The sequence below is a fragment of the Bradyrhizobium sp. S69 genome (genome assembly GCF_009766005.1).
Classification (GTDB): Bacteria; Pseudomonadota; Alphaproteobacteria; order Rhizobiales; family Xanthobacteraceae; genus Bradyrhizobium.
Genome location: NZ_LMUK01000043.1, coordinates 253122 through 367642, shown reverse-complemented (window position 1 = coordinate 367642; position 114521 = coordinate 253122). Strand labels below are relative to the sequence as shown.

98 protein-coding genes and 1 pseudogene (1 of these 99 only partly in view) are annotated in these 114521 nt (G+C 62.7%); 56 read left to right on the top strand and 43 right to left on the bottom strand.

The window, feature by feature from the left end; genetic code table 11:
• Both GSQ88_RS24085 and GSQ88_RS24080 read left to right on the top strand, forming a co-directional pair.
• A protein-coding gene (locus GSQ88_RS24085; RefSeq protein ID WP_159010243.1) for a cupin domain-containing protein crosses the window boundary here: on the top strand, positions 1–240 show its 3' end. 408 nt of this gene lie to the left of the window's left edge; only the last 240 of its 648 coding nucleotides appear in the window; its start codon lies beyond the left edge, outside the window; the stop codon is at positions 238–240.
• Between the two features lie 88 nt (positions 241–328).
• The gene (locus GSQ88_RS24080; RefSeq protein ID WP_246784969.1) at positions 329–1582 is read left to right on the top strand and encodes an MFS transporter; all 1254 of its coding nucleotides are present in this window, start codon (positions 329–331) and stop codon (positions 1580–1582) included.
• A gap of 23 nt (positions 1583–1605) precedes the next feature.
• Here GSQ88_RS24080 and GSQ88_RS24075 read toward each other — a convergent pair whose 3' ends face one another.
• Positions 1606–2268: a helix-turn-helix domain-containing protein gene (locus tag GSQ88_RS24075; protein ID WP_159010242.1), complete on the bottom strand. Its 663-nt coding sequence runs from the start codon at positions 2266–2268 to the stop codon at positions 1606–1608.
• Positions 2269–2410: 142 nt separating this feature from the next.
• On the opposite strand from GSQ88_RS24075, the gene GSQ88_RS24070 reads away from it, so the two are divergent.
• The 9 genes from GSQ88_RS24070 (at position 2411) to rocD (ending at position 11814) form a co-directional block, all read left to right on the top strand.
• Positions 2411–3652, top strand: a complete 1242-nt coding sequence (locus GSQ88_RS24070) for a dienelactone hydrolase family protein (RefSeq protein ID WP_174248094.1) — start codon at positions 2411–2413, stop codon at positions 3650–3652.
• A 61-nt stretch (positions 3653–3713) separates the two neighbouring features.
• Positions 3714–5255: an ABC transporter substrate-binding protein gene (locus GSQ88_RS24065; RefSeq protein WP_159010240.1), complete on the top strand. Its 1542-nt coding sequence runs from the start codon at positions 3714–3716 to the stop codon at positions 5253–5255.
• A gap of 37 nt (positions 5256–5292) precedes the next feature.
• Positions 5293–6300 carry an ABC transporter permease gene (locus GSQ88_RS24060; RefSeq protein ID WP_159010239.1) on the top strand — a complete coding sequence of 336 codons (1008 nt, stop codon included), beginning with the start codon at positions 5293–5295 and terminating at the stop codon, positions 6298–6300.
• On the top strand, positions 6293–7180 hold the full coding sequence (locus tag GSQ88_RS24055; RefSeq protein ID WP_159010238.1) for an ABC transporter permease: 888 nt from the start codon (positions 6293–6295) through the stop codon (positions 7178–7180). Before GSQ88_RS24060 ends, GSQ88_RS24055 begins: the two co-directional genes overlap by 8 nt.
• Positions 7177–8064: an ABC transporter ATP-binding protein gene (locus tag GSQ88_RS24050; protein WP_159010237.1), complete on the top strand. Its 888-nt coding sequence runs from the start codon at positions 7177–7179 to the stop codon at positions 8062–8064. The genes GSQ88_RS24055 and GSQ88_RS24050 overlap by 4 nt, the downstream gene beginning before the upstream one ends.
• Positions 8061–8921 carry an ATP-binding cassette domain-containing protein gene (locus tag GSQ88_RS24045; protein ID WP_159010236.1) on the top strand — a complete coding sequence of 287 codons (861 nt, stop codon included), beginning with the start codon at positions 8061–8063 and terminating at the stop codon, positions 8919–8921. The genes GSQ88_RS24050 and GSQ88_RS24045 overlap by 4 nt, the downstream gene beginning before the upstream one ends.
• Entirely contained in the window at positions 8918–9637 is a 720-nt protein-coding gene (locus GSQ88_RS24040) for an SDR family oxidoreductase (RefSeq protein ID WP_159010235.1), read from the top strand. Before GSQ88_RS24045 ends, GSQ88_RS24040 begins: the two co-directional genes overlap by 4 nt.
• A 215-nt stretch (positions 9638–9852) precedes the next feature.
• Complete coding sequence (locus tag GSQ88_RS24035; RefSeq protein WP_159010234.1) at positions 9853–10458, top strand: VOC family protein; 606 nt, start codon at positions 9853–9855, stop codon at positions 10456–10458.
• A 141-nt stretch (positions 10459–10599) separates the two neighbouring features.
• On the top strand, positions 10600–11814 hold the full coding sequence (gene rocD, locus GSQ88_RS24030) for an ornithine--oxo-acid transaminase (protein ID WP_159010233.1): 1215 nt from the start codon (positions 10600–10602) through the stop codon (positions 11812–11814).
• Positions 11815–11932: 118 nt separating this feature from the next.
• On the opposite strand, the gene GSQ88_RS24025 is transcribed toward rocD, so the two are convergent.
• Both GSQ88_RS24025 and GSQ88_RS24020 read right to left on the bottom strand, forming a co-directional pair.
• A complete protein-coding gene (locus tag GSQ88_RS24025) occupies positions 11933–14071 on the bottom strand; it encodes a molybdopterin-containing oxidoreductase family protein (protein WP_159010232.1) in 2139 nt (712 codons plus the stop codon).
• 120 nt (positions 14072–14191) lie between these two features.
• A complete protein-coding gene (locus GSQ88_RS24020; protein WP_159010231.1) occupies positions 14192–15448 on the bottom strand; it encodes an Hsp70 family protein in 1257 nt (418 codons plus the stop codon).
• Positions 15449–15706: 258 nt separating this feature from the next.
• On the opposite strand from GSQ88_RS24020, the gene GSQ88_RS24015 reads away from it, so the two are divergent.
• Positions 15707–18040 carry a Tex family protein gene (locus GSQ88_RS24015; protein WP_174248093.1) on the top strand — a complete coding sequence of 778 codons (2334 nt, stop codon included), beginning with the start codon at positions 15707–15709 and terminating at the stop codon, positions 18038–18040.
• Positions 18041–18221: 181 nt separating this feature from the next.
• Here GSQ88_RS24015 and GSQ88_RS24010 read toward each other — a convergent pair whose 3' ends face one another.
• The 6 genes from GSQ88_RS24010 to GSQ88_RS23985 all read right to left on the bottom strand — a co-directional run bounded on the left by GSQ88_RS24010 (position 18222) and on the right by GSQ88_RS23985 (position 24929).
• Positions 18222–18830: a 2-hydroxychromene-2-carboxylate isomerase gene (locus tag GSQ88_RS24010; protein WP_159010230.1), complete on the bottom strand. Its 609-nt coding sequence runs from the start codon at positions 18828–18830 to the stop codon at positions 18222–18224.
• Between the two features lie 330 nt (positions 18831–19160).
• Entirely contained in the window at positions 19161–20096 is a 936-nt protein-coding gene (locus GSQ88_RS24005) for a Bug family tripartite tricarboxylate transporter substrate binding protein (RefSeq protein WP_246784968.1), read from the bottom strand.
• A gap of 858 nt (positions 20097–20954) precedes the next feature.
• Complete coding sequence (locus GSQ88_RS24000) at positions 20955–21941, bottom strand: ABC transporter substrate-binding protein (protein ID WP_159010228.1); 987 nt, start codon at positions 21939–21941, stop codon at positions 20955–20957.
• Between the two features lie 30 nt (positions 21942–21971).
• Positions 21972–22964 (bottom strand): ABC transporter permease, encoded by a 993-nt coding sequence (locus GSQ88_RS23995; RefSeq protein WP_502706766.1) that lies wholly within the window; start codon positions 22962–22964, stop codon positions 21972–21974.
• A 128-nt stretch (positions 22965–23092) separates the two neighbouring features.
• Positions 23093–24016, bottom strand: a complete 924-nt coding sequence (locus GSQ88_RS23990) for an ABC transporter permease (protein WP_159010226.1) — start codon at positions 24014–24016, stop codon at positions 23093–23095.
• A 7-nt stretch (positions 24017–24023) separates the two neighbouring features.
• Positions 24024–24929, bottom strand: a complete 906-nt coding sequence (locus GSQ88_RS23985; RefSeq protein WP_159010225.1) for an ABC transporter ATP-binding protein — start codon at positions 24927–24929, stop codon at positions 24024–24026.
• A 227-nt stretch (positions 24930–25156) separates the two neighbouring features.
• On the opposite strand from GSQ88_RS23985, the gene GSQ88_RS23980 reads away from it, so the two are divergent.
• The 7 genes from GSQ88_RS23980 to GSQ88_RS23950 are packed head-to-tail and all read left to right on the top strand — an operon-like array spanning position 25157 to position 33135.
• A complete protein-coding gene (locus GSQ88_RS23980; protein ID WP_159010224.1) occupies positions 25157–26035 on the top strand; it encodes an FAD binding domain-containing protein in 879 nt (292 codons plus the stop codon).
• Positions 26025–26516: a (2Fe-2S)-binding protein gene (locus GSQ88_RS23975; RefSeq protein ID WP_159010223.1), complete on the top strand. Its 492-nt coding sequence runs from the start codon at positions 26025–26027 to the stop codon at positions 26514–26516. The genes GSQ88_RS23980 and GSQ88_RS23975 overlap by 11 nt, the downstream gene beginning before the upstream one ends.
• On the top strand, positions 26513–28870 hold the full coding sequence (locus GSQ88_RS23970) for a xanthine dehydrogenase family protein molybdopterin-binding subunit (protein ID WP_159010222.1): 2358 nt from the start codon (positions 26513–26515) through the stop codon (positions 28868–28870). Before GSQ88_RS23975 ends, GSQ88_RS23970 begins: the two co-directional genes overlap by 4 nt.
• Complete coding sequence (gene atzD, locus GSQ88_RS23965) at positions 28867–29985, top strand: cyanuric acid amidohydrolase (protein ID WP_159010221.1); 1119 nt, start codon at positions 28867–28869, stop codon at positions 29983–29985. The genes GSQ88_RS23970 and atzD overlap by 4 nt, the downstream gene beginning before the upstream one ends.
• Positions 29985–31181 (top strand): FAD-dependent monooxygenase, encoded by a 1197-nt coding sequence (locus tag GSQ88_RS23960; protein WP_159010220.1) that lies wholly within the window; start codon positions 29985–29987, stop codon positions 31179–31181. The genes atzD and GSQ88_RS23960 overlap by 1 nt, the downstream gene beginning before the upstream one ends.
• Positions 31182–31220: 39 nt before the next feature.
• Positions 31221–31739: a VOC family protein gene (locus tag GSQ88_RS23955; RefSeq protein WP_159010219.1), complete on the top strand. Its 519-nt coding sequence runs from the start codon at positions 31221–31223 to the stop codon at positions 31737–31739.
• Positions 31740–31743: 4 nt separating this feature from the next.
• Positions 31744–33135: an amidase gene (locus tag GSQ88_RS23950; RefSeq protein ID WP_159010218.1), complete on the top strand. Its 1392-nt coding sequence runs from the start codon at positions 31744–31746 to the stop codon at positions 33133–33135.
• Between the two features lie 71 nt (positions 33136–33206).
• Here the strand turns inward: GSQ88_RS23950 and GSQ88_RS23945 are convergent, their stop codons facing one another.
• Positions 33207–33428, bottom strand: a complete 222-nt coding sequence (locus GSQ88_RS23945) for a hypothetical protein (RefSeq protein WP_159010217.1) — start codon at positions 33426–33428, stop codon at positions 33207–33209.
• Between the two features lie 250 nt (positions 33429–33678).
• On the opposite strand from GSQ88_RS23945, the gene GSQ88_RS23940 reads away from it, so the two are divergent.
• The 6 genes from GSQ88_RS23940 to GSQ88_RS23915 all read left to right on the top strand — a co-directional run bounded on the left by GSQ88_RS23940 (position 33679) and on the right by GSQ88_RS23915 (position 38507).
• Positions 33679–33978 carry a hypothetical protein gene (locus GSQ88_RS23940; protein ID WP_502706765.1) on the top strand — a complete coding sequence of 100 codons (300 nt, stop codon included), beginning with the start codon at positions 33679–33681 and terminating at the stop codon, positions 33976–33978.
• 82 nt (positions 33979–34060) lie between these two features.
• Positions 34061–34474, top strand: coding sequence for a DUF3830 family protein (locus tag GSQ88_RS23935; protein WP_159010216.1), 414 nt, complete (start codon positions 34061–34063; stop codon positions 34472–34474).
• Position 34475: 1 nt separating this feature from the next.
• Positions 34476–35411: an allantoinase PuuE gene (gene puuE, locus GSQ88_RS23930; protein WP_159010215.1), complete on the top strand. Its 936-nt coding sequence runs from the start codon at positions 34476–34478 to the stop codon at positions 35409–35411.
• A gap of 10 nt (positions 35412–35421) precedes the next feature.
• A complete protein-coding gene (uraD, locus tag GSQ88_RS23925) occupies positions 35422–36309 on the top strand; it encodes a 2-oxo-4-hydroxy-4-carboxy-5-ureidoimidazoline decarboxylase (protein WP_159010214.1) in 888 nt (295 codons plus the stop codon).
• A gap of 177 nt (positions 36310–36486) precedes the next feature.
• The gene (gene pucL, locus GSQ88_RS23920; protein WP_159010213.1) at positions 36487–37326 is read left to right on the top strand and encodes a factor-independent urate hydroxylase; all 840 of its coding nucleotides are present in this window, start codon (positions 36487–36489) and stop codon (positions 37324–37326) included.
• Positions 37327–37556: 230 nt separating this feature from the next.
• A complete protein-coding gene (locus GSQ88_RS23915) occupies positions 37557–38507 on the top strand; it encodes an isopenicillin N synthase family dioxygenase (RefSeq protein WP_210253875.1) in 951 nt (316 codons plus the stop codon).
• 31 nt (positions 38508–38538) lie between these two features.
• Here the strand turns inward: GSQ88_RS23915 and GSQ88_RS23910 are convergent, their stop codons facing one another.
• The 3 genes from GSQ88_RS23910 to GSQ88_RS23895 form a co-directional block, all read right to left on the bottom strand.
• Complete coding sequence (locus GSQ88_RS23910) at positions 38539–39594, bottom strand: zinc-binding metallopeptidase family protein (protein WP_159010211.1); 1056 nt, start codon at positions 39592–39594, stop codon at positions 38539–38541.
• 260 nt (positions 39595–39854) lie between these two features.
• A complete protein-coding gene (locus tag GSQ88_RS23900; RefSeq protein WP_159010210.1) occupies positions 39855–42584 on the bottom strand; it encodes a molybdopterin-dependent oxidoreductase in 2730 nt (909 codons plus the stop codon).
• Positions 42581–43450, bottom strand: a complete 870-nt coding sequence (locus GSQ88_RS23895; RefSeq protein ID WP_159010209.1) for an FAD binding domain-containing protein — start codon at positions 43448–43450, stop codon at positions 42581–42583. Before GSQ88_RS23895 ends, GSQ88_RS23900 begins: the two co-directional genes overlap by 4 nt.
• Positions 43451–43624: 174 nt before the next feature.
• On the opposite strand from GSQ88_RS23895, the gene GSQ88_RS23890 reads away from it, so the two are divergent.
• The gene (locus GSQ88_RS23890; RefSeq protein WP_159010208.1) at positions 43625–44971 is read left to right on the top strand and encodes an 8-oxoguanine deaminase; all 1347 of its coding nucleotides are present in this window, start codon (positions 43625–43627) and stop codon (positions 44969–44971) included.
• 379 nt (positions 44972–45350) lie between these two features.
• On the opposite strand, the gene GSQ88_RS23885 is transcribed toward GSQ88_RS23890, so the two are convergent.
• The 4 genes from GSQ88_RS23885 to GSQ88_RS23870 form a co-directional block, all read right to left on the bottom strand.
• A complete protein-coding gene (locus GSQ88_RS23885; protein WP_159010207.1) occupies positions 45351–46442 on the bottom strand; it encodes a BMP family ABC transporter substrate-binding protein in 1092 nt (363 codons plus the stop codon).
• 76 nt (positions 46443–46518) lie between these two features.
• Positions 46519–47436 (bottom strand): ABC transporter permease, encoded by a 918-nt coding sequence (locus GSQ88_RS23880; protein WP_159010206.1) that lies wholly within the window; start codon positions 47434–47436, stop codon positions 46519–46521.
• Positions 47423–48514 carry an ABC transporter permease gene (locus tag GSQ88_RS23875; RefSeq protein WP_159010205.1) on the bottom strand — a complete coding sequence of 364 codons (1092 nt, stop codon included), beginning with the start codon at positions 48512–48514 and terminating at the stop codon, positions 47423–47425. The genes GSQ88_RS23880 and GSQ88_RS23875 overlap by 14 nt, the downstream gene beginning before the upstream one ends.
• Positions 48498–50066: an ABC transporter ATP-binding protein gene (locus tag GSQ88_RS23870; RefSeq protein WP_159010204.1), complete on the bottom strand. Its 1569-nt coding sequence runs from the start codon at positions 50064–50066 to the stop codon at positions 48498–48500. The genes GSQ88_RS23875 and GSQ88_RS23870 overlap by 17 nt, the downstream gene beginning before the upstream one ends.
• A 586-nt stretch (positions 50067–50652) precedes the next feature.
• Here GSQ88_RS23870 and GSQ88_RS23865 point away from each other — a divergent pair.
• Together GSQ88_RS23865 and GSQ88_RS23860 are read left to right on the top strand one after the other, a co-directional pair.
• Entirely contained in the window at positions 50653–51735 is a 1083-nt protein-coding gene (locus GSQ88_RS23865; protein ID WP_159010203.1) for a hypothetical protein, read from the top strand.
• Between the two features lie 421 nt (positions 51736–52156).
• Positions 52157–52414 (top strand): hypothetical protein, encoded by a 258-nt coding sequence (locus GSQ88_RS23860; RefSeq protein ID WP_159010202.1) that lies wholly within the window; start codon positions 52157–52159, stop codon positions 52412–52414.
• Positions 52415–52446: 32 nt separating this feature from the next.
• Here GSQ88_RS23860 and GSQ88_RS23855 read toward each other — a convergent pair whose 3' ends face one another.
• From GSQ88_RS23855 to GSQ88_RS23810, 10 genes are all read right to left on the bottom strand, one after another.
• Positions 52447–52947 (bottom strand): nucleoside deaminase, encoded by a 501-nt coding sequence (locus GSQ88_RS23855; protein ID WP_159010201.1) that lies wholly within the window; start codon positions 52945–52947, stop codon positions 52447–52449.
• A gap of 89 nt (positions 52948–53036) precedes the next feature.
• The gene (locus GSQ88_RS23850; protein ID WP_159010200.1) at positions 53037–54569 is read right to left on the bottom strand and encodes an ABC transporter ATP-binding protein; all 1533 of its coding nucleotides are present in this window, start codon (positions 54567–54569) and stop codon (positions 53037–53039) included.
• Positions 54566–55249: a biuret amidohydrolase gene (gene biuH, locus GSQ88_RS23845; RefSeq protein WP_159010199.1), complete on the bottom strand. Its 684-nt coding sequence runs from the start codon at positions 55247–55249 to the stop codon at positions 54566–54568. Before biuH ends, GSQ88_RS23850 begins: the two co-directional genes overlap by 4 nt.
• 41 nt (positions 55250–55290) lie before the next feature.
• On the bottom strand, positions 55291–56217 hold the full coding sequence (locus GSQ88_RS23840) for an ABC transporter permease (protein WP_159010198.1): 927 nt from the start codon (positions 56215–56217) through the stop codon (positions 55291–55293).
• Positions 56217–57326 carry an ABC transporter permease gene (locus tag GSQ88_RS23835; protein WP_159010197.1) on the bottom strand — a complete coding sequence of 370 codons (1110 nt, stop codon included), beginning with the start codon at positions 57324–57326 and terminating at the stop codon, positions 56217–56219. Before GSQ88_RS23835 ends, GSQ88_RS23840 begins: the two co-directional genes overlap by 1 nt.
• On the bottom strand, positions 57323–58432 hold the full coding sequence (locus GSQ88_RS23830) for a BMP family ABC transporter substrate-binding protein (protein ID WP_159010196.1): 1110 nt from the start codon (positions 58430–58432) through the stop codon (positions 57323–57325). The genes GSQ88_RS23835 and GSQ88_RS23830 overlap by 4 nt, the downstream gene beginning before the upstream one ends.
• 328 nt (positions 58433–58760) lie before the next feature.
• Positions 58761–60266 (bottom strand): amidohydrolase, encoded by a 1506-nt coding sequence (locus GSQ88_RS23825; RefSeq protein ID WP_159010195.1) that lies wholly within the window; start codon positions 60264–60266, stop codon positions 58761–58763.
• Positions 60263–60910, bottom strand: a complete 648-nt coding sequence (locus GSQ88_RS23820) for a flavin reductase family protein (protein WP_159010388.1) — start codon at positions 60908–60910, stop codon at positions 60263–60265. The genes GSQ88_RS23825 and GSQ88_RS23820 overlap by 4 nt, the downstream gene beginning before the upstream one ends.
• Positions 60910–61845, bottom strand: a complete 936-nt coding sequence (locus GSQ88_RS23815) for a DUF1989 domain-containing protein (protein ID WP_159010194.1) — start codon at positions 61843–61845, stop codon at positions 60910–60912. Before GSQ88_RS23815 ends, GSQ88_RS23820 begins: the two co-directional genes overlap by 1 nt.
• Positions 61842–62012, bottom strand: a complete 171-nt coding sequence (locus GSQ88_RS23810) for a hypothetical protein (protein WP_159010193.1) — start codon at positions 62010–62012, stop codon at positions 61842–61844. Before GSQ88_RS23810 ends, GSQ88_RS23815 begins: the two co-directional genes overlap by 4 nt.
• A 288-nt stretch (positions 62013–62300) precedes the next feature.
• On the opposite strand from GSQ88_RS23810, the gene GSQ88_RS23805 reads away from it, so the two are divergent.
• The 4 genes from GSQ88_RS23805 (at position 62301) to GSQ88_RS23790 (ending at position 65646) form a co-directional block, all read left to right on the top strand.
• Positions 62301–63047: a GntR family transcriptional regulator gene (locus tag GSQ88_RS23805; protein WP_159010192.1), complete on the top strand. Its 747-nt coding sequence runs from the start codon at positions 62301–62303 to the stop codon at positions 63045–63047.
• Positions 63048–63114: 67 nt separating this feature from the next.
• Positions 63115–64215, top strand: a complete 1101-nt coding sequence (locus tag GSQ88_RS23800; protein WP_159010191.1) for a BMP family ABC transporter substrate-binding protein — start codon at positions 63115–63117, stop codon at positions 64213–64215.
• 46 nt (positions 64216–64261) lie between these two features.
• A complete protein-coding gene (locus tag GSQ88_RS23795) occupies positions 64262–64420 on the top strand; it encodes a hypothetical protein (RefSeq protein ID WP_159010190.1) in 159 nt (52 codons plus the stop codon).
• The gene (locus GSQ88_RS23790; protein WP_159010189.1) at positions 64420–65646 is read left to right on the top strand and encodes an amidohydrolase family protein; all 1227 of its coding nucleotides are present in this window, start codon (positions 64420–64422) and stop codon (positions 65644–65646) included. Before GSQ88_RS23795 ends, GSQ88_RS23790 begins: the two co-directional genes overlap by 1 nt.
• Positions 65647–65650: 4 nt before the next feature.
• Here the strand turns inward: GSQ88_RS23790 and GSQ88_RS23785 are convergent, their stop codons facing one another.
• The 4 genes from GSQ88_RS23785 to GSQ88_RS23770 form a co-directional block, all read right to left on the bottom strand.
• Positions 65651–66295: a hypothetical protein gene (locus GSQ88_RS23785; RefSeq protein WP_159010387.1), complete on the bottom strand. Its 645-nt coding sequence runs from the start codon at positions 66293–66295 to the stop codon at positions 65651–65653.
• Positions 66295–66861, bottom strand: coding sequence for a c-type cytochrome (locus GSQ88_RS23780; RefSeq protein WP_159010386.1), 567 nt, complete (start codon positions 66859–66861; stop codon positions 66295–66297). Before GSQ88_RS23780 ends, GSQ88_RS23785 begins: the two co-directional genes overlap by 1 nt.
• A 64-nt stretch (positions 66862–66925) precedes the next feature.
• A complete protein-coding gene (locus GSQ88_RS23775; protein WP_246784967.1) occupies positions 66926–68635 on the bottom strand; it encodes a PQQ-dependent dehydrogenase, methanol/ethanol family in 1710 nt (569 codons plus the stop codon).
• Between the two features lie 185 nt (positions 68636–68820).
• Positions 68821–69195 carry a copper chaperone PCu(A)C gene (locus GSQ88_RS23770; protein WP_246784965.1) on the bottom strand — a complete coding sequence of 125 codons (375 nt, stop codon included), beginning with the start codon at positions 69193–69195 and terminating at the stop codon, positions 68821–68823.
• 676 nt (positions 69196–69871) lie between these two features.
• Here GSQ88_RS23770 and GSQ88_RS23765 point away from each other — a divergent pair.
• Positions 69872–70507, top strand: a complete 636-nt coding sequence (locus tag GSQ88_RS23765) for a DUF2927 domain-containing protein (protein WP_159010186.1) — start codon at positions 69872–69874, stop codon at positions 70505–70507.
• Between the two features lie 97 nt (positions 70508–70604).
• Here the strand turns inward: GSQ88_RS23765 and GSQ88_RS23760 are convergent, their stop codons facing one another.
• The 3 genes from GSQ88_RS23760 to GSQ88_RS23750 all read right to left on the bottom strand — a co-directional run bounded on the left by GSQ88_RS23760 (position 70605) and on the right by GSQ88_RS23750 (position 75567).
• Positions 70605–71792 (bottom strand): PepSY-associated TM helix domain-containing protein, encoded by a 1188-nt coding sequence (locus GSQ88_RS23760; RefSeq protein WP_246784963.1) that lies wholly within the window; start codon positions 71790–71792, stop codon positions 70605–70607.
• A gap of 121 nt (positions 71793–71913) precedes the next feature.
• Entirely contained in the window at positions 71914–74271 is a 2358-nt protein-coding gene (locus GSQ88_RS23755; RefSeq protein WP_246784961.1) for a TonB-dependent siderophore receptor, read from the bottom strand.
• 279 nt (positions 74272–74550) lie between these two features.
• The gene (locus GSQ88_RS23750; RefSeq protein WP_159010185.1) at positions 74551–75567 is read right to left on the bottom strand and encodes a formamidase; all 1017 of its coding nucleotides are present in this window, start codon (positions 75565–75567) and stop codon (positions 74551–74553) included.
• Positions 75568–75815: 248 nt separating this feature from the next.
• Here GSQ88_RS23750 and GSQ88_RS23745 point away from each other — a divergent pair, with 248 nt between their 5' ends.
• From GSQ88_RS23745 to GSQ88_RS23730, 4 genes are all read left to right on the top strand, one after another.
• Positions 75816–76997: a MalY/PatB family protein gene (locus tag GSQ88_RS23745; protein WP_159010184.1), complete on the top strand. Its 1182-nt coding sequence runs from the start codon at positions 75816–75818 to the stop codon at positions 76995–76997.
• 42 nt (positions 76998–77039) lie between these two features.
• Positions 77040–78356, top strand: coding sequence for an aspartate aminotransferase family protein (locus GSQ88_RS23740; RefSeq protein ID WP_159010183.1), 1317 nt, complete (start codon positions 77040–77042; stop codon positions 78354–78356).
• Between the two features lie 62 nt (positions 78357–78418).
• Positions 78419–80104 carry a hydantoinase B/oxoprolinase family protein gene (locus tag GSQ88_RS23735; protein ID WP_246784959.1) on the top strand — a complete coding sequence of 562 codons (1686 nt, stop codon included), beginning with the start codon at positions 78419–78421 and terminating at the stop codon, positions 80102–80104.
• Positions 80101–82146 carry a hydantoinase/oxoprolinase family protein gene (locus tag GSQ88_RS23730; protein WP_246784957.1) on the top strand — a complete coding sequence of 682 codons (2046 nt, stop codon included), beginning with the start codon at positions 80101–80103 and terminating at the stop codon, positions 82144–82146. Before GSQ88_RS23735 ends, GSQ88_RS23730 begins: the two co-directional genes overlap by 4 nt.
• Positions 82147–83136: 990 nt before the next feature.
• Here the strand turns inward: GSQ88_RS23730 and GSQ88_RS23725 are convergent.
• Positions 83137–83556, bottom strand: coding sequence for a DOPA 4,5-dioxygenase family protein (locus tag GSQ88_RS23725; protein ID WP_159010182.1), 420 nt, complete (start codon positions 83554–83556; stop codon positions 83137–83139).
• Between the two features lie 101 nt (positions 83557–83657).
• On the opposite strand from GSQ88_RS23725, the gene GSQ88_RS23720 reads away from it, so the two are divergent.
• From GSQ88_RS23720 to GSQ88_RS23685, 8 genes are all read left to right on the top strand, one after another.
• Positions 83658–84635: a Bug family tripartite tricarboxylate transporter substrate binding protein gene (locus GSQ88_RS23720; RefSeq protein WP_159010181.1), complete on the top strand. Its 978-nt coding sequence runs from the start codon at positions 83658–83660 to the stop codon at positions 84633–84635.
• 34 nt (positions 84636–84669) lie between these two features.
• On the top strand, positions 84670–85047 hold the full coding sequence (locus GSQ88_RS23715) for a carboxymuconolactone decarboxylase family protein (RefSeq protein ID WP_159010180.1): 378 nt from the start codon (positions 84670–84672) through the stop codon (positions 85045–85047).
• 191 nt (positions 85048–85238) lie between these two features.
• Positions 85239–86561: an MFS transporter gene (locus GSQ88_RS23710; RefSeq protein WP_210253874.1), complete on the top strand. Its 1323-nt coding sequence runs from the start codon at positions 85239–85241 to the stop codon at positions 86559–86561.
• An 11-nt stretch (positions 86562–86572) separates the two neighbouring features.
• Positions 86573–87388: an amidohydrolase family protein gene (locus tag GSQ88_RS23705; protein ID WP_159010178.1), complete on the top strand. Its 816-nt coding sequence runs from the start codon at positions 86573–86575 to the stop codon at positions 87386–87388.
• Positions 87389–87537: 149 nt separating this feature from the next.
• Positions 87538–87903 (top strand): Rieske (2Fe-2S) protein, encoded by a 366-nt coding sequence (locus GSQ88_RS23700; protein ID WP_159010177.1) that lies wholly within the window; start codon positions 87538–87540, stop codon positions 87901–87903.
• The gene (locus GSQ88_RS23695) at positions 87890–88261 is read left to right on the top strand and encodes a hypothetical protein (protein ID WP_159010176.1); all 372 of its coding nucleotides are present in this window, start codon (positions 87890–87892) and stop codon (positions 88259–88261) included. The genes GSQ88_RS23700 and GSQ88_RS23695 overlap by 14 nt, the downstream gene beginning before the upstream one ends.
• Positions 88258–89499: an amidohydrolase family protein gene (locus tag GSQ88_RS23690; RefSeq protein ID WP_159010175.1), complete on the top strand. Its 1242-nt coding sequence runs from the start codon at positions 88258–88260 to the stop codon at positions 89497–89499. Before GSQ88_RS23695 ends, GSQ88_RS23690 begins: the two co-directional genes overlap by 4 nt.
• Before the next feature lie 68 nt (positions 89500–89567).
• On the top strand, positions 89568–90884 hold the full coding sequence (locus GSQ88_RS23685; RefSeq protein WP_159010174.1) for an MFS transporter: 1317 nt from the start codon (positions 89568–89570) through the stop codon (positions 90882–90884).
• A 15-nt stretch (positions 90885–90899) separates the two neighbouring features.
• Here GSQ88_RS23685 and GSQ88_RS23680 read toward each other — a convergent pair whose 3' ends face one another.
• Both GSQ88_RS23680 and GSQ88_RS35785 read right to left on the bottom strand, forming a co-directional pair.
• Positions 90900–92156, bottom strand: a complete 1257-nt coding sequence (locus GSQ88_RS23680) for a tetratricopeptide repeat-containing glycosyltransferase family protein (RefSeq protein WP_246784991.1) — start codon at positions 92154–92156, stop codon at positions 90900–90902.
• Between the two features lie 48 nt (positions 92157–92204).
• Positions 92205–92726: pseudogene (locus GSQ88_RS35785) on the bottom strand (tetratricopeptide repeat protein); the annotation flags it as partial.
• A 197-nt stretch (positions 92727–92923) separates the two neighbouring features.
• Between GSQ88_RS35785 and GSQ88_RS23675 the strand changes: the two are divergent.
• The 3 genes from GSQ88_RS23675 to GSQ88_RS23665 all read left to right on the top strand — a co-directional run bounded on the left by GSQ88_RS23675 (position 92924) and on the right by GSQ88_RS23665 (position 96125).
• Entirely contained in the window at positions 92924–93832 is a 909-nt protein-coding gene (locus GSQ88_RS23675; RefSeq protein WP_159010172.1) for a LysR family transcriptional regulator, read from the top strand.
• 102 nt (positions 93833–93934) lie between these two features.
• Positions 93935–94864 carry a glycine reductase gene (locus GSQ88_RS23670; RefSeq protein WP_159010171.1) on the top strand — a complete coding sequence of 310 codons (930 nt, stop codon included), beginning with the start codon at positions 93935–93937 and terminating at the stop codon, positions 94862–94864.
• Positions 94865–94931: 67 nt separating this feature from the next.
• On the top strand, positions 94932–96125 hold the full coding sequence (locus GSQ88_RS23665; protein WP_159010170.1) for a CaiB/BaiF CoA transferase family protein: 1194 nt from the start codon (positions 94932–94934) through the stop codon (positions 96123–96125).
• A gap of 89 nt (positions 96126–96214) precedes the next feature.
• Here the strand turns inward: GSQ88_RS23665 and GSQ88_RS23660 are convergent, their stop codons facing one another.
• Positions 96215–96598, bottom strand: coding sequence for a hypothetical protein (locus tag GSQ88_RS23660; protein WP_246784955.1), 384 nt, complete (start codon positions 96596–96598; stop codon positions 96215–96217).
• A gap of 627 nt (positions 96599–97225) precedes the next feature.
• Here GSQ88_RS23660 and GSQ88_RS23655 point away from each other — a divergent pair.
• Complete coding sequence (locus GSQ88_RS23655; protein WP_159010169.1) at positions 97226–97981, top strand: outer membrane protein; 756 nt, start codon at positions 97226–97228, stop codon at positions 97979–97981.
• A 63-nt stretch (positions 97982–98044) separates the two neighbouring features.
• On the opposite strand, the gene GSQ88_RS23650 is transcribed toward GSQ88_RS23655, so the two are convergent.
• Positions 98045–98830: an IclR family transcriptional regulator domain-containing protein gene (locus GSQ88_RS23650; RefSeq protein WP_210253873.1), complete on the bottom strand. Its 786-nt coding sequence runs from the start codon at positions 98828–98830 to the stop codon at positions 98045–98047.
• Between the two features lie 159 nt (positions 98831–98989).
• On the opposite strand from GSQ88_RS23650, the gene GSQ88_RS23645 reads away from it, so the two are divergent.
• From GSQ88_RS23645 to GSQ88_RS23625, 5 genes are read left to right on the top strand one after another with little or no spacing between them, the layout of a single operon-like run.
• A complete protein-coding gene (locus GSQ88_RS23645) occupies positions 98990–100228 on the top strand; it encodes an aromatic ring-hydroxylating dioxygenase subunit alpha (RefSeq protein WP_159010167.1) in 1239 nt (412 codons plus the stop codon).
• An 8-nt stretch (positions 100229–100236) separates the two neighbouring features.
• Positions 100237–100707: an aromatic-ring-hydroxylating dioxygenase subunit beta gene (locus GSQ88_RS23640; protein ID WP_159010166.1), complete on the top strand. Its 471-nt coding sequence runs from the start codon at positions 100237–100239 to the stop codon at positions 100705–100707.
• Complete coding sequence (locus tag GSQ88_RS23635; protein ID WP_159010165.1) at positions 100704–101699, top strand: PdxA family dehydrogenase; 996 nt, start codon at positions 100704–100706, stop codon at positions 101697–101699. The genes GSQ88_RS23640 and GSQ88_RS23635 overlap by 4 nt, the downstream gene beginning before the upstream one ends.
• Entirely contained in the window at positions 101696–102721 is a 1026-nt protein-coding gene (locus GSQ88_RS23630) for a 2Fe-2S iron-sulfur cluster-binding protein (protein ID WP_159010164.1), read from the top strand. Before GSQ88_RS23635 ends, GSQ88_RS23630 begins: the two co-directional genes overlap by 4 nt.
• A gap of 20 nt (positions 102722–102741) precedes the next feature.
• Positions 102742–103734: a Bug family tripartite tricarboxylate transporter substrate binding protein gene (locus tag GSQ88_RS23625; protein WP_159010163.1), complete on the top strand. Its 993-nt coding sequence runs from the start codon at positions 102742–102744 to the stop codon at positions 103732–103734.
• 10 nt (positions 103735–103744) lie between these two features.
• On the opposite strand, the gene GSQ88_RS23620 is transcribed toward GSQ88_RS23625, so the two are convergent.
• Entirely contained in the window at positions 103745–106903 is a 3159-nt protein-coding gene (locus tag GSQ88_RS23620) for an efflux RND transporter permease subunit (protein WP_159010162.1), read from the bottom strand.
• On the bottom strand, positions 106900–108147 hold the full coding sequence (locus GSQ88_RS23615; RefSeq protein ID WP_159010161.1) for an efflux RND transporter periplasmic adaptor subunit: 1248 nt from the start codon (positions 108145–108147) through the stop codon (positions 106900–106902). Before GSQ88_RS23615 ends, GSQ88_RS23620 begins: the two co-directional genes overlap by 4 nt.
• 247 nt (positions 108148–108394) lie before the next feature.
• On the opposite strand from GSQ88_RS23615, the gene GSQ88_RS23610 reads away from it, so the two are divergent.
• Together GSQ88_RS23610 and GSQ88_RS23605 are read left to right on the top strand one after the other, a co-directional pair.
• Positions 108395–109273, top strand: a complete 879-nt coding sequence (locus GSQ88_RS23610; protein WP_159010160.1) for an MBL fold metallo-hydrolase — start codon at positions 108395–108397, stop codon at positions 109271–109273.
• Positions 109274–109404: 131 nt separating this feature from the next.
• The gene (locus GSQ88_RS23605; RefSeq protein WP_159010159.1) at positions 109405–111660 is read left to right on the top strand and encodes an SUMF1/EgtB/PvdO family nonheme iron enzyme; all 2256 of its coding nucleotides are present in this window, start codon (positions 109405–109407) and stop codon (positions 111658–111660) included.
• A gap of 218 nt (positions 111661–111878) precedes the next feature.
• Here GSQ88_RS23605 and GSQ88_RS23600 read toward each other — a convergent pair whose 3' ends face one another.
• Positions 111879–113312 carry an adenylate/guanylate cyclase domain-containing protein gene (locus tag GSQ88_RS23600; protein WP_159010158.1) on the bottom strand — a complete coding sequence of 478 codons (1434 nt, stop codon included), beginning with the start codon at positions 113310–113312 and terminating at the stop codon, positions 111879–111881.
• A gap of 144 nt (positions 113313–113456) precedes the next feature.
• Positions 113457–114521 (bottom strand): OmpA family protein (locus GSQ88_RS23595; RefSeq protein WP_159010157.1); only part of this gene is annotated, 1065 nt, incomplete at its 5' end.

Here is a 114521-nt window from a genome sequence, read left to right as displayed (position 1 = left end):
ACGCACGGACGCTCGACATCGTATGGACCCGGCGGCGCGTGGTTCGAAACCGGACCGGACACGGTATTCGCTCAGGCCGATCCGGCCCGCGCCAGCCGGTTCATCCGCACCATGATCCTGCCGCGCGCGCTGCTCGGGCAAAGTTCGATCCGCTATGCCCATGAGGAAGACAAGGCCAAGCCGAAATCCCAGAAGTATCAAGTGTTCGTCGATCGGCCGATTTCCTTCGTGAAGAAATAGCGGCGATCGAGAATCGAAAAAACGAAAACTAAAAATAACGAAAATCAAAAGCGACTCTAAAATTAAAAGAACTTTGGGGGGAGACACCGTGGCGGCATTCCTGGGGGATTTGAACGTCAAAGAGCGGCGCACGCTGGTCGCGTGCTTTGGCGGGTGGGCGCTCGATTCATTCGACGTCAATCTGTACGCGCTGGTGATTCCGACGTTGCTCGTCACCTTGAATTTCAAGATGTCGGAGGCCGGCCTTCTCGCCACCGTCGCCCTGCTGCTGTCCGCCTTCGGAGGCTGGATCACCGGAACCCTGGCCGACAAATACGGGCGTGTCAGGGTGTTGCAGATCACCATCGTCTGGTTCGCGTTCTTTACGTTCCTGGCCGGGTTCTGCAACAATTTCGGCCAGTTCTTTGCGGTTCGCGCCTTGCAGGGACTAGGGTTCGGCGGCGAGTGGGCTGCCGGCGCGGTCCTGATCGGCGAAGTCATCAACGCGAGATATCGCGGACGCGCCGTCGGCCTGGTTCAGAGCGGATGGGCGGTCGGCTGGGGCGGTGCGACGCTCATGTTCGCACTGGTGTTCTCGCTGCTGCCGCAGGACATCGCGTGGCGCGTGTTGTTCTGGACCGGGCTTTTGCCGGCGCTGCTGGTGATCTATATCCGCCGCTTCGTCGATGAGCCGGAAATCTTCGAAAAATCGCGCGCCACCGACAACGAGAGCGTGGCGACCAAGCTATTTGCGATCTTCTCGCGCGAGAACATGCGCCTGACGCTTCTGACATCGTTGCTGACCACCGGCGCACAAGGCGGCTATTACGCCGTCAACACCTGGCTTCCGACCTTTCTGCGCACCGAAAGGAAACTGACGGTGCTCGGCTCCTCGGGCTATCTTGCCTTCGTCATCCTGGGCGCGTTCTGCGGCTTCGTGGCGGGGGCCTGGCTCGCCGATGCGATCGGTCGGAAGAAGACGTTCCTTGTGATGGCGTTGTGCGCCGGCCTCGTCATCATGGTCTATATGCTGGCGCCGATCGACAATCAGGTGATGCTGGTGCTGGGATTCCCGCTTGGCTTCTTCGCCAATGGTATGTTCGCGCCGATGGGTCCTTATTTGACGGAACTGTTCCCGACCAAAAGCAGGGCCACCAATCAGGGGTTTTCGTATAATGCGGGCCGCGCCGTCGGCGCGCTGTTCCCGGGGCTGATCGGATATCTCAGCCAGTCGATGGGGCTCGGAACCGCGATCGGCGTCTTTACGATCGCGGCCTATCTGCTGCTGCTGACAGCGTTATGGCTGCTGCCGGAAACACACGGGCGGGATTTGTCGGTCATGCCCGAGCCCGCTCGTGCCTGAAACTCGGACGGCGGCGCGCGCCTTCAGGGCTGGTGGCGCCGGGTGATTGCGATCTGGGCGGCCTGCGCGTAGAGGCTGGCCAGAACATCAAGCTGTAGCCGCGTCGCCTCGGATTTGATCGGCCATCCCTCGAGCGCCTCCAGCATCGGCGGCAGCGTCGCGGCGCGGACCGCAGCATAAGCTTCGGTCACGGCGCGGCCGGCTTCCGTGGCGCGGTAGCGGGTTTCCTTGCGCGAGGAATAGCCCTCGGTTTCGATCAGGCCGGCGCGGGTCAGCTTGCGCGTGGCGTATTGCAGATTGGGGACATCGACCCGGTTCAGCAATTGTCCGACTTCCGAAAGCCGTTTCGGCTCGTCGCCCATCCGAACGACGTTCAGAACGGCGACGTCGTCGCCGGAGAGCGGCACGTCGCACACCGCGGCCAGGCAAGCCGCCTTCCACCGGTAGTAGGCCTGCGCGAGGCGCTCCAGGCCGAATTCGAAGTCGGAAAGCTGGCGTTCGGTCTCGGTGCGCGCCAGATGCCAGGACCCCGGACGTTCCGAGGGGGCCGACGCGGCGGACGATTTGCGAGTCTTGACCGTTCCAGACCTGACAGCTCCAGATCTCGCCGCTCCAGATTTCGCAATTGCAGACCTGTCGGTCTTCTTTGCAGTGCTCTTCTTCAAAATATCGGCTCCCGATTCCATGCTTCGGCTTACCGCCTGGGCAGGGCCTGCTCAATCTATGCTATTTACATCTGAGATTCTTACATTAAAAATTCAATTAAGAAAACACGATGAATTCCCAAGGGCACGCAAGGGTGCGTTGCGCGCAGCAGTGAGGTCGACAGTGGCTGGACAATGGATTGACATCGCGGCCGCCGATGGCGGCAAGTTCAGGGGATATCTGGCAATTCCGGCGTCAGGGTCCGGACCGGGAATCCTGCTGTTGCAGGAGATATTCGGCGTCAACGCCTCGATGCGGGAAGTCGCCGATCACTATGCCGAGGAGGGCTACGTCGTGTTGGCCCCCGATTTGTTCTGGCGGATGGAGCCGGGCGTCGATCTCGGTTACACCGAAGCCGATTTCGGCAAGGCGATGGGCTACTACCAGCGCTTCGACGCCAATCAGTCGATCAAGGATTCGGCGGACGCCCTGAAAGTCCTGCGCGCGCGCCCCGAATGCGTCGGCAAGGTCGGCGCGTTGGGATTTTGCCTCGGCGGCAAGCTCGCCTATCTGGTCGCGGCGCGCACCGATGTCGACTGTGCGGTCAGCTATTATGGCGTCGGCATCGAGGCCGACATCGGCGAGGCCGCGCAGATCAAGTGTCCGATCGCATTCCACTTCGCCGAGCTCGATCGCTTCGCGCCGGCTGAAGCGCGCGAGCAGGTCAAAGCCGCCTTTGCCAAGCGCCCGGATGCCGAGCTTTATCTCTATCCGGGCTGCGACCACGCCTTTGCGGCCCACGAACGCGCCAGCTTCAACAAGCCTGCTACCTTGATGGCGCATTCGCGCTCGATCGCGCTGTTCCGAAAGGTGATGGGGCCGCACTACGATCTCTCCGCGCTTTGGGATCGTCACACCGAACTGGAATTCGGCGTCCGCTCGGCGGAAGCGACCATGGCGACCATGGTGGCGGAGCCTTACGTTAATCATATCCCGACCATGACCGGCGGCGTCGGCTATCGCGACCTGCTGCGCTTCTACGCCAATCATTTCATTCCGAAGACGCCGCAGGACACCAAGCTGGTTCCGATCTCGCGCACCATCGGCGCGGACCGCATCGTCGACGAGATGCTGTTCAGTTTTACCCACGATATCGAGATCGACTGGATGCTGCCCGGGGTGGCTCCGACCGGCAAATACGTCGAGGTCCCGCTGATCGCCATCGTGCGTTTCCGCGGCGACAAGCTCTACAACGAGCACATCTACTGGGATCAGGCCTCGGTGCTGGTCCAGATCGGGCTGCTCGACCCGGCATTGCTGCCGGTGGCCGGCGTCGCGACCGCCAAGAAGCTGGTGGACGAAACGCTGCCCTCGAACGCGCTAATGGCGCGCTGGGCCGAGAGCGCACCGAAAGCCGCTTCATAGTTTGCCTGCAATCATCGGCGCCCACTCCCGGGCGCCGTTCTCGTTTGGTGGAGTAGTTGTCATGGTATCCCGTGGTCTATCCCGACGCACCCTTCTGCAATTTGCCGGCGCAGCAAGCTTGCCGCTTTCCTCCGGTCTCTTCGCCGGCGCGGCGCGCGCCGACGCCTCGACACTGACGATCGCCTACAATGTGAACTTGCCATCGTTCGATCCGACCGTCGGGTTGTCGGCGGTCAATCCGACCATCCAGTCGATCTATCAATCGATCTTCGATCCCTACATCGCCCAGGCGCCGGATCTGTCGTTCAAGCCGGGACTGCTGACCAAATGGGGCTGGAACGACGATAAGACCAAGGTCATGCTGGAGGTGTGTCAGGGCGCCAAGTGGCACGACGGCACGCCGGTCACGCCGGAAGACGTGGTGTGGTCGCTGACCCGCGCAGCGGATGCAAAAGGCGGCAACCCGATCCAGTTCGTCTGGTCCAAGGTCGGCAATTACAAGATCGACGGCAACAAAATCACCGGCGATGTGATCGAATTCGAGCCGACCTTGTTCAAGTGGATGGCGTTCCTCACCGGCTACGTGCTGCCGAAGGCCTATTTCGAAAAGGTCGGCGCCGAAGGGTTTGAGAAAGCGCCTGTTGGTTCCGGTCCCTACAAGGTCGATGCCTTCGAGCGCAACGCGTTCCTGCGGCTGAAGGCGCATCCCGGCTATTGGGGTCCGAAGCCCGCGTTCGAAACCGTGGTGTTCAAATTCGTCACCGACTCCACCAGCCGTGTGGCTGAGGTCGAGTCGGGCGGATCGGACGTCACCTTCGAGATTCCTTACGAGGAATTCGATCGCCTCAAAGCAAAACCCGGCCTGATCGGGCAGACCGAGCCGGTCTCCGACATCGCCATGATCTTCATCACCGACATCGATCCGATGCTCGACCGCAACGTTCGCCTTGCGGCCAATCACGCCATCGACAAAAAGGCGATCGTCGACCGGCTGCTCAAGGGCTACGGCGTTCCGATTTCGACCCTGGAAGCGCCGGGCTACGCGGCCTTCGATCCCTCGACCAAGGTGGCTTACGATCCCGAGCTGGCAAAGAGCCTGCTGGCCAAGAGCGGTTACTCGCCGGAGAAGCCGGTGAAATTCACCATCCAGACCACCCGCGGCTTCAAGCCGAAGGATTACGAGATGATCCAGGCGATCGTCGGGATGTGGCGCAAGGTCGGCATCGAAGCCAATATCGAAGTCTACGAGATCGCGCAGCATTTCGAACTGCGCGCCCGTCACGCGCTGGCGCCGGCGGCGTTCTACAATTGGGGCAACGCGATCGGCGATCCCTCCACCTCGACCGGTTTTGCGATGTTCGGTCCTTCGCCGCATTGCGCCTGGAAGGGCAAGGATCTGGTCGAGCGCATCGGCCCCCTGTGGGGCGAAAAGGACGAGGCCAAGCGGATCGCCGGCTGGAAGGCCGTCGACAAATACATCGCCGAGGAAGGCGAGGTGATCCCGCTGTTCCAGTATGTGCAGCCGATCATTCACAAAAAGGGGCTGAAGCTGGTGCCGCAGGCCAACGGCATGATCCTTCCGCAATTGATCACGCCGGCGTAAGGCAACAGGGCAAGGAACAGGATAAGGCGCGACAGCGATGCGATGGGGCGAGATCATCAAGCGGCTCGTCCTGATCCCTCCGACGCTGGCCGGCGTCGGCGTGATCGTGTTCGTGCTGTTGCGCATCGTGCCGGGCGATCCGATCGCGATGATGATCCCGCCCGGCGCCTCCGCCGCCGACATCGATCGGCTGCGCGCGCTTTACGGGCTGGATCGCTCCATTCCAGAGCAGTTCGTGTCCTGGTTCGGGCACGTGCTCAGCGGTGATTTCGGCCGTTCGATCAGCCTGCGTCAGAGCGTGTCCGAACTGATACTGGCGCGGCTGCCGGCGACGCTGGAATTGGCGCTGGTGGCGACGCTGATCGCCATTGCGCTCGGATTGGCGGTCGCGTTGACCGGGGTTTATTTTCGCGGCCGAAGGCTCGAATGGGCCGTCGACGGCGGCATCGGGGTGTTTCTGGCCATTCCGGATTTCCTCTGGGCCCTGATCCTGCTGCTGTCGTTTGGCGTGCTGATTCCGTTGCTGCCGACATCGGGCCGCATCGATCCGCAAATCGACGTCAGCTTCCGGACCAATTTTTATCTGTTCGAAAGCCTGCTGAGGGGGCGCATCGATGTCGTCGGCGCGCTGCTCTCGCACATGCTGCTGCCGGCGATTGCGCTGGCGCTGCCGTTCGCAGCATTGATCGCCCGGCTGCTCAAGGCATCGCTGTCGGAAGCCGAGGACCAGGACTATGCGCAGATCGCGCGGGCGCGCGGCTTTGCCCGGCCAGCGATCCTGTTGCGCGAGGTGTTCCCGAATGCGCTGATCCCGACCATTGCGCTTGGCGGCGTTCAGATCACGCTACTGCTTGGCGGCACCGTGCTGGTCGAACGCATCTTCTCCTATGAGGGGATCGGCAACATGGCGATCGATGCGGTGATCAACCGGGACTTTCCGCTGATCCAGGGGCTGATCCTGACCTTCGCCGTGCTCTTCATTGCGCTCAATCTCGCGGTCGATGTCGTGGTGACCTTGCTCGATCCGAGGCTTCGCCATGGTTGATGTCGCCGCAAGCGTCGCCCTGCAGCAGCCGTCGCGATGGGCGATGGGTTTTCGGCGCGGTGGCGCGCGGCTGTGGGTCGGTGGCGCGATTGTGGCTGTGCTGATTCTTGTGGCGCTGTTGGCGCCATGGATCGCGCCGCATGATCCGATCGAGCAGGATTTGTTGTCGGGGCAATTGCCGCCGGCATGGATGCATGGCGGCGATACGGCCTATCTGCTCGGCACCGACAGCCTCGGCCGTGACGTGCTGTCGCGGCTGATCTATGCGGCGCGGGTCGCGGTGGTGGTGGGGTTCGTCGCGGCCTTGCTGGCGGGTGCGATCGGCATCACGCTGGGTTTGATTGCGGGCAGTTTTGGCGGCTGGATCGACCAGGCGACCTCGCGCCTGATCGATGTCTGGATGGCGTTCCCCCCGATCCTGCTGTCGATCGTGCTGGCGGCCGTGATAGGCGCCGGACTGACATCCGTGATCCTCGCCATCGTGGTGGTCGACTGGACCCGGTTTGCCCGAATTATCCGGGCCGAGACCGCCGTGCAGCTTCAGCGCGACTATGCGATGGCCGCCCGCGTGATCGGTTTGAACCGCGGCCAGACCTTGCGCCTGGAAATCTTGCCCAACCTTGTTCCGCTGGTGGTGACACTCCTAGCCGTCGAGATGGGGGTTGCGATCCTGGTCGAGGTCATCCTGTCGTTTGTCGGCATTTCGGTGGCCGGCGACACCCCGACATGGGGCGGCATGATCGCCGAGGGACGCCAGATCATCTACCAGTCGCCCTGGGTGATGGCGTTTGCGATCGGGTGCGTCATCGTCAGCGTCGTCGGGTTCAATCTGCTGGGCGACGGTCTGCGCACCGCGCTCGATCCGGTGCAGCGCCGATGACCGCGGTGCTGTCGATCCAGGACCTGCATGTCACGATCGGGCGCGGCGCCCGCGCGGCCAACGTGCTGCGCGGCGTCAGCCTCGAAGTGCAGCCCGGCGAGGTCAGGGGTCTGGTCGGCGAGTCCGGCGCGGGCAAGTCGATGCTGGGGCGCGCGGTGCTTGGATTGCTGCCGGCCGATGCCTGGATCGGCAAAGGCGGAATCGCATTCGCGGGCCGCGATTTCCTGACATTGCCGGAGCGCGAGCGGCGGGATCTGCTGGGGCGCCAGATTGCGCTGATCCCGCAGGATCCGATGACGTCGCTCAACCCGGTCAAGCGGGTCGGCGACCAGATCGCGCGGGTGTTGCAGCGCCATCTCGCGCTATCCCGGCGTCAGGCCTTGCAACGCGCCACGGAGCTGCTCGCCGAGGTCGCGATCCGCGATCCGCAGCGCGTGCTCGGTCTCTATCCGTACGAGATTTCCGGCGGCATGCGGCAGCGCGTGCTGATCGCGATGGCGTTTGGCTGCGATCCCAGCCTGATCATCGCCGACGAGCCGACCACCGCGCTTGACGTTACCGTGCAGCGCCAGGTGCTGCAACTGATCGAGCGGCTGCGGGAACGCCGAGGTGCCGCGATCCTGTTCGTCACGCATGATCTGGGCGTCGTCGCCAAGATCTGCCGCACCATGACCGTGATGCATGCCGGACGGGTGCTTGAGGACGGCGAGACCGCCGATGTCCTGACCAGACCGCGACATGCGTATACGCGCGCGCTGCTGGCTGCCACGCCGCGCGCGGACCGGCCGGCCGATGCGCTGCGCCCGGTGCCGCCGGCGCTGATCGAAAGCCTGTGGAGCGAGGCCCACCGTCTGGACCGGCTGTCGATCGTGGGGCGGACATGAGCGACATCCTGCTCAGTACCGGCAGCCTGACATTCGCCTATCCGGAGCGGGCGTCGGGGCTGTTTGGTCGCCCCGTGCTGCGTGAGGTCGTCAAGCGCGTCGATCTTGCCGTTCCCAAAGGCTCGGTGCTGGGCCTGGTCGGTGAGTCCGGCTCCGGCAAAACGACGTTGGGCCGGCTGCTGGTCAGGTTGCTGCGGCCGACTTCGGGCGGCATTCAATTCGACGGTGTCGAAATCGGCGGTCTCAGCGAGGCCGAGCTGCGACCGCTGCGATCGCGTATTCAGATGATCTTCCAGGATCCGCAATCCTCGCTGAACCCACGGCTTCGGCTCGGCGTCACGCTGACGCGGCCGCTGCAAATATTCGGGCGCCTGAAGGGCAGGCGGGATCAACGCGATCGCGCCGCTTCGTTGCTGGATCTGGTCGGCTTGCCGACGCATTTCGTCGACCGCTATCCGCATGAGCTTTCGGGCGGTCAGCGGCAACGCGCCGGCATCGCCCGGGCGCTGGCGCTGGAGCCGGATTTCATCGTCGCCGACGAAATCGTGTCCGGCCTCGACGTCTCGACCCAGGCGCACATCCTGCTGCTGATCAAGGAGCTGCGCCAAAGGCTTGGCGTCACGATGGTGTTCATCAGCCATGATTTGTCGGTCATTCGCGTTCTCTGTGATGACGTGGCGATCCTACAGCACGGCGAGGTCGTCGAGGCCGGACCGGTCGCGCGCATCTTCGAACATCCGCAGCATGCCTATACGCAGAATTTGCTGTCGTCGATCCCGTTGCCGGACGTCGAACCCGGCTGGCTCGACCCGGCACGCGACGTTTCCATTCCTCGAAACCAGGGATCAGCGGCATGACCGAAACGATCAAGGACTCCATCGTTCTCATTACCGGTGCCACAGGTGCGATCGCGCAAGCCTTGATCGCGGGCCTTCGCGCGCGGGGAGCCAAAAAGATCTATGCCGCCGCGCGCGACGTATCTAGCCTCACTGCGTCGGACCGGCTGGTGCCGATCAAGATGGATGTCACCAGCGACGACGACGTCAACCGCGCCGCCGCGCAAGCCACCGACGTGACGCTTCTGATCAACAACGCCGGCGTCAACCACAACACGGCGTTTCTCCTGGCGGCGGATCTTGCGATCGCCCGTGAGGAATTCGAATGCAATTATCTGGCGCCGCTGCGCGTCGTCAGAGCCTTTGCGCCGGCGCTGATCGCCAACAAGGGCGCGGTGCTCAACATGCTGACCATCCTGGCCCGCGTTAATTTGCCGTTGATGGGATCCTATTGCGCTTCCAAGGCCGCGGCGCTGAGCCTGACGCAAGGCCTGCGCGCTGAGCTTGGCGCCAAAGGTGTGCGCGTCGCAGCCGCTCTGCCGGGCGCGGTCGATACAAGGATGACCGCGGGACTGCCGATACCGAAGATGTCACCGGCCGATGCGGCGACGGAAATTCTCGACGGGTTCGAAAAGGGCGAGGAAGAAATCTACGTCGGCGACATGGCGCGCGGTCTCGCCGCTGGTCTCGCCGCCGATCCAAAGGGCGTCGAACGGCAATTGGCTTCACCGGGCTAGAGCATGATTCTCCCCTCCCCCTTGCGGGGAGGGGTCGGGGGTGGGGTTTCCAAGCACTGAGCTTGTGGCCACCCCCCACCCCAACCCTCCCCCGCAAGGGGGGAGGGAGAAGGCTACGGCTAGTGGGCGACGCAAGAACTAACTCGACCCAATCTCATCTCATCACGCCTTACGCGCCATTCTCAAACCGTAAAATCGAAAGTGAGGATACCATCATGACCAGGTCTGGATTATGCGTTGCGGCAAGCGTTGCGTTGGCGGTCGGCTGTTGCTCGGGAGCGGCGTCGGCGGATTCGATTCCCGGCCTGCGCGGCCATGACCACACCGGGATCACCGTGCCGGACGTCAAGGCGGCGACCGCCTTTTTCACCGACGTGATCGGCTGCACCCACGCGATGTCGTTCGGGCCGTTCTCGGATGACAAGGGCACGTTCATGAAGGATGTCGTCAACGTCAACCCGCGCGCCGTGATCGACGAGATCAGCATGGTCCGCTGCGGTTACGGCTCCAACATCGAACTGTTCCAGTACAAGGCGCCCGAACAGGCCACCGAGATGCCGAAGAACAGCGATATCGGCGGCCATCACATCGCGCTCTATGTCGATGATATCGACAAGGCCGCCGCCTATTTGAAGGAAAAGAACGTCAGGACGTTGCAGGGCCCGATTCCGATCAAGGAAGGCCCCGCGGCCGGGCAATCCATCCTCTACTTCTTCACACCATGGGGACTGCAGATGGAGCTGATCAGCTATCCGCAAGGCATGGCCTATGAGAAAACCAGCAAGGCCCCGCTCTGGATGACCACCGAGCCCGGGAAATAACCGGCGTTTCGGAGTTTTCGTACAACGCCCCCGGCGGTTGCTTGGCCGCCCGCCGGGGCGGCGATCACGACCATTACGATTTCGATTTTGCTGCTATACTCCGGCCGGGGCTCCCGTTCGCGGCAACCGGAGTGACGAAGCATGATGGCGCCGGTCACCGATTTCATCGCGACCGAGGCGCGCCTCGGTGCCCAGAACTACCAGCCGCTCGGCGTTGTGCTGTCGCGCGGCGAGGGCGTCTTCGTATGGGATACCGAAGGCAACCGCTATCTCGATTGCCTCTCGGCCTACTCGGCGGTGAACCAGGGCCATTGCCATCCAAAAATCCTGGCCGCCATGATCGAGCAGGCGGGCCGGCTGACCTTGACCTCGCGCGCCTTCCACAATGACCAGCTGGCTTCGTTCTACGAGGAGATCGCGGCGTTGACCGGCGCCCACAAGGTGCTGCCGATGAACAGCGGCGCCGAGGCGGTGGAAAGCGCGATCAAGTCGGTGCGCAAATGGGGCTACGAGGTCAAGGGTGTGCCGGACGGCCAGGCCGAGATCATCGTCTGCGCCGATAATTTCCACGGGCGTACCCTCGGCATCGTCGGCTTCAGCACCGATGCGGCGGCACGCGATCATTTCGGGCCGTTCGCGCCGGGCTTTCGCATCATTCCGTTCGGCGACGCCAGCGCGCTGGAGGCGGCGATCGCGCCAAACACGGTCGCGTTTCTGGTCGAGCCGATCCAGGGCGAGGCCGGTGTCGTGCTGCCGCCGCCGGGCTATTTCGCCAAAGTGCGCGAACTCTGCACCGCGCATGACGTGATGCTGATCCTGGACGAGATCCAGACCGGGCTCGGCCGCACCGGCAGACTGCTCGCCGAGCAGCATGATGGCATCGAGGCGGATGTGACGCTGCTCGGCAAGGCGTTGTCCGGCGGCTTCTACCCGGTATCGGCGGTGCTTTCGAACAACGCCGTGCTGGGCACCCTGAAGCCGGGCCAGCACGGCTCGACCTTCGGCGGCAACCCGCTGGCCTGCGCGGTGGCGCGGGCGGCTTTGCGCGTGCTGGTCGAGGAAGGCATGATCGAGAATGCCGCTGTCCAAGGCGCGCGCCTGCTCGACGGCCTGAAGCGGATTCCCACCAACACGATTCGTGAGGTGCGCGGTCGCGGTCTGATGCTGGCGATCGAGCTTCATCCGGAAGCCGGCGACGCGCGTCGCTACTGTGAGGCGTTGCAGGGCCAGGGCATCCTGGCCAAGGACACCCACGGCCACACCATCCGCATCGCGCCGCCGCTTGTGATCTCGTCCGATCAGGTCGACTGGGCGCTGCAACGGATCGAGGCCGCGTTGCGGCAGGATTTTTCCTAGAGCGTTTTCGAGCGAAGTGGGCACCGGGTCGCGTGAAGAAAACGCGTCAAAACAAAAGACTAGAGCCCCGTTCCGATCCCATCGGAACGGAAAAGGCTCTAGCGGCAATCCCGAGAATTCAAGCGTCCGTCGCGGCACGAAGCCGACACGGCAGCGCGCGGGTATCGACCGACCCACTCATCGGATCCATTGGCCCGGCATAGGTCAAAGCAGCGTTGACATTGATGTCGAGCACCGCGAATTCGGGGCCGCTGGCTTCAGGGCGCCACCAGCCGATGCCGGTGGTGACGACGTCGGGCGCCGTCCGATCGGTGACCTCCGCGCGCAGGCGGCAAGGAGCGGCGCCGGCCTCGGTCTCGACCAAAATCCAGCATCCGTCGGCAAGGCCGAGCCGTTCAGCGGTCTCGGGGTGAATGCGGATCGTCGGATCGGGCGATACCTTGCGCGCCCATGCCTGTTCCCGGAAGCGCGAGTGATGGTATGTCTTCTCGCGCTGACCGGTCTGCAACACCAGCGGGAAGTCGGCGCTGACGGCGGTCGCCGCGCGCGCATACAGCGGCGCCACGTGGTCGGGCAGCGGATCCAGTCCGAGCTTCGCCAGCGTGTTGGAATAGAGTTCGAACTTGCCACTCGGCGTCTTGATCGACTGCTCTGCGAAATCGCCGAATGTGCACGGAAATTCCACGAAGCCGTCCCGGCGTAGGGCCTGCTGATCGATGTTTGCCTCGCCGATCAGGAACTGATTGAATGCCGCCTGGCTTTGCCATGGCAGGAACTCGGCCGTCAGCGCCCCTCGCGCGCGTAGGCGTTCGACAAGCCCGGCGGCGATTTCCATGTCGCAACGAACTTCTCCGATCCGTGCCGACGCCGGATGGGTGTAGGTGACACACGCGCCGGTCTGGCTGATGTCGATCTCTTCTTCCTCCAGCGTCGTTGTCTTCGGCAGAACGATGTCGGCGACGGCCGCGGTCGGCGTCATGGTCTGCGATGCGACGCAAATGAAATCCAGCGCCTTCAGGGCGGCGAGCGTGCGGCGCGTATCCGGATACATCACCGCGATATTGACGCCGCTGATGTACATGCCGCGGACCGGATAAGGCTCGGACGTCAGGATCGCATCCAGCACGGATTTGTTGTGACACGCGGTCTGCCAACCCGCAGGGCCGGCCCATAGCGGGTATTCGGCAGCACCTATCGTCTGCTTTTCGAGTTCCAAGGGCAGGCGAAAGCGCGGATCGTGCAGCAGGTCCATGTAGGTGGTGTAGCCGGCCGGGCGCTTGGCGCGTCGATTGCCGCCCTCGCGGTCAAGATTTCCACTGATCGCCACCAGGCAATGAAACGCGCGAAACGTCTGAACGCCATTGCTTGCGGCGTCGATGCCGTGGCCGCTGACGAACACCGACGGCCCCCCAGCATAGAGATCGGCCGCTTTGCTGATATCGGCCGCGGAAATTCCGGTCAGCGACGCCGCGTATTCCGGGGTGTACGGGCGCACCCGTTCGGCCAGCGCATCGAAGCCGTGGCACCATTGCTGCACGAACGAACTATCGTGACGCCCCGCGGAGATCATCTGCTGCATCATCGACATCGCAATCGCAGCGTCGGTGCCGGGCTTCGGTTGCAGCCAAAGATCGGCAAGCTCGGCCGCATTGGTGCGGAACGGATCGATCACGATCAGCGAAGCGCCGCGCGCCTTGGCCCGCTTGATCGCCATCCACTGCACCGGATCGGCGCTCATCGGGTTGCGCCCGACCACCAGGATACAGGCGGCGTTCTCGATGTCCTCTCCGTTGGTCATCGAAAGGCCCGTCAGCCTGTCGCTGACGGCGCGGCAGCCGCCGCAGAGATCCTGATTGATCATCCAGTTCGGCGAACCGATCGAGCGCATCAACAGCGCCATGATCGGGCCACGGCTGAACGCGGCGCCGCTGACCGCGCCGACCAGCGCGGTCGGGCCGTATTGGGTGCGGATCGCGGCCATCCTGTCGGCCATCTCGTCGAGCGCTTCGTCCCAGCCGATGCGCTCCCAGCGGCCGCCGCCGCGCTCGCCAACCCGTCGCATCGGATGGGTCAGCCGGTCGGGATGGTAGGTCCACTCCGGCAGCGCGCGCATTCCCTTCACGCAGAAAGCGCCCTTCGATACCGGACTTTTGGTGTTCGGCATGATCTTGCTGACACGACCGTCATCGCCGACCGTGATCAGCGAACCGCATTTGGAGGCGCATTCCCAACAGGTGCTGGCGACGGTGTGAACCATGACGACCTCCGGTGCGGAACTTCGGAGGATAGAGCGCGTTCCGGCATCCCGCCAACGATTCCTTATCGGTTCGGCGACGTGGGTGCCATGCATTCGGCTCAGGGGTGGCGCGGTATCATCTCAGTCCCGCGGCCCGTAGCGCCGCAGCGCCTCCAGCGTGAGGCCCTTGCCGACCGCCCCAAACGTGTCGCCGTCGACCATGCGGGCCGACGGCACCGCCTTGGCGATCGCCTTGCGGACATGGGCGAGCTTGACCGAGCCGCCGGTCAGGAACACGGCGTCGATGCCGTCGGCGGACAAGCCTGCCTGCGCCAGACAGTTCTGGATGCGGGCCGCGATACGATCGGCGAGATTCTTTGTGTGATTGACCAGATCAGCGCGGCCGATGCTGGCGGCCAGACCGGGTGCTACCCATTCCAGCGGGATATCCGCCCGGCGCTGCTCGGACAGCGCGATCTTGGCGTCTTCGACTTCCATCGCCAAAGTGTGGCCGCGCTGTTCCTCGACCACCCGCACCAGCCGATCCAGCAACTCCGGCTCGCTCGCCTCCTGCCGAACCTGACGGATATCCGCGAGCACGCGCGGCTCGTACATCCGGTTGATGCTGGACCAGGTGGCGAAGTCGTGGAAATAGCTCGAGGGCACGTCGAGCCCGGCGCGCTTCATCGGGCTGCCGAAGCCGAACAGGGGCATCACCACGCCGAGGCTGAGCTGACGGTCGAAATCAGTGCCGCCGATCCGCACGCCGTCATTGGCGAGAATATCGGCGGAGCGGTCAGCCTTGCCGTGGCGCTGCGGTCCGAGACGCACGATCGAAAAATCCGACGTGCCGCCGCCGATATCGGCGATCAATGCGACTTCCTCCGTCGATATCAGGCGCTCATAGTCCAGCGCCGCCGCGATCGGCTCGAACTGGAAGGTGACGTCGTCAAAGCCGACTTCGCGTGCGATCTCGCGCAGGGTCTGTTCCGCCTTGCGGTCGGCATCCGGCGCATTGTCGACGAAATGCACGGGGCGGCCATGCACCACGTCGCGCAACTCGCGCCCCGTCGCCTGTTCGGCGCGGCGTTTGACCGCGCCCAGATAGTAGGCGATGACGTCGCGAAAACGCACCCGTTCGCGCCCGAGTCGGGTGGTTTCCTCGATCAGCGACGTGCCGAGCACGGATTTGAGGCTGCGCATCAGGCGGCCGGGCGCGCCCTCGACATAGGCTTCGATCGCCCGGCGGCCGATCAGTACCTCGCCGTCGACCTCATAGAAGATCGCGCTCGGAATCGTGGTATAGTCGGTCTCCAGCGCGACCAGAACCGGCACGCGATTCTCGATCGTGCCAAGCGTCGTATTCGACGTTCCGAAATCAAGTCCGCAGATTGACATGAGCGTTTGACATGGGTGTTTGGAAGCTTCCTGAGGGAGCGTCCGTCTACACATTAAATCGCCATCGATCCACCTTTATCTTGTCGCGCAATAAGTGAGCTGTTTTGCGCAGCCGCAATCGCCGGCCGAGCCGACAGACCTCCATCCACAGAACATTTTGTTTCTTGCATCGGGTTGATGAATCGACGGATGATGGTCCATAAGCGGCGTCCCCGCGGTCGATCGATCCGGCCGCGTCTGCTTCAAGAAGGATTTCGCGTGGTAAACATTCATCGACAGATTGCGCAAGAACTTGGCGTCCGCGAGCAGCAGGTCGAGGCGACGGTGGCGTTGCTCGACGGTGGTGCGACGGTTCCGTTCGTGGCGCGCTACCGCAAGGAAATCACCGGCGCGCTCGACGACGCGCAATTGCGCACGCTGGAAGAGCGCCTGAATTATCTGCGCGAACTCGAAGCGCGGCGCGCAGCTATTCTCGAATCGGTGCGCGAACAGGGCAAGCTCGATGCCGCGCTGGAAGCAGCTATTCTCGCCGCCGACAGCAAGGGGCGTCTGGAAGACATCTATCTGCCGTTCAAGCCGAAGCGCCGTACCAAGTCCGAGATCGCCAAGGAAGCCGGCCTCGAACCGCTGTCCGAGAAGTTGCTGACCGAGCCGAAAAACGATCCGCAGATTGTCGCCGCCTCGTTTGTCGACGCCGAGAAGGCGGTGCCCGACGTCGCCGCAGCGCTCGAAGGCGCGCGCGCGATCCTGGTCGAGCGCTTTGCCGAGGACGCCGATCTGATCGGCGCGCTGCGCGAGCAGATGTGGTCGAACGGAATGATGGCGTCCACGGTGCGCAAGGGCAAGAAAACCGAGGGCGAGAAGTTCGCGGACTATTTCGAGTTCAGCGAGCCGCTGAACAAATTGCCGTCGCATCGCATCCTGGCGCTGTTCCGCGGCGAAAAGGAAGAGATCCTTGATCTGCAATTGCAGCCCGAGGCGCAGCCCGCGGCAGCCGATGTGCAAAGCTCCGCCGAAATGAAGATCGCGCAGCGCTTTGCGATCGCCAACCAGGGCCGCCCCGGCGACCGCTGGCTGGTGGAGACGGTGCGCTGGGCGTGGCGCACCAAGATCCAGATGCATCTCGGCATCGATCTGCGGATGCGGCTGTGGACCGCGGCCGAGACCGAAGCGGTGCGGGTGTTTGCCTCGAATTTACGCGATCTGCTGTTGGCCGCACCGGCCGGCGCGCGGGTCACCATGGGCCTCGATCCCGGCTTTCGTTCCGGCGTCAAGGTCGCGATCGTCGATGCCACCGGCAAGGTCAAGGACACCACGGCGGTCTACCCGCATGAACCGCAGAAGCGCTGGGACGAGGCGCTCGCCATCCTGGGCAAGCTTGCGGTAACGCACAAGGTAGACCTGATCGCGATCGGCAACGGCACCGCCTCGCGCGAGACTGACAGACTGGCGATGGAACTGGTAAAACTGCTGCCGGATCTGAAGATGTCGAAAATCGTGGTGTCGGAAGCCGGCGCGTCGGTGTATTCGGCGTCGGCTTTTGCGTCCGAGGAATTGCCCGAACTCGACGTCACCATGCGCGGCGCGGTGTCGATCGCGCGGCGGTTGCAGGATCCGTTGGCCGAATTGGTGAAGATCGATCCGAAGGCGATCGGCGTCGGGCAATACCAGCACGATCTCGGTGAGACGAAGCTGGCGCGCTCGCTCGATGCGGTGGTCGAGGATTGCGTCAACGCGGTCGGCGTCGATGCCAATACCGCGTCGGCGCCGTTGCTGGCGCGGGTCTCCGGCATCGGCGCGGGGCTGGCGCAAAGCATCGTGCAGCATCGCGACGCCAATGGCCCGTTCACGTCACGCAAGGGCCTCAAGGACGTGCCGCGGCTGGGACCGAAAGCGTTCGAGCAATGCGCCGGCTTCCTGCGCATTAACGATGGCGAGGATCCGCTCGACGCGTCCGGTGTTCATCCGGAGGCCTATCCGGTGGTGCGGCGGATTCTCAGCGTCACCAAAAGCGACATCAAGGCGCTGATCGGCAATGCCGAGATCGTGCGCCAGTTGAAGCCGCAATCGTTCGTCGACGACACGTTCGGCCTGCCCACGGTGACCGACATCCTGCGCGAGCTGGAAAAGCCCGGCCGCGATCCGCGTCCCGCCTTCAAGGCCGCGGTGTTCAAGGAGGGCGTCGAGACCCTGAAGGATCTCAAGCGCGGCATGATACTCGAAGGCACCGTGACCAATGTCGCGGCGTTCGGCGCCTTCGTCGATATCGGCGTGCATCAGGACGGGCTGGTGCACATCTCGGCGATGTCGAAGACTTTCATCAAGGATCCGCGCGAGGTGGTGAAGTCGGGCGATATCGTCAAGGTCAAGGTGCTGGAGGTCGAAGTCGCCCGCAAGCGCATCGCGCTGACCCTGCGGCTCGACGACGAAGTGGGCGCCAAGGCCGATCGCCCCGCGCCCGGCAAGCCGCGCGACATTCCGCGGGCGCAGATGACGTCGTCGGCCCCGCGCAAACCGCAGGAGAGTTCCGGCGGGGCGCTTGCCGAAGCCCTGCGCCGCGCGGCTGAGAAGAACGGTCGCAAGGGGGCGTAACGAAGTATCGGTTTGGCCGCTGGAATCGCGGCCAAACCGAACCCTTCAACCGGCAAAATCGGACAACCGGAACTTGCGAGATTGCCGTGCAGCCGGACGTGCGGCAGACGCGCGAAAATTGGCGCAATTGAACCGGAACTGACTTCGGCGACGAGGCGGAATTTGTGGGTTCACCACCTAACTAAGCAAGCTGCTTCAAAGCACGATCCAACAATTCCAGCCGGTCCTGACCCCAAAATATCTCGCCGGAGGGTAGCACGTAACTCGGTGCACCGAAGACGCCCGCCGCTAGCGCTTCTTTCGTATACTGATCATGCAGGTTGTCGAGTTCGGCGTCCGACGGGCCGTTCGCACGCAGCTCTGCCGCGTCGAGACCAGCTCGCTTTGCGGCCGATGAGATCGTTGCCGGATCGGCGAAAGACTCCTCCCGTTCCCAAAGCGCGCGCCCGAGTTCCAGGGACAGTTTAACGGCATCACTCCCTTGCAGCTTTGCCGCTATGACCAGGCGCGTCGCGGTTGTTTCGTCGCAGGGGAAGTACTTAGGCTCAAGCGTTAACTGAATACCTCGCACCTCGCCCCAGCGTTTCAGCTCCATCATTCGGTACGCGCGGCGTTGCGGCGAGCGCTTTTGCAGCGGCAGCCCACCTGTCTGTTCGAAAATAGGGCCAAATTTGCCGGGTTTAATATTGACGGTTGCGTTATTTCGCTGGGCGGTTTCGGCCAACAGCGCGCAACCGAGATAAGTGAAGGGAGAGTTGAGTGTAATGTAGTAGTCGACGGTGATGGGCATCCGAAATTTTCCAAAAATCCTGATATTATTCCAGACTAGAGCATTTCCGGTTCTGATGGAATCAGAACCGGGCTCTAGATTCTTGTTTTGACGCGTTTTCTTGACGCGAACCGGTGTCCACTTCGCTCGAAAACGCTCTAGCCGTGTGACTTTGTGCCGGCAACCGTATTCGACCACGACCGCTGCGGGCACTTTTCGGACATGGAGCGATGTCCGACTTGAGTCCGTTGTGCGCACCAAAGGGGGACCCCGCCGACTACGACAGATCAGTGCACGTCCTGGCCACAAGTTGGAGAATGGCGGGTTTAATTTGGACCGGAGCGCGCCATCTCACTGCTGCGGAATGCCGGCGTCCTTGATTACCTGCCTCCAGCGGGTGATTTCGGAGGCGATCATGCCGCGCATCTCTTGCGGCGAACTGCCGCGTACCTCGTTGCCCATGTTCTCTAACTTGACCTTGATATCGGGCATTTCGAGCACGGCGCGCACCTCGCGGTTGAGTTGGTCGACGATCGGCTGCGGCACGTTCTTGGGTGCGGCGATGCCGAGCCATGACTTCACCTCATAGCCCGGCACGGTCGCGGCGATCGGCGGCACGTTGGGGATCGACGGCCAGGGTTCGCGGCTGGTGACGCCAAGGCCTCGAATGGTGCCGGCCGCGAGCTGCGGCGCGGTGATGGTCAGGGTGTCGCTCAACAGATCGATCTGGCCGCCGAGCAGATCGTTGATCGGCGCGCCGCCGCCCTTGTAGGGCACATGGATCATCTTGATGCCGGCCATCGACGTCAGCAATTCGCCGACCAGATGTTGCGTCGATCCGACGCCGACCGAACTGAAGGTCAGCGTATCCGGTTTTGCCCTGGCCTCTGCGATCAGGTCGGCCAGCGTGTGAAACCGGCTGTCGGCCTTGACCGCGAGCACAAACGGAAAATACACCACCGTCGAGATCATCTGGAAATCATCGACCGGATCGAACGGCAGCTTCTTGTAGAGCGCCGCCGAGGTCGCGTGGCCGCCGGTCAGCATGATCAGCGTGTAGCCGTCCGGCGCAGCCTTCGCGACATGCTCGGAGGCGATGTTGCCGCCGGCGCCGGTACGGGCCTCAACGATGACGGGTTTTCCGAGCCGGCGCGAAAGTCCTTCGCCGACAATGCGCGCAATCGCATCCGCATTGCCGCCGGCGCCAAAGCCATGCACGAGGGTGACCGGGCGGGAAGGATAATCGTCAGCGCGGGCGGTTGTGCCCGCGATCACAGAAAGAAGCATGGCGACCGCAGCGGCCGCCCTCGAAACTCGTTCCCTCATTCCCCGCCCTTGATTTTGTTTTTCAAACGTGTGGCAAAGCATAGGATGAAGCCGCGCCCGCAACAACCGCACGCGTTACCCTATGAGGCCGTGAGGCTATCTCCGACGTCATCCTGAGGTGCTCGCCGTCTTCGGCGAGCCTCGAAGGATGCTGTTCAGCGCAGTGCGTGCGGCCATCCTTCGAGGCGCGCAAGAAAGCGCGCGCACCTCAGGATGACGCATCAAACAAACCTTGACACCCATTTTCTGATTTGCCCGACGGGCAAATCACCTTCGCACGCGAAATCCTGTCCAGCCCCTTCGCGAAAAATATTTCGCTTTGTTTTTTACCCAACTCACCTTCGTATTGTGGCCGTCCCACCCGACAAGAGGGGCGTTGCGCACGTCACGAAACGCGCGGTGGGATGCGGTGGACGCGGAGTTTGCGAACGACGAACGCAAGCGCTCGCGGACGGCGAAGTCGTGTGGTCCTGACGCCCCAGTGGCTGGTGTTAAGCTCGCAAGAAGCTCACGCTTGTTGGGAGCGACGGTGACAAACAAGCCAGGTCTCGCCGGGGAGAGCACGATATAAGTCGTAAACCATTGCGCAGGGAAGGCCGGATTGCCTCCGCTGAACCTGTATGCTCGTGTGCGTTTTTGATCTGCCTATTTGCACACGAGACCGCGGGTGCAGCGTGCACCCGGTCTTCCCTGCGCCCTCTTCTTTTGGGGCGGAACGAATTTGTAAACCTCGGGCGCATCGAAGCAATCCAGCTCTTTCCTTGCGACTCCTGGATTGCTTCGCTGACGCTCGCAATGACGGCTTTGGGCGCGTCGCGCTTACTTCATCGCGTCATAGATCGCGAAGGAATAGGCGCCTTCGGGCTTCTTGGTGATCACGGGATCGGAGCCGCCGGCCATCAAGGTCGCAACGGTGCGATCGTAATCCTTGACGTCGAGCTTGCCGTCGGTTGCACCGAGCAGCTTGCCGATTTCGCCCATCATCCGCTTCTGGTCCTTCTCGGTCTTGGCGCCGGTGGTGTCGGCGGCGAGAATGATCTTCACGGCTTCATCCGGATGCTCCTTGGCGTAGTCCCAGCCCTTCATCGACGCCTTGACGAATTTTGCCATCTTGGCGACGAAGGCCGGATCCTTCAGATTCTTTTCAAGCACGTAGAGGCCGTCTTCGAGGGTGGCGACGCCTTCGTCTTCATATTTGAAGACCACGAGCTGGCTCGGCTTGAAGCCGCCATCGATCACCTGCCAATATTCGTTGTAGGTCATGGTCGATACGCAATCGGCCTGCTTCTGCAGGATCGGATCGACATTAAAACCCTGCTTGATCACCTTGACCCCGCCGGCGGAGCCATCGACCTTGTAACTGAGCTTCGACATCCACGACAGGAATGGATATTCGTTGCCGCCGTACCAGACGCCGACGGTCTTGCCCTTGAGATCGGTCGGCTTCTTGATGCCGGTATCGGCGCGGCAGGTCAGCTCGAGCCCGGACTTCTTGAAGGTCTGCGAAATGTTGACCAGCGGCACGCCCTTTTCGCGCGATGCCAGCGCCGACGGCATCCAGTCGACCACGACATCGGCGCCGCCGCCCGCGATCACCTGCGGCGGAGCGACGTCCGGCCCACCCGGCTTGATCGTGACGTCGAGGCCGGCTTCCTTGTAGAAGCCCTTGTCCCTGGCGACGAAGTAGCCGGCAAACTGGGCTTGCGAAACCCATTTGAGCTGGATGGTGACGGAATCGGCGGCCTGCGCGCTCGCCATCGACAGGCCCAGCGTCAAGCCCGCGGCCAATACCAATGTGTGTTTCATCGAAAACTCCAATTCATCGACCTAGCCGATCTAGGTCCGATACGAAGGGTGCCAAAAAGTCGTCGCGCGTTCGGCCAGCGTGACAAGTCCGTAGAAAGCCATACCGGCGAGGGCAGCGAGGGCGATTTCAGCCCAGACCATGTCGATGGCCATCCGTCCCGCCTCGGTGGAGATGCGGAAGCCGATGCCCTGCGTCGGTGTCCCGAAAAACTCTGCAACGATCGCGCCAATCAGCGCCAGCGTGGCATTTATCTTCAGCGCGTTGAAGATGAACGGCAGTGCCGCCGGCAGATAAAGTTTGGTCAGGCTTTGCGAATAGTTCGCAGCATAGGACCGCATCAGGTCGCGCTCGATGTGTCCGGAGGCGGACAGGCCCGCCAGCGCGTTCACCAGCATCGGGAAGAAGGTCACCAGCGCGACGACGGCCGCCTTCGACGGCCAGTCGAACCCGAACCACATCACCATGATCGGGGCGATGCCGACCAGTGGCAGCGCGGAGAAGAAATTGCCGAGCGGCAGCAGTCCGCGGCCCAGGAATTCAAAGCGATGCGCCAAAATCGCGACCAGCAATCCGGCGCCGCAGCCGATCACGTAGCCGGCCAGCACGCCCTTGACGAAAGTCTGGAAGAAGTCCGCGCCCAAGGTCGGCAGCGAGGTCATGAACCGGGAAGCGGCGGCGCTCGGCGCCGGCATCAGCACCGGCGGCACGCCAAAACCGCGCACCGCGACTTCCCAGAGATAGAACACGATCGCGCCGAACAACAAAGGCACCAGCAGATTGAGAGCCCGCCGCCGATTGGCTCGTATCGGGCGCATCGCGGCCAAACTGACCACCGACATCGCGGAGGCCAGCCAGACCGCGGTGACGATCGCCCAGAACCCGGCCGCCGCCGATCCCGCAATTCCTGTGTCGCGAAGCAGAAGCAGCGAGCTTGCCGCGGCCAGCACCACGCCGACGAGGCCCGGCACCGTCGCCCGGCCATCGGCGAACCAGGCCGCCACCAGAAACAACAGGCCGGCCATCGCGACCTCGGGCCAAGCGGTCGGCCGCATCCGCAGCGATGGCTCGCCGGCGGCCAGCGGCAGCACAAAGGCCAGTGCGATCGCAACGGCTGCGAACACAAGGCCGAGGCGAAGCTTGCGCGGGTCCATCAATGGGCTCCCATGCGACGGTTAACGCCGCGCTCGATCAGGCTGACAATCCCGATCAGCCCGGATGAAAGCACGGCGGCGGCGACCAGTGCCGCCCATAATTGAATGGTCTGGCCGTAATAGGAGCCCGCCAGCAGCCTTGCGCCGATACCGGCTTCCGCGCCGGTCGGCAGTTCGGCGACGATGGCGCCGATCAGCGAGATGGTGATCGCGACCTTGAGGCTGGCAAACAGATAAGGCACCGCCGAAGGCCAGCGCAGCTTGAACAGCACCTGGCGCGGCGTTGCCGACCAGGTCTGCATCAGTTCGAGTTGCAGCGGATCGGGAGAAGTAAAGCCCTTCACCATGCCGATGGTGACGGGGAAAAAGCAAAGGTAAGCCGAGATCAGCGACTTCGGTAATAGCCCGGTCAGCCCGATGGCGCCGAGCACGACGATGAAGATCGGCGCCAGCGCCACGATCGGCACCATCTGCGAGCAGATGATCCACGGCAGCAGGCTGCGCTCCAGCACGCGGCTGTGCACGATCATCAGCGCCAGCAGCGTTCCGAAGATGGCACCGAACGCGAACCCGATCAGGGTCGCCGACAGCGTCACCAGCGAATGATAGACTAGGCTGCGCGGGGCAAGCGGCGGATAGCCGAACACGCCGTCGACGAAGGTCGACACGATCTGGTGCGGCGCCGGCAGCAGCGGACGCTCGGCGCTCATGGTTCCCGCCAGCACGTGGGTCGTCGTGTAGGGCGTTTCCTCGCGCTCGAACCCGTCGCGCACGAGATTCCAGTTCATCGCGACCGCGGCAATGTACCAGATCACCATCAGCGCCAGCACCATGGTCACGACAGGGGCGTAGCGCTCGACCAGCGGATGGCGAAGCAGCGATCGCCGCGTCTGCAAGCGCAGCGCGAGCGAGCTACTCGTCATAGGCAAGCTACTCGTCATACGAATGTCCCGCGCGCAGGCCGGTGCGGACGCGCTGGGCGATCTTGAGGAATTCCGGCGTTTCCCGGATCTCCAGCGAACGGTCGCGGGGAAAATTACAATCGATGATATCGATGATGCGGCCCGGCCGCGGCGACATCACGACGATCTTGCTCGACAGAAACACCGCTTCCGGAATCGAATGGGTGACGAACAGCACCGTCTTCTCGGTCGACTTCCACAATTGCAGCAATTGCTCGTTGAGGTGGTCGCGCACGATCTCATCGAGCGCGCCGAACGGTTCGTCCATCAAGAGCATCGCGGGATCGAACGACAGCGCGCGCGCGATCGAGACCCGTTGCTGCATGCCGCCGGATAACTGCCAGGGGAATTTGCGTTCGAAGCCGGTCAAATTGACCAGCGACAGATAATGCTCGACCCGTTGCTGCTGCTCGGCTTCGGAAAATCCCATGATCTCCAGCGGCAGCTTCAGGTTCTTCTCGATGGTGCGCCACGGGAACAGCGCTGGGGCCTGGAATACATAACCGTAGCTGCGCCCGAGCCGCGCATTTGCCGCGCTCATGCCGTTGACCTCGAGCGATCCCGACGAGGGCTGCTGAAGGTCGGCGATCACCCGCAACATCGTGGTCTTGCCGCAGCCGGACGGGCCGATGAAGGAGACGAATTCGCCTTCGGCGACCTGGAGGCTGACATGGGAGAGCGCCTCGACCCGGCCGTCGGCGGTGTCGAAGGTCAGCGAAATATCCTGCGCGTCGACCACCAGCCGCTTCGGTGCTGGGTCGATCGAGGGGGGCTGTTCCGATGGCGAGGACGAGTGAGCCAATTTGACCGAGGTAAGAGGTGACACTTGATGTTCCGGACGGAGCTTGGTTGCCGGTTCGCTGAGGATGGACATGCTTAGCTCTGGCGATGCCATGACGAGAGTGTGGCAAAAGCCGCCAGCGGTGGCGCGCCCAATGTTTGCGCACGCCGACATAATAATAAGCAGGGTTTCGCTGCAATTAGAAGCACTTATTCGACCCTAACGCCCCGCGGGCTTTGACTTGCATCGTGCCGCGACCGATACTTTCACCGTCGCCTTCGTAAAAAACCGACCCCGATCCGTCCTCGAACCGAGCATTTATGAAGCCCGCGCCGTTCAAATATGTTGCCGCCTCGTCGCTCGATCACGCGCTCTCCCTGAAGTCCGAATACGGCGACGACGCGCGGTTTCTGGCCGGCGGGCAGAGCTTGATTCCGACGATGAACTTCCGCCTGGCAAGGCCGTCGGTGCTGATCGACATCAATGGCCTGAAGGATCTGGCGGGCGTCGATCGATCGGACACCGCATATATTCGGGTCGGCGCGCTGACGCGCTATCGCGACCTCGAACGCGATGGCGATTTCCTGCGATGCTGCCCGTTGTTCGCCGATGCGCTTCCCCATATCGCGCATCCGCAGATCCGTAATCGCGGCACCATCGGCGGTAACCTGTCGCATGCCGATCCGGCATCGGAACTGCCGGCGCTGGCGGTGGCGATGCGGGCCCGCATGCGGATCAAATCGTCCACGCGTCAGCGCGACGTGCCGGCGTCGGAGTTTTTCATGGGGCTGCTCACCACCGACATCGGTTCGGACGAGATGCTGGTCGAGATCGCGTATCCGGCCATGGCGCCGCGCACCGGCACCTGCTTTCAGGAAGTCGCGCGCCGGCGCGGCGATTTCGCGCTGGCGGGCGTCGCTGCGGTAGTGACGCTCGACGAAGTGCGGCGATGCACTGAGATACGTCTGGCGTTGTGCGGCGTCGGCGAAACGCCAGTCGATGCCAGCGCGGCGGGAGCTCACCTGATTGGAACCGATTGCAACGATGAGGCGATCGGCGCGGTGGCCGCCGAGGTGCAGGACATGATCTACCCCTCGGGCAACGTTCACGCGACGCCGGATTATCAACGTCATATCGCCGGCGTTTTGGCGAGGCGAACCCTCAGCGCAGCATTTCAACGGGCCGGCCATGGCGTCTGACCGGCACGACATCGAGGTTTCGGTCAACGGCACGACGTATCGCCGTGACACGGACTCGCGCACGCTGCTGAGCGACTTCCTGCGTCACGAATTGCGGCTCGCCGGCACCCATGTCGGATGCGAACATGGCGTGTGCGGCGCCTGCACGATCCTGCTCGATGGCGTGGCGGTCCGTTCCTGCTTGATGCTGGCGGTACAGGCCAACGGCCACGAACTCTCGACCATCGAGGGCCTTGCGGGCAAGGGCAACGCACTGAACCCGATCCAGCAGGCGATGCACGAGCACCACGGGCTTCAATGCGGCTATTGCACGCCGGGCATCCTGATGACGATGACGGCGTTCCTGAAGGAAAACCCGTCGCCGTCGGAAGACGACGTGCGGGAGGCGCTATCCGGTAACATCTGCCGCTGCACCGGTTATCAGAACATCGTCGACGCCATGATGGCGGCGGCCGAAGCGTTGCGGACGGCGGCGTCATGAGCACGCGGTATTTCGGTGCTCCGGTCAAGCGCAATGAGGACCACCGGCTGCTGACCGGGCAGGCGCTGTTCGTCGATGACGTCGAGCTTCCCGGCCTGCTGCATGTGGCCTTTCTGCGCAGCCAGGTGGCGCACGCCCGGATCAAGAGCATCGACGTCTCCGCCGCACGGCAATGCGAGGGCGTAGTGGCGGTCTATGTCGCCGACGATCTCGGCGCCTATTGGCAGCCCGGCCCGCTGCTGGTGCCACCGCCGCCGATCGCGGGGATCATTTTCAACCTGCGCGCCCAGGTGCCGCTGGCAAAGGACTGGATACGCCATGTCGGCGAACCGATGGCCATCGTCGTCGCCGAAAGCCGCTATCTCGCCGAAGACGCGCTCGACGAGATTTCCGTCGATCTGGAGATGTTGCCGGTGGTGGTCGATATCGAGCGCGCGCTCGAGCCTTCATCGGTCCATGTCCATGACGACCTCGGCACCAACATCTCGGCGCACGTCCATCAGAGCAAGGGAGATTATCGCACCGCCTCGGCGCGGGCCCATCTGATCCTGAAGCGCCGCTTCCGCTACGAGCACGGCATCTCTTCGCCGATCGAGACCCGCGGCGTGGTCGCGCAATGGGACGTCCGCGCCAGCCAGATGACGATCTGGGATACGACGCAGGCGCCGGTGTTCATTCGCAACGGGCTCGCCGGCATGCTCGGCCTCGGCGAGCATCAGGTGCGCGTCATCGCACCGTTTGTCGGCGGCGGCTTCGGGCCGAAGATGATGATGTTCTACCCTGAGGAAGTCGCGCTGCCGTGGATCGCGATGCAGATCAACCGGCCGGTGAAATGGATCGAGGACCGGCTCGAGCATTTCTTCGCCACCACCCATGAGCGCGGCCAGATCCACGATGCCGAGATCGCGGTCGACAAAGACGGCCGCATCCTCGGCATCAAGGACGTCTTCCTGCACGATACCGGCGCCTATGATCCCTATGGCCTGACGGTTCCAATCAACAGCCAATGCACGTTGCTCGGCCCGTATCTAGTGCCGGCCTATCACAGCACCTTCACGGCGGTGTTCACCAATCTGCCGATCGTGACGCCTTATCGCGGCGCAGGCCGGCAGCATGGCGTGTTCGTGATGGAACGGTTGCTCGATCTGGTCGCGCATGAACTCGAAATCGATCCGGCCGAAATCCGGCGCCGCAATCTCATTCCACCCGATGCGTTTCCGTACAAGAACGAGATCATCTACCAGGATTTCCAGCCGCTCGAATACGACAGCGGAAATTATGAGCCGGTGCTCGACATGGCGCTCGAAGCGATTGGATATGCCGAGTTTACCGGCGGCGGGCAGGCGAAGCTGCGTGCCGAGGGCCGCTGCGTCGGCATCGGCATCGCATGCTATGTCGAAGGCACCGGCATCGGCCCATATGAAGGCGCCAAGGTCCAGGTGCTCGCCAACGGCAAGGTCAGCGTCGCGACCGGCATCGGCACCCAGGGCCAGGGGCATTTCACCAGTTTTGCGCAGATCGCCGCCGACCAGCTCGGCGTCGATGTTCGGGACGTCGATGTCGTCACCGGCGACACCGAACGGTTCTATTGGGGCGCCGGCACCTTTGCCAGCCGCGGCGCGGTGGTTGCCGGCAATGCGGTCAATGAAGCCTCCAAGGTGGTGCGGCAGAAGGCGCTCAAGCTCGCCAGCGATGCCTTCGAATGTTCGGAGGACGATCTGGTGCTCGCCGACGGCAAGGTGTCGATCGTGGGCATCCCGGAAAAATTCATCCGGCTCGGCGAGCTCGCGCAGCGAGCCAACCCGATGCGCGGCGCCGTCAAGCCCGGCACCGAGCCCGGGCTGGAATCGACGCAATATTTCGGGCCACCGAGCGGCGCCACCGCCAACGGCGTCCACGCCATGATCGTCGAGGTCGACCCGGAAACCTTCGATCTGAAAATCCTCAGATATATCGTGGTGCACGATTGCGGCACCGTGATCAATCCGATGATCCTGGCAGGCCAGATCCATGGCGGCGTCGCCCAGGGCATCGGCAACGCGTTCTACGAGAAACTATCGTTCGACGATCAGGGCCAGTTATTGAACGCCTCGCTGGCGGATTATTTGCTGCCGACCGCGCTCGAAGTACCGCGCATGGAGCTTTCGCATACCGTGACGCCGTCGCCGCTCAATCCGATGGGCATCAAGGGCGCGGGCGAGGCGGGCGCCATCCCGGTCGGGCCGCTGTTCGCGCAGGCGATCGAAGACGCGTTGCAGCTGAAGCAGAAGAAGGTCGAGCTTTTGGAAATACCATTGAGTCCAAGCCAGGTGTTCGAGCTTGCCAAGGCAACGATGAAGAGGGCCGCGACATGAGAACCGCGCGCGTTTTCAGATTGTCGATGGCGCATCCCGGAGATCTCTCCGAGCTCGAAGCCCTGATCACGGACGGCACCATCGCAGCCGGCGAAGTTACCGCGATCATCGGCAAGACCGAGGGCAATGGCGGCGTCAATGATTTCACCCGCGGCTATTTCACCCAGACCCTGATGGCGCTGCTGTCGCGGCATCTCGAAAAGCCCTCGGCGCAATTGCTGCGTGAAATTCCGTGCGTGCTGTCGGGCGGCACCGAAGGTGTGATGAGCCCGCATTACAGCGTGTTCTGCGTTCGCGATGACAGCGCGGCCTCCAGCGATAAGCCGGCGCTCGCGGTCGGTACCGCGTTCAGTGCGCCCGTCGCGGCCGAGATCGTCGGGCGTCGCGCGCATGTCGAGAGCGTGGCCGAGGCCGTGCGGCAGGCGATCGCCAATGCCGGGATCGACCGTCCCCAGGACGTGCATTTCGTTCAGGTCAAATGTCCCTGCATCACGGTTGCCCGCGCGTCGGCGGCGATCGCTGCCGGCAAGACTCCGTTGACCAGCGATCCCGGCAAGTCGATGGCCTATGCTCGCGCGGCCGGCGCCTTCGGCGTCGCGCTGGGACTTGCCGAAATCAAGCCGGACAATTTCGACGATGCCTCACTGTTGTCGAATTTCACCATTCAATCGCCGCGCGCCAGCATTTCCTCAGGCGTCGAGGTCGAGAGCAATGAGGTAATCGTGCTCGGCAATAGCCCGCATTGGGCGGGGGACTTGCGTATCGCGCATCGTCCGATGGCGGATGCGCTGGATATCGGCGCGATTGTCGACGTGCTGGCCGATCTCGGCATCGCCGCCACCCCGCAGGTCGCAACCGCCAAGGCCGCAGACATCGCGACCGTGCTGGTCAAATGCGAACCCGACCGGCGCGGCAGCATTCGCGGGCATCGGCATACCATGCTGGATGATACCGACATCAACGCGCAGCGCCATATTCGCGGCGCGGTCGCGGGCCTGGTCGCTGGCGTGATCGGGGACACCAGGATTTTTGTCTCGGGCGGTGCCGAGCACCAGGGTCCCGACGGCGGCGGCCTGATCGCGGTGATCGCGTCGCGCAACGGAGGCCACGGCTGATGCGTATCGTGATCGTCGGGGCCGGTGTGGCGGGATGCGTGATGGCGCGCAAGCTTTCACGCCTGCAAGGCGTTGAGGTCACCTGCCTGGAGCGGGTGCAGCGCGACGATCATTCCGAAGCCGGCACCGGGCTCAATGTCGGCCCCAATGCGGTCAAGGCGCTGACATCCGTCGATCCGGAACTCGCCGATCTGATCACGCAAGCGAGCTTTGCCTGGCGCCACTGGCGGGTCTCGTTGACCGACGGCACCGTATTATTCGATCTGCCCCTGACGGAAGTGGCTGACGGGCCGGGCTGGCGCATCCGATGGTCGCAGCTTTATCATGTACTGCGCGAAGCGGCCGGTGCCAGCGTCCGCTATGGCTGCGAGATAACCAAGGTCGACCGTGATGCCGTCGATCCACTTAAGACCTCGATTGAGTGGACGCAGAATGGCGGCACGCATCGGTTGGACCAGATCGATCTCCTGATCGCGGCTGACGGGCGCTATTCCAAGGTGCGTCGGGCGATCTCTGCGGAACCGTCGGTGCGGCAGGTCGGCGTTGCGATCTTCCGTTTGCTGGTGCCTGACACTTCGAACGGGTTGATCGACGATTACGAGCAATGGTTCAATGGTCCCAATCGCCTGCTGTCGTTCCGGGTGCCGGACAACCACATTTATGTCGCCGGCGCGTTTCCTATTTCGCCGGAAGCGCCGATCCCGGACGATTTGAAAACGCCCGCCGTTCTGCGCGAAACATTCACACCGCGAACGGCGCCACCGAGTTCGCAGACGCGTTGGCTGATCGATGCGATCTGCCAAAATGTTGCCGACACCCATTGGGCGCGGATGCAGGAGCACGACATGCTCTATCGGGCAGCCGACTGCAATGTGCTCTATCTCGGCGATGCCGCTCACGGCATGGTGCCGACGTTGGGGCAGGGCGCGACGCAGGCGATCGAAGACGCCGCCAACGCCGCGGCGCTGATCGCTCGGCGCTACCAGGCCGGACAGCACAACGTCGATGACTGGCTGTCGGAGATCGAGGCGTCGCGGCAGGATCGCATGCGCTTTGTGATGGAATTCTCGCTTGAGGCGACCGACACCATGTTGGCCGGCGCCGACCCTGTCGCAGGTACCCAGCACAAGAACGAGCCGCCGTTTCAGAACAAATTGAAGGCGCTCTATCGGGACGTCGGATTGCCGTTGCGATGAAACCCCTGTGATGAAACGAACCCGGAGGAGACCAACACCATGACAGCATCCACGCAGACACTGCCGATCGCGACGGTGCACGGACTTTATCATGTCGCGATCAAGACCGAGGATCTCGCCGCGACCCGGAAATTCTGGACCGACATTATCGGTCTTGCTGAATTTCCGCGGCCGGATTTCGGCTATCCCGGTGCGTGGCTGGGCTGCCCGCAGCCGGGCGGGCTCGCCATTGTTCATGTCTATGCCGGCGGCCCGGCGCTCGGTCCGGAAGGCAAGGCGCCGGCGGGAACCGCGGCGATCGATCATCTCTCGCTGTCCTGCTCGGGCTATCGCTCCTATGTCTCGCGCTTCAAGGCCGCCGGCCTCGACTGGCGTGAGTTCATCGTGCCGGGCACCTCGCTCTGGCAATTGTTCGTCTATGATCCGAGCGGCGTTCAACTCGAGCTGACCTTCGAGTGCGGCATCGAAGGCGAGGAAAAACCCGATGTGTCGCCCGGCCGCAAATACGTCGCGGGTTCGAGCTTCTTCTCCAAGGCGAGCTATCCCAAGCTTGCGTGAGGCGATGGCCGATCCCGTTCGCCCGTTGTGGTCGTTGTCGGCGCGCGAGCTTGCGCTGGCCTACGCCGGCGGGCTGTCGCCCGCGCACGCGATGGCGGCGACGCTCGCGCGCATCGACGCGATCAATCCAGAACTCAACGCGATTGTGACGCTGGACGCGGCAGGTGCGATGGCATCGGCCGAAGCCAGCGCGCGGCGATGGAAGGCCGGACGGCCACTCGGCCCGTTCGATGGCGTACCGGTGACGATCAAGGACAATATCCTGGCCGCGGGCCTGCGCGCGACCTGGGGCAGTCGTCTCTATCGCGACTTCGTGCCTGCGATAGATGAGACGCCGGTCCGCCGCTTGCGGGAAGCCGGGGCTGCGATCCTCGGCAAGACCAACGTCCCGGAATTCACGCTGCACGGATTTACCGACAACGAACTGTTCGGCGTGACCGGAAATCCGTGGAACGCAGCCCTCACGCCGGGTGGGTCGAGTGGCGGCGCGGTTGCGGCGGTGGCGTCGGGCATGGGCGCGCTTGCGCTCGGCACCGACGGCGGCGGCTCGATCCGGCGTCCGGCCGGCCATACTGGTCTGGTCGGGTTCAAGCCGTCGCGCGAGGCGGTGCCACGCGATCACGGCTTCCCCGCCATCCTGCATAATTTCGAAGTGGCCGGGCCGATCGCGCGCTGCGTCGACGATGTCATTTCGGCGATGGACATCATTGCGGGTGCGAATTGGTCGCATGGTGCGAACGAGTCGATGACCGAGCGTCCGCGCATCGCCTACGCGCCGACGTTCGGCGGCGCCCCGGTCGATCCGTTGATCCGCGACGCCGTCGCGCGAACGATCGCCGGAATGCGGTCGTTCGGCCTCGATGTCGAAATGCTATCGCCGTTCGATCTGGCCGATCCGCTGGTTCAGGTCTGGCCAGTCATCAGCCAGACCGGGGTGGCCTGGCTGTTGGCGAACAAGCCGGATTGGACGGACAAAGTCTCGCCCGCAATCGCCGAGATGGCTGCGGCCGGCGATCGCCACACGGCAAAGGACTATCTCAACGCGCTTGATACCATCACCGCGATGCAGCGAACGTTCGACGCGCTTTTCGAGCGATATGATTTCCTGGTGACGCCGACCACGGCCGCGATGCCTTGGCCGGCAGAGCAATCATACCCCACCGAGATTGACGGCAAGCCGGTTGGTTCTCGTGGGCATGCGGCCTTCACACCGTTTGCCAACGCGCTCGGCCTGCCCGCAGTCTCGTTGCCATGCCCGACGGAGAATGACGATATGCCGGTTGGTGTCCAGATTATTGCGGCTCGACATCGCGATCGTTCCCTGCTGTCCTTTGCGCGCGAATTCGAGAGCAGGTTGTTTGTCCATCGCTGGCCGCCGGCATTCGGATGGAATTAGTGGTGAGCGGTGCCCTTCATGCAAAGAGCCGGCCGCAACAGCGACCGGCTCCGGGCAGTCTTCAGGTTGGCTTAGCGGCCCGCGGGGGCCGAGTACGCGCCGTTTTGATATCGCGACCAGTCGTCCTGCGTCGGCGCCGGGACATAGGCACTGGCGTTACGAACGGGCTCGCTGACTTGAGCGGGAGCGCGCGCGACGCGGTGAAGGCGGTGATGCTCGGTGGCCGAGGCGGCCTGCGCGGCCGAAGCGACGATCAGAGCCGAACCCAGGATAGTCAGTATGGTCTTCCGCATTTTCTTGTCTCCCAGACGTTGCGCTGTTTTGCAGCGAGACATGGGCGTCTCGCTCATCTGCGCATGCAGCGGAGATAACGATGAATCATGCAAATTATTACAGGGCGGGCCATCACGAAGCGGCGAGCAAATTTAATGGTCAAAAGTTTTTTCGACCAAAAATTCAGCAGCCATCGACGGTGAGGCCTGATAGACTCATTCCAATCGGCCCCGTTCAATCAGGAAGGGGCGTAAGTTGCGAGCGAAACCGATGAAGAGACTGACACCTGCGATGGTATCTGCAATTGTCTTGATTGCGTCGCCGGCCTTGGTACCGCCAGCCTTGGCCCAGACCAAGCTGACACCCAAGCCCGCCACCGCGCGCACGGTCGACAATTGTGCGCCGATCGGCCGCACCGCAAATGGTACCCTGGTCTATTCGATGAAGTGCGACAACATGCCGGCGCCGGCACCCCCGCCACAGGCGGAAGCGGCCCCGGCGCCGGAGCCGGAAACGCAGCGCACCGGGATATTGGGGCTGTCCTACACAAGGAAGCCGCCGGATCAGTAGGCGGTAGCTGGAACGGTGATTGCTTGAACGATGTTCGGCTGTGGCCGATAAACGCCTAATTCCTTGAGCAAGAGAAAGATGCATGAGCCAACTCATTGTCCACGCCGGTGACTTCAAGTTTGAGGCCCGTTTCGAAGAAAAACTGGCTCCGAAGACCGTCGCGGCGTTCCGCAAGGCGATGCCGTTCGAGAGCCAGGCGATCCACGTCCGCTGGAGCGGTGAGGGGGTCTGGATGCCGCTTGGCGATCTGGATTTCGGCGTCTCCTACGAGAACCACACCAGCTATCCCGCGCCCGGCCAGATCATTCTCTATCCCGGCGGCATCAGCGAGACTGAAATCCTGCTGGCCTATGGCGGCGTGCACTTCGCGAGCAAAATGGGCCAGCTCGCCGGCAATCATTTTATCACCTTGACCTCGGGTCTTGAGAACCTGACTGCCTTCGGCAAGACGGTATTGTGGAAGGGCGCGCAGAAGATCCGGTTCGAGGAAGTCTGAGGTGAGCGACGCCGACTACCCTCGCGACCTCCGCGGCTACGGCCGCAACCCGCCGAACCCGCATTGGCCGGGGAACGCACGGGTCGCGGTGCAGTTCGTGGTCAATTTCGAGGAAGGCGGCGAGAACAATATTCTGCACGGCGACCGTGCGTCGGAAGCATTCCTCTCCGACGTATTGGGCGCGCAGCCCTGGCCCGGGCAACGCCACGCCAACATCGAATCGATGTTCGAATATGGTTCGCGCGCCGGCTTCTGGCGGCTATGGCGGATTTTCACTGAGCGCAAATTGCCGACCACCGTGTTCGGCGTCGCGACGGCCCTGAAGCGAAACCCGGAAGTGGTTGCCGCGATGAAGGAGGCCGGTTGGGATATCGCCAGCCACAGCCTGAAATGGGTCGAACACAAGGACATGTCGGAAGCCGAGGAGCGCGCCGAGATCGCGGATGCGATCCGCGTGCACACCGAAGTCACCGGCCAGCGTCCGCTCGGCTGGTACACCGGGCGAACCTCCATTAACACCGTGCGGCTAATCCTGGAGGCCGGCGGCTTCCTGTATTCCTGCGATTCCTACGCCGACGATCTGCCGTACTGGATCGCAGGGCCGGCCGGCCCGCATCTGATCATTCCCTACAGCCTCGATGCCAACGACATGCGTTTTGTCAACGCGCAGGGCTTCGGCGGCGGCGATCAGTTCTTCACTTATCTAAAAGACAGTTTTGATGTGCTGTACGCGGAAGGCGCGACGTCGCCCAAGATGATGTCGGTCGGGCTGCATTGCCGGGTCGTCGGGCGTCCGGGCCGCGCGGCCGCGCTGATCCGCTTCCTCGATTACATCGCCGGCCACGAACTGGTGTGGGTGCCGACGCGGTTGCAGATCGCGCAGCATTGGCACGCCAACCTGGCGCATCTTGCCGCCAATGCGCCAATCGCCCGATAGGACCGCAGCTATGTCGCAAAAGAAGCTCTCCGACCTGAATGCTTCCAGCAAGGACGACTTCGTCGCGGCGCTGGCGAACATTTTCGAATACTCGCCATGGATCGCTGAAAAGGCCGCGGCGGCGCGGCCTTTCGCCGGCGTGACGCAATTGTTCGATGCGATGAAGTCGGCCGTCGACGGCGCGGCACCGGAACTTCGCCTCGCGCTGATCAAGGCGCATCCCGATCTCGCCGACAAAACCCAGCGCGCCGCGGGGTTGACCGAGGAGTCCAGCGCCGAGCAGAACAGCCTCGGACTGGACCGGTTGTCGGATGCCGAATACGAGGCGTTCGAGCGCGTCAACAATGCCTACCGCGCCAGGTTCGGCTTTCCGTATGTCGTCTGCGTGCGGCGCCAAACCAAGGACTCCGTTCTGCGCGATTTCGAGCGCCGGCTGCCGAACGACATCACTACCGAAACCCAAAGATCGATCGAGGAGATCTGCCGGATCGCGGCGCTGCGCCTCGATCTCCTGATCACGTCGGACGACCGGCTCAAGGTGCATGGGCGGCTATCGACCCACGTGCTCGATACCCATAGCGGCCGGCCGGCTGCCGGCATTGCGGTCGAGCTCGTCGAACTGTCCGAGCTTGGCATCAGCCGTGTGGTGACGCGTACGATCACCAATTCGGACGGCCGCACCGATGCGCCCTTGATCGGCGGCCGGCCGGTCCCGATCGGCCGCTATGAATTGACGTTCAGGGTCGGGAAATATTTCGCCGAGCGCGGCGTCGCGATGTCCGATCCGCCGTTCCTCGATCAGATACCCTTGCGCTTTTCGGTCAGCGACCCCGAAGGCCACCTCCACGTGCCGCTGCTGGTGACGCCGTGGAGCTATGGGACCTATCGGGGGAGTTAGGCAATAGCGGGTTGCGCGACGCGTGAGCAAGGATGCCGAAGAAACCGGCAACCCTGCCCGGGCCCGAAGGCCAAGCGGACGCAATATCCGCTTGCCGGCTGGCACGAACGTTGCTCATTATCTAGCAGAACCGGCGCGCGTTTTGGATGGCGGCCGGTCGAACTGGAGGTCGCGAGCGTGCCGCTGATCAAGAACAAATATGGCAAGGGCCGGGTCCGCGTGATGCGGCTTCACCGCGACGGCGAGCGGCACGAGGTCAGCCAGCTCAACGTCCAGGCGATGCTCGATGGCGATTTCGCCCGCACCTATACCCACGCCGACAACAGCAACTCGGTATCGACCGACACCATCAAGAACGTCGTGAATATCGTGGCGCGCCAGAATACCGGACTTGGCACCGAGGAGTTCTGCCAGGTGCTGGCGAAGAAATATCTCGACACCTATCCGCAGGTGAACTCGGTGGAGATCACCGCCCATGAGACCAAATGGAGCCGGCTGAGCGTTGGCGGCAGGCCGCATCCGCATAGTTTCATCCTCGACAGCAACGGCAAGCCGTTCGTCGAAGTGCAGGCGACGCGCCAGGGATCGACCATGACCTCCGGCATCGACGGCTTTACCTTCATGAAGGCGACCCAGTCGGGCTGGGAGAAATACGTGATGGACCCCTACACCACGATCAAGGAAACCAATGATCGGATCTGCGCGACCAGCATGGTCGCGTCATGGAAGTGGTCGGCAAAGCCACACAATTATCCGGCGACCAATACGAAGATTCTCACCACCGCACTGGATGTGTTCAGCACCACCTATAGCTCCAGCGTGCAGGACAGCCTGTACCGGATGGGCGAGGCGGTGCTGGCGGCGGTGCCGGAAATTTCCGAGATCAGCATGGCCTGCCCGAACATGCATTTCATCCCGATCAACCTCTCGGCGTTCGGGCTCGATAACAACAACGACGTCTTCCTGCCGACCGACGAGCCGCACGGCCAGATCGAATGCACGGTAGGACGGGGCTGAGAGCGAATCGAGGCAGCTATTCCCAGAACAAACGCAGGCAGCCGGTCATCGCGAAAGAGAGCGTCACTGCAACGACCGCACAGCCGATGTTGGCTTCGACCAGTTCAAAGAGCCGTTCGATCATGTGTCGCATGGAGAGTTGCCTTGCAGGACTGCGTTGTCAGACGATTCTGGTGCGCGAAGGTTAATGATTTCTTAGTTTCAGCCCGATGACGGCCGAGGAGGTCTATGTGAGCGCTATTCCGGTGATTGATGTTGCTGCTTTGATCGATGGCTCGCCGCAGCAGGCGCGGGATGTCGCCAAGGCGTTGGGCGCGGCCTGCCGTGACGTCGGCTTCTTCTATGTTTCCGGCCACGGCGTTCCGCCTGAGCTCATGAAGCGCGTTTTCGATACATCGGCTGCGTTCTTTACCGGTCCCGCCTCGGTCCGCCAGGCGGTCTCCTTTGGCGGCCCCGGCAGCAATCGTGGCTACATCGGGCTGGGTGGTGAAACGCTGGATCCGGGCAAGCCACCCGACGTCAAGGAAGCCTTCAACATCGGGCTCGAACTGGCGCCCGACGATCCCGAGATCGTGGCCGGCGTGGCGTTTCGGGCCACCAATCTGTGGCCGGATATGCCCGATTTTCGTGCCACCATGCTGGACTATTTCAATCGAGTCTGGCGGCTCGGTTGCGATTTGCATCGCGGCTTCGCGCTTGATCTTGGCCTCGATCCTGATTTTTTCGAGAGCAAGCTCGACCGGCCAATCGCCACGCTGCGTCTGCTGCATTATCCGCCCAGCGAAAGACCGCTTTCCGGCGGCCAACTCGGCGCCGGTGTTCATACCGACTACGGCAATGTCACGCTGCTGGCGACCGATGCCGTCGGCGGATTGATGGTACAGGACCGCTCCGGCCGTTGGCTCGACGCGCCGGTGATACCCGGCACCTTCGTTTGCAACATCGGCGACTGCCTGATGCGGTGGTCGAACGATGTCTATGTGTCGACGCCGCACAAGGTGGTCAATCCGGGCCTGGATCGCTACTCGGTCGCATTTTTCCTCGATCCGAATCCGGACGCGGTCGTCGACTGTCTGCCGAGCTGCACCAGCCCGGAGCGGCCGGCGAAATACGCGCCGATATCCGGCGCGGATTTCCTGCGTTCGCGGCTGGAGCCGACTTACGCTGCAAAGACGGCGTGAGGCGGCCATGTGGTGTTCTCGTCGCGCGGTCTCAATGCCGGGGTTGCGTGACGAGATCATGGATAAAGCCGAGCTTGGTGATGACGGCGGGCGAGAGCACGAAGGGATATAGCTCCCTTGTGCCCATGGTTCGGCTGACACTGTTCATGGCGTATACGAACGGCAACCACGCATTCATGATCGGCTCGATGCCCGAGGCTTCGTAGGGATCGAAATCGATATGCGATGAGAGGCCGCCATTGTGGTCGAGCCGCGGCTTGACGTTGAGCCCGAATTCGCCGGCCATCTCCAGGGTGTCGACGATGTGCAGGTAGTGCGCCCAGGTTTCGGCGAAATCCTCCCAGGGGTGACTGGTCGCGTAGGATGAGACGAAATGCTGTTGCCAGTTGGGCGGCGCGCCATCCTTGTAGTGAGCCTTGAGTGCTTCTTCGTAATCGACCGTTTCGTCGCCGAACACCGCGCGGCAGGCATCGAGCTTGCCGCCATCGCGGATCAGCACGTCCCAGAAGTGATGGCCGACCTCGTGCCGGAAATGGCCCAGCACCGTGCGGTAGGGCTCGCCCATCTGCAAGCGCCGCCGCTCCCGTTCGAGGTCGTCGGCCTCGGTCAGGGCGATGGTGATCACGCCATCGTCGTGGCCGGTCATGACTTTCGGGCGATCCTGGCGGTCGGCCAGAAAATTGAAGATCAGGCCGTGCACCGGATCTTCCGCGCGGGTTCGCAACGGCAGCTTCCAGCGCAACAGCGAGTAAAACAGCCGGTGCTTGCCGAGTTCGAGTTCGCGCCAGCCGGCGAGCCGTGCCGGATCGGAGACATCCGGAACGATCCCGTTGTGCCGGCAAGCCACGCAGTAGAGCTCGCTCGAGGTCTCTGATATCAACCAGTTGCAGGCGTCATAATTGGCGTTGGCGCAGAAATAACGCGTCGGCCCCTGCGATCCGACCGGACGCCAGCCGTCCCCGGCGGCGTCGAGCGCCGTCATCTCGTCCAGTTCGGGCTGAAAGCCCAAATGGTGCCCGCACTGGCCGCAGGAACGATTTTCAAAATAAAGAACGTTGCCGCAGAACTGGCAATCAAAGAGTTTCACAGGGTGGCTCGCTTGGCTTCGGCAGGAATAGTTCGCCAATTTCGATTAAACTCGATGAGACGGGAGCCGACAACGCGGCAGACGGATAGAAGTTCGCCGCGGTCGGAAATATCGTGGTCAATCTACCGGCAGTGTAACCGTTCTGCGGGAGGCTAGAGCCTCTTCCGTTCCGATGGAATCGGAACGGGGCTCTAGTCTTTTGTTTTGACGCGTTTTCTTCACGCGAGCCGGCGCCCACTTCGCTTGAAAACGCTCTAGCATCAGCCTTTGAGCCCGAACTTCTCATGCAGTGCCGGCCATAGCCGGTCCGGCTTGAACGGCACGCTGGTGAAGCGGATGCCGGTAGCATTGGCGATAGCGTTGCCGAGCGCGGCTGCGACCGGATTATACGGACTCTCGCTCATCGATTTGGCACCCATCGGACCGATGCTGTCGGTGGTATCGGCGAAATACACCTCGGTGCGCGGGATGTCGGCAAAGGACGGCAGATGATAGTCGCGGAATTTCGGATTGGTCACGCGGCCGCCATCGTCGATCACCATTTCCTCGTAGAGAGTGGCGCCGAGCGACTGCGCGACGCCGCCCTCGACCTGGCCACGGCATTGCATCGGATTGGCGACCTTGCCGGCATCGGCGGCATGCACGCTTCGCAAAATTCTGATTTCGCCGGTGGCCTTGTTCAGCGCGATCCTGAAGCCCTGCACATTGAACGCGACCGAACGCGGCGAACCCTCGGAGCTGCCGCTGGCGGAAAGCGTCCGGCCATTGCCACGTGCCGACCTTGCCAGTTCGGCAAACGACAGAATTTGCCTGCCGCAGATCACCGCCTCGTCCTTCAGCGCGCAGGAGGCCGGATCGGCCCCGGCGATCTGCGCGCCCAGCGCGATCAGGTCGCGCGCGAGATTTTCCGCGGCTGCCATGGTGGCGCGGCCGGCGACGAAGGTGCCGGCGCTGCCGTAAGCGCCGGTATCGTGACCGCCATTCGCGGTGTCGGATTGCCGTAAATTGATTCGATCGACCGTGGTCGCCAACGCCGTCGCCGCGATCTGGCGATGCACGGTCGCGGTGCCGTTGCCGAATTCGGCGGTGCCGACGGTGAGTTCGAAACCGCCATCGCCGCGCAGCGCAATCGTGCAGTCCGCAAAGTGCCCGGCAGGCGGCACGGTGTCGATCATGGTCAGCGCGATGCCGTCGCCGGTCAGCCAGTCCGGTGACAACTCGAGCTTCGGCCCGGGCTCGGCCATCGCGCGCTCGACCAGATCGAGGCATTGATCGAGGCCGTAAGAGCCATAATGCACGTCATGATATTCGGATCCGGGTGGCGCCAGCATGGGATCGCCCGGCTTGACGACGTTGCGGCGGCGCATGTCGAAGGGGTCGATACCGAGCTGTCTTGCCAGTTCGTCGATCGCGGCTTCCACCGCGAAGATGGTTTGCGGCAGGCCATAGCCGCGAAAGGCGCCTGATGGCACGGTGTTGGTATAGGCGGCGACGGCATCGACCTTCTTGTTCGGGCAGTTATAGACGCTGATGCATTCGCCGACGGCGTGGAACAGCACCGGGCCGGCATGGTTGCCATAGGCGCCGGTATTGGAGAGCACATCGAGCTGCAATGCCGTCAGTCTGCCGTCTTTATCCGCGCCGGCCTTCACGGTGACCTGCATCGGATGCCGGGTCGAGGTCGAGATGAACTGCTCCTCGCGGGTCAACTCGAATTTGACGGGACGGCCGGTCTTCAACGCGGCGAGCGCCAGAATGTCCTCGACGAACATTTCCTGCTTGCCGCCAAAGCCGCCACCGACGCGCTCGCAGAACACCCGGACCTTGTCGGGCGCGAGATCAAAGATATCCGCCAGCGCCCGCCGCGTCAGGAACGGCACCTGCGTGCTGGAGCGCACGTTCAGGATGCCTGACGCATCGACCCAGGCGAGGCCGCCATGGGTCTCCAGCGCCGCGTGCTGTACCCGTTGCGTGGTGAATGTTCCCTGGTAGGTCACCGCGGCCGAGGCCAGCGCGCGCGCGACATCGCCGAACTCGCCATGGGTTTCCGCGACGATATTGCGTGGCGCATTGCTGACGCGATGCTCTGCGGTCTTGTCGGTGTGGATCACCGGCGCACCGGGTGCGATCGCCTGTAGTGGGTCGACCACCGCGGGCAGGATTTCATAGTCGACCTTGAGGCGGCGGCAGCCTTCCTCGGCGGCGGCTTCGGTCTCCGCGATCACGGCCGCGACCTTTTGCCCGATGAAGCGGACTACCGGGTCGAGCACGCGGGTGTCGTCGGGGTCCATCCATTGCTTTTCATGGCGCGCAGTCGAGAACAGCCGCTGTGGCGCGTCTTCATGGGTCAAAACCGTCTGCACGCCCGGCACGGCGAGTGCGGCGCGTTTGTCGATCGCGATGATCCTGGCGTGCGGGTGCGGCGAGCGCAGCATCTTGAGGTGCAGCGTGCCTTCCATCGCGACGTCGAACGTGTAGCGCTCCGAACCGCGCACCACTTGCGGGCCGGCAGGCGCGGGCAGGCTGCGGCCGAACGCGGTGCCGGCTTCGGCCTGCTCGACATTGGTCTTGCCTTGAAGCGCGTCCTCGATCGCGCGATAGCCGGTGCAGCGGCAGATGTTGCCCTTCAGCGCGCTGCCTAAATCCTGCCGCTGCGCCTGGTTCAGCGACGCGCAGGTCAAGATCATGCCCGCGGTGCAGAAGCCGCATTGAAACGCCTGCGCATCGAGAAAGGCCTGCTGCATCGGGTGGGCGCCGCCGGCTGGCGCGAGGCCCTCGATGGTGGTGATGGCGTGATCGTCGGCGCGAAACGCCGGGATCAGGCAGCTATGCACCGGTTCGCCGTCGATCAGAACGGTACAGGCGCCGCAGTCGCCGGCATCGCAGCCTTTCTTGACGCCGAAATGTCCGAGCTGACGCAGGAAGGTGCGCAGGCATTGTCCGGCCTGCGGGGTTTCCGAAAATTCGATCCCGTTGATCTGATAGGTCATGGCCGCGCCGGCCCTTGCAGTTCGCTACGCGGACCTTGTATTTCGCTGCGCGGGCCTCGCAGTTCGGCACGAATTTCCTCGGCCAGCCGCAGGGTCATGTGCTTGCGCCATATCGGCTTGCCGTGGATGTCATCATGGTAGAGCGCATCGGGGATGTGCTGCTGCAGCATGTCGCGCAGTTCGTCCGCTCGTGGGATTCCTGCAAAGGACAATTTTATCGGCCGCTTGGTCGAGCCCGTCACCGTCAACGCAAAGCCGCCTCCGCCATGCAGGCTGCCGATCAACAACGCCGCGGAGCGGCCGACCGGGGTCAGCGATATCTGGCGGAACGCCGAACGCCGTTTCAGGGCCGCGAGTGGAATGTCGATCTGCCGCAACAGGTCGCCCGGTGCCAGCACGTTGCACTGGTTGCCGGTGACGAAGTTTGCGACGTCGATGGTCTGCTCGCTGCCGTCGGCCTTCCAGATCGTGCAGACGCCGTCGAGTGCTGCCGTCAACGAGATCATCGGGCCGGCCGGCAATGACATGCAGATATTGCCGCCGACGGTCGCGGTCTTCCAGATCTTGAAGGAGGCGAGGAACGCCCGGCAGCATTGATTGACCAGCGGCGAGGCGATCCAGTCCGGCGGGCCGATCAAGCCGTCGAGCTGGGCAACGGTGCAGGTCGCCGCGATCGTGAGCGCGGTCTCGCCGACGGTCAGCGCGGGCCATTTCAGGTCGGTAAGGTCGATCAATCGCGCCAGATGCGCCTGGGGCTCCGAGAACAAATACGTCCCGCCCGCGAGCCAAGCATCGCCTGCCGTCCAAAGCGGCAATTGTTCCCGGCTTTGCGGATGGGCGACCTCGGTAATGGTATTCAGATCCATGGATACTCGTATGATTTCAAAGCGATGAAGCTAGATCACGCGTGCTTTGCAAGACCGACGCCAAGTTCCCACGAGATTCCGATTGGTCCTTGAATTGCAGGTCTTGAATTTCAAGTCTTGAAGTGAGGTAACGTAAGCCACGCTCTTGAGCCCATTCCGGAGAGGCCGCAGGCCATGGACCATCCCCACGCGATCTGGATCAAAGACCCCCTGGCTATTCTGGCCGAAGGCGCGGAGCGCGGCATCGTCGTCAAAAACGGCAGGATTGTCGAACTGGTGCCCAGGGGCGGTCAACCCGCGACCGCCGCCGCGTTCTTCGAGGCCGGCGACCATGTGGTGGTGCCCGGCCTGATCAATACCCACCACCATTTCTACCAGACGCTGACCCGGGCGCTGCCGGCGGCGCTGGATCGTGAGCTGTTTCCATGGTTGCAGGCGCTGTATCCAGTCTGGGCGCGGCTGACGCCGAAGAACCTCGAACTCGGTGTCACCGTCGCGATGTCGGAATTATTGCTGTCCGGCTGCACCACCACGACCGATCATCATTACGTTTTTCCGGCAGGGCTTGAGGACGCCGTCGATATCGAGGTCGCGGTGGCCAAGCGTCTTGGGATGCGGGCGCTGCTGACGCGCGGCTCGATGAACCGTTCGCAGCGCGACGGCGGCTTGCCGCCCGACAGCGTGGTGCAGGACGAAGACACCATCCTGGCCGACAGCGAACGCGTGGTCGCCAAGCATCACCAGCGCGGCGAGGACGCCATGGTGCAGATCGCGCTGGCGCCGTGCTCGCCGTTTTCGGTCACGACATCGCTGATGCGCGCCACTGCCGATCTCGCCTCGAAACTCGATGTCCGCCTGCACACCCATCTGGCGGAAACCGAAGACGAGAACAAATTTTGCGAGCAGATGCATGGCTGCCGCCCGCTCGATTATCTCGAGCAATGCGGCTGGCTCAACGCGCGGACCTGGCTCGCCCATGGCATCTTCTTCAATTCCGACGAGATCAAGCGGCTCGGCAAGGCTAAAACCGCGATCAGCCATTGCGCCTGCAGCAACCAGATCCTGGCGTCGGGCTGCTGTCCGGTCTGCGACATGGAGGAGGCGGGGATAGGAATCGGCCTCGGGGTCGACGGCTCGGCCTCCAACGACGGATCCAATCTGATGCAGGAAGTGCGGGCCGCGTTTCTGCTGCAACGGGCGCGCTACGGCGTCGGCCGCGTCAGCCACAAGGACGCGCTGCGCTGGGCCACCAAGGGATCGGCGGCCTGCGTCGGCCGGCCCGAACTTGGTGAGATCGAGGTCGGCAAAGTCGCCGACCTCGCGATGTTCAAGCTCGACGAATTGCGGTTTTCCGGCCATGGCGATCCGCTGGCCGCGCTGGTGCTGTGCGGCGCGCATCGCGCCGACCGCGTCATGGTCGGCGGCAAATGGGCCGTCACCGACGGTGCGATCCCGGGCCTCGATGTCCCCGATTTGATCCGCCGCCACAGTGCCGCCGCGCATGCAATGCAGGTGGGGTAGGCAACAGTGCGACCGTCATGGTGAGGAGCGCGCTCTCCCGGCAGCGCACTTGCGCTGTCCGGCGCGCGCGTCTCGAACCATGCGCCACAAAACCATCCCTTGAGACGCGGCCTGCTGCCGAGTCTACGCAGGCAGCGTAGACTTGCCTGCGTGGCCGCTCCTCAGAGCCTGTGAAGCTATCCTGGACGTCATCCTGAGGTGCGCGCCATCTTTGGCGCGCCTCGAAGGATGGTGTTCAGCGCAGTCCGTGCGGCCATCCTTCGAGGCGCGCAAGAAAGTGCGCGCACCTCAGGATGACGTCTGAGCGAGTGGATGGCCTGTTAAAAGACTGGGCCCGGGCATTGCTGCCCGGACCCTTTCGTTTCGCGCGGTGCCGGGGTTACTTGCCCGGCATCTTGTCGTCGATGCCCTTGACGTAGAAGTTCATGCCGAGCACCTGTCCATCGCCGAGATGGTCGCCGCCCTTGCATTCGACTTCCTTGCCGTCCTGGTCCACGACCGGGCATTTGAACGGTTGCAGCTTGCCGGCGGTGATGGCGGCCTCGGTGTCTTCGGCCATCTTCTTCACGTCGTCAGGCATGTTGGTGTAGGGCGCCATCTGGAACATCTTGGTTTCGAGCCCGCCCCAGGTGTCCTCGGATTTCCAGGTGCCGTCGAGCTGGGCCTTCACGCGCGAGATGTAGTAGGGCGCCCAGGTATCCATGATCGAGGTGAGCTGCGACTTCGGTCCGAACTTGATCATTTCGGAATCCTGGCCGAACGCGACCTTGCCGCGCTCGCTTGCGATCTGCATCGCCGCCGGTGAGTCGGTGTGCTGCATGATCACGTCCGCGCCCTGATCGAGCAACGCCTTGGCGGAGTCGGCTTCCTTGCCCGGGTCGAACCACGAATTGGCCCAGATGATCTTGACCTTGATATTGGGGTTGATCGACTGCGCGCCCAGCATGGTGGCGTTGATGCCCGAGACGACTTCGGGGATCGGGAACGAGCCGATGTAACCGAGCACGCCCGATTTCGACATCTTGGCCGCGATCTGGCCCTGGATGTAACGGCCCTGATACCAGCGCGACGAATAGGTCGCCATGTTGGCATCGCGCTTGTAGCCCGAGCAATGTTCGAAATGCACGTCGGGGTACTTCTTCGCGACCTTCAGGGTCGGGTCCATGTAACCGAACGATGTGGTGAAGATCAGCTTGTTGCCGGCGCGAACCAGTTGCTCGATGGCGCGCTCGGCGTCGGGGCCTTCGGGAACGTTCTCGAGATAGGTGGTCTCGACCTTGTCGCCGAATTCCTTGACCAGCGCCTGGCGCGCCAGTTCGTGCTGGTAGGTCCAGCCGAGGTCTCCGACCGGTCCCAGATAAATGAACCCGACTTTCAGCTTGTCGGCGGCCCAGGCGCTGGTGCTGATACCGGCGCTGATACTGCCGGCCAGCAGAAACGCCGCGGCAGCTGCAAGAAGTGTCTTCCTCATCGTCAATTCTCCAAACAATCGGGGGTACCACAGTCCAGGACGGCGCGCCCCATCACGCACGCCCGGGATTATCAATTCAGCGATCGGGCACGAACACGGTGCCCAGCGCCGCCGGCGCGGTCGAGCCGCCGGTGCGGGCGCGCGATAGCGCCACCAGCACGATCACGGTCGCGAGGTAAGGCAATGACGACATGAACTGCGACGGAATTCCGATGCCAGCGCCTTGTGCATGCAATTGCAGGATGGTGACCGCGCCGAACAGATAGGCGCCGATCACGAGGCGCCCCGGTCGCCATGATGCGAACACCGTCAGTGCCAGCGCGATCCAGCCGCGGCCGGCGGTCATGCCGGGAATGAAGAACGGCGTATAGGCCAGCGGCAAATAAGCGCCGGCGAGGCCGGCACAGGCGCCGCCGAACATCACCGCGTACATCCGGATCCGCAACACGGGATAGCCGAGCGCATGCGCCGACGTATGGTTGTCGCCGCAAGCTCGCAAAATCAACCCGGCGCGGGTCTTGTACAGGAACCACCAGACGCCGACCACAAGCGCCAGCGACAGATAGACGAACGCGTCTTCGCCGAACAGGATGCGGCCGACCAGCGGGATGTCGGTCAGGCCGGGGATGTGCAGGTGCGCCGCCGGTGTAATCCGTTCGCCGACGAAGCCGGCGCCGATCAGGCCGGATAGTCCGATGCCGAGGATGGTCAGCGCCAGGCCCGAGGCGACCTGGTTGACCGCGAGGCCGAGAGTCATCATCGCAAAGATCAGCGACAGCAGGGTGCCGGCGACTATTCCGCACACCGCGCCGACGATGATCGAGCCGGACAGCCACGCCCCGCCGAAGCCGCAGGCCGCACCGACGATCATCATGCCCTCGACGCCGAGATTGAGAACGCCGGAGCGTTCGGTCACCAGTTCGCCGGTGGCCGCGATCAGCAGAGGCGTCGATGCCGCGAGCACCGACAGGATGATGGCTTCAGCCAGTTCCACGGGACACCTGCCTCGATGCGAAGATGAGCCGGAAGCGATAGAGGATCAGGGAATCGCAGGCGAGCACGTAGAACAGCAGGAGGCCCTGGAACACCTTGGTGACGTCCAACGGAATTTTCATCGCGATCTGGGCCTGTTCGCCGCCGATAAAAGTAAGCGCGAGGAAAAGGCCTGCAATTAATATTCCAATTGGGTTCAGCCGACCGAGAAATGCCACGATGATCGCGGTGAAGCCGTAACCGGGCGAAATGCCCGGCTGCAAATGTCCGACCGGTCCTGCCACCTCGATGATTCCGGCAAGCCCGGCCAGTGCGCCCGAGATCGCGAAGGTCAAAAGGATCAGCTGGTCGGAGTTGAAGCCGCCGAAGCGCGCGGCGCGCGGTGCCGCGCCGACGACGCGGATTTCGAAGCCCTTGATGGTGCGTCCGAGCAGCACGCTGGCCGCGGCAACCACGATCAGCGCAATGATGGCGCCGAGATGCAGGCGGCCGCCGGCGATCAATACCGGAACGGTTGCGACCGGATCGAACTCCGCGGTGGTCGGGAAATTGAAGCCGGCCGGATCGCGCCACGGGCCGCGCACCAGATAATCCAGGAACAGATCCGCGACATAGACCAGCATCAGGCTGGTCAGGATCTCGCTGGCCCCGAACCTGGTCTTGCAGATCGCCGGTATCAGCGCGTACAGCGCGCCCGCCGCAGCACCGGCCGCCAGCATCGCGGGCAGCACCCAATATCCGGCATCGGTGCCTTGCGTTTTCACCGCGATCCAGCTGCCGGCGACCGCGCCGATCAGGAATTGGCCTTCGGCGCCGATGTTCCAGGCGTTGGCGAGATAGCAGAGCGACAGGCCGACCGCGATCATCACCAGCGGCGTCGCCTTCACCGCGATTTCCTGCAGCGAATAGCTGTCGGTCAAGGGATCGATGAAGTAGACGCCGAGTGCTGCAACCGGATTTTTTCCCAAAATCGCGAACAGGATGCTCATCGTCACGATGGTCAGGCCGATCGCGATCAGCGGCGAAACCAGTGCGATGGTGTTCGATCGCTCGGTCCGCTTCTCAAGCACGAACTGCATGCGTGGCCTCCTTCGGCTCGAGACTGCTGCCGCCCATCAACAGCCCGAGTTTCTCGCGGCTGGCGTCCGCGGTCGGCATCGGTTCGGAGAGGTGGCCGTGGAACATCACGGCGATGCGGTCGGTGATCTCGGCGAGTTCATCGAGGTCCTGGCTGGTCACCAGCACGGCGGCGCCATTGGCGGCGAGATCGAGCAGCGCCTGCCGGATCACGGCGGCCGCACCGGCATCCACGCCCCAGGTCGGCTGGCTCACGACCAGGACCGCGGGGTTACGCAGGATTTCGCGGCCGACGATGAATTTCTGCAGATTGCCGCCCGACAGGCTGGCGGCTTCGGGATCACGCTTGGCCTTGCGCACGTCGAACGTCTCGGTGGCGCGGTCGACCGTCAGCAGCATTGCGGCGGTATTGACAAAGCCGTGCTGCACCATGCCGCTGGCCGCGTGTCCGGTCAGCAGCGCATTCTCGGATAGTCTCATGCGCGGGGCGGTGCCGTGCCCGAGCCGCTCTTCGGGCACGAAGGCTGCGCCAAGCTTGCGGCGCCGCGTGATGGAGAGGTGGCCCGCGGCGATGCCGTCGATCACCACCGTGCCAGGGTCCCGCGACGGCCGCTCACCGGAAAGTGCCGCGAAAAGTTCATCCTGGCCGTTACCGGCGACGCCGGCGATGCCCAAGATTTCACCACCCCTCAGTTCGAGCGAGATGTGTTCAAGCCTGACGCCGTGGGCATCGTCGGGCTCGAGGTTGAGATCGTTGACGACCAGCCGCGGGATCCCGACCTGCCGCCCGGCGGAAGCCCTGACCTCCTTGATATCGGCGCCGACCATCATGCGCGCGAGCGATGCGGCGGTCTCAAATTTCGGGTTGCAGGTCGAGACCTTCTTGCCGCCGCGCAGGATGGTGGCGGTGTCGCACAGCCGCTTCACCTCTTCGAGCTTATGGCTGATGTAGAGGATGGCGCGGCCCTCGGCCTTCAGGCGCTCCAGCACGACGAACAATTGATCGGCTTCCTGCGGGGTCAGCACCGCGGTCGGCTCATCGAGGATCAGGAATTTGGGGTTTTGCATCAAGGCGCGGACGATCTCGATGCGCTGACGCTCCCCCACCGATAGCTGCCAGACCTCGCGTTTGGGGTCGAGCGGAAGCCCATAGACATTCGACACTTCCTGAAGGCGCGCCGACATGTCCTTGAAGGATTCCTTGCCGTCGAGCCCGAGCGCGACGTTCTCGGCGACGGTGAGGTTGTCAAACAGCGAAAAGTGCTGAAACACCATGCCGATACCGCGACTGCGCGCTTCTGACGGTCCGGACAGCACCATTTTCTCGCCCAGCCAGCGCATTTCGCCTTCGCTCGGCTGGATCAATCCATAGATGGCTTTGACCAGCGTCGACTTTCCGGCGCCGTTCTCGCCCAGCAGGGCATGGATTTGCCGCGGCCAGATATCGATATCGATCGCTTCGTTGGCGAGAAACGTACCGTAGCGCTTGGTCAGCCCGACGGTCTGAAGCAACGGCGCTTCGTCAGAGCGAGGACCGGGTGTTGAATCTAACATTCGCGCTCACGGGTGCGAGGAACGACTGCCTCAATACTGAGCTAATTTGAACGTCGCCGTAAGTAGTGAAAAAGCGCCAGCTTTTGCCTAACTCTTCGGCAATTCGAAAAACCACTGATTCTCTCAAGCTAATTAGTTCGGCCACCCTCTGACGGCCGACCGAGCGGTAGTTCGGCGACAAGACCGCCGTTGTCGTGTTGCAGAATTGTAACGGTCGATGCAAATCGGAACCGCCGCAGCACGCCTGCCGTCAATGTGAGCAACGTCATCTCGTCCGTTGCGGAGTCACGGGTTCGCGGCGAGCGGGTGCAAAGGACTAAGGTTGCGCTGCGGTAGAATGCTGCGGAAGGCCAATTAGAATGGGCCTAAGTGTGACGTGCGTGACGTCCTGCGCCCACTCTCGCGTTCTGTTTTCACCCGATGCTCCGGTCCAGGCGGCGGATCGTTCGGCGATCGATCGCGAGTTCGTGATGAAACTTGCGGCAACACATGGAAAAACTTGAGGCTTCGCAGTTCGCGTGATCGGCGCAAGTGTCATTTCGAAGGGCCTTGATCGTTGTGCTCGTTAACTCTGGGGGTATTCAGAATGTCCTACCGTACTAAAGCAATTGCAGCCGCGGCGCTGTCACTTGCGGCAATTGCCACAATCGCGCCGATGAGCTTCGCCCATGCGGCGGATCTGCCCCCGGTCAAGGCCAAGGCAAAGCCGATCGCGGACGTACCGTTCTTCTTCGTCAACGATAACCTGCTGACCTACGCGGTTCAGTTCAATGCGACCGATCCGGGCGTCACCGCCAAGACCGTGAAGCAGGTCTATGCCTATACCCACTTCGACGTGTGGGCCTACGGCACCAACTTCATCACCCTGTCGCTGGCCAAGTCCGACCACGCCGACCCGGCCGCGCCTTGCGGCGACCCCTTCAACGCCAATCCCGGTAATTGCGCCGGCGCGGCCGAGTTTTACGGCCTGATCCGCAGCACGTTCGGCTGGAATCAGCTGTTCAACACCAAGATGTTCTCCGTTGGTGGCGTGCTGAACAACATCTCGTTCGAAGTCGGTGTCGACGGCGAAACCGAGAACCAGTTCCTGGCGCCCAACAAGAAAGATGTCGTCGCCGGTCTGCAATTCGCTTTCGACCTGCCGTACAAGGGCTTCCTCGACATCGCTCCCCTCTATTACCAGGAGTGGAATCACAATGCGTATCTGACGCCGGGCCTGGTCGGCACGGGGTGCTTCCCGGTCGATGCCTGCTCGGGCATCTCGGACGGCAATACGCGCTTCAACGCAACCTGGGCCCTGGAAATCAACTACTACATGGACCTGGGTTTCCTGCCTGAACAGATCAACTACTTCTCGGTCAGCGGTCGCGCTGGTTTCTATGGCGCGAAGGGCGCGGGGGCAGCTTCGCCGTCGACCATTCAGGCTAGCAACAACACCGCGATGGAAATCAACTCCGAACCGATCCGCTTGACCTTCGACGCCAGCAAGGCGGTCTACGGTGCCAAATACGCCCACTTCCTCGACGTCTGGGTCGCCTATCGCTTCTGGGAGAACAAGTTCGGCCTCAACGACCAGAACGTCAACAATCCGGTCTGCTACACCAACGGCGTGAACAACCGCTCCTGCACCGAGAAATCGTTGTATGCCGGCGTTACCGCCAAGTTCTAAATCTGAAAGTTCTGATCTGAGCCTCCAAGCTCTGAGCTGAAGACCACCAACTGCTAAAAATGGCGCCGCGATGTTCCCCGCGGCGCCATTTCTGCTGGCGTGTATCGGAGAGGCCGATGCGTCCACTTGGCGACATCGTGCTGCTGCGAACCCGGGTCCCGACGGCATCCGATCTGCCAAATCCCCGACCGACATTGGTTTTTTCGATCGCGACATGGTGCGAAAATAATGCGAGATAAAGTCCGCGCGCCGGCGCGGATCAGGATAGAACGCGACGCGTTATTCGCCAGAGCGTTTTCGAGCGAAGTGGATACCGGTTCGCGTCAAGAAAACGCGTCAAAACACAAGAGTCTAGAGCCCGGTTCTGATTCCATCAGAACCGGAACTGCTCGAGACCCGCTATCGATGGAGAAGATTCAACATGCGGTTCCAATCAGCTTTGCCGGCCATCCTCGTTGCGTTGCTGCTCGGCTCCACGGCACAGGCTTTTGCACAGGGTACCGGTGACTATGCGGCTCCGCCTCCGGGCCCGGACGTCCGTGCCGGGTTGGCCGCCAGGGACGCGTACCAAAGCGGCCGACCGATGCCGACCGATAATGCGGTGAGCCCATGGTTCCGCGCCGAGCCGGTCGCTGCCGAGCCGCGCCGGCGCCATCCCGTCAAGAAGACCGTCGACTGACAGACTGTCGACTGACCGCGGAAGATCGAACGCTATTTCGTCCAGACGCCGTCGTGCAGCGCCGCGGCCTCGTCCTCCAGCCGCGGCCCGACGACCTCGGTCGATCGTTGGCCGCTCGCGAAGACCTCGCGGCAGGGCAGGTTCAACGTCGGGTTTTCCGGATGATTGCCGGTGATGTCGCGCAGGCGGTGTTCGCTCAAGGCATAGACCAGCCGGCCGATGCCGGCCCAATACATCGCGCCCGCGCACATCGCGCACGGCTCGGCGGACGAATACAATGTCGCCGCGCCGAGGATCTCCAGGCTCAGCGTCGTGCAGGCCTGGGTCGCCAGCAAACGCTCGGCATGCGCGGTGCCATCATGATCGGGCATATAGCCGTTCTCAACCTCGATCAGCACGTTGCCGCTGCGATCGACCAGAATCGCGCCGAAGGGGTGATTGCCGTGGCTCATGGCGCGGCGGGCAACCTCGAACGAACGGCGCAGGAAATGATCGTCGCGCTCGCTCGGGTCGAGATGGGCGATGTCGCTCATAAGTTCATTTCTTGTTTGAGCATGATCTTCGGGCAAACGCTTCGCGTTTGTCCCGAGGAAAACCGGTTCCCACTTTTTCGGATCATGCTCTAGTGCCCCGCCATGTGTCGTCCGATTTCGGTGAGGTCGGTTTGGCCGGCGCGCGCCTCGTAGACGAACTGGCCGTGGAACATCACCACCAGGCGATCGGACAGTTCCAGCAGTTCGTCAAGGTCCTCGCTGACCAATAGCACCGCGGCGCCGCGGTTGCGCGCCGCCATGATCTCGGCATGGATCTGCGCCACCGCTGCGAAATCGAGGCCGAAGCAGGGATTGGCTGCGATCAGGACTTCGACGTCGCCGCCGAGTTCGCGCGCCAGCACGGCGCGCTGCACGTTGCCGCCCGACAACGCCGCAATCGGCGTATCCGGTCCGCGGGTCTTGATCTTGTAGAGCCCGATCTTCTTCTCGGCATCGTCGCGGAACGCCGCGCCGTTGAGCCACCAGCCGCCGCTGGCAAACGGGCTGCGGTCGAATTCGCGGAACGCGAGATTGTCGGCGACGCTCATGCCGCCGACGCAGGCGTTCTTGAGGGGTTCTTCGGGCAACAGCGACATCTTGTGCCGCCGCATTTCCTCGCGGCTGGCATGATAGACCTCGCCGATCACCCGGATTTCACCGCTCTCGGCCTCGCGCTGGCCGGCGAGCACTTCGACCAGCTGGCGCTGGCCGTTGCCGGAGACGCCGGCGATGCCGACGATCTCACCGCCGCGGATCGACAGCGAAACGTCGTGCACGGCGACCGCGCCAGCATCGTCCAGCGCGTTCAGTTTGTCGAGTTCGAGCCGCGCTGCGGTGACTTCGCCTGAACGCGCCGGCTGCACCGTCAATTCCTCGGCACCGATCATGGTGCGCGCCATGTCGTCCGGCGTGAGATCGGCAACCCGGCCGTGGCCGGCGAGCTTGCCGCGGCGCAGGATGGTGACGTCATCGGCAAACGCCATCACCTCGCGGAATTTGTGGGTGATCATCAGGATGGTCAGGTCGCCGGCCACGACCATGGCGCGCAGCATGCCCAAGACCTCGTCGGCCTCGGCCGGCGTCAGCACCGAGGTCGGCTCGTCCAGGATCAGGAAGCGCCGCTTCAGATAGAGCTGCTTGAGGATTTCGCATTTTTGCCGTTCGCCGGCGGAGATGTCGGAGACCCGCGCCTTGAGCGGCACCTTGAACGGCATCCGCGCCAGGAACGCCTCGAGCTCCCTGGTCTCCTTGGCCCAGTTCACCACCGCGGGCACGTCGTCGCGCGCCAGCACGAGATTTTCCGCCACCGTCATCGCCGGCACCAGGGTGAAATGCTGGTACACCATGCCGAGCCCGAGCGCATGCGCGTCCTTTGGGTTGGCGATCGCCTGTTGACGGCCGCCGACCAGGATCTCGCCCTCGGTCGCGTGATAATACCCCATGATGCATTTCACCAGCGTGCTCTTGCCGGCGCCGTTTTCGCCGAGCAGCGCATGGAACGACCCCGGACGCACCTTGAGTTCGACATTGTCGAGCGCGAGGAAGTCGCCGAACTTCATGGTCACCGCGAGCGCATCGACGCCGAGTGCGCCCTCCGGGAGCGGCGTCTCGCCGATGATCATGATACGGCCTCGATAAACGCCCCGGAGGTTGCGACGGCGCCGAACACGCCGCCCTGCATCTTGATCATCTTCAGCGCGTGCTCGTGATTGCTCTTGTCGGTAGCGGCGCAGCAGTCCTCGACCAGCACGCATTCGAAGCCGCGATCGTTGGCCTCGCGCATCGTGGTGTGGACGCAGACGTCGGTGGTGATGCCGGTCAGCACGAGGTTTTCGATGCCGCGCAGCCGCAGCATCAGCTCCAGGTCGGTGGCGCAGAACGAGCCCTTGCCCGGCTTGTCGATGATCGGTTCGCCCGGCAGCGGCGCCAGATCAGGGATGATCTCCCAGCCGGCTTCGCCGCGCACCAGCACGCGGCCGCAGGGCCCGGGATCGCCGATCCCGGCGCCGATCTGCCGCGAGCGCCAGCGCTTGTTGTCCGGCAGGTCGGAGAGGTCGGGGCGATGGCCTTCGCGGGTGTGGATGATGTGAAAGCCCTGGGCGCGCATCACGCCAAGCAACTTCTTGATCGGTTCGATCGGCGCCCGCGTCAGCGACAGATCATACCCCATCTTGTCGACGTAGCCGCCGACGCCGCAGAAGTCGGTCTGCATATCGATGATAATCAGCGCGGTATTTTTCGGGCGCAGATCGCCATTATACGGCCACGCGTAGGGTTCGGACTTCAGATAGCGCTCAGCCATGGTTTTGTCCTTGCTGTGGTCCTAGCTCTTGCGACGTGCGATTACCTTGTGATCGACAGTTCGGCCGGCGCGCCGGTCAAGGTGCGCTTCGGCGAGCAGGTGATGATCATGATCGCCAGCGTCAGGATGTAAGGCGCCGCATTGAACAGATGATAGCCCGAGGTGACGCCGACCGATTGCAGCGCCGGCCCGAGCGCTGCCGCGCCGCCAAAAGCCAGCGATGCCCACAGGCACAGCATCGGATCCCAGCGCGCGAAGATCACCAGCGCCACCGCGGTGATGCCCTGGCCGCTGGAGAGGCCCTCGTTCCAGCTTCCGGGATAGAACAGCGACAGGAATGAGCCGCCGATGCCGGCCAGGAAGCCGCCGACCATGGTGGCGCGCAGCCTTATGCCGAGCACGGAATATCCCATCGCGCGCGCGGAATCGGAGCTTTCGCCGGCAGTGCGGATCAACAGGCCCCAGCGCGTGGTGCGAAATGCCCAGCCGAGAATTGGCGCGAGGACGACGCCAAGCAAAAACAATACGTTGATGCGCAACGCGGCGCGAACCTGAGAAATATCGCTCCACCATCCGAAATCGATCGCGGGAAGTCTTGGGGCCGTGGGCTCGATCAGCGGCTTGCCGAGATAAAATGCCAACCCGGTTCCGAACAGCATCAGCGCGATGCCGACCGCGATGTCGTTGACGCGCGGCAGCGAGCAGATACCGGCATGCAGCGCGCCGAGCAGCGAACCGGCAAGGCCGGCGGCGAGCACGCCGAGCCAGGGCGATCCGGTCAGGTAAGAGATGCCATAGGCGCTCATTGCGCCCATCACCAGCGTGCCTTCGAGGCCGAGATTGATGCGCCCGGAGCGCTCGGTGATGCATTCGCCGAGGCTGACGAACAGGAACGGCGTGGAGACGCGGATGGCGCCGCCGAACACCGCGAGCGGCACGGTCCAGAGCCCGATCGTTCCGTCCGCCATCAGGATTTTCCTTTCAGGAAGCCTATTCGTCCGTACAGCGCGTCGCTGGCGAGAACGAACACAAAGATGATGCCCTGCAGCACCTGCACCGAGGCGTCGGGAAGACCGAGCCTGCGTTGCAACAACCCGCCGCTGGCGCTGATGCCGCCGAGCAGGATGGCGACCGGAATGATGGCCAGCGGATTCTGCCGCGACAGGAAGGCGACCAGAATGCCGGTAAAGCCGTAGCCGGCAGCGAGGTTGGCGTTGGTGCGGCCCTGCACCGCGGCGACCTCGACCATGCCCGCCAGACCCGCCGACGCGCCGGCCAAAAAGCAGATCGTCAGGATGAGCTTGCTGACACCGAGGCCGACGATCTTGGCAGCGCGGATGTTGCCGCCGGCGACGCGGGCGGCGAAGCCGAACACAGTGTGATAGATCAGGATATAGGATGCGATCGCGGCGATGATGCCGAACACCAGGCCCCAATGCACGTCGGTGCCGGGGATCGAGCCGATCATGTTGGCGGCGCCGATTTCGCGGGTCGACGGCTTGTTGAGACTGGCGGGGTCGCGCATCGGGCCTTCGACCAGATGGTTGAGGATCGCGAGTGCGATGTAGACCAAAAGCAAACTCGATATCGTTTCATTGACGCCGCGGAACTGGCGCAAGCCTCCCGAGAGCATGATCCAGAGACCGCCGCCGATCATGCCGCCGCAGGCCATCGCCAGTTGCACCACCAAAGGAGGCGCCGATTGCAGCAATAGCGCCACGCCGGTGGCGGACAGCGCGCCGATCAACAGCGCGCCTTCGCCGCCGATGATGACCATGCCGAGCTGCGCGGGCAGCGCCGTACATAGCGCGGTGAGGATCAAAGGCGCTGCGCGGGTAAGACTGTTCTGCCAGGAGAACCAGGTGCCGAACGCGCCTTGATACATGTAGAAATACAGGTCGAGCGGGTTCTTGCCGAACAGGAACACGAAGATGCCGAACACGCCGAGCGCGGCGATCAGTGCCGCGCTCGGAATCAGGATGTATTCGATGGAGGTGCCGTAGCGTTGCAGGAATCCGGGATCGGCGGCTGGTGCTACCGCGACCGCGTCGACCGGCTCTGCCACGTCAGTGGTCATGAAGTCGCTCCGATGACGCCTTCCACCAGATAATCCATCTTTTCGAGTTCGGGATCCTTCTGGCCGCGATCGGTGCCGGCCGCGATCACGGTCTTGCCCTTGTTGTCCATGATCGGGCCCTTGAAGATGGTATAGGTGCCGGCGACCAGTTGAGCCTTGATGTCGTCGGCATGCTTGCGGGCTTCCGCCGATACCGCCTCGCCATAGGGCGAGCATTTGACGATCTCTTCCTTGAGGCCGCCGCGGTAGAAGTTCGGGATTTTCTCGCCGGACTGGATCATCTTGACGAATTTGGGATACAGCGCTTCCCAGTTCCATTCCGCGCCGGTGAGGTAGGCTTTCGGCGCCAGCGGCGACTGGTTGACGTGATAGCCGCATACCATCGCGCCACGTTTCGCGGCGTTCTCGACCATGGTCTTCGGTCCGTCGACGTGACAGGTCAGGACATCGACGCCCTGATCGATCAGGCTATTGGTGGCTTCGGCTTCCTTGACCGGCATCGACCAGTCCCCCGTGAAGATCACCTGCGTGGTGGCCTTGGGGTTTGCAAGTTTCGCGCCGAGCGTGAAGGCGTTGATGTTGCGCAGCACCTGCGGGATCGGCTTGGCCGCGACGAAGCCGAGCTTTCCGGTCTTGGTGGAGTGGCCGGCGACGATGCCCGAGATGAACTGGGCTTCATCGATATAACCAAAATAGCTGCCGGCGTTCTTCGGATCCTTGTCGGTCCACAGGCCGCCGCAATGCTCGAAAGTGACCTTCGGATATTTGGCCGCCGTCTTGAGCACGTGCGGACTGTAGTAGCCGAACGAGGTTGGGAACAGCAGTGTCGCGCCGTCGAGGTTGATCATGGACTCCATGGTCTTTTCGACTGCGTCGGTTTCCGGGACCTTTTCTTCCTCGACTACCTTGAGGCCGGACATCTTCTTCAGCGCCGCGGCGCCTTGCGCGTGGGCCTGGTTGTAGCCGTAGTCGTCGCGCGAGCCGACATAGATGAAACCGACCGTCATGTCGGCTGCGGCGGCGGAACGCACGCCCAAAGCGGAGCCGAGTGTCAGCGCGGCGCCCCCCTGCAAGAGATGCCGCCGTGAAATCCTGCCAAAATCCATTGGTTGCTCCCTCTGGCGGACGGACCGCCGCTAAATCCTGCGGCTTCGCCTGAGCGGCGGAGCCCGGAGCCAGATTCGCAATCTTCGTGCCAATGCCTAATTGAAGGGCTTTTTCTTATAAGTATTTGAAATATATATAATAATATAAGAGTATTTGCCGGGTGAAAATTTTAAGCAGCGATTGGTAGGATTAAAAAATAGGCTTATTTTTTGTATTGTATGCAAGAGAGTTAAGCAGGCTTTACCCTTTTGGCGGGTGATTCCGTTGCTCGAAGCCGCGCAAGAAGGTCGGAATCCGCTTTTCGCAAACTGCGCCGTCGGCGAACGCTCAGCCTTCGCAGGCCAGGTTGAGCTTTCGCGGGAGCTTGTGGCCGAGGCAACCTTGCGCCGCGCAGAACGCGCCGACCAGTTGCGAAACGACCGTGGTCGAGCCGCGCGGGGTGCCGTCGGCCCGATCCAACCGGTCAGCCGCTTCCTGCGCCTGCCGCCGCAGCACGGCTTCATCGAGCGTCAACAGCTTGCCGTCGCGAAACACCACGCGGCCGCCGATCATGACGGTGTCGACCGACGCGCCGTTCTCGCCGAATACCATCTGCAGCAACGGCGCGCGCAGCGGCACGAAATGCGGGCTGTCGAGCCGCAGGAAGACGATGTCGGCCTCGTAGCCCGGCGCCAGTCTGCCAATCCTCTCGAAGCCCAACACCTTGGCCGATCCCTCGGTCGCCAGACCAAACGCCTGTTGCGCCGAGATCCATTGCGCGGTGGCCGGACCCTCGATCCGCGACAAATAGGATGCGAGCCGGGTCGCCTCGAACATGTTCTGTCCGTCGGAGGTGTTGCTGGCGTCGGTGCCGATACCAACGGTGACGCCGGCTTTCAGCATCTGGCGCACCGGCGCCACGCCCGATCCCAGCCGAAGATTGCTCGACGGGTTGTGCGCGACCTTGACGCCGGCCTGTCCCAGCCGTGCTGTGTCATCGTCGCCGAGCCAGATCGCATGCGCCGCGCTGAGGCGTTCGGACAGAAAGCCGATGGCATCGAGATGTTCGACCAGGCTCCGGCCGTATCGGGCTTGTCCAATGGCGCCTTGCGCACGCGATTCCGCCAGATGGGTCTGTAGCGGTATGCCGTGCTGGGTTGCGAGTTCGGCGCAACGGACCAGGAATTCGTCGGAGCAATACAGCGGTATCGTCGGGCCGAGCGCCGGGCGGACAAAGCGGCGGTCGAATTCCCAATTCGACAGAATCTCGTCACAGACCGAAAATGTCTGATCGATCGGCGCGGCGCGCATATCCGCGACCTGCGCGCGCACTTCATCCGGCAATGCCTCCAGCAGGCCCGGCAGCGCCTGATAGATAGTGCGGTCGGCGATCATCGGCGCCACCACCGCGCGCATGCCGGAATCGCGATAGGCGCGGGCGACAGCGGAAATCCCTTCACGTGTCGGGCCTGGGAATTCGACGGTCAGGTCAAAACAGGCGGTGCATCCCTTGCGGATCATCTCGGCCGCGGACAAGGCGGCGCTGAGATATTTGTCGTCGATGCCGCGCGACCGGGTGCTGGAGCCCGCGCCGGTCAGGAACATCTCGAGCGAGACCTTGTCGTCGACCGCGCCGCGATTGAGGGCGCCGTGGGAATGCGTATGCGCGTTGACCAGGCCCGGAATCAGCATTCGGTCGGCGGCCGACAACACCTCGGCGTCGTCCGATACGCCAAAGCCGGGAGCGTCGATCGCGAGAATCAGGCCGTCCTGAATCAGGATGTCCTTTGCAGCGGCTCCGCCCGCCGCATCGAGCACGAGGCCGCCGCGAATGATGGTGCGGCGTGCTATCATGCCTCGAAATCGGCTAGTGTCGGCGTCGGCATTTCGAAGCGGTCGCGGATGGTGGCGCAGGTATCGCCGCCGAGGCGGGCGATGGCGTCAAGTTTGGCGGGGTCGATCCGCATCCGGTCGACATCGATGATGTCGCGCTGGTAATGCGCGAACACGATCTCGCCCAGAATGATCTGGCGTGATTTGCCGAGCTCCAGCGTCACATGGCGGCGGCATTCGAACGACGCCGGCGCCTCCTTTATCCAGGGCGAAGCCACCACGGCGCCGGGCATTGCGGTCAGTCCCGCGGCCTGGAGCTCATCATGGCCTGGGGCAAACGGCACCGCGCAGACATGCATCGCCTCGGCGATCGCGCGCGATACGATGTTGACCGTGAACACTTCGGTCTGGCGAATATTGTGGGCGGTGTGCTTGAACGACATATCGGGGAAGTTCTCGACTCCGAGCGCCAGGATCGGCGGATCCGCCGACAGGCAATTGAAGAAACTGAACGGCGCGGCATTGATCCGCCCTTCGCCGTCGACCGTCGTCACCAGCGCGATCGGCCGCGGCACCACGGTGCCGATCATGAGCTTGTAGCGGTCGCGCGCCGACAGGGTTCGGAAGTCGAACGTAACGGCGTCAGGGGTTGGGATCGCGTCCATCATTTGCTCTCGATCGACGGTGCGCCGGCACGGGCCTGTAGGAAGCGTTCTTCCCACCACGAGAACAAAAGGTCGCGCAGCGCCGCCGCGTCATCGTCGCCATAGATGTCGCTGCGCTTCACCGCGTTGAACATTTCCATCTCTGCTGGCGAAAGCGAAATGGCGAGCTCCGTGACCACGATCGGCGTGTTGGGGAATTCCGGTGTGTAGGCCGGATCGCGCCGCAGCGGCCGGTCGGTCTTGATGGTCGGATTCTTGAAGTCCTTGGGCGTGCGCTGGCTGGCCAGGGTCGGCGTTTTCGGCACCTTGGCGAGATCGGCATCGGTCGCGGCAAACACCGTCAGCTTGAGTGGTTTCAGGGCAAAGTTGCTGGTCTTCATGACGTCGGCGCCGCAGACATTGGGCACCGCCAGCACGTCCATCAGCGCCAGCAGGTCGACATAATCCCCACGCTTGGTGGTTTGTCGCGTCATGAAGGCGTGGCCGTCCTCGTCGACGCCGGTGCACATGAACAGATTGAAGGAATCGTGCACGTCGTCGGGCGTCAGGCCGTATTCGCGCTGCGCCTCGGCCTGGATGTCGTGGCAATTGGTGTGCACGGCAAAGCCATAGGAGGCCTCATAGACATAGGCGCTGCAACGCGGAAACAGCACGTCGTTGCGGCCGACGGTGTCTTCCAGAATATAGAGCATCGCGCGCTCGCGCGGCGGCGCCGACCACATGAAGGTGCCGGTGGTCGGATGAAAGCCGTGCACGGTGCGGGTACGGCCGCAATGCATGAACTCCTTGTAGTCATGCAAATTGAAGCAATTGAAGTCGGCGCATTGGCCACCCTCGACCTGCTCGACGCGGAGGATCTGCCCCTTCAGCAGTTCGATCGCCTTGCCGGTGCCGGGCTCGATAACACATTCGGAGATGATCTGGCGGCCGGTCATTGCGCCCGCTCCATGCTGTCGGCTTCGGCTTTATGCGCGGCGGCATATTCATGAAGCGCCAGCCGCACCAGCGCCACCCGATCGGGCGCTACGCCTTGCGCGATCGTGCGATCGATTAGTTCCAGTTGCTGCTGGTTCAACCGCAGTTTGACGACCGTGTCGGTCATGGCCTCTCCTCAAAACTGTATACAAGAATAGGTACCGAAATCATGTTTTCGGATACTCAGTCAGCTCGCCCGATGCGCGACCGTCTGCGGATGCGCGGGTGTCGGACACGGGCAGATCATCATTATTCTCGTTTTTTAAGGCTTATCGAAGCGCAAAGTTTAGGCGATGTGCTGCCGAATCTTCGAGCGCGTCGAACAAAATTGCCGCATCCTGTGTACCAGATTTCGAATTATCGTATGCGCTGGAGCGCGCGATCGGTGCGCTGAAAGCTTGGCGGCGTTTTTCGGATGAGCAAGAAGTCCACCCGCGTTGATTTCGCCTGCAAGGCGCTGCGGCAGGCCATCATCGAGCAGGCGTTGCCGCCGGGCACCAAACTGCCGGAGGATGAACTCGGCGCGCGCTTCGGCATGAGCCGGACTTTGGTTCGCGCAGCCCTGGCGCAATTGCAGTCCGAAGGGCTGGTCGATGCGCCGCCGCGCCGGACCGCAACCACGGCGAAGCCGACGCTGGAACAGGCCAAGGAAGTTTTTGAAGTTCGCCGCACGCTGGAACGCGAGGTGGTGCGGCTCGTTATTTTGCGCTGGCGCGCCGAATTCGGCGCCGAACTCGAAGGTCACGTCCGCCAGGAGGACGCCGCGCGCAAGGGCGGTGATGAACGGGTTTCGATCCGGCTCGCGGGCGAATTCCACACCAAGCTCGGCGCGCTGTCGGGCAATGCATTGCTCGCCCGCTATCTCGGCGAGGTGGTGTCGCGCACCTCGCTGATCCTCGCGCTCTATGGCCGGCCGCATTCTGCCGATTGCGCCGTCAGCGAGCATCGCGAAATCGTCGCCGCGCTGCGTGGACGGGACGCCACGGCCGCGATCGCGTTGATGGATCATCATCTCGGTTCGGTCGAGCATCGCGCCATGCTCGACCAGGGCCGCGATGGGCAGTTCGATCTTGGCGCGGTGCTGTCGCGCTATGTCGATGACAACGCCACTTCACCGAAAGTCGCGCCGCTGCCGCGGCGCAAGAAGCGAGCATCTAAATGACCCGTTCACCCCGTGCCCCGCTGTTGCCGTCGCATCAGCCAGGCGTCAGCCTTCAGGGAGATTGTTGATGACCAAATATTCGTTATCGCGCCGTTCGTTGCTGGGCGCTGCCGCCGCCAGCCCCTTCATCCTTTCGGGGCGGTCCGATCCGGCGCTCGCCGCCGGCGTCACCGTCGGCATTATCTATGTCGGGTCGCGACAGGATTACGGCTGGAATCAGGCTCACGCGGTCGGTGCCCAGGCGCTCCGGGAAATTCCCGGCGTCAAGGTGGTCGAGGAAGAGAACGTGCCTGAGACAGTCGCGGTGGCCAAGACCATGGAGTCGATGATCAACATCGACGGGGCGACGTTATTGTTTCCAACCTCGTTCGGCTATTTCAACCCGTTCATGGTCGACGAGGCGAAGAAATACCCCAAGATCGAGTTTCGTCACCCGACCTCGCTGTGGCAGGAGGGCAAGGACCCGACCAATGCCGGCGGATATTTCTGCTATCTGGATCAGGGCCATTACGTCAACGGCATCGCCGCCGGATTATCGACCAAGACCAACAAGATCGGCTACGTCGCGGCAAAGCCGATCCCGCTGGTGCTGCGCAACGTCAACTCCTTCATGCTCGGCGCGCGCAAGGTCAATCCGAATGTCACGGTGCAACTCATCGTCACCGGCGACTGGTCGCTGCCGGTGCGCGAGGCCGAAGCCGCCAATGCGCTGGTCGATGCCGGTTGCGACATCATCGCCTGTCACATCGACAGCCCGAAGGTCGTGATCGAGACCGCCGAGAAGCGCGGCGTGAAAAGCTGCGGCCATAACGCCAACCAGGCCGATCTGGCGCCGAAGGGATTCATCACCGGTGCCGAACTGAAGTGGGGAACCATCTACAAGAGTTTCGCCGGCATGATCGCCAAGGGCGAGAAGCTGCCGAACATGGTGATCGGCGGCTATGACAAGGATATGGTGGCGAGTTCGCCGTTCGGCGCCGGCGCCAGCGAAGCCGGCAGGAACGCCGCGACGGCCGCGATCGCGGACCTCAAGGCGGGCAAACCGATCTTCACCGGCGAGATCAAGAGCAACACCGGCAAGCTGATCTCCAGCAAGGACACTCCGCTTTACGATCCGTCACTGGAACACACCGACTATCTGATCGAAGGCATCGTCGGCACCGTCTGATGTCACAACCGCGTGCGAGAGGACGTCATGGTTCCCTTGCACGCTCTTGATCGTCGATCAGATAGCCGATCATGTGCTAGCCATTGCCGATCGTGGCTATGTGCTCGGCGGTGGCCGCGTGATGGCTCAGGGCGCGGCCGAGGCGTTGCGCGAGACGAAGCTGGATGACGCCTATCTTGGCGCCGATCCCGCGATGGTGAAGTGATGGATTTGATCGTTCGTAACGCCTGCGTCCTGCATCAGGGCGCGCTTGGCGTCACCGATATCGGCATCGAGGGCACCAAGATCGCGGCGCTGTCCGCCGGTCTCGGCGCCGACGCGCCGGAGCTGGATGCCGGGGGCTGCCTCGTGGTGCCCGGCATGATCGAGACCCATATCCATCTCGACAAGACCTGCATCATGGATCGCTGCCAGATCGAGCAAGGCACGGTCGCCGAGGCCGTGCGGATCACGGCGGCGGCCAAGAAGCAATTCACCGTTGAGGATGTCTACGCGCGCGGCAAGAAGACGCTGGAGCGCTGCATCAGCCACGGCACCATGCACATGCGCACCCATGTCGAGCTTGATCCGGGCATCGGCATGATCGGGTTCGACGCGGTCGAGCAATTGGCGCGCGATTACGCCTGGGGCATCGATGTCGAACTCTGCGTGTTTCCGCAGGAAGGGCTGACCAACAATCCCGGCACCGAAGAGTTGCTGATCGAAGGCCTGGGCCGCGGCGCGCGCGCGATCGGCGCGGCGCCCTATTTCGACACCGACCCGCGCGGCCAGATCGACCGCATCTTCCAAATCGCGCGCGATTTCGACGCCGAGATCGACATGCATCTCGATCTCGCCGAGACCATTGACGGCATGCAGATCGAATATGTCTGTCGCAAAACCGAGGAATATGGCTGGGGCGGCCGCGTCGCGGTCGGACACGCGACGCAAATGTCGCTGTTACCGCCGGATCGGTTTCGGGCGATCGCCACCAAGCTGGCCAACGCCGGCGTCGCAGTGACGATCCTGCCTTCGACCGATCTGCATCTGATGGGTCGCAGCCACGATCATGCGGTTCCGCGTGGTGTGGTCGCGGCGGGACCGTTGCGGCAGGCCGGCGTCATTTGTTCGATCTCGACCAACAACATCCTCAATCCGTTCACGCCCTATGGCGATGGTTCGCTGATCCGGATGGCCAATCTTTATGCCAATGTCTGCCACGTCTCGCGGCCTTCGGACCTTGCCGGCTGTCTCGATATGATCACGGCAGCCGCGGCGCGGCTGATGCGGCTCGACGATTACGGCATCAGCGTCGGTGGACCGGCCGATCTGGTTTGCCTCGATGCGCACGCCCCAGCCGAGGCGATCGCGACGCTGGCGCAGCCGCTATGGGGCCTCAAGCGCGGCCGCGCGTCCTTTACAAGGCCGCGCCCGCAGCTTCATCCTTCATGACGCGCTACTCGGCACGCAAAATGCTGACACGGGTTTCGTCGACGAAATCCTTGATGTCCTGCTCGGGTCGGCGAAACAGGTTGCGTTCGACGACCAGCGCGCGACCGCTGATCGTCTTGGTGCAGCGTTCCCGCAGGTACACGCCGCCCACTGGCTGGTCGCCCGCGCCCGGCTCGCCTTCGGTGCACAACCATCCGTCCGCGCCGTAGCGCGATTTGGCCTGTATCCCGAGCAGAAACCCTTTCTTTCTTAGATAGAGTCGCGCCTTCGGATCGGTCTCGATCTGCAAACCGGCAACCGTGCCGCCACCGGCGATCAGCAATGTCAAAATCGCCGGATGACCTGCCACCATCGTGCCGTCGCGGCTGGTCGTTGGATCGAAGCCAAACCGGATCGCCCGCATCCCGCTCGCCTCGGCAGGACAGTCATGCCAGTTTTCCCAGCCGGCCAGGGTATGCTTTGGATCCGCCGCGCAGGCAAAGTCGATATAGCCGGATTTCGCCAACTCGGATGCCGCCATTCCGAGGCGGATGTCGCGCAGATCGTTGCCGCTGAATTCCTCGGTCCGGGCCGGAGCGTGCGCAAGCGCGACCGCCTGCCAGGCCAGCACGATTACGGCAAGAATTCCCGATCGCCTTGATTGATCCATCACTGGCTTTTCCCCGTGGCGGCGCTCGCATCGTCTGGCTTCTGCGACGCCGTCTTGTAGATGTCGCATACGCGCGACGCGTTCGAGAAGAAGGCGACGCATTCCGCGTAGCTGGGGTCGCCGGCTCCCTTGATGTGGGCCAGCACATAGTCGGCGACCGCTTCGATATCTTTCGGCCGCAGAAATGTCCCGCCCTCCGGCGGCATCAGTGCCGCGGCGTCCTGCCGGGTCATGCCGTAGCATTTCACCTCATCGTAGGCGCCGCGCACAAAGAAAGGCATGCCGGTGCCCGGTCGCCCGCAGCTGACGGTTTCGATGATCTGATCCCGCGTCAGCTCGGTCTTGCGCAGCGACAGCGCGTCGCCGCCATAGCCGCCACCGCCATTGCCGTGCCATTTGTGGCAGCCCATGCAATTGGCTCGCTTGAACACCGCCTTGCCGGCGTCGGTTGGATCCGCGGTCGGCGGCTGCGCCGACTGGCCGTAGGCAAACCCGATCGAAACATTCAGGGCTATGACGCTTACAAAGAGCAGGCGTATCGTGGTCGGCAAGGCATTGAAGTTCATCATGAGGTCTCTTGTCGGACAAAGCAGGGGGGCCCGGTTGTCCCGGGCCCTCCCTTGTGGATGGTCAGAGCGCGAACACGTAGAGCATCGATCCCGGCTGCATCTTTTTCAGCTCGGGCGTTGAATCGATGAACCACTTGTCCCAGGCACCGCCCAACCCGACCAGGATGGCGATGTACTGTTTGCCGTCGACCGAGAAGGTCATTGGCGGTGCGTTGACGCCGCCGCCGGTATTGAACTCCCAAAGCTTCGCCAGCGACTTGGCATCAAGCGCCATCACTTCGCCGGAGGGCTGACCGGTGAAGACGAGGTCCGGAGTGGCCAGCATGCCACCCAGATTCGGGTACGGCGTTTCCAACTTGCCGGCGATCTTGCCGGTGGTGACGTCGATCGCGGTGACGCTGCCGGTGATCTTGACGTTCTGGCTCGGTCCGCCGCCGGTCCAGAACTCCCGCGGTTTCAGTTTGTTCTGGTCCGACACCTCGACCTTGATGTGATTACAGCTCTCGATCACCGGGATGTACCAGAGCTTCAGCTCCGGATTGTAGGCCGTCGGTGGCCAGTTCTTGCCGCCCATGTTGCCGGGGCAGATGTCGGTTTCCATGTTGGTGCGGCTTGGCGTCACCGACGCTTCATAGGCCTGCACCGACTTGTTCGGGTCGTACTCGATCGGCTTGCCGGTCTCCGCATCGAGGCCTTTGGTCCACGTCACCTTCTTGACGAACGGAAGACCCCAGACGAACTTGCCCGTGGTGCGATCGATCGCATAGGCGAAGCCGTTGCGGTCCGCTTCGAGCGAGAGCTTCTGCGGGCCGCTGGGGCCGGGGATATCGACCAGCACGTTTTCCGCGACGCTGTCGTAGTCGAAGGGATCGTTCGGCGTGTGCTGATAGTGCCACTTGATCTTGCCGGTCGAGGCATCGAGGCCCAGCGAGCTGTCAGTGTAGAGATTGTCGCCCGGCCGGTACGCATTATCCCAGTCCGGTCCCGGATTGCCGACACCCCAGACGATCGTGTCGGTTGTAGGATCGTAACTGCCGGTCACCCAGGTCGAACCGCCGCCGGAAGCGCTCGCGCTCTTGTCATCCTTCCAGGTTTCGCTGCCGGGCTCGCCCTTGCCCGGTATGGTATGGGTGCGCCAAACCTCTTTCTGGGTCGTGAGGTCGGTGGCGGCGATCCAGCCGCGAATGCCGTACTCCGCGCCGGCAACGCCGGTGATAGCCATGTTCTTGACGATCAGCGGAGCGCCGGTAATGACCTCGCCCTTGTCCGGATCGGCCACCGTGCGTTGCCAGGCGACCTGGCCGGTCTCCTTGTTGGTTGCGACCAGTCGGCCATCAAGGGTATGCGAAATCACGAGATCGCCCCACAAGGCGACGCCACGGTTGTCGACGCCGCAGCAGGAGACGGCACCCGCCCAGTCATGGTCCGTCTTGGGATCCATCTTCCAGACCAGGTTGCCGCGGCCGCCATGCGCGTCGATCTTGTAGACCGAGCCCCATCCATCGGTAACATACAGGAAGCCGTTTTCGGCAATGGGCGTGCCTTCCAGCCCGCCATGGCTCCAGATGCCGCCGCCCTCGACGCCGCCGAGGTGCATGGTCCAGGCGACTTTGAGATTCTTCACATTATCGCGGTTGATATCCTTCAGGCTGGAGAATCGGTGAGCCGAAAAATCCTTGTGATGATGGAGCCAGTTGCCCGGCTCCTTGTCGACGTTGAGCAGCCGTTCCGGCGTGACCTCGTCCGCAGCTGAGACCGGTGTGCCCATCATGGCCGCGACAGCGACCGCAACCGCGAGCAAACCCACTCGCGGGGAAACTTTTGTATGACCTGAAGATCGCTCCATGCGTAGTCCTCCTAATGACGAATTCTCGTTGAATCGGAATTCTGTTGACCCGAATACCGGTATCCGGCGTTCGGCTATGTTCAGCGGGCTCGCGAGTCCGCTGCCGGCGATCAGGGCGTTGGTGAAACCAGCACCTCCGTTTCCTTGGTTCCGGCGTTCTGGAACACGACGGCACAGGTGAACTTCTCGCCATCGACGAGCTTCTGCCGCGTCTGCAACAGCATCACGTGATATCCGTCCCGCGTCAGCTCGACGGTCTTGTTTTCAGGGATCGGGATTGATTTGACCGCGCGCATGGCCAATCCACCTTCGCCGCGGTCGACGGTGTGCTTCTCGGAGAAATTCGCGATCGGACAGCGGACCCGCGATATGGCGTCGGCTTCGGCCCCGTCGTTCCTGATCGTCATCAGCAGCGGAAGATCGATGCCAACCTGATCGGAGGCGGGCACCCGGGCATTGGTCACCTGCAGCGTATCGCTGGCCACGGCGGATCCAGGCGCCAGACCAAATCCGGCGGCAACAAATCCGGCAGTAGCCAGTCCGATCGCAAACGATCCCGATCGGCCGGACAGCGTCGTCCGTCCGCTCTGATCAAGACCTTTGCGACCAAGACCCTTACGAACGAACGCTGCGCCATCAGGACTCGATGTCGCTATGGCCGTCATCGGCTACGTCTCGGCCGATATGTGATCCCGGGGAGGTCGAGTGAGCCCAGACCTGGAAGCTGGGGTAAATTTGCAAACCGACAGAGGCTTGCAAGTGAAGCGTGTCGAAACGAAACAGCATGTCCGTCTCATCGGCATTTATCTCCCGGGTCGTTTTTTCTTTTGTCGTACGCAACGTTACGACTCTGTAACGGATAAATCACCCGGAATTATGGTGGAGAAAGGGCAATCATCTAGAGGAAGATTCCAAAAAACGGCTCGCAAAGCGTGTCTTGTGCCAATCGACAACTCTCGCGCTGCCGTTGGCGTGAGGCCGGAACTATTCGGCTGCCATCGCGGCGATCTGAGCAGACGTTCTATGGCTATGAAATCTCTATAATAAGAACGGTCTTTCGATCCCGAAATCCTATGCAGCCCGGCGTAAATTGGTTGCCGTCGATAGGGCGCCTGGAGGCGGAACTGCGCCAGACGCAATCCGGCAGGCAGGGAATGCCGCATGTTTTTTCGTCGGCGGAATGGTTCGGTTGGGATCCTCGTCGCGATGGCGCTCGCCGCTGTCGGCGCTCGTCCCGCGCACGCCGAAGATCAAAACATCAGCACTCGGCGTGCTTCGGAGCGGACCGAATTCACCAACGACGAGATCAGGAACGGCTTCTTCAAGGTCGCGTTCCACGCCGAGTTGCAGTTCGACGCGCGCGCCGAGCGCCTGCGCAAGTTCGATGAACCGATCAGGATTTTCGTGATCAACAAGGGGCTGCCCGATCGCGCTGCGGAGATCGCGGCGATCGCCGCCGACATTCAGGCCCATGTGAATCACCTCGACCTCGCGGTAACGAACGATCGCGCGGCCGCCAATTTCGTCGTCAGGCTGGTTGCCAAGCACGATTTTGCGCAAACCATCCGCACGCTCTACGGCAGCGGCCGGGCGACGCAAATCCAGAAGTCGCTCAGCCCGCAATGTCTTTCCGGCATCGGCAAGGATAATCTCTACCGCATTCACCGGGCCGAGGTGATCCTGCCGGTCGATACCGGCGGCGAAGCCGGTTGCCTTCGCGGCCAGGTGCATGCCGCGATGACGACAAGCGGAATGGCCAGCGCGATCCATGACAGGCCCCACCAGATGCCGCTCTGACCCAGCAGCGCCGATAGCAGGCCGAACAAAGTGAGCGCAGCCAGCACGACCGGCCACCGCCAAATTCGGCTGAAGGAATGCGGCGAACCCGACCTCGTCATTCCGCGGCCTCGGACGCAGGCGCGGCGACGGCGTGGCTTACCACGAGCTCCTGTTCGGCTTCCTCGGTGGAGGCGCGGCGCGACAGCCAGAGATAAAGTCCGCTGCCGAGGACGACGATGGTGACGAGATCGAGCAGCGCCCAGAGGATTTTCAGCGGCAAGCCGCCATAGTCACCGAAATGCAGCGGCCGCGACACTTCGAGCGCCCGCAGATACCAGGGCATGCTGACCACCGAGGCGAGCTCGCCGCTGCGCGCATCGACCAGTGCCGGACTGAACAACCGCGAGGTCAGCGGCTCCCGGCCCTTGGTCCAGATCAAATAATGATAGGGCGAGCCGAACGGCGAGCCGGGAAAAATCACGCTGTTCGCGCTCATGTCCGGCAGCGCGGCCTTGACGGTGTCGAAGGCGGCTTGCGGCGAGCTCAATTCGGATTCCGTCGGCGTGGTCTTGCCGCGAAACGGTGCGAGAATTTCCTTGACGTCGGTGATCTGCCACAGGCCGAACAGCGGCGTCGACAATTCGTTGATCACGCCGGTGACGCCGACCACCGCCATCCAGGCGAACAGGGTGACGCCTGTCAGATTGTGCACATCGAGCCATTTCAGCCGTCTCGAGCGCGCGGTGCGTACGGTCCCGAAATCGAGCCGGCGCATGAAGGGCGAATAGACCACGAGGCCGGAAACCACCGCCACGACAAACAGCAGCGCCATCAGGCCCATGAACAATTCGCCGGGAAGCCCCGCAAACAAATCCTTGTGCAGGCTGAGCATCAGCTCGATGAAGCCGCCGCCATCGCCGTCGAATGATTTGCTCTGCCTCATGACGTTTCCGGTGTGGGCGTCGAGCTTGATCCAGTGCCACGAACTGCGATCCGCGGCATAGGCGGCCCATGAAGGTGCCATCGCGACCATGATCTTGGGCTCGTCATCGTCGAGGTAGATGTTGCCGATGATCTGTCCGGGATAGAGCCGTCGCGCCGTCGCGGCGACGTTGTCGAGGCTGACCGTGGGCGTGCCCTCGGGCGCCGACGCGTAAGCCGGACTATTATCCAGCCAGCCGCCGATCTCGTCCCGGAACACCAGCGGCAGGCCGGTGACGCAGATCACCAGCAGGAAGGCCGTGCAGATCAGGCTGGTCCATTTATGCAGCCAGAACCAACGTCGAAACGCTTTTCGTGTCACAGGTGCTTTGCCTCATCGTGGGAGCCTATCCGTTAACCCGCTTGCTGGAGGACTTCGATTAGAAGTTCTCCAAAGTTCCGGCCGATCGAGCGGCGATGTCGAGCGGGCAAGTTCCGTATGATCACCACCGATAGCGCAGGGTTGCGATAATCTGACGCCGCGGGCCGTAATAGCAGCCGGCGTCCTGACACAACGTTACATAGGTCTTGTCGAACAGGTTTGACGCGTTCACCTGTAGGAAATAGCCCTTGAACTGGCGGCCGAGCGCGGAAAAATCGTAATGCATGGCGGCGTCGAACAGCGTCACGGCCGGCACATTCAGCACGGTCGCCCCGGTGATGTTGCCGGCGGTATCGCCGAGATAGCGGGCGCCGCCTGCCAGACCGAAGCCGTCAAGCCGGCCGCCGTGGAAGGTATAGTCCGCCCAGAGCGACGCTGAATTCGTCGGCATGGCGACAGGCCGCCGGCCGGTCTGGTAGGGCACGTTGCTTTTGGTGATGACGTCGTCGAGATAGGTATAGGACGCCAGCAACGACAGGCTGCGATCGATCTCGGTCTTGCCTTCGAGCTCGAGCCCGCGCGAACGGATCTCGCCGGTTTGCACACTAAAGCCGGTGTGCAATGGATTTGGATCCGGCGTCAGCACATTCTGTTGCGTCAGATTGAAGACAGCCATCGTATATAAGGACTTGACGTTGGGCTGATACTTGATGCCGGCCTCTTCCTGTTGGCCGGTTGTTGGGACAAAAGGACTGCCGCCAAAGGCTACTCCGGTCTGCGGCTGGAACGACTCGGTGTATTGAATATAGGGCGCAATGCCGTTGTCGAACTTGTAGAGCAGGGCGCCGCGCTTGGTTACGGCATCGTTGGACAACTGCGTGGTCGTCTGGGTACCGGTCGCCAGCGCCTGGGTTTGCGTGTTGGAATCCGCCTGGTCCCAGCGGACGCCGAGCAGGGCGACCCAGTGGTCGAGCTTGATCTGGTCCTGCGCATAAAGACCGACCTGATTGAAATTCTGGTTACCCGCTGACGTGGTCACCAACGGAATCGGCGTGTTGTAATTCGGGTCGAGAACGCTGATGGAAGGAACCGCAAAGCCTGCCGGAGAGCCGCCGGCTGTATAGTTGTAAGCGCCGTTCTGGTAATCGACGCCGAACAGCGTGGTGTGGGCAAAAGGACCAAGCGCAAATTTGGCCTCGGCCTGATTGTCGATATCGAAGGTTCGCAGCTTGTCGTTCTCGAAGAAGCCCGATCGCGCCAGGCTGTTGGGATCGGTCGCGGATACACCGGTCGGATAAATCGTCGTGATCTCGCTGTTGATTTCGTTGTAGCGAAGATTTTGCCGCACGGTCCAGATATTATCGAAGCGGTGCTCGGCCAGATAACCGATCTGTCCGGATTCGCGACTCATCTGGTCGACGCCCGGAACACCGGAATAAAAGCTCGTCGGGATGAACTGGCCGTTCGCCAGCGGAAACAGCGTTCCGTAACCTTTTGCGGGCAACTGATTGTAGAAGCCGGCCCTCGGATCGTTCTGATAGGTTCCGAGGAAGGTGATCGTGGTGTCGGTGTCGGGCCGCCACGTCAGCGACGGCGCGATCGAAACGCGTTCATACCGGGTGAAATCGACCTGACCGCCGACATCGAGGCCCGAGGCGACGAAACGATAGAGCCACTCCTTGTTCTGGTCGATCGGGCCGCTCAGGTCGACGCCGCCCTGGATGCGACCATAGCTGCCGGTCGACAGAAACATCTCGTGGTATGGATCCTCGGTCGGACGCTTGCTGACCATGTCGACTACGCCGCCGGGCGAGGCCTGGCCGTACAGCACCGACGCGGGGCCGTGCAGCACTTCAAGGCGTTCGAGATTGTACGGCTCGATGGTCGAGGTCGCGAAGCCGCCCGTGAACAGTTTCATGCCGTCGAGGTACAGGTCGGCGGCAAAGCCACGCACGTAGATGGTATCAAAGCGTGTGTCGGCGCCCTGGCCCTCGACCCTGACACCCGAGGTGTATCGCACCGCCTGTGGAATGTTCTGCGCCGCCTGCGTCTTGATCTGGTCCTGCGTGATGACGGATATCGCGGCTGGCGTTTCGAGCAAGGGCGTATCGGTCTTGGTGCCGGATGAGCCCTGGGTCGCGACATAGCCGTCGACATGTCCGAAGGCCGATTCGGCTTTCCGTTTCCCGGCGCCGTTTCCACCCGCCGCCGATTCCGCCGTGCCTTGGCCCGCATGGCGGGAAGATCGGGCCGCGCTGCGCGAGCGGCTCGCGCTATGGGTGGCCTTGGGCGTCGTCCGTTTCACGGTCGGGCTTTGTATCACCACCGGCGGAAGCGCGGACGTATCAGCGGTTTGCGCGAACGATTGGCCGGTGAAGCAGATGCCGAGCGCGATGCAACTCGTGGCACAGAGAAACCTTACTCTGTGAATGCCGGTCTTGTTGTTGTTCGACTCCGGCAACACTTTTTCTGAAAACACTTGGAAACACCCCCAAACAAACGACTTTCGGAAACCCGAAACGGTTTGGGTGCTCTATCGCAATTCGAATTCGCCATACATCGAACGGCATTTAGAAGATATTGAAACGACGCATGTGAGCAGCGAGTGTTGCTCCAGCGCCATTTATATCAGCGAGTCTTAGAAGCAGTCTTAGAACTGGTCCAAACAGACTCGCGATATCTGCTCTTCCGATAATGTGCTCGACTGAATCGCTTCGTCGCAAGAACTCGCTGCAGTGACGGGCCGAGACGCCGCCCGTCACTCCGCGGCCTTGGCCGCCTTCGCCCCGAACATCCGCGTCGGCGCGGCGAAACCGCAAGGCGTGCCGTCGGTGACCTTGACCTGGTCTTCCCAGGGCAGCCGGAAGGTGCCGGCGACCATGTCCTGCATGAAGGTATAGGGACAATCCATCGCGCCGCCCTTCACCGCGACATAGCCGCGATGCCAGAGCTGATAGATGTTGTTCTCGACGCCCCAATGGATTCGCGCCTCGCGCACCAGATCGGGGCGTACCTCGGCGGTGATGATCTCGTCGGCGCGTCCGGTGGTGCCGTGCGCGATGATGCTGCCGTCGAAATTCACGATCATGCCTTCGCCCATCGAATCGAACGAACCGTCGGAGCCGCACATGCAGACATTGGCGGTGACCATCAGGTTCTGGAACGCGTTGGCCTGATTCGTAAAGCGCCAGCTTTCGCGGATCGGCGCGGTGTAGCCGGCGGTGCGGATCATGATCTCGGCGCCCTTGTAGGCGCATTCGCGCGCCATTTCCGGGAACATGCCGTCATGGCAGATGATCAGTGCGAGCTTGGCGCCCTTCGGTCCCTCGATCACGGGAATGCCGATATCGCCGGGCTCCCACGGCTCGACCGGAATCCAGGGATGGAATTTGCGGTAATACAGCTTGATCTCGCCGTGATCGTCGATGATCAGGCCCGAATTATACGGGTTGCCATCGGGGTTGAATTCCATGATCGAAAAGCAGCCCCAGATTTTATGGTCGATGCAGGCCTGCTTGAACGCGGCCACTTCAGGCCCGTCGAGCCGGCACATGATCTCGGGGTTGGTGTCCATCGACAGGCCGTGCAGGGAATATTCCGGGAATACCACGAGATCCATGGTGCCGAGATTGCGCCGCGCCTTGCCGACCATATAGACGATGCGTTCGGTCTGCCGGGCCAGGTCCGCCTTGGTCACGACCACGGGCAGTTGCAGTTGAACCAGCCCGAGCACCACGCCCTCCGGCGATTTGTTGAGGCCGCCAAGTCCGTTCATGTCAAAAGTCCGTTCATGCTAAATCTCCCTGACGCATTCGCGTTGGAGCAAAACAAAGCCGATTTTGGCCGCTCACGACAGGCCATTTTTCAAGCGAATGGACTAGCGATTAGTCATCGATCCCGGGACCGCCGGGTTTGGCTCGCCCAGCCATGTTCCGCTGCGGTCGCGGTCTGCGGCGTGGTCGCTTCCGGTCGCCATTATAAACGTGCTTTAAGGAGATCCCAACGTAAGGAGCCACCGTCCCGATGTCTGATTTCGACCGTGTAATTGAGCGCCGCGGCACGCATGCGACGAAGTGGGACATGATGGCCAAGCTTTCGGGCATCAATGCTGCGGATGGCATCCCGATGTGGGTCGCGGATATGGATTTCGCGGCTCCCCCCGGGGTGACGCAGGCGCTGGCGGCCGTCGTCGAGCGCGGCGTTCACGGCTATTATGCCGACAACGGCAGCTGGGCGGCAGCGCTCGCCGATTGGCTGGCGCGCCGGCATGGCCTGTCGATCGATCCGGAATGGGTCAGTCCGACCCCGGGCGTGGTTTCCGGATTGGGCCTGATCTTGCAGGCCGTCAGCGAACCCGGCGACGAGGTCGTGGTGTTTCCGCCGGCCTATCACGCGTTCCGCAAGATCATTCTCGCCAACGAGCGCCGCATTCTCGATGCACAGCTGGTCGAGCGTCAGGGCCGCTACGTGATGGACCTCGATGCGCTGCGCGCGATGCTGACGCCGCGCACCAAAGTGGTGTTTTTCTGTAGCCCGCATAATCCGGGCGGTACCGTGTGGTCGGCCGACGAGATCAAAGCGCTTGCGGGCTTCTGCACCGAGCATGATTTGATTTTGGTGTCCGACGAAATCCATTGCGACCTCGTGCTGGATAGCGCCAAACACATCCCGACCATCGCGGCAGCCCCCGAGGTCGCCGATCGCCTGATCACCTGTGTTGCCGCGACCAAGACCTTCAATCTCGCCGGCGCCCATGTCGGTGCCTGCGTCACCTCGAACCCGGAATTAAAGCGTAAGCTCGACGCGCGGATCGCCGCCAGCGGTTTAGGTTCTTATGCCGCTTTCGGCATGATCGCGACCGAAGCGGCGTGGCGCACCGGCGACGCCTGGCTCGATGAATTGCTGCCCTATCTCGCCGGCAACCGCGACCTGTTGGATTCGCGGATCGAAGCGGCGGCGCCGGGGGCGCGTTCGATGCGGCTCGATGCGACGTATCTGGCCTGGGTCAATTTTTCCGGCACTGGACTTAAAGCCGAAGACGTCGCCAAGCGGGTCAGCGAACGGGCGCGGATCTTTGTCAGTCCCGGCGCGCAGTTCGGGCCCGGCGGTGAAACCTGGTTGCGCTTCAACTTCGCCACGCCGCGTCCGATCCTGCGCGAGGCGCTCGACCGCTTGGATGATGCCTTCCGGGACCTGCGCGGATGAACTCTGCAAGCGCGCTCGCGCCCATCACCTGAGTTGGAAAACATGTATCCGGATCCGACCTCGCGTTCGCACCAGCTTTATGACCGGGCGTTGTCCAGCCTGCCGGGCGGCAACACCCGCACCACCGTCTACATGAAGCCCTATCCGATCTATGCGGCGCGCGGCGAGGGATGCCGGGTCTGGGATGTCGACGGCAACAGCTACATCGACTGCATCAATAATTTCACCTCGCTGATCCACGGCCACGCCCATCCGCATTTGATTGAGGCTGCGACCCGGCAACTCGCGATCGGGTCGGCGTTTGGGCTGCCGACGGAGTCCGAGGTCGACCTCGCCGAGTTGATCGCGCGGCGATTGCCGTCGGTGGAGCAGGTTCGGTTCACCAATTCGGGCACCGAGGCGGTGATGATGGCGCTGAAAGCCGCCCGCGCCTTTACCGGGCGGCCGAAAATCGCCAAATGCGAGGGCGCCTATCACGGCTCTTACGACTACGCCGAAGTGAGCCTCGATCCGACGCCCGAACAATGGGGCGGCAATGCCCCGGTTTCGGTGGCTTACGCCAAGGGCACGCCCGATAACGTGCTGGCGGACGTGATCACCATTCCCTTCAACGATCCGGAAGCCGCCGTCAGCCTGATCCGGGAACACGGCGCCGAATTGGCCTGCGTGCTGGTCGATCCGATGCCGAACCGGGCCGGTCTGGCGCCGGCCGACACGGCCTATCTGGAGGCGCTGCGCCGGATCACGCGCGAGGTCGGCGCGCTCTTGATCTTCGATGAAGTGATTACTTTTCGGCTGGGGTATCGCGGCGCGCAGGGGCTATGGGGCATCGATCCCGATCTGACCACGCTTGGCAAGATCATCGGCGGCGGCTTTCCGGTCGGCGCGGTCGCAGGCCACAGCGAATTCATGGCGGTGTTCGATCCCCGATCGGGCAAGCCGGCGCTGCCGCATGGCGGAACGTTTTCCGCCAACCCCGTGACAATGCGCGCAGGAATCGCTGCGATGGAATTACTCGATGAAGCGGCGTTTGCGCGCCTCGACAGCATCGGCGAGGCCGTTCGCTCCGGCATCAACGAGGCCTTTCGAAAAAGCGGCGTGGCCGGCGGCACAGTCGGCCTTGGTTCGCTGCTGAAGATTCATTTTGCCGATCATCCGGTCCGCGACTACCGCTCGGCCTATCTGACCGAGCAGGAGACAAGGCGCCAGACCATGTTCCATCGCGCCATGCTCAATCGTGGCGTGCTCGCTGCCGGCTACGGACTGATGGCGCTGTCGACGCCGATGACCGATGCCGATGTCGAGGCCATCGTCGCGGCGGCATCAGGCGCGCTGGCGGAAGTGTCGGCCATGACTTGAGCAAACGGCCTGACCCGCGTCGCTTCAATCCACCGAAAATTCTCCTTCAGGCAGAACGTCTCATGTCGCTCAATATCTCGGCCAAGATCGATCCGATCACGCGTTCCGTCGTTCAGCACCGGCTGAGCTCCATCGTCAAGGAAATGGGCGAGGCGATGCTTCGCACCTCCTATTCGCAAATCCTGAACTCGAGCCGCGATTTCTCGCTGGCGATCTGCGATACCGGCGGGCGGTTGATCGCGCAGGCCGATCACCTTCCGGTGCATGTCGGCGCGCTGCCCTGGGCGACGCTCGCGGTCGAGCAACGTTTCAAGGACGTCGCACCCGGCGACGTCATTCTGCTCAACGATCCCGATTATGGCGGCAGCCATCTGCCTGATCTCACGGCGTTCGTGCCGGTATTCGCCGACGGCAAGCGTCTGCTCTGGACCGTCGTGCGTGCCCATCAGAGCGATATCGGCGGCGCCACCCATGGCGCCTACAATCCCGGTGCCACCGAGATATGGCAGGAAGGCTTGCGCGTTCCGCCGATCAAGCTCTACGAGGCGGGCCGGCCGCGCGAAGATCTGCTCGATCTGCTGGCGCTGAACGTCCGAAACCCCCGCGAGTTTCGCGGCGATCTCGCGGCGATGCTGGGGGCGGCGCATCTCGGCGAGCGCGGCGTCGCAAAACTGTTCGGCGAGTTCAGCGCGCCGGTGGTCGAAGCCGCGATCGAGGCGATCCTTGACGCCACCGAGCAGCAGACCCGTGCGGTGGTTTCGACCTGGAAGGACGGCGTGTTCCACGGCGAGGCGTTTCTCGACGATGACGGCCATGGCCGCAGTGACATCCGGATCGCCGCAAAAGTCACCAAGAAGGGCAGCGACATCGAGGTCGATCTGTCCTCTTCCGATCCGCAATCGACCAGTTTTGTCAATTCATCGCACGCCAACATGCAGGCCGCGGTGGCGATGGCGTTTGCTTATTTGATCGACGCCGAAATCCCCAAGAACACCGGCGCGCTGCGGCCGCTGAAGGTGATCGCCACGCAGGGGACGATTGTCTGGGCCGACTCCGGCCGGCCCGTCACGTTGTGCACCAGCCATCCCTCCAACGAAATCGTCGAAGCCATCATCAAGGCGATGTCGGCGTCCTGTCCGGAGCGCGCGATGGCCGGTTGGAGCCGCAGGTTCCGGATCGCGATCCAGGGCGAGAATCCGCGCACCGGGCGTCCCTTCATCTGGCATTTGTTTCAGGCACGACCCGGCGGCGGCGCTTCGTCGGGCGGCGACGGCTATTCGTCGATCGGCGAGTGGCACTCGGCCGGCGGCCTCAAATTCGGCAGCATCGAGGTCGCAGAGGTGCGCTTCCCGCTGCATTTCCGGCAACATGAATTTCGCGAAGGCTCCGGCGGCGATGGCCAATTCCGCGGTGGCCTCGGCGTGGCACTTGATCTCGTGCTGGAAACGGAGAAGCCCGCGAAGGGCAACACCGCCGGCGACGGCGCGCGTCACGGTCCTTGCGGCATGCTGGGCGGTGAGGACGGCGCGCCGCATCATTATCGGTTGCTGTCCGAGGGCCGCGAGCCACGTGTGTTGTTGACCAAGGAAGTCGGCATCGAACTTCGTCCCGGCGATTGCCTCGAAATACGCTCGTCCGGCGGCGGCGGCTGGGGGCCACCCGGGAAGCGATCCGCGCTGGCGCGCCAGCGTGACCGCGAACAGGGCCTGACCGCGCCAGATGCGCCGGCCGGGCGGGGTGCCCAATGATGTTCACCATCGGAATTGATGTCGGCGGCACCTATACCGATCTGGTCGCGATCGACGACCATGGCAAAATCGTTTTCGGCAAGTCGCCCTCGACGCCGGCGGATCAGTCCATCGGCGTGATGGCAGGATTGGACGAACTGGCGCGGCGTCTCAAGCTGACGCGCGCGGAGATGTTGGCATCTACAAATCGCATCGTGCACGGCACCACCGTGGCGACCAACGCTTTGCTGGAGCGCAAGGGCGCCAAGGTCGCGCTGCTCACGACCGAAGGCCATCGCGACGTGATCGAAATGCGCGAAGGCCTCAAGGACAACCGCTACGATCTGCGGTCGCCGCCGCCGGAACCGCTGGTGCCGCGCCATTTTCGTTTCGGCGTCAAGGAAAGGCTCAAGGCCAATGGCGAGGTCGCCATCCCGCTCGACGACCACTCACTTGTCGAGGCCATCGCTGCGATCAAGCGCTCCGGCGCGACCTCGGTCGCGGTTTGCTTCCTGCACGCCTATCTCAATCCGATCCACGAACTTGCCGCGGTCGAGCGGCTGACGCGCGAATTGCCCGGGGTCAGCGTGTCGCGTTCCAGCGATGTGCTGCCGCAGATCAAGGAATATGAGCGGGTCTCGACCACCATCGTGAATGCCTATGTCGGGCCGCTGGTGCGGCGTTATTTGACCACGCTCGAGCAACGCCTCGCCGAGGCGGGATTCAAAGGCAGTCTCTTTATCATCCTGTCGCATGGCGGCATGGCGCCGGTGGAAGAGGCGTCGCGGTTGGCTGCCGGCACGGTGTTGTCGGGACCCGCCGGTGGCATTTCCGGCGGCCGGCGCTGCGCGGATATTCTCGACCTTCCCAATCTGGTGCCGTTCGATATGGGCGGCACCAGCACCGATATCTCGCTGATCTCCGATGGCGCCGCGTCGTTGTCGGCCGACGGCATGCTGGCGGGACAGCGCATCGCGTTGCGCAGCCTCGATATCGCCAGCATCGCAGCCGGCGGCGGATCGATCGCCAGCGTCGATGCCGGCGGGACGCTTCAGGTCGGTCCGGAAAGCGCCGGCTCGGTGCCGGGACCGGCCTGTTACGGCAATGGCGGGGAAGCCGCGACCGTGACCGACGCCAACATCGTGCTCGGCTATCTGGATGCCGGCGCGTTCATGGGCGGCAAGCGTCCGCTCGATGCCGCGGCGGCTGCCGCTGCGGTGGAACGCGTGGCCGCCTCGCTCGGGCTTTCGCTGCAACAGGCCGCCGCGGGCATCTCCCGCATCATCAATCTGAAGATGGCCGATGGCATCCGGCTGATGACGTTGCGCCGCGGCGTCGATCCCCGGCGCTTTGCGCTGTTGAGTTTTGGCGGCGCAGCCGGCGTGCACGCCGTCGAGGTCGCGCGCGAGCTCGAGATCAAGCGCATCATCGTGCCGATCGCGGCCTCGGTGTTGTCGGCGTGGGGCATGCTGACCTGCGATCTGCGCTACGAGGTGAGCCGGACCTATTACGGCACGGGGAAACGCATTTCGCCCGAGGAGGTGCGCGATATTTTCGCCGGCTTGGAGCAGCAGGCGGCGGGCCGGCTCCGTTCCTGGTTCGGCGGCCCGATCGCTGTGCAGCGGTCGGCCGAGATGCGTTACGGCGAGCAGGTGTTCGAGATCGATGTTTCGCTGGATGGTCTTGGGTGGGACGATCCGTCGCTGGTCGACCAGATCGAGGATCGCTTTCATCGCCGCCACGAGGAGCTCTACACCTACGCGTCACGGGACCAGGAAGTCGTGTTCGTAAACGCGCGGGTCGCTGCGGTCGGCGAAGTTCCGCAAACCGGACAGGCGGAGAAGCTGGCGCCATCGACGCTCGCCTGCGCGCCGCGCTCGACGCGCAAGGCGTTCTTCGGCGAATGGATCGACGTGCCGGTCTATGCGCTTGACGACCTCGGGCACGGCCATGCCTTCGCCGGCCCTGCGATCGTCGAGGCCGAGACCACGACGGTGGTCATCGGCGCGCAAGATCGCTTGACGGTCAACGCGCTGGGCTGGCTGGATATCGCGGTGGGGTGATCGGTGTTCTGCCTGATCTTGAGAGGCTGACTCAAATAGCAGCCAACGACATCAGGCACTTTTGACAAAGCTCGTCATGCCCGGGCTTGTCCCGGGCATCCACGTCTTCTTTGCAGTAAAGCAAGAAAGACGTGGATGGCCGGGTCAAGCCCGGCCATGACGAAAAGAAATCACCAGATTGATTTTTCCGGCGGGGCAAATCACACGATGTTGTGTCCAGCCTCATTCACATCTCCATCATTTCTGATTTTCAGAAATTATCCTTGACTCTTGACCCAACTCACCTGCTTAATCTTCGCATCCCGTCCCGAGAGAGGGGGCGTTGGCCATCGTCACTGACGTTGGGGCGGGGAGCGATGGACGCGGATGCGCTTTTGACGAACAGCGTGTGAAGCGGACGGCAAAGTCGTGTGGTCCTGACGCCCCGATGGCAGGTGTCAAGTCGGCGATGATACTTCGTATCGCGCTGGCGACGGTGACAAGCAAGCCAGGTCTCGCCGGGGAGAGCACGATATAAGCTGTAAAACCATTGCGCAGGGAAGGCCGGACTGCTTCCGCTGAACCTGTATGCTCATGTGCGTTTTTTTGTATGCCTTTGCACATGAGACCGCGGGTGCAGCGCGCACCCGGTCTTCCCTGCGCCCTCTCTTGAGGGTCGCCCTGCGCCCTCTTGTTTTGAGGGCAAATGAATTTGCAAACCTCGGGCGAATGCCGTCGCGAGAACGCGGAAGTGTGTTTGCGATCGTAGCCCGATGAGCCAACGGGTCGCGCGAATGCGCGCTCCTCATAGCTAGACATGCATTGGCCGTCATCCTGAGGCGCGAGCCCTTGCGAGCCTCGAAGGATGGCCGCAAGGACGGCGCTGAACACCATCCTTCGAGGCGCGCCGAAGATGGCGCGCACCTACGGGCGAACGCTCCGCGTTCGTCCCGGGGATGACGTCGGTGATTGCTTCACAGCCTCTCAGGATGAGGGCAGGGAAACGCCCGACTATACAGGCAGATGCGGCGTGGTGTTCGGCTGCAGCGCTGCTTCGGCCTCGCTCTCGTCCGGCAGGACGCCATCATGAACATGCAGCCGCGTTCCGATCCAGAAGGGGTCGGCGGTATGGTCCCGGCGCGGATTGGTGGTGTTCGGATGAATCAGGATGCTGAGGCCGAGATGATTGAGCATCAGCCAGGGCACCAGCGTCGCAAACACCTGCTTTGCGAACGCCACCTGGAACATCGGCTGGTCATGCGGGCCGACGTTCACGTCGTGCCAATTTCCAAGCCGGACCGAAAAACGCTCGCCGATCCAGTGGCGCAATTGTTCGGCCTTCGCCCGGGTTGTCGCGGGATCGTAATAGATATGGGCGTGATAACTTGCGATCTCCGCAACCGGGCGCGGCGCCGGTGTCTCTGTTGTCATGCACTATCATCCCATGGTTTCGTTGACAGAATACCGGTCCCTTCGCCACAACGCCAGCGACCGTTGCGTTGCATGAGAAACCGATGACGTGGAGGAAGCGTATGTTTCGGCAGTTTTGGCTTGTCACGGTGACAACGCTGCTGGTCCTGACCGGACCGGGCGTCCCGGTCGCGGCGGCGGGCTTTCCGGATCATCCCGTCCGCATCATCGTGCCGTTTCCGGCCGGCGGCTCCAACGATGTCGTGGCGCGCTTCCTGGCGATGAAGTTGTCCGAGGCCTGGGGCCAGCAGGTCATCATCGACAACCGCGCCGGCGCCGGCGGCAATATCGGCGCGGAAATGGTGGCGCAGTCCACGCCCGATGGCTACACGCTGTTGCTGACGGCGCCGCCGCCGCTCGCCGTCAATCAATCGCTGTATCCGCAATTGCCGTTCGATCCGATCGCCGATTTCGCGCCGGTGGCGCTGGTTGCCTCGGTGCAGATCGTGCTGGCGGTCAATCCGGAGGTCAAAGCGACCGATGTGCGCGGGCTGATCGCACTGGCAAAGGCCGCGCCCGGCACGCTGAATTTTGGCTCGTCGGGTTACGGCTCGACCAATCATCTGGCCGGCGAATTGTTCAAGAAACTTGCCGGCATCGATATCGTTCACGTGCCCTATCGAGGTGCTGCGCCTGCGATGAACGATCTGGTCTCGGGGCATATTCCGATTCTGTTCGACAACATGCCCGCGGTGCGTCCGCAGGCGCTGGCCGGCGCAATCCGCCCGATCGCGGTGGCGGGCGCCGCGCGCTCGCCGTTGCTTCCTGACGTGCCGACCATGGCGGAGGCCGGCGTTGCCGGCTTCGAGGCGTCTTCCTGGTTCGGGCTGGTGGCGCCGGCCAAGACGCCGCCCGAATTGATGAAGACGCTGACGGAGACCGTGATGAAAGTGTTGCGCGATCCGGATCTGGCGAAAAAACTGGCCGACGTCGGCGCCGAGCCTGGATCGCTGTCGGGCAGCGAATTCGGCGCCTATCTGCATGCCGAGGCCGATAAATGGGGCAAGCTCATCAAGGATGCCGGCGTCGTGATGCAGTGATCTGATGTGTCGTTAAAGAGAGAAAGAAAAACGCATGACCGATAAACCCTCCACGCTCGACCAGCTCGAGAGCCGGTACACCGAGATGATCGGTTTCACGCCGCCCAAAATCGCCAAACGCCTCAAGCTCGGCATGCAGGTCGATCCGGAACTGGTCACGGCGCTGGAAGATTGGCGCATCGCGGCGCTGACGCCCAAGGCGCTCGACCAGAAGACGGTCCAGCTGATGTCCTTTGCGATCCTGCTCGTGCAAACGTCGGAGGCGGCGGCCAATCATGCCAAGGCCGCGATACGGGCCGGCGCCACCCTGGAGGAATTGCATGCGTCGGCGGCGATCGCCGCATTGTTTCGCGGCGTCGCCGCGTTCAACCTCGCCGGAGAGATCCTGAGTACGTTGTTTCCGGAAGGCTGAGCTGGCGTCACCGTTGGCAGACTTGCATAGCTCGCGACAATGGCGTGCGCGCGGAAACGTTGCCGCCTCACGATAACTGAACTAAATGCGACGCAAACGCCGACATTCGATACGGCGGAAAGAACATGATGCAGATCCTCCCGACGCCGGTGGCGTCGGGAGGATCGTGCTGGGAACAACAGGGATCATCCATGTCGCAGTCGGCGATCGAGCAGCGCACCCTGAACAAGGTGGCGTGGCGGGTGCTGCCGTTGGTCGTGGCGGCCTATTTCGTCGCCAATCTGGATCGCTCGAACATCAGCTACGCAGCGTTGCAGATGAACCAGGACCTGCATTTGTCCGCCGAGCAATTCGGTCAGGGCGCGGGCCTGTTCTCCCTGACGTATCTTCTGCTGGAAATTCCCAGCAATCTGGCGCTCGAGCGATTTGGCGCGCGGCTCTGGATTGCGCGCATCATGATCACGTGGGGCCTGATTTCCGCAGGCACCGCGATGGTCGTCGGGCCGGTCAGCTTTATCTCGCTTCGGCTGCTGCTGGGCGCCGCCGAAGCCGGACTTGTTCCGGGCGTCCTGCTCTACATCACCTACTGGTTTCCCAACGTCTTGCGCGGCCGGGCGGTGGCGATCTTCCTGGTCGCGGCGCCGATCTCCAATGTCGTCAGCGCGCTGCTGTCGGTGCCGCTGTTGGGGATGGACGGCTTCGCCGGATTGCACGGCTGGCAGTGGCTATTGATCTTGGAAGCATCGCCCGCGGTGATCCTTGGTATCGTGGTCGCCCTGGTGATGACGAACAAGCCGTCGGACGCCAAATGGCTCAGCGCGGAAGAACGTGTGTGGCTACAGACCCGTCTCGATGAAGAGAAGATAAAGTCGGTCGGCCCGAAGCCGAGCTGGTGGCAGACCGCGCTCAAGCCGAAAGTGATGGCGCTGGCGTTGGTCTATGCCGGGCGTAATGTCGGGGCGTTCGGCATCACGTTCTTTCTGCCGCAAATCGTTCGCGATCTCGGGCTGAATACGACCGAAATCGGTACGGTGAATTCCTTGTCCTATCTCGCCGCGGTGATCGGCATGGTGTTGTGGGCGCGCAGCTCGGACCGGACCGGCGAACGCCGTTGGCATTTGACGGCCTCCCTGGTAGTGGCGGCCGCGGGTTTGGCCGTAGCCGCGTGGCTGGGCGGTTCGCAATGGTCGTTGCTGGCGCTGGCGATCGCGGGCATCGGTTACTACGCATGCCCGCCGGGCATTTTTGCCATCACTCCCAGCGTGCTGGCGCCGACTGAGGCCGCCGGAGGTCTTGCCTTCATCAACTGCTTTGCGCAGCTCGGATCGATCGCGGGTCCTTATGGCGCGGGTTGGATCAAATCGGAGACCGGAAGCTTCCAGGACGCGATGTACTTCATGGCGGCGTTTTCGATTCTGGCCGCCATCATCGCCGCCTGCATCGGCGTGCCCGATAAGGCGGCATCAACCCCGACTGCGGCCGGCGGGCAAGCCGCGCTGCCAAAACTTTCCTGAGTGGTGTGAGGATGACGATGATCGAGGGCGCGACCGATACCCACATGCACATCTACGAGCCGGGCTACCCGCTGAATGAATTCGGCCATGCGCGTGCCGAGCCGGCGGCGGGCCTCGTCGACTATCGCAATGAGATAGCCCGGCTTGGCCTGTCTCGAACCGTCATCGTGCAGCCGTCGGCCTACGGGACCGATAATCGCTGCACACTGGCGGCGATGGCTGCGTTGGGTGAGGCCGCGCGCGGTGTGGCGATCTTGCCGGAAGATGTCAGCGACGCCGAAATAACCCGCCTTGCCGGTCTCGGTATGCGCGGCCTTCGCTGCTTGATGGACATTCCAGCCGGCATGATGGATTGGGACCGTACCCGTCGGATGGCGCCGAGATTTACCGAGCGCGGCTGGCATCTCGTCCTGCAATTCGCAGGGGCTGAATTTCCCGAGCGCGAGCAGGCGCTGCGTGCGCTGCCCGGCCATTTCATCATCGATCACCTCGGCAAGTTCGCCGGCGCGCTGGATGCCGACGGCGCTGCCATCGCTGTGCTGTTTCGGCTGCTGGATACCGGGCGCGTCTGGGTAAAGCTTTCCGCGCCGTATCACGCGGATCGCGATGGGCCGCCGCACTATCGTGATGTGCAGGACCTGGCGCGACGGCTGGTGGCGCATGCGCCCGAGCGATGTCTTTGGGGCAGCAATTGGCCGCATCCCGGCCGAACGCCACGGCCGGATAACGCGACGCTGCTCGCGCTGCTGGCGGAGTGGGCGCCTGATCCGACCGCAGTGCGGAAAATCCTGGTGGACAATCCGGCGTTTCTGTACGGCTTCGGATAGGCCACAGCCATCCACCAGGTTCCGCGCGATACCTGTCGCATATCGCTCCTTCCGAACATAGTATTGGCGGCGCCGGCGGGCGCACCGGAGGATGGTCCAGCCGTTCCGGCGTAAACGGCGTGACAAAAAAAGAACAAGGGAGGATGCGGATGGCCGAATACATGGCGGGCAATGTCGCCGATTACGCCGACGGCGATCGCAAGGTGGTCGTGTGCGGCGAATTCGAAGTCGGCGTATTCCGGATCGGCAGCGAGTTTTACGCCTGGCATAACCGTTGCGCGCACCGCGCTGGTCCGGTCTGCCAGGGCCGCATCATGAAGCGCGTGCTGGAGGCGACAGCGGACGACATGACCGTGCGCACCCAGTCCTATGACGAGGCCGAGAGTCATATCGTCTGTCCGTGGCACGGTTACGAATTCAGCATCAAGACTGGATACCACCAGGGCAGCAGCCGATTTCGTCTGCGCAAGGCCGAACTCGCGATCCGGGATGGAGAAATCTATGTCAGTCTCTGAAGCAGAACGCGGCAAAGAAGAACGTAAGAACGACCAATATGGCTGGATCGATTCGATCGCGCCGGATCTGCTGCGCGCATCGCGCGAACTGGTCGAGCAGGGCGAAGCCTCGCGCGTTTCCGACCAGGCGGTAGCCGAAATGCTGACCGCGGCGATTCGGCTCTATGTGGCAAAATCCGACGGCGAGGAACGAACCTTCTCGCCGATCGCAGGCAGCCGCGACAGCGAGATGACACCGACCGAACTATTGTCGGCGGTGTCGGAAATGCTGCGCGCGATGCATCTCGGCCCGATGGAACTGGCGCTGTGGTATCGCCGGCGCCCGGATGAGGACACCTACGCCGGAGGGCAATCATGAACATCCAAGGCAAGATCGGCCCGCAATATGCCGGCGTGCAGCAGATCGACGTCCACACCGATACCCGCGATGTGCTTGCGCATGCCCGGCGCAACGCTATCAAGCGCGGCCTCCAGGACTGGTTCGTGTGCGACATCGACGCCCACCACGTCGAAACCGTGTCGTGGAAGGAGATCGTCACCTACATCGAAGACCCGGTCGTGCGCGACAACGCGATACGCTGGCAGGCGGAGCGGATCGGCGCGCCGCCTTATGGGCTGAACGGCGACCTCGGGCTGCGCTATCAGTCGGTCGGCGGACGCATTCCGCATCAGGACGGCCAGCAGGAGATCGTCAAGGAGACCGACGTCCATCGCGACGTCACCCTGACGCGTCGGGCGATGGATTCGCTTGGCGTCGACAACATGGTGGTGTTCCCGACGCCGATGCTGTTTCTCGGGATGCATCCACAGTCGGAAATGGAGGTGTGGCTCGGCAACGCCTATAACCGCTGGCTGATCGATCGCATCCTGTCCGCCGACGACAGAATAAAGTCGCTGATCTATCTGCCGTTCAATACGCCGAAGGAGGCCGAGCGCACCGTCAGGGAGTTAGGCGACAAGAAGGGCGTGATCGGCTTCTGTGTCACCAGCACGCGCAACAAGCCGGTGCACCACAACGACTATATGCGGCTGTATTCCATGATCGAGGAGACCGGCAAGCCGCTGGCGTTCCATGCCGGTTATCACTGGCAGGATCCGTCGCTTGCCACCGTGAACCGGTTTCTCGGCATGCACGCGCTGGGGTTTGCCTGGTGCAACATGGTGCATATGACGAACTGGGTGCTGAACGGGATTCCCGAGCGGTTTCCAAAGCTCAAGACGCTGTGGATCGAAAGCGGCCTGGCGTGGGTGCCGTTCCTGATGCAGCGGCTCGACGACCAGTATCTGATGCGCCCGTCCGAGGCGCCGCAACTCAAGCGGCTGCCCAGCGAATACATGAACCACAATTGCTTCTATACGACCCAGCCGATGGAGACGACGCATCCCAAGGCACTGGAAGTGACCTTCGAGATGATCAAGGCCGAGACGCAATTGATGTTCGCGTCCGACTGGCCGCATTTCGATTTCGACCTGCCGCAGGAGATTTGCGATCTGCCGTTCCTGACCGAGCAAGCCAAGCGCAACATTTTGGGCCTAAACGCCGCGCGGCTGTTCAACCTCGACCCAACACCCGTGAAAAATTTGATGGGTGACTGAACGAGGCTGAAGCCCGCCGCCAGAAGCGGGCACGCCTCCGCAAACAAAAAATACGGGGAAACGATGTGATGACCACGATATCAGTCGCGGACGGCGGGTCCGTCCAAAACGAACGGGTCGCGACCATCAGGAAAGTATGGCTGCGGCTGATCCCGTTCCTGTTCGTGCTGTACGTCATCAATTATCTCGACCGCATCAATATCGGTTTTGCCGCGCTGTCGATGAACAAGGATCTGGCGCTGACCGCGACCACGTTCGGTCTCGCCAATTCGATCTTCTATATCGGCTATGTCGCCTGCGAGATCCCGAGCAACCTCCTGATGGCGCGCTACGGCGCCCGGATCTGGATCGCGCGCATCCTGATTTCATGGGGGCTGGCGTCCGCCGCCACCATGCTGGTGGTCGGTCCCAACAGCCTGTATCTGATCCGGTTCCTGGTCGGTGTGCTCGAGGCCGGCTTCGTGCCCGGCGTGCTGCTGTATCTGACTTACTGGATTCCGAGTTCGCACCGTGCCCGCGCCAACGGCTACCTGATGATGGCGCAGCCGGTGGCGATGGCGCTTGGCGGCGGCGTGTCGGGCCTTATCCTGGATCACTCCAATGGGGCGTTCGGCCTGCAAGGTTGGCGCTGGCTGTTCCTGCTGGAAGGATTGCCGGCGGTGATCCTCGGCGTGGTCGCCTATCGCTATCTCACCGACAAACCGAAAAATGCAAACTGGCTCGACGAGCCCGAGAAGAACACCCTGACATTGCTGCTCGCCGACGACCAGGCGGCGTCCGGCCGGCAGACAAAAGTTTCGGTGTGGCGGCAAGTCACCGACGTCAGGATATTGCTGCTGGCGCTGGCGTATTTCTGCCTGGTCAACACGCTCAACGCCAACGGCAGCTGGATCCCGACCATCGTGCGCGAAGTGCTGAAGGCCTATTCGCTATCGCAGGTCGGTTTTATCACCGCCATTCCCGCGCTCGCCGCGCTGGTTCTGATGCCGTTGTGGAACCGCAGCTCCGACCGGATGCAGGAACGGGTCTGGCACGTGGTCGCGGCGATGGCGATGGCGGCCGTTGGGTGGCTGGTGGTGATTTACGTTCCCGAGCCGGAATGGCGGCTGGTCGGCCTGATCTTCACGGTCTCCGGTGGCTTCTGCGCGATGAGCACCTTCTGGACCTTGCCGCAGTCGTTGTTGTCGGAAGCGGCGCGGCCGGCGGGAATTGGCTTGATCAGCGCGGTCGGGCTATTGGGTTCGGCGGTGAGCCCGGCCGTGATCGGGTTCCTGCGCGACCTGACCGGCAATTTTTCCGCAGGGCTGTTCTACGTCACGGCGCTGCTGGCGGTTTCGATCGCGCTGGTGTTGATCGTTTCGCGGCTTCGCCCGGTTGCAGCGTAAACGTCGTCGCCCGGCTCATACGCGTTTGGAAATCATCGCTGTGAGCTCCGCTCTCACGCGATCCATGACGCTGTCGTAGTCGCGCGGCTTTGGTTGCCGGAACAGGCGTATCGTCGGGTACCAGGGACTGTCATCGCGGCCGAGCAGCCAGCGCCAATCCGGATTATACGGCAGCAATATCCAGGTCGGGCACCCGAGGGCGCCGGCGAGATGGGCGACGCTGGTGTCCACCGTGATGACCAGATCAAGGCAACGCAGCAATGCAGCGGTCTCGACGAAATCGGTGAGATCGGCTGTCAGATCTAGGATGCCGGTGAATTCAAGCAGGAGCTGCTTGTCGTCGGGCCTTGGGTCTTTCTGCAGGCTTATGAAAGCCGCGTCGGCGTCGAGGATGCGGGAAAGCGTGCGCAGCGGGATCGATCGATTTCGGTCGTTCCTGTGGTTTGGATTGCCGGACCAGACCAGGCCCACCCGCAGCCTGTGATGTGGACCAAGGCGACTTTCCCAGGCCTGCACGCGGCTTGCCGCGAGGGCAGGCAAATACGAGATTCCCGAAGGAATCGTATCGAGGCGGGTTGCAAAGGCCAGCGGCAGGCTGGACATCGGACAATGGAAGTCGAACGGCGGCAACGTATGGGCCGGGAATGGAAAACATTGGGAGACGCCGGCGAGGTTCGACAGCAACGGATAGGCCGGGCCATCAACGACCAGAATCACGCGTGCGCCGCGCGCCGCAAGCATCGGCACGTAGCGTGCGAACTGAATGGTGTCTCCAAAACCTTCGTCGACATGGACGAGGATCGTCTTGCCGTCGATGGCTTCCTTGCCGAGCCATATCGGCTGGGAGAATTTTGGATAAGGCGCCGAAAACGATGGAATCTTGCGCCGTGCTTCATGCCCGGCCCAACCAGATTCGAAATTCCCCAGCAGCAAATGCAGCTGTCCCAGGCTGATGTCCACCTCGGCGCTACCAGGGTCGAGACTCCTCAGGCGATCATAACTAGCAATGGCTTCTTCGGAGCGATGAAGTTGACCAAGCACGAGGGCCTTGTTGGTCAGCGCTTGAATGAAGTCCGGCTCAAGTTCCAGGGCCCGGTCGAACCATTGCAGAGCCTCTTCCTGCCGGTCGGGCAATCGCGCCAGGATATCGCCCACGCCATTGCACGCTCCGGTATCGCGGGGATCGAGTGTGCAGGCCTGCTGGCTGTCCTGCAACGCCTCCTCGAGCCGATTCATATCGCGAAGCGAGCGGGAGCGCGCGCGCAGCGTCAAGGCATGGTCCGGCTTTAGCCGATTGCACAGATCGAAGTGTTCGACTGCCTCCGCGAGCCGCCCCAACTGATGGAACAGGACCGCGCTTTGATAAGCCGCTTCCCAATGACTTGGATTGAGCGTCAGGATGTGCTGAAAGCTCAACAGCGCATCCGCGGGACGCTCCAACGCCAGCAAAACGTTGCCGAGGTTCTTCCACAATTCGGCGACATCCGGCTTGAGCTGCACCGCCTTGTCGAAGGCCTTGAGCGCCTCCTCGAGCCGCCCCTGGCTTTGCAGGGCGGTGCCGAGGGTGACGAGATATTCCGACTTGGGCGCTTGCCGCAAGGCGCGCGCGACCCACTCAACGGCGTGATCGTATTGCTTGGCGTGGAGCGACAGCATGCCCATCAGATTCAGGCTGTCGGCGTGATTTGAATCCGTGGCCAAAGCTTGCTGGCAGCAGATCTGCGCATCGAGGTATTGCCCGGTTCGCAGATGGCGCAGGCCGGCTTCGTAAAGCGCGGCAGGGCTGCCAGGCTCGCTGGCCTGGGATTTTCGGCCGGCGGCCCGGCGCTCTTGGCGATTCATCCGCGCATTCCACGATGATTTGATCCCCAACCTCTAGATGATTCTGCCGTGACCGGGAACGCAGCCGCGGTAGGGCATCAGTTTTTCTTCGCCGAAGCCACATGGCCGTCTTGGCGCGTGCCCTTGAATTTGGTCGTGTTTCCGGGCTCGATCCGCTAGCCTGCGCTCAACGATAATGAGGGACGCCGGAACAGCACATGATCGAGCTGCGTCAGTTGCGACAGTTCATCGCCGTTGCCGAAGAACTCAGTTTTCGCCGCGCCGCCGATCGCCTGCACATGGCGCAGCCGCCGCTCACGGTGACGATCAAGCAGATCGAGGAAGAGGTGGGAACGCTGTTGATCGAGCGCACCAACCGGATCGAGCGCTTGACGCCCGCGGGCCTGGTGTTTCTCGAAGAATGCCGGCGTACGGTGATACAGGCGGAGCGCGCCATTGCAGCGGCGCGGCGCGCCGGCGCGGGGCTATCCGGTGCGCTGCGGGTGACCTTCGTGGCGAGTGCCGCGCGTGAAATCCTGCCGGCCATCCTGCGCGCGTTTCGCGAGCAATATCCCGACGTCGAGCTGACGCTGACCGAGGCGATGACGGCGCAACAAATCGCCAGGATCCAGGCCGATGAGGCCGATGTCGGCTTCGTGATTCCGCCGCTGCGCGATGCCGACGGGCTCAGCGTCGATGTGGTCGCAAAAAACCAGATGGTCGCGGCCATTCCGGAAAGCCATCCGTTGGCGCAGCGTCCCTCGGTCGCGCTGGCCGATCTCGCCTTCGAACCCTGGATCATTTTCCCCGCACGGCAGGGACCGGGCTTGCACGAGCGGGTGCTCAGCGCCTGTGCCCAGGCCGGCTTCGTGCCGCGGGTCGGCCAGGAAGCCTTGCAGATGGACACCATCGCCAGCCTCGTGGCCGGCGGCATGGGGGTCGGGCTCGTGACCCGCAGTATTGCCACCGCCAACCGGCCCGGCGTGGTGTTTCGCGATCTCACCGGACTGGGCACCCCGGTCGAATACGAACTCGCGATCGCCTATGGCCGCCCGACGCCCTTGCTGGATGCATTCACCGCCGTGATCCGGTCGCGCACCAACTGGATGGGGCCTGCTTCGGTTTAGGCAAGAAAAGCTGGCCGCTATGCCCCCGCGAAGGCTTCCCGAGCCCGATTTCGCGGCCTATCTTGCGGTCCAGACAAGCGAAAAGTACCAGGGGAGACGACCATGACCGGCCCGATCGACGAACAACTCGGCTTTGCGCCGGACTACGATTCCCCGGTCCCCTATATGCAGCGGACCCGCGATTATTACACCGCGATCGGCTACACCACGGCCTACCGCTGGGCGCATTATGTCGAAGCGCCGTTCCAGAAGCTGAAAAAGCCGCTGGCGCAATCGCGCGTGACGATCGTCACCACCGCGGCCCCCTACGATCCGGCCAAGGGCGACCAGGGCCCGGGCGCGGCGTATAACGGCGGCGCCAAGTTCTACAAGGTCTATGATGGCGACACCTCGAAGTCGCATGATCTGCGGATCTCGCATATCGGCTACGACCGCAAGCACACCACCGCGACCGACAGCGGTACCTGGTTTCCGCTGCCGCAGCTCCTGAAGGCTAAGGCCACGGGGCGGATCGGCGAGGTCGCCCCGCGCTTCTTCGGCGCGCCGACCAATCGCAGCCATCGCGTCACCATCGATACCGATGCGCCGGAGATTCTGGCGAACTGCCTCGCCGACAAGGTCGATGTCGCCGTGATCGTGCCGAACTGCCCGGTCTGCCACCAGACCTCGGCGTTGGTGGCCCGTCACCTCGAAGCCAACGGCATTGCGACCGTGGTGATCGGCTGTGCCAAGGACATCATCGAGCATGCCGCGGTGCCGCGCTTTTTGTTCTCCGACTTCCCGCTCGGCAATTCAGCCGGCAAGCCGCACGACATCGCCTCGCAGGCGCAGACGCTCGAACTGGCGCTCGGCCTATTGGAATCCGCCAGCGGCGCGCGTACCACGATGCAGTCGCCGCTGCGCTGGAGCGCGGATGCGTTCTGGAAGCTCGACTACAACAACATCGCGCAGATGAGTCCGGAAGAGCTGGCGCGGCGCCGCGCCGAATTCGACAAGCAAAAGGAGATCGCGCGCGGCAACCGGGCGGCGTGAGGCCGGCCGCGCCGATCAAGGCGAAGACGACAACAACAACAAAGAATAGTTTCAGGAGGACGTCCCGTTGACCCGACCGTTCGAAGGCGTGAAGATTCTCGACTTTACGCAGGTGCTGGCTGGCCCTTACGCGAGCTACCAGCTCGCGCTGCTTGGCGCCGACGTCATCAAGGTGGAACGGCGCGAAGGCGAGGATATGCGGCGCACGCCGCTGAGCCGCGAATGGGCGGAGCGTGGCCTTGCCCCGGGGTGGCAGGCGATTAACGGCAACAAGCGCAGCCTGACGCTCGATCTGCAGAAGCCGGAGGCGATCGCGATCGTCAAGCGGCTCGCCGCCGAGGTCGATGTCGTGATGGAGAACTTTCGCCCCGGCGTGATGGACAGGCTCGGCATCGGCTATGCGGGTTTGTCCGCGATCAATCCAAAACTGATCTATTGCGCGATCTCGGGTTTTGGGCAGACCGGCCCGGAACGTCTTGGCGCCGGGTATGACGGCAAGATCCAGGCGCTGTCCGGCATCATGGCGATCACCGGCCATCAAGCGACAGGCCCGACCCGTGCCGGCTTTGCGATCTGCGACGTGCTGTCCGGCGCGACCGCGGCGTTCGGCGTGTCGAGCGCCCTGTTCCAGCGCACCCATACCGGCAAGGGGCAACTGGTCGACGTCTCGATGCTGGAGGCGACGCTGGCGTTTTTGTCGGGGCAGGTGGCGGATTACACCGTCGCCGGCCATCGCCAGCAACAGTCCGGCAATCAGGCCGTCAGCCGCAGGCCGACCGCCAATCTGTTTAGGGCGGGCGAGGGCTATCTGCTGCTCGCGGTGAACAGCGAGAAGCAGTACCAGTCGCTGATGACCGCGATCGGTCGTGCCGATGCGCTGCAAGACCCGCGCTTCGTCGACTGGTTCGCCCGGCAGGAAAACGAGCCGGCGCTGCGCGAGATCATCGAGCAAGCGCTCGCGAAGAAAGATCCGCGCGAATGGGAAAAGATCCTCGACGCCGCCGGCGCGCCCTGCGCCAGCATCTGGAAGGTCGAGGAGGTGATCGACCATCCGCAGATTGAGGCGCGCGCGGCGCTTCAGGAGGTCGATACGCCCTACGGCCGCTTGCGGTTTGCCGGCAGTGGCTTCCGGCTTGCCCATGGTGGCGGCAGGCTCGATTCGATGGCGCCGGCGCTCAGCGCCCACACCGATGAGGTGCTGGGCTCGCTCGGCTACGCCTCCGCCGAGATAGCGGATCTGCGCGCGCGCGAGATCATCTGAGCTCGGTGGAAGCCGACGCGCTTTCCAGAGCGTTTTCGAGCGAAGTGGGTACCGGTTCGCGTGAAGAAAACGCGTTAAAACAAAAGACTCTAGCCTTTCGGAAAATCCTTGCGCATCGCGATTTCAGCGGCGTCGGCGGGAGACAGCACCGGCCGCTCGAAGATCGGTTGCGGCTCGGTGACGATATCGTACAGCGAAATCTGCTTGATCGGCTTCGCCAGCAACAGCTTGATACAGTCGGCAAGCGTGCCGTTATACACCAGATAAGGCGGCCTGCCGTTCAGGCGCTGGTTATTCAGCGATGGCCATTTTTTCAAATCGGCCGGCGCGTCATAGGCGATCGGAAGGCTCTCTTTGAACATGGCTCGACCGTGGGTGTCATCCACTCCTGAATCTGAGCCAAGCTGGTAAACAGAAGCTGAACGCCGCACCGCGTCGGGTCTGATACGTCTATCAAAAAACCGCGAAACCAACGAAGAAGTCTCGCGTCGGCGGACTTGGACCAGGCGGACTTGGCTGGGCGTGCTCGGACAGCCAAGGTGGCTTGAAGCGGCGCGGCCGGTAGATCGCGGTTGCAGGATAAAAAACCCCGTCCGAAAGGGGACTAACGGACGGGGGCAGAGCATTTGGAGTAAAACACGCTCGACGCTCATCAAGCGCGGCAAATTATAAAACAAAACGGTTGATCGGACAGCGACCGAACAATCCGCAATCTGGCGAATTTTGTCGCCTGCCGTCTAATAAAAAAGTGTCCATCTGATTACATTTTTGGCGACGCCTGTTGGCGTTCGATCCGGGTCGTCAGCGACGATGCTTCGGTCGGCTCGATGGCGTGCGTAGTCAGCTTTGCTGAGAGTGCGCGATTCGCTTTAGCGTAAGCCTGCGTGCAACGACCGACCGTATTGTCGCGGCGTTGGTGAACTTAGATTGCTACATAGGAAACGTATTCGTATCGCTCGAAGATTTAATAGCGAAAAAATAGTTTCTTTCTCCAAACTAAGATTTTTGTTCGAACAAGCATTGGTGTTGTCGTCCGAACACAGCCGCTGTTGCGGAATCTCGATATCGTGCTGCAGCAATTACGCCATCGAGGAATTTCTATGAAAAGGCTTGCTCTTGCATTCGGTGTTGTCAGCATTAGCGCTGTCAGTGCCTTTGCTGCCGATCTTCCGGCGCGTACCTACACCAAGGCGCCGCCGATGATGGCCGCTTACGACTGGTCCGGCTTTTACGTCGGCGCCAATGGTGGTTATGGTTCGTCCAGCGACTGCTGGAATTTGGATAATATTGGAGGTGTGCCGATCGGGGGTATTGTCCCCGAGGGTTGTCATGACGCCACCGGAGGCGTGGCCGGCGGCCAGATTGGCTATCGCTGGCAGACCGGCGCCTTGGTGGCCGGCCTCGAAGGGCAGGGCAACTGGGCAAATCTGCGTGGATCCAGTTTAAGCTCCGCACTTGGCTCTGCCGTCACCAACCAATCGAAGATCGACGCGTTCAGTCTGTTCACGGGTCAGTTCGGCTATGCGTGGAATAATACCTTGCTCTACGTGAAGAGTGGCCTCGCAGTCACCAGCGACAAGTATCAGGGAATAATCCCGGCCACGGGGATCGCGCTCGATACGGCCAGCGAAACCCGTGTTGGCTATTCGGCCGGGGTAGGTCTCGAATATGGCTTCACGCCGAACTGGTCGCTCGCGGTCGAGTACGACCACTTCTTCATGTTCGAAAGCGATAACCCCTTTACTGCGGTTGCAGGAGGTGCGCTCACGCGCGTCGATAGCATCCACCAGGACGTCGACCTCGTCACCGCGCGCCTGAACTATCACTTCGGCGGTCCGGCGGTCGCACGGTACTGATTGAAAATTCTCTCCAGCGAACTTCAAGCCCCGGCATTGCCGGGGCTTTTTTCGTCCGATCCGTTACCTGATGTTACTGACCGCCTCGCTCAGCGCCCGGGCGCAGGCCTGAAGCACGGGCAGAAACTGGTTGCGCAGATCGGCGGCACGGACGCGGGCGGAGGCGGCGCTGACGCTGATCGCGGCGACGATTTGGCTGCCGTCGCCGAACACGGGCACCGCAAGCGCGCGCATGCCCAATTCCAGTTCTTCGTCGCTGATCGCGTAGCCGCGCTTGCGCACCGCCTGGATCTCAGCCAGTAGCGCCGCCAGCTTGGTGATGGTGTGCGGCGTCCGCGCCGGCAGCGGCTTGCGGCCGATGCGTTGGCCGATCTCGGTGTCGGGGAATTGACTGAGCAGGACCCGTCCGGTCGCCGAACAATACACCGGCAGGGTGGCGCCGACGCGAACGCCGGTCGACAGGATATGCTGGGCTTCCGCGCGCGCGATGAACAACGATTTGTCGTCGTCGAGCACAGCCAGCGAAACCGATTCGGCCAGTTGGTCGCGCGCGTGTTTCAATAGCGGATCGGCTAGCCGGGCCATCTGGTCACGTTTCGTCGTGGCACCGCCCAACCGCCGCAGCCGCGGCAGTGGGCGGAACTCGCGTCCCGCCTGCTCGACATAGCCGAGTTCGGTCAGCGTGATCAGGCAACGCCGGGCCGCGGCGCGGCTGATGTCGGTGGTTCGTGCGGCGTCGGAGACGCTCAGCACGCCATGGGCGGCCAGCGCCTCGATGATGGCGAGGCCCTTGGCAAGCCCACCCATGCCTTCGTTCGATCGTTCGCTGGATGCAACCCTTGCAGGCATAGAGCGGCCTTGACAGTGATTTAGAGGACGTCCAATTTGTTCGGTATAGAGACAATGTTCGATATCCGAACATTTGTCATTGGGCCTGTCAAATAAAAACAAACAAAAATGGGGCATCAGCCGATGCCTAACAGGACAATCAGACCAGGACCCTCAGAGATGTTGCACGAAACGCACGAATTGCGGCCTGCGGAAACCCTGACCCGGGTGCCGTATTGGGTGTTCCAGACCGCGGAGACCTACCGCCAGGAGCAGGAGCGCATCTTTCAGGGGCCGTCGTGGCACTACCTGGCGCTCGACGTGGAACTGCCCGAAGCCGGCGACTTCCGCACCACCAGAATCGGCGACACGCCTGTTGTGGTCACCCGCGACAATGATGGCGAGATCTATGCCTTCGAGAATCGCTGCGCGCATCGTGGCGCGCTGATCTGCCTCGACAGTCACGGCAAGGGCAAAAAGGACTTTAGCTGTGTCTACCACGCCTGGACCTACGACCGGCAGGGTAATCTCAAGGGCATCGCGTTCAAGGATGGCGTCAAGGGCAAGGGCGGCATGCCCGAGAGTTTTCGCATGGAGGACCACGGGCCTCGCAAGCTGCGGATCGCGATCCTGCACGGCCTCATCTTCGGATCGTTTTCCGAAGAGGTGCCACCGATCGAGGAATATCTCGGTGACGAGATTTCATCGCGGATCGAGCGTGTGCTCGGCGGCCGCAAGCCGGTCGTGCTCGGACGCGTCACGCAGGTGCTGCCGAATAACTGGAAACTCTACATGGAGAACGTCAAGGACTCCTATCACGCCAGTATCCTGCATCTGTTTTTCACCACCTTCGAGCTCAACAGGCTGTCGCAAAAAGGCGCGATCATCGTCGACGAGAGCGGCGGCCATCACGTCAGCTATTCGGCGATCGATACGGCCGCAGAGAAAGACGCCGAATACGCCAAGCAGCAGCTTCGTTCGGAAAGCCAGTACAAATTGGCGGACCCGTCGTTGCTGCAGGGCTTTGACGAATATCATGACGGCGTGACCTTGCAGATCTTGTCGGTGTTCCCGACCTTCGTGCTGCAGCAGATCCAGAATGCCATCGCAGTACGCCAGATCGTGCCGCGCGCGATCGACAAGACCGATCTCAACTGGACCTATCTCGGCTTTGCCGACGACACGCCGGAGCAGCGGCTGACCCGGCTCAAGCAGAATAATCTGGTGGGACCCGCCGGCTATATCTCGATGGAAGACGGCTGCGTCGGCGGTTTCGTCCAGCGCGGCATCGCCGGTGCTTCCGAGCAAGAGGCGATCCTGGAGATGGGCGGCAGCGGAGCCCAGAGTAGCGAAAGCCGCGTCACCGAGGCCTCCGTTCGCGGCTTCTGGAAAGCCTACCGCAGCCAGATGGGCATGTGAGGCCAGACATGACCGATAGCGTGTATCAGATGATCGCCCGCGCCCAGGCCGAATATGCCCGGTGCATCGACGACGACCGGCTGGAAGATTGGCCCGATCATTTTCATGGATCGTGCATCTATAAAATCACCACCGCGGCCAACCATCGCGAGGGGCTGGAAGGCGCAATCATCTTCGCGAACTCGAAAGGCATGCTGCGCGACCGGGTCTCGGCGCTGCGCGACGCCAATATCTACGAGCGCCAGTCCTATCGCCACATCCTCGGCCAGCCCTCGATCCTGCACGAAAGTGGTAGCGAGGTGCGCAGCGAAACCTCGTTCCTGGTGGCGCGGATCGTTCAGGACGGCGACACCGATATCTTCGCGACCGGACGCTACCTCGACCTCTACAAGATCGAAGAAGGCAAGGTGCGGCTGAACGAGCGGATCGTGGTTTGCGACAGCTCGCGCATCGATACGCTGATGGCGTTGCCGTTATGAGCGTCTCCACCATCGCACTCACCATTGGCGATCCCAATGGCATCGGCCCCGAAATCGCGGTCAAGGCGGCGGTGCAGACGGCCCGCGCCGGCGGGCCTTCGATCATTCTGGTCGGCGATCAATATGTCGTGCGCGCCTGCGCCGAGCGTTATGCCGGTGATTTCGTGGTTCATTCATTCGACGGCTCAGCGCCGCGCGCTGGCGTGCTCTATGTCAAAGGCGTCGATTCCCTGCCACGCGCGGCCTTCAACCCGGGCACGCCGGTCGCCGAAGGCGGTCGCGCGACCGTCGACTATTTGGCCGCGGCGATCCGGCTGGTCAATGATGGCCACGCATCCGCGATCGTGGCGTGCCCGCATTCGGAAACCAACGTCAACGCCGCCGGTATTCCGTTTTCCGGCTATCCGGGCTTGCTCGCGCGTTTGACAAACAGGCCGGAAGACCACGTCTTCCTGATGCTGGTCGGTGGCGGCCTGCGCATCGTTCACGTCACGCTGCACGAACGGATTCATACCGCGCTCGCGCGCATCACGCCGGAACTGGTGGAGCGGGCGGCGCGGACGGCCGATGCCGCGCTGCGCCAGCTCCAGATCGAGCAACCGCGCATCGGCCTGTTCGGAATAAACCCGCATGCCGGCGAGAATGGCCTGTTCGGGGACGACGACGACAGGATCACCGTCCCAGCCGCGAAAAGCCTGCGGGCGGCCGGCCTTCAAGTCGAAGGTCCGGTCGGTGCGGATCTGATGCTGGGCCGGCGCGACTTCGACGTTTTCGTTGCGATGTATCATGACCAGGGGCATATCCCGGTCAAACTGCTCGCGGGCCGCAACTCGGCCGCGATGTCGATCGGCGCCGGCGTGTTGTTCGCCAGCGTCGGTCACGGCAGCGCCTTCGATATCGCGGGCAAGGGTGTCGCCGAACCCGATGCGGTGTTGCGGTCGCTGAAATTGCTATCCGGCGCGACCGATCTTGCGGATCAAGCGGTCGCGTGATTTTTCAAGTCGCCATCGACGACAGCGTGATCGCGTTCGGTTGCGAGGCCGGCGAGACCGTGCTCGATGCGGCGGAGCGTGCCGGCTATTCATTGCCCTATTCCTGCCGCAAGGGCATCTGCTCGACCTGCGAAGCGGGGCTGCGCCACGGCCAGGTCGCCGTGGGCGCCCAGCAGATGGCGGCCCCGACGAACGGCGTCTTGTTGTGCCAGGCCAGACCGCAGACCGATATCGTTATTCGTCCAAAACGCATCGATCGTCACGACCCGACCGCGCGCAAGCGGATCACCGCGAGCGTTTACCGCGTCACGAGGCCGGCGGAAGACGTTTTCACGCTGATGCTGCGCTTCCCCGCCGGCATTCGCGCCCGCTTCAAGGCCGGGCAATATTTGCGCGTGTCGATGCCGGACGGCGATACCCGCAATTTCTCGATGGCCAATGCGCCGAGGGAAAGCGATGGGGTTCATCTGCACATCCGGCGCATTCCAGGTGGGCAGTTTTCGGAGGGCGTGCTGGCCCGGCTCACCAAGGGCGACAAGCTTCGGATCGAAATTCCCTATGGCGAATTTTATCTGCGCACCGGCTCCGACAAACCGATCGTCTGTCTGGCGACCGGCACCGGCTTTGCGCCGATCAAATCCATCATTGAGGATCTGATCGCGCGCGGAAACACCCGCCGCGTGCGGCTGTATTGGGGCGGCCGCCGCCGGCAGGACCTCTATCTGCTCGACTTGACGGATAAATGGGCGGCCCGTGTGCCCTGGCTTACCTTCAGGCCCGTATTGTCGGAGCTCGATGCCGATTGGAACGGCGCCGCCGGGCTGGTTCATCAAGCGGTGCTGCGCGACATTCCGGACTTGTCAGGCTGGCAGGTTTACGCCTGCGGCAATCCGGCGATGATCCGCAACGCCGAGCGGGATTTTCAGGCTCTCGGCGGTTTGCCCGACGGGCAGTTCTTCGCCGACCCGTTCGTGCCGTCGGGAAATCCGCAAGCTGCGGCAAACGCAACAAGTTCAAAATGAAATACAAAGCGGGAAATTCGATGAGGCACTCTCGCAGGCTGGTCATTGCCGGGCTCGGCGCCGTGCTTGCTCACACCGCGATGGATCGCGCTAATGCCGCCGACGCAGCATCCGATTATCCCACTCACACGGTTCGTATCATTGTGCCGTTCCCGGCCGGAGGAACCGCCGACGTGTTGCCGCGGATCGTCGCGCAGTATCTCGGCAAGCGCTGGAATCAGCCGGTGGTGGTCGAAAACAAGACCGGCGCCGGCGGCAACATCGGCGCGGCCTATGTCGCAACGTCCGCGCCGGATGGATATACGCTGCTGGCGAGTCCGCCGGGACCGTTGGCCATCAACGACTCGCTCTACAAGCCTGAATCGCTCGGCTTCAAGCCGGCCGACCTGATGCCGATCACCGTTCTCGGCACGGTGCCGAACGTGCTCGATGTCAGGCCCGGTTTTCCCGCCAAAACCGCGCAGGAGCTGATCGCCTATGCGAAGGCCAATCCGGGCAAGGTCAGCTTTGCCTCGCAAGGCAACGGATCGACCTCGCATTTGACCGGCATCCTGTTCCAGAAGCTGACCGGCACGCAGATGGTGCATATTCCCTACCGGGGAACGACGCCGGCATTGCAGGATATCATGGCAAGCCAGGTCGACCTGTTCTTCGACAATCTCGGTTCGTCGCTGGCGTTGCAGGGCGACAAGCTCCGAATCCTGGCCACCGGTGGCAACAAGCGCGATCCGTTGTTGCCGGATGTCCCGACCCTCCGGGAGGCCGGGGTCGCGTCCTTTGAGTCCTCGACCTGGTTTGCGGTGGTGGCGCCGCCGGGAACGCCACCTGCGATCGTACAAACGCTCAACAAGGACATCACCGAGGTACTGGCATTGCCGGAGGTGAAGGAGCAATTCGCAAAGATCGCCGTCGAGCCGGTTGGCGGCAGTATCGCCGAGACGACGAAATTCTTCGCCGACGAGCACGACAAATGGCGCGACGTCATCACCAGCGCCAAGATCTCGGTGGAATAATCCAGCTACTTCAGCTCGCCGCCGGCGGTTTTGCGGCGTGCGGCTTCTCGTCGGCTCCGCCGAAGCGTTTCTTCACACGCTCGCGCATTCCCTGGAAGGTCACATAGAGCATCGGCACCATGAAAATGCCGATCGAGCTTGCCGCCAGCATGCCGCCGAACACCGCGGTGCCGACCGCCCTGCGGCTGATCTCCGCGGCTCCGGTCGCGACCACTAGCGGCAGCAGGCCGAGAATGAAGGCGATCGAGGTCATCATCACGGCGCGGAATCGCATCTGCGATCCCAGCGCCGCGGCGTCGACGATCGATAGACCCGCTTCACGCTGTTCCTTGGCAAATTCGACGATCAGGATGCCGTTCTTGGCGGCCAGCGCGATCAGCACCACGAGGCCGATCTGGCCGTAGAGATCGAGGTTGAGCCCGGCGAGTTTGATCGCGCTATAGGAGCCGAGCACGCCGACCGTGACCGACAGCAACACCGGGATCGGGATGGTCCAGCTCTCATACAAGGCCACCAGGAACAGATAGGCGAACAGAATGGCCAGCGCGAGAATGATGCCGGTCTGGCCGGCGGCCGCCTGTTCCTGATAGGCCGTGCCGGTCCATTCGTAGGAGTAGCCGGCGGGCAGCGTCGACTTGGACAATTCCGCCATCGCCGCGATCGCGGTCCCCGACGAGACACCGACCGCGGGGCCGCCGTTCACGGTGACCGAGCGATAATTGTTGTAGCGGGTGATGACCTGAGGCCCCGTCACGATCCTCAAGGAAGCGATGGAGCGGATCGGCACCATGCTGCCTGAACTGTTGCGTACATAAATCTGCCAGATGTCGGGAATGTCGCCACGATCGGCGGCCTCGCCCTCGACGTTGACCTGCCAGGTGCGGCCAAACAGGTTGAAGTTGTTGACATAGACGCCGCCCAGCGTGGCCTGCAGGGCGGTGAACACATCGGACATGTTGAGACCGAGCGCCTGCGCCTTGGCGCGGTCGATGTCGAGATAGAGCGACGGATTGGTCGCGGTAAAGGTCGAGAACACGCGCGTCAGCCGGGGATCGCGATTGGCCGCGCCGATCAGGCCGCCCATCACGCTGCCGAGCGCCGCCGGATCCTGTCCCTCCAGCGCATCGAGCTGATACTCAAAGCCACCAGAGGTCGACAGCCCAATGATCGGCGGCAGGTTGAACGGCAGGATACTGGCTTGCCGGACCTGAGACCCTTCACCGAAGGTGCGCCGGATGGTCGCTTGCACCGAATCCGCCGTCGCCTTGCGGTCCGCGAACGGCTTCATGCGCGCGACCATAAAGGAGGAGTTGGGCTCGCTGCCGCCGTCGAGCAGCGAAAAGCCGATGATCGAGAGCACGTGATCGACAGCGGGCATTTTCTTCAATATCGCTTCGACCTGCTTGGTCACCTCGCTGGTGCGCGCCACCGATGCACCGTCCGGCAACTGCACCGCGATGAAGAACGCGCCCTGGTCTTCCTCGGGCAGGAATCCGGTCGGCGTTATCAGCGAGACGCCGAAGATGCCGCCGGCAAACACCAGCACCAGCACCAGCGACAGCGCCGCCATTCGGAGCAGCCGGCGTACGCCGCTGGCATAGCGGTCGCGAACCCAGTCGATGCTGCCGAGCACGCGCCCCATGATGCCGTGCCGCGGACCGGTGTGACGCAGGAACACCGCGCACAGCGCCGGCGACAGGGTCAGCGCGTTCAGCGCCGAGATCACCATCGCGGCGCTGATCGTCACCGCGAATTGGCGGAACAATGTTCCGGAGATTCCCGGAATGAACATGATCGGCACGAACACTGACAGCAACACCAGCGAAATCGCGATGATCGGCGCGGTGATCTGCGTCATCGCCTTCTTGGTGGCCTCGGCGGGCGTCGCGTCCGGTTCCTCCTCCATGACGCGTTCGACATTCTCGACCACCACGATGGCGTCGTCGACCACGATACCGATGGCGAGCACCAGCGCCAGCAGCGACACCGTATTGGCGGAATAGCCGAGCACCAGCAGCACCGCGAACGTGCCGATCAGGCTGACCGGGACCGCGATCGCCGGGATGATCGTGGCGCGCATATTGCCGAGGAACAGGAACACCACGATCACGACCAGCACAAAGGCTTCGCCGAGCGTCTTCAGCACTTCGGTGATGGTGTCGCTGACGAAGGTGGTGGAATCGTATTGCACCAGATAGGTCAGGCCGGGCGGAAATCGCTCCGACAGTTTTGCCAGCGTGGCCTGAACTGCCTTCGCCGTGGTCACCGCATTGGCCCCGGGAGCGAGGTAGATGCCCATCGGAACGCCGGCTTGACCGTCGATCCGGGACTCGCTGTCCATGTTTTGCGCGCCGATCTCGACGCGCGCGACGTCCCTGACACGCAGCACCGAACCGTCCGAATTGGCCCGCAGCACGATTTCGCCGAACTGGGCCGACGTGGTCAGGCGGCCCTGGGTCTGCACGTTGAACTGGAACTGCTGTTCATCGCTGATCGGGCGGGCGCCGATGCGGCCGACCGGCGCCTGCACGCTTTGGGCGCGGATCGCGGCGATCACGTCGGAGGGCGCCAGATTGAGGCTGGTCAGCCGCTGCGTATCGAACCAGATCCGCATCGAATAGTTCAGTTTCGCGAACAGGCTGGCCTGGCCGACCCCCGGCGTGCGCGAAATCGCGTCAAGCACGTTGATGATGGCGTAATTGGTGATGAACAGCGGATCCTGTTCGCCGTTCTTGCTGTAGAGCACGATGAACTGCAGCACCGCCGAGGATTTCTTCTGTACCGTCAGGCCCTGGGCCTGCACTTCGGTCGGCAATTGCGCCAGCGCCGTCTGGACGCGGTTATTGACGTTGACGGTGTTGATGTCGGGATTGCTGCCAAGGGCAAATGAAACCGTCAGCGTGTAGCTGCCGTCATTGCCGCTGGTTGATTTCATGTAGAGCATCTTGTCGACGCCGACCACCTGCGCCTCGAGCGGCTGGGCGACGCTGGACTCGACCACTTCGGCGGAGGCGCCGGGAAACACGGCGCTGACCGTGACCTGCGGCGGCACGATGTCGGGAAACTGCGCCACCGGGATCTGCAACAGCGCCAGCGCGCCCGCGATCGTGATGACGAACGCGATGACGATCGCAAGCCGGGGACGGTCGACGAAGACGGAGGAAATCATGGGGTGGTGCCCGCGGGCTTGGTCCCGGTGGCGTCGCCGTCCTTTTGCGTGCGAGCGTCTTCCGCCGTCGGCTTCATGCTGGCCTGGATCAGCGCACTGGCGGGCCCGGGCGCGACCGGCTGGTTGGGACGCACCTTCTGCAGGCCTTCGACGATCACCTTGTCGCCCAGCGCGATGCCGCTTGTGATCGCGGCGATGGTGGAGGTCGATTGCCCAAGCTTGACGCGGCGCTGCTCGGCCTTGTTGTCGGCGCCAACGACATAGACATATTCGCCCTGCTGATCCGACAGTATCGCCGAGCGCGGGATCGCCAGCACCTCGACCGGCTGCACGCCCTCCAGACTGACGGTGACGAACTCGTTGTCGGTGAGTTCACGTATCGATCCGTCGGTTGTCGCGGGATCATGCAGCGCGGGATTCGGGATCGTGCCGCGCAACGTGATGGTGTCGGTATTTTGCGCGATCGTATTGTTGACGAAGTTCAACTGTCCGGTCTGGTCATACACGCGGCCATCGGGCAGCCGCACCTTGATGATGACCGCCTTGAAGCCGCCCCGCGTCGCGTAGCGTTCGCGCAGCGTCAGAGATTCTCGGACCGAAACCGGGAAGGTGACATACATCGGGTCCTGGCTCACGATGGTGGTCAGCACGCCCGAGCTTGGCGTCACGACGTTGCCCTCGGTGACCGCGGTGCGGCCGATCTTGCCGTCGATCGGCGAGTGAATCTCGGTATAGTCGAGATTGATCTGGGAAAGGTCCACCTGTGCCTGCGCGGCCTGGATCTGCGCCTCAAGGCTCTGCTGGTTGGCGATCGCGGCATCGTAGGTGGATTGCTGCCCGGCCGGGCCGCCGAGCAGGGTTTTAGCCCGGTCGGTCGTCAGCTTGGCGTTGACCAGCGTCGCCTGCAATTGCGCGACCTGTGCCTTTTTGGATTCCAGATCAGCCTCGAACGGGCCGCGCTCGAGCTGATACAAGAGAGCGCCGGTCTTGACCTCCGCGCCCTCGACGAAGGAGCGCTTTTCCAGGAACGCGGTGACGCGCGCAACCACGCTGACGCGGTTGGGAGCCTCGATCCGTCCGAGAAACTCGCTGGATTCAGTCACCGGTCGCTTGACCGCCTCGAACACGCCAACGGCTGGAGGCGCCGCCGGGGCAGGCTGGGCTTCGGCTGTCGCTCCAAATGCAAAAGCCCCGAACGAGAGCGCTGCCGCGGTGAGGCCGATGGTTGTTTTTGCAACGTGCATTGTCCCGCCTTTGGTGCCACTCGAACAAAGGCTAACACACTTCGAGCCGGGCTGCGAAACCGTAAATTTTACAGTTTTCCTTGCGTATTTCGCTTGCCTCGCAGGACATCATGAGAGCAGGCGCGAGCGTTGCGACGGTTTTTGATTTTCCGTTGCCGGCTCCGGCTTGATCGGCCGGACTAGGCCCGTTACGCTGTTCCGGCCGTTCGCAAGAAACAAAACAAGAAAACAAAAAAAGGAAACAAAAATGAAGCAGATCAGGATAGGCGACATCACCATCGATGCCGTGATCGAGCGGGAAGGGCCATGGCGGCGGCCGCAGGACTTCTTTCCGGCCTATGACGAAGCGGTCTTCAAGCATCATCTGCCCCGGATGGAACCGGAGGTGTTTGACGCGGCGCTGGGGATGATCGTCATAACCTATCAGACCTTCGTGGTCCGGACGCCGCGCTACACGATCCTGGTCGACACCTGTACCGGTGAGGACAAGGGCCATCCGCCGCCGTTCGATTTTCCCGGCAAGGAACGCTGGCGCAACGAGCTGTTCGCGCTCGGCATCAGTTACGAGATGGTCGATTATGTGTTCTGCACCCATCTTCACATCGATCATACCGGCTGGAACACGACATTGCGCGACGGCCGCTGGGTGCCGACATTCCCGAATGCGAAATACGTTTTCCACAAACGCGAATACGCGGTCTGGGAGCAGGAGAATGCGAAAGGCGCCAATCCGCCGGGCACGGTATTCCGCGACAACTGCCTGCCGATCGTCGAAGCCGGCCAGGCGTTATTGGTCGACGACGACTATGCGCTGGACGATACCGTCACGCTGACGCCGACGCCGGGGCATTCGCCCTGTCATTGCTGCGTCAACATCTTCTCGAAGGGGCAGCGCGCGGTGGTCGCCGGCGATCTGATGCACCATGCGATCCAGTGCCGCGAACCGGAATGGTCGTCGAAACCCGATTGGGACATGAAGCAGTCGGCGCTGTCGCGGCGGAAGTTTTTCGCCTCCGTCGCCGGCACCGATACGCTGATCCTGCCGATCCATTTTCCGACGCCCACGGTCGGCCTGATCACCGCCGACGGCAACGGTTTTGACTACCGGTTCAAGCGCGACGGGTAGAACTCCAACCCTGCAAACCTCGCGTAACTCGGCATCTGCAACAGTGAGCGGGATCACACACCTTGTGTTGATTTCGGTGCATGTATGATAGGGTTTTCACGTTCCAGTCCCGTTCTGGTTGGACCTATCAGATGCGCGTCGCTTCAGCCTTTGTCGTGGCGATTTGCTCGATGTGGCTTTTGAGCCAGCCGGCCTTCGCCGAGAAGCGGGTCGCGCTGGTGTTCGGCAATTCGGCCTATCAGAACGTTGCGTTGCTGGCCAATCCGGCCAACGACGCCGGCGCGATGGCTACAATGCTCAAGGGCGCGGGGTTCGATGTCGTCACACTCAAGCGCGATCTCAAAGCCAATGAGATGCGCCGCGCGCTTCGCGATTTCTCCGATGAGGTCCGGGATGCCGATGTGGCGATCGTTTATTATGCCGGTCACGGCGTCGAGATCGACGGCATCAACTATCTCATTCCGGTCGATGCCGTGCTGGAACGCGATATCGACGCCTATGACGAAGCGATCCCGCTCGATCGTATCCTGACGGTGGTCGAGCCGGCAAAGAAGCTGCGTCTGATCATCCTCGATGCGTGCCGCGATAATCCGTTCAAGTCGATGAAGCACACCATGGCGCAGCGCTTGGTCGCGCGAGGACTGTCCAAGATCGAGCCGTCCAGTCCAAATACCCTGATCGCCTATGCCGCCAAGGCGGGCTCTACCGCGGCCGATGGCGATGAAAAGAACAGCCCGTTTACTGCCGCGCTGGTGAAATTTCTGCCGCGGCCGGGGCTCGATCTGCGCAAGGCATTCGGTTTTGTCCGCGACGATGTACTGAAAGTCACGCACAACCGGCAAGAACCTTTTGTCTATGGTTCGCTTGGCGGCGACGATGTTGCGCTGGTGCCGGCAGCAGCGCCGCCCCAGATATCGCCGCCGGTCAATCCCACCGCGGCCGCGCGGCAAGATTACGAACTCGCCTTGCAGATCAATGTGGTGTCGGCGTGGGATGCCTTCATCGGCAAATACCCCTCGGGCTTCTATAGCGATCTGGCGACCGCGCAACGCAACAAGCTCCGCGCGGCCCAGGCCGCCGCCGTCGAAGAGGCGCGGCTGACGGCTGCGAAAAAATCGATGGAAGAAGCCAAGGCCGCGGCAGCCGAGCAGGCGCGGGTCGCGGCGCAAGCAAAGGCCGCGCAGGAGGCGCGGATCGCCGCCGACCAGGCCAAGGCCGCCCAGGACGCGAGAGCGGCCCGGGAACGCGAAGCATTCGAGAAGCAGAAGGCGCTTGAGGCCGCCGAAGCCGAGGAAGCCGCGCGCGCAAAAGCCGCGGCGCAGGCCGCGCACGACAAGGAGATTCGTGTGGCCGCGGTGGCGCCCGAATCCGCCAAGGTCGAGACCGCCAAAGTTGAGCCCGCCAAGGTTGGCAACGCCACCAAGAGCGAGCAAGCGCCGGCGTCCCCGGGCTGTGCGGGCATGTCGACGCGCACCGCAATGCTGACGCCGCGGACCATGCAACCCTTGTCGGCATCCGAGGAATGCGCGCTCAAGCCCAGGGATGTCTTCAGGGAGTGCGAAAATTGCCCCGAGATGGTGATGGTTCCCGCCGGCGAGGTGCTGATGGGGTCGGATCGCGACGATATCGACGGCGGCATCGCGGCAGCCAACGAGGGTCCGCAGCACAAGGCCGTCATCCGACAACCGATTGCCGTCGGCCGTTTTGAAGTGACCCGGGATCAATACGCGGCGTTTGTGACCAGTTCCGGCTACAAGGCCGGTGACCATTGCGTCACCTTCGAAAACAACAAGCCGGAGCAACGCGCCGATCGCTCCTTCCTCAATCCCGGCTATGCGCAGGACGGAAACCATCCCGCCGTATGCGTGAGCTGGGTGGACGCAAAGGCCTATGTCGACTGGCTGTCACGCGCCACGGGAAAATCCTACCGGCTGTTGTCCGAGGCTGAATTCGAATATGCCGCGCGCGCGGGCGGCAGTTCGCGCTATGGCGTTGGCAACGATCCCGGCGAGTTATGCAAATTCGCCAATGGCGCCGATCAATCGGCAAAAGCGGCGGGCCTGCCGGCCAATGCGCCCTACATGAACTGCAAGGACGGATATCCGTTTACGGCGCCGGTCGGTTCGTTCGCGGCCAACGCCTTTGGTCTTTATGATCTGATCGGTAATGTCTGGGAGTGGACCGAAGATTGCTTCTACGGCGACTACGCCACGGCGAAGCTGGAGAGCGCAAGCCGCTCGACGGAGGTCTGCGGCAGCCGAACATTACGCGGCGGTGATTGGTTCTCGACCGAGCAGTCATTGCGTCCGGCGGTTCGCGCCAAGGCCGACCCCGATGCGCATAACGACGACATCGGCTTCCGGGTGGTCAGGACGCTAGCGCCGTGAGTTGGCTGCGAGATGCCGTGCGCCGATTGAGCCAGGGCTATCCGCGCGTTTCCTTCACCTCTCCCCGTCGGGGAGAGGTCGATTTGCGAAGCAAATCGGGTGAGGGTCCTTTTGCCAAACGAGGGGCGCTAACCCCTCACCCGGCGCTACGCGCCGACCTCTCCCAACGGGAGAGGTGAAGGGAAATTGCGGCCGATTCAATCAATAATCATCATGCGCTACGATGCCGTTCGGGCGAGACGATAAACCGACATGGCCTTGCTGACGCCCTTGAGTTCCGCTTCGCTCTTGGACACCGGGTATGGCGCAATAATTTCCGCCACAGCGGGCGCGCCGTAAACTTCTTCGGTGATACAGATCTCGTCACCCTCGGCAAGGTTTTGCACCCGCGCTGCGATGTTCACCGTCTGGCCAAAATAATCGAGCCGCTCGTTGAGCGTAACCGCGATGGCGGCTCCCCGATGCACGCCGATTTTCAGGATGAAATCACGCTGCGGGCGGTCCCGATTTAGCTGATCCACGGCCTCGCGCATCTCAAGTGCGGCCTGCACCGCATCGGCCGACGTCGAAAACGCCGCCATCACCGCGTCACCGATCGTCTTGGTGACGGCGCCATTGTGCCGAACAGTGGCGTCGAGCAGATGCTGGAAGTGCCGCTGCACCTGAATGTAGGCGTTGAGGTCGCCGATCCGCTCATAGAGCGCCGTCGAGCCCTTGAGGTCAGTAAATACCAGGGTAACGTCGTGAACCGCGATGCCCTCCGTCGCGCCGATCACCTCGGAGCGGAAGAAGTCGCGAAAGGTTTGTGTCATCAACAGTCGCTTGCCGGACAAGGATGGCGCGAAGCGAAGCGTCGGGCGCTGAAACGTCGCCATCGGAAGCTGCAGGATGCCGAATACCGCCGGCAGCTTGCCAGCGTTGCGAACTTCGAACACGACCTTGCCGGGTGCGATGTTTGCTGTGGTGGGCACGCATTTGTCGTGGTCGAGTGTGACCGGCACAAGGGGTGGCGTAATACCCGTCCCGCTTACGACCGGGAAAAAAAACTGGGCGTCGGTTTCGAAATCCTGACCCATCAGCCCGCCTTCGGCCGCATCAACCTCAAGATTGGCTGTGGAACCCGGCTCTATGCGGGTGAGCGCCCTCACCAGCCCTTTGGCAGCCTCGCTCCATGGCACACCGTCGGGCATTATGCCGCCCGGCATCAGTAGATGATGGAAGAGGTAATCCGAGGCCGACAGTGCATCCGGTTGATGAAAGCGGATGCCGCGCACGGCGGGCGAAACCGTAAACGTCACCGTGATGTAGTCGTCGAGCGCGGCGTCGTAATCGCTTTGACAGAGGTGGCAGTGGAAATGGGTGTGCAGTTTGCGCAGACTTCGGAAGCTCGCGACTACGTCGGAGCACATCGGACAAACCAGTATCCAGTCCATGTCGAATAGCCCGGCCACGCAGGCATGGAGGAAAAGATCGATCCCTTCGGCTTCGGCAATCGATTTCTCTGTGGCGAACTGGACCGGATTGATGCGGTAGAGGGCCTCGTCCGTGCCCGAGCGCAGCAGCATCTCCAGCCGCGAGACGACGCGCGGACTCCAGGATTTGGCGGCTTCGAGCGCGATCAAGCGCTCTTCGAGCTTCTTCTCGTCGATCATCCATTACACCGCGACAAAATCTCGATCCTCGGCGTTCCCCAAACCTGAATACACAATTCATGGGCTGAGGGCGAGCCCAGCGGGGCGGTATTTCCGCTGGGCTACAACCTTGCGGCTGAAGGCGACGGTTTGTCCGCGCCCTGATCAGATCGCGCACTTCGCGGTCTTGAACTCGACGCGACGATCGAGCGCGTCGCTGGCGTCGTCTTTGCCGGTGCCCACGATCATCTCGCGCGACCCCTTGCCGGTCGCGATCAGCCGTCCGCGCAGCGAATGCTCGTTGTCTTCTAGCCGATCCTTGACGTAATCGGCACGCAGGCCGGAAAGCCGATCGTTGATGGCCGGCAAGCCCGTCGCACTGGTATTGCCGACGATCTCGAGGCATCCCTGTTTCGCGGCGGTGCGCTCCGAGATCTTTTCGAGCCAGGCATCATACGGCGCCCTGACGCTGCGATCGGTCGAGAACTGGGTAGAGCCGGGCTTGAAAAGGAACTTGACCGCAAGCTTGTCGCTCTTCAGTCCGTAGTCGATCACCTTGCCGAAGGCGTCCATCGCCGCCTTGGTATGGTGAAGCTTGTAATTGGCGAGATAGATGCCGTTGAGCACACGCAATTGCTCGCCGCCCGGCGTCTTCAGCGCGGCTTGATAGACATCGAGGGCATCGCGGTAGTGTCCGGCATCGTACGCCTCGATCCCGTCATTGATCAGGGAAGCCACCACGATGCGGTCGGCATAAGCTTGATCGATGGTGTCGCCGACCTTGGTGCCCTGGCAGCTCTTGATGTAGGCGTCAGTGGAGGCGTCTTTCGCGAACACCGGGCTCTCCGCGAAAAAGGCAACCGGCGTCGGATCGATACCATCCGGCAACGCGCGCGCCACGCCCTTCGAGATGATGGTCCTGGTCTTGAGATCGGCGAGCGCGAGGCAGATGCGGTAGGCGTCGCGTGGTCCGGTGGCCGCGCCGGCGTTGTTGATCGCCGTAAACGTGCCGATCAGCACGATCGGCGATTTTGCCACCGACTCGGCGGAAAAGCGCGCCACCTGGAAGCGCGGATAGCTGCTCTTGACCAATTCAATGACGCGCTTCTCTTCAAGGTGCGTCGCCACCGATTGCGAACCGGTGACGCCGTCGATCAAGGGATCGATCACCAGGGTGACCTTGTCCGGAGAGGCGTCCAGCTTGGCTTTCGAAAGAAGGTCGTTCGCCGC

What these genes read in the sequence shown, in the direction of transcription:
- GSQ88_RS24075 (WP_159010242.1), bottom strand. Translation starts at nt 2,268, where the DNA reads ATGGAATCGGGAGCCGATATTTTGAAGAAGAGCACTGCAAAGAAGACC.
- GSQ88_RS24065 (WP_159010240.1), top strand. Translation starts at nt 3,714, where the DNA reads ATGGTATCCCGTGGTCTATCCCGACGCACCCTTCTGCAATTTGCCGGC.
- GSQ88_RS24060 (WP_159010239.1), top strand. Translation starts at nt 5,293, where the DNA reads ATGCGATGGGGCGAGATCATCAAGCGGCTCGTCCTGATCCCTCCGACG.
- GSQ88_RS24055 (WP_159010238.1), top strand. Translation starts at nt 6,293, where the DNA reads ATGGTTGATGTCGCCGCAAGCGTCGCCCTGCAGCAGCCGTCGCGATGG.
- GSQ88_RS24050 (WP_159010237.1), top strand. Translation starts at nt 7,177, where the DNA reads ATGACCGCGGTGCTGTCGATCCAGGACCTGCATGTCACGATCGGGCGC.
- GSQ88_RS24045 (WP_159010236.1), top strand. Translation starts at nt 8,061, where the DNA reads ATGAGCGACATCCTGCTCAGTACCGGCAGCCTGACATTCGCCTATCCG.
- GSQ88_RS24040 (WP_159010235.1), top strand. Translation starts at nt 8,918, where the DNA reads ATGACCGAAACGATCAAGGACTCCATCGTTCTCATTACCGGTGCCACA.
- GSQ88_RS24035 (WP_159010234.1), top strand. Translation starts at nt 9,853, where the DNA reads ATGACCAGGTCTGGATTATGCGTTGCGGCAAGCGTTGCGTTGGCGGTC.
- rocD (WP_159010233.1), top strand. Translation starts at nt 10,600, where the DNA reads ATGATGGCGCCGGTCACCGATTTCATCGCGACCGAGGCGCGCCTCGGT.
- GSQ88_RS24025 (WP_159010232.1), bottom strand. Translation starts at nt 14,071, where the DNA reads ATGGTTCACACCGTCGCCAGCACCTGTTGGGAATGCGCCTCCAAATGC.
- GSQ88_RS24020 (WP_159010231.1), bottom strand. Translation starts at nt 15,448, where the DNA reads ATGTCAATCTGCGGACTTGATTTCGGAACGTCGAATACGACGCTTGGC.
- GSQ88_RS24010 (WP_159010230.1), bottom strand. Translation starts at nt 18,830, where the DNA reads ATGCCCATCACCGTCGACTACTACATTACACTCAACTCTCCCTTCACT.
- GSQ88_RS24005 (WP_246784968.1), bottom strand. Translation starts at nt 20,096, where the DNA reads ATGCTTCTTTCTGTGATCGCGGGCACAACCGCCCGCGCTGACGATTAT.
- GSQ88_RS24000 (WP_159010228.1), bottom strand. Translation starts at nt 21,941, where the DNA reads ATGAAACACACATTGGTATTGGCCGCGGGCTTGACGCTGGGCCTGTCG.
- GSQ88_RS23995 (WP_502706766.1), bottom strand. Translation starts at nt 22,964, where the DNA reads ATGGCCGGCCTGTTGTTTCTGGTGGCGGCCTGGTTCGCCGATGGCCGG.
- GSQ88_RS23990 (WP_159010226.1), bottom strand. Translation starts at nt 24,016, where the DNA reads ATGACGAGTAGCTCGCTCGCGCTGCGCTTGCAGACGCGGCGATCGCTG.
- GSQ88_RS23985 (WP_159010225.1), bottom strand. Translation starts at nt 24,929, where the DNA reads ATGTCCATCCTCAGCGAACCGGCAACCAAGCTCCGTCCGGAACATCAA.
- GSQ88_RS23980 (WP_159010224.1), top strand. Translation starts at nt 25,157, where the DNA reads ATGAAGCCCGCGCCGTTCAAATATGTTGCCGCCTCGTCGCTCGATCAC.
- GSQ88_RS23975 (WP_159010223.1), top strand. Translation starts at nt 26,025, where the DNA reads ATGGCGTCTGACCGGCACGACATCGAGGTTTCGGTCAACGGCACGACG.
- GSQ88_RS23970 (WP_159010222.1), top strand. Translation starts at nt 26,513, where the DNA reads ATGAGCACGCGGTATTTCGGTGCTCCGGTCAAGCGCAATGAGGACCAC.
- atzD (WP_159010221.1), top strand. Translation starts at nt 28,867, where the DNA reads ATGAGAACCGCGCGCGTTTTCAGATTGTCGATGGCGCATCCCGGAGAT.
- GSQ88_RS23960 (WP_159010220.1), top strand. Translation starts at nt 29,985, where the DNA reads ATGCGTATCGTGATCGTCGGGGCCGGTGTGGCGGGATGCGTGATGGCG.
- GSQ88_RS23955 (WP_159010219.1), top strand. Translation starts at nt 31,221, where the DNA reads ATGACAGCATCCACGCAGACACTGCCGATCGCGACGGTGCACGGACTT.
- GSQ88_RS23950 (WP_159010218.1), top strand. Translation starts at nt 31,744, where the DNA reads ATGGCCGATCCCGTTCGCCCGTTGTGGTCGTTGTCGGCGCGCGAGCTT.
- GSQ88_RS23945 (WP_159010217.1), bottom strand. Translation starts at nt 33,428, where the DNA reads ATGCGGAAGACCATACTGACTATCCTGGGTTCGGCTCTGATCGTCGCT.
- GSQ88_RS23940 (WP_502706765.1), top strand. Translation starts at nt 33,679, where the DNA reads ATGAAGAGACTGACACCTGCGATGGTATCTGCAATTGTCTTGATTGCG.
- GSQ88_RS23935 (WP_159010216.1), top strand. Translation starts at nt 34,061, where the DNA reads ATGAGCCAACTCATTGTCCACGCCGGTGACTTCAAGTTTGAGGCCCGT.
- uraD (WP_159010214.1), top strand. Translation starts at nt 35,422, where the DNA reads ATGTCGCAAAAGAAGCTCTCCGACCTGAATGCTTCCAGCAAGGACGAC.
- GSQ88_RS23900 (WP_159010210.1), bottom strand. Translation starts at nt 42,584, where the DNA reads ATGACCTATCAGATCAACGGGATCGAATTTTCGGAAACCCCGCAGGCC.
- GSQ88_RS23895 (WP_159010209.1), bottom strand. Translation starts at nt 43,450, where the DNA reads ATGGATCTGAATACCATTACCGAGGTCGCCCATCCGCAAAGCCGGGAA.
- GSQ88_RS23890 (WP_159010208.1), top strand. Translation starts at nt 43,625, where the DNA reads ATGGACCATCCCCACGCGATCTGGATCAAAGACCCCCTGGCTATTCTG.
- GSQ88_RS23885 (WP_159010207.1), bottom strand. Translation starts at nt 46,442, where the DNA reads ATGAGGAAGACACTTCTTGCAGCTGCCGCGGCGTTTCTGCTGGCCGGC.
- GSQ88_RS23875 (WP_159010205.1), bottom strand. Translation starts at nt 48,514, where the DNA reads ATGCAGTTCGTGCTTGAGAAGCGGACCGAGCGATCGAACACCATCGCA.
- GSQ88_RS23870 (WP_159010204.1), bottom strand. Translation starts at nt 50,066, where the DNA reads ATGTTAGATTCAACACCCGGTCCTCGCTCTGACGAAGCGCCGTTGCTT.
- GSQ88_RS23865 (WP_159010203.1), top strand. Translation starts at nt 50,653, where the DNA reads ATGTCCTACCGTACTAAAGCAATTGCAGCCGCGGCGCTGTCACTTGCG.
- GSQ88_RS23860 (WP_159010202.1), top strand. Translation starts at nt 52,157, where the DNA reads ATGCGGTTCCAATCAGCTTTGCCGGCCATCCTCGTTGCGTTGCTGCTC.
- GSQ88_RS23855 (WP_159010201.1), bottom strand. Translation starts at nt 52,947, where the DNA reads ATGAGCGACATCGCCCATCTCGACCCGAGCGAGCGCGACGATCATTTC.
- GSQ88_RS23850 (WP_159010200.1), bottom strand. Translation starts at nt 54,569, where the DNA reads ATGATCATCGGCGAGACGCCGCTCCCGGAGGGCGCACTCGGCGTCGAT.
- biuH (WP_159010199.1), bottom strand. Translation starts at nt 55,249, where the DNA reads ATGGCTGAGCGCTATCTGAAGTCCGAACCCTACGCGTGGCCGTATAAT.
- GSQ88_RS23840 (WP_159010198.1), bottom strand. Translation starts at nt 56,217, where the DNA reads ATGGCGGACGGAACGATCGGGCTCTGGACCGTGCCGCTCGCGGTGTTC.
- GSQ88_RS23835 (WP_159010197.1), bottom strand. Translation starts at nt 57,326, where the DNA reads ATGACCACTGACGTGGCAGAGCCGGTCGACGCGGTCGCGGTAGCACCA.
- GSQ88_RS23830 (WP_159010196.1), bottom strand. Translation starts at nt 58,432, where the DNA reads ATGGATTTTGGCAGGATTTCACGGCGGCATCTCTTGCAGGGGGGCGCC.
- GSQ88_RS23825 (WP_159010195.1), bottom strand. Translation starts at nt 60,266, where the DNA reads ATGATAGCACGCCGCACCATCATTCGCGGCGGCCTCGTGCTCGATGCG.
- GSQ88_RS23820 (WP_159010388.1), bottom strand. Translation starts at nt 60,910, where the DNA reads ATGGACGCGATCCCAACCCCTGACGCCGTTACGTTCGACTTCCGAACC.
- GSQ88_RS23815 (WP_159010194.1), bottom strand. Translation starts at nt 61,845, where the DNA reads ATGACCGGCCGCCAGATCATCTCCGAATGTGTTATCGAGCCCGGCACC.
- GSQ88_RS23810 (WP_159010193.1), bottom strand. Translation starts at nt 62,012, where the DNA reads ATGACCGACACGGTCGTCAAACTGCGGTTGAACCAGCAGCAACTGGAA.
- GSQ88_RS23805 (WP_159010192.1), top strand. Translation starts at nt 62,301, where the DNA reads ATGAGCAAGAAGTCCACCCGCGTTGATTTCGCCTGCAAGGCGCTGCGG.
- GSQ88_RS23800 (WP_159010191.1), top strand. Translation starts at nt 63,115, where the DNA reads ATGACCAAATATTCGTTATCGCGCCGTTCGTTGCTGGGCGCTGCCGCC.
- GSQ88_RS23790 (WP_159010189.1), top strand. Translation starts at nt 64,420, where the DNA reads ATGGATTTGATCGTTCGTAACGCCTGCGTCCTGCATCAGGGCGCGCTT.
- GSQ88_RS23785 (WP_159010387.1), bottom strand. Translation starts at nt 66,295, where the DNA reads ATGGATCAATCAAGGCGATCGGGAATTCTTGCCGTAATCGTGCTGGCC.
- GSQ88_RS23780 (WP_159010386.1), bottom strand. Translation starts at nt 66,861, where the DNA reads ATGAACTTCAATGCCTTGCCGACCACGATACGCCTGCTCTTTGTAAGC.
- GSQ88_RS23775 (WP_246784967.1), bottom strand. Translation starts at nt 68,635, where the DNA reads ATGATGGGCACACCGGTCTCAGCTGCGGACGAGGTCACGCCGGAACGG.
- GSQ88_RS23765 (WP_159010186.1), top strand. Translation starts at nt 69,872, where the DNA reads ATGTTTTTTCGTCGGCGGAATGGTTCGGTTGGGATCCTCGTCGCGATG.
- GSQ88_RS23750 (WP_159010185.1), bottom strand. Translation starts at nt 75,567, where the DNA reads ATGAACGGACTTGGCGGCCTCAACAAATCGCCGGAGGGCGTGGTGCTC.
- GSQ88_RS23745 (WP_159010184.1), top strand. Translation starts at nt 75,816, where the DNA reads ATGTCTGATTTCGACCGTGTAATTGAGCGCCGCGGCACGCATGCGACG.
- GSQ88_RS23740 (WP_159010183.1), top strand. Translation starts at nt 77,040, where the DNA reads ATGTATCCGGATCCGACCTCGCGTTCGCACCAGCTTTATGACCGGGCG.
- GSQ88_RS23735 (WP_246784959.1), top strand. Translation starts at nt 78,419, where the DNA reads ATGTCGCTCAATATCTCGGCCAAGATCGATCCGATCACGCGTTCCGTC.
- GSQ88_RS23730 (WP_246784957.1), top strand. Translation starts at nt 80,101, where the DNA reads ATGATGTTCACCATCGGAATTGATGTCGGCGGCACCTATACCGATCTG.
- GSQ88_RS23725 (WP_159010182.1), bottom strand. Translation starts at nt 83,556, where the DNA reads ATGACAACAGAGACACCGGCGCCGCGCCCGGTTGCGGAGATCGCAAGT.
- GSQ88_RS23720 (WP_159010181.1), top strand. Translation starts at nt 83,658, where the DNA reads ATGTTTCGGCAGTTTTGGCTTGTCACGGTGACAACGCTGCTGGTCCTG.
- GSQ88_RS23715 (WP_159010180.1), top strand. Translation starts at nt 84,670, where the DNA reads ATGACCGATAAACCCTCCACGCTCGACCAGCTCGAGAGCCGGTACACC.
- GSQ88_RS23710 (WP_210253874.1), top strand. Translation starts at nt 85,239, where the DNA reads ATGTCGCAGTCGGCGATCGAGCAGCGCACCCTGAACAAGGTGGCGTGG.
- GSQ88_RS23705 (WP_159010178.1), top strand. Translation starts at nt 86,573, where the DNA reads ATGACGATGATCGAGGGCGCGACCGATACCCACATGCACATCTACGAG.
- GSQ88_RS23700 (WP_159010177.1), top strand. Translation starts at nt 87,538, where the DNA reads ATGGCCGAATACATGGCGGGCAATGTCGCCGATTACGCCGACGGCGAT.
- GSQ88_RS23695 (WP_159010176.1), top strand. Translation starts at nt 87,890, where the DNA reads ATGTCAGTCTCTGAAGCAGAACGCGGCAAAGAAGAACGTAAGAACGAC.
- GSQ88_RS23690 (WP_159010175.1), top strand. Translation starts at nt 88,258, where the DNA reads ATGAACATCCAAGGCAAGATCGGCCCGCAATATGCCGGCGTGCAGCAG.
- GSQ88_RS23685 (WP_159010174.1), top strand. Translation starts at nt 89,568, where the DNA reads ATGACCACGATATCAGTCGCGGACGGCGGGTCCGTCCAAAACGAACGG.
- GSQ88_RS23675 (WP_159010172.1), top strand. Translation starts at nt 92,924, where the DNA reads ATGATCGAGCTGCGTCAGTTGCGACAGTTCATCGCCGTTGCCGAAGAA.
- GSQ88_RS23670 (WP_159010171.1), top strand. Translation starts at nt 93,935, where the DNA reads ATGACCGGCCCGATCGACGAACAACTCGGCTTTGCGCCGGACTACGAT.
- GSQ88_RS23655 (WP_159010169.1), top strand. Translation starts at nt 97,226, where the DNA reads ATGAAAAGGCTTGCTCTTGCATTCGGTGTTGTCAGCATTAGCGCTGTC.
- GSQ88_RS23650 (WP_210253873.1), bottom strand. Translation starts at nt 98,830, where the DNA reads ATGCCTGCAAGGGTTGCATCCAGCGAACGATCGAACGAAGGCATGGGT.
- GSQ88_RS23645 (WP_159010167.1), top strand. Translation starts at nt 98,990, where the DNA reads ATGTTGCACGAAACGCACGAATTGCGGCCTGCGGAAACCCTGACCCGG.
- GSQ88_RS23640 (WP_159010166.1), top strand. Translation starts at nt 100,237, where the DNA reads ATGACCGATAGCGTGTATCAGATGATCGCCCGCGCCCAGGCCGAATAT.
- GSQ88_RS23635 (WP_159010165.1), top strand. Translation starts at nt 100,704, where the DNA reads ATGAGCGTCTCCACCATCGCACTCACCATTGGCGATCCCAATGGCATC.
- GSQ88_RS23625 (WP_159010163.1), top strand. Translation starts at nt 102,742, where the DNA reads ATGAGGCACTCTCGCAGGCTGGTCATTGCCGGGCTCGGCGCCGTGCTT.
- GSQ88_RS23620 (WP_159010162.1), bottom strand. Translation starts at nt 106,903, where the DNA reads ATGATTTCCTCCGTCTTCGTCGACCGTCCCCGGCTTGCGATCGTCATC.
- GSQ88_RS23615 (WP_159010161.1), bottom strand. Translation starts at nt 108,147, where the DNA reads ATGCACGTTGCAAAAACAACCATCGGCCTCACCGCGGCAGCGCTCTCG.
- GSQ88_RS23610 (WP_159010160.1), top strand. Translation starts at nt 108,395, where the DNA reads ATGAAGCAGATCAGGATAGGCGACATCACCATCGATGCCGTGATCGAG.
- GSQ88_RS23605 (WP_159010159.1), top strand. Translation starts at nt 109,405, where the DNA reads ATGCGCGTCGCTTCAGCCTTTGTCGTGGCGATTTGCTCGATGTGGCTT.
- GSQ88_RS23600 (WP_159010158.1), bottom strand. Translation starts at nt 113,312, where the DNA reads ATGATCGACGAGAAGAAGCTCGAAGAGCGCTTGATCGCGCTCGAAGCC.